Origin of the sequence: Bacillus yapensis (assembly GCF_005280205.1) — a bacterium.
GTDB classification, from domain to species: Bacteria; Bacillota; Bacilli; order Bacillales; family Cytobacillaceae; genus Robertmurraya; species Robertmurraya yapensis.
In genome coordinates this window covers 1-115,343 of the sequence record NZ_SUND01000007.1, presented here as the reverse complement: position 1 = coordinate 115,343, position 115,343 = coordinate 1, and the positions used below count along the sequence as shown (strand labels likewise).

Sequence of the window (115,343 nt, the reverse complement as noted above, 5' to 3'; positions counted from 1 at the left end):
CTCAATCTTCTAAGATATCATCTTGATCTTTATGACTACTATTTAGAAAAACTGCCACGTCCAATTACTGGGCTCCATCGTTTTTTCAAAATATATGTCAAAGGATTTCCTGGAGCAAGCATGTTAAGAAATCAATTGATGAACACAAAGTCAACGGATGAAGTACGTCAATTACTTGATCATTTTGAAAAAAAGTGTTGACAGGACAGGGACAGTAGAATGAGGTAATGCATAAAAATTAGAGGGAAAATGAATCCTATCAACTCATGTGTATTTATAATTTTACTATTAAATCGAAAAGGTAAAGTTAATTGATTCATGTTAAGAATCCTTCATTCCATATGATTAGGTAGAAAAATTCATTTTATCAGAAATAATCTTTATTTTATTTTGAAAAATGAAAAGCCAGTGAAATTTTACGACGAGTAAAACCTCACTGGCTTTTTTAATGTTTTAAAGGAGGGTTTTGTCCTAGCTGCAATTAAATTTTTTCATATTTAAAGAATATTAATTTATTGGTTTGTTTGTATTCTGTGGTTTTAACATAACTTAGCTTTTCGTAGAAATGGTGATTACGATAACTTAGATAAGGCGCATGCAAAGTAAATAATTCACTTTAATGCAAACTGTTTCAATGTACTTTATAGCTTATGAGTCTAAGCCGGAATTTTGTACATTTTAATTGAGAAACAATTCATCTTATTAAAATAGATTATCACAGGTTAATGGAGCAACAGATGAGTTGCTTCAAATTTTATTTGCATGTCACTAAATAATGATTTTAACGTTCAAAGAATAAAACGATACCTTGTAATAGCTTGGGATAAAGCCGATTATAGTGCTTACCAATCTGACATTTGCCATAATCTCTATGAAAAGCTATTAGAAATTGATACTATTGCTATAGGGGTAGATGTAATAGTTACTTTAAGATATTAGCCTTCTTAATATTACATTGGCTTAATTCTCTTGTATGGCTTTCATTTTTTTTAATGAGTAAGGATATGGAACTTTTCTGTGATGAAAGCGTATTAAAAGTATGCATGAAAACACAAAAAACTTATGTTAATCCATTGCTGTTGCTTGCTATCGGAAAGCGTATTTTAAGAGGAACTTCTCTAGCTTTTGACAAGGGAAATGTAAAGGGGAGGATTAAAAACGTGTTAAATTATAGAAAGCCAAAATTTTGGGTGATTGCTGTTACTTTAGTTGCAATTGTAGTACTTGTGGTTGCTCTAGTTACCAATTTAATTACAACTAAATCAGGTGATGACCCTCTTGTTTCTCAGTTTTTAAAAAATAAAACCGAGTATGTAGGCAATAACTCAAAAGTTGGAGGTATCATCTTTTTATTAACGTTCCCTAAAAACATCGATTACGATTACTTTGAGCTTTCTACTGATAGTGAGCCTTTTGCAATAACTGTAAATTTACAAACGGATACAGAGACTAGAAATTTTTATAGTGATGAAGCAAATCAACAACAGTTTGAAGTTAATGCTATCATTATGTTTGCCTTGATTGGAAACGTAGAATATATCAATTTTAACCTAAATGACGGGCTAACCTCCTATAATATGCAGTACACACGAGAATGGGCAAATGATCAATATGGAAAAGATGTGCGTGATTTTGCCATAAGCGAAGAAGAATTTAGTAAGCTGATTAAGGGTACATCTTATAATGGAAAATATAGAGATTAAAATGATATAGCACAACTTGTGGAAGAAAATCTTGCTATTATAATGTTGCAAAATTCGAATCAAGACATCTACACTTGGATTTTATAGTCCACTCTTATAGTAGTGATGTAAAATCGCGCCGAGCTTTTATAAATAGAATTTCATTTTTAAATCTTTTGCGCAGGAGTGTATCTGACGGTCATCTTGATTTTTGAGAGAGGTTATGAATGTTCTTGTTAATTCATTATTGGAAGTTGTGGCAGCGTCCCAGGTTGATACAAACGAAGTCCGGAACGCGCCACGCAAAGAAATGGTTATCATCATGAATTGGACACATGGCTAGGTACACTAGATTTGAAGATTCGAAAACCTCACAAAGGCAGTTACTATCCAAGTATGCCAAAACCCCGAAAACGTATAGAAAAACATTGCTCTCTGTTATCTAAGAAGCATATTTCATTGTATTTTGAATCAGTTAAATAATCCATTCGTTGGAATCACCGGGATCAAGTGATGGGAGGGTTCCAATAACGCCGAATACGCTGTCGGTTACTTCAATATTGGTAAGCGTCACATCACCAGTATTTGTTACGATGAATTTAAATTGCGGTGTTACTCCGTCTGGAAGCAACGGTCCTGGAGACGTATCGGCTTCCTGCCATGTTGCTCCATTATCTACCGAAACATATTTCTCAATGGTGATGGAAGGGATGACGCCAAACCAATATGTCGAATTGGTGTCAGAGAGAGTATTGCCGTCATATTCACCAGTTACCGTTGCGGCATTCACGTTTTGTCCAAGCACCCAGGTACCGACAATAATCCAACTAGCTGAATCTCCCGGTGGCAGAACGGGCATGGTCCCAACAAAACCGTATATATCGTCCGTTACTTGGACATTGGTTAAGGTTACGTCTCCCACATTAGTAACTGTAACTCTAAACAAAGGATTGGTCCCTATGGCAACATTTAATCCTGGAGGTGTATCCGCGTCATACCAGGTAATCCCGTTATCGTTAGATACCTCTTTTATTATATTAATTTCTGGCTGTGGAGCTTCTTCATCGAACCAATATGCGACATCAGCATCGGATACTCCTTCGTCAGATGTTGCTGTTGCAATATTCATTTGATTCCCAAGTGCCCATGTACCAACAACTATTGTGGATGATGATTCACCGGGGGCTAAACTTGCGATTGGTCCAAGCACTAAGCCATAAACATTGTCATTTACTATAACATTGGTCAACGTGATATTGCCCGTATTAACAACTGTGAATTGAAATTGTGGATCTGTGCCTTGTGGTACAGGTGGGCCTACAGGAGCATTTGCTTCAAACCATGTGACCCCATTATCTGGTGAAACGTATTTGTCTACTTCAATGGACGGTGCGGCCGCTTCAACCCCAAACCAAAATGCCGTGTTCTCATGGGTAACCCCCTGATCACATGTTGCCGTCGCAATATTGGACTGCTGGCCAAGTGCCCATGTGCCGTTAATTGTTACTGTTTCCGATTCGCCGGGGTTCAAATCCGTTGGACCGATAACCGTTAAATAAACATTATCCGTCACGGTAACATTGGTCAACGTAACATTTCCTGTGTTTGTAACTGTAAATCGAAACTGCGGATTGTTGGGAAAAACTACATTCGGGCCTGGAAGCTTGTTTGCATCGAACCATGTAACCCCATTGTCTGGCGATACTTCCTTTTTCACGGTAATCGCCGGAAGTGCCGCTTCCACACCTACCCAATATGTCGAATTGGTGTCAGAGAAGGTATTGCCGTCATATTCACCAGTTGCCGTCGCGGTATTCACGTTTTGACCAAGTACCCATGTTCCATCGAAAATGAATTGGTCCGAAGCGGACTTCTCCAGTGTAGCTATTGTTCCAATTAAACCGTAAACATCGTCCGTAACTATAACATTGGTTAGTGTAGCAGTTCCATTATTTGTAACAGTGAAACGAAAACGCGGATTTGTGTTAGAAGGCACATCCGGTCCTGGGGCAGTATCTGCCGAGAACCATGTTACACCATTATCAGGCGAAACCTCTTTTTCTATCGAGATGGAAGCGATTTCAGTTAAGCATGACTGCGGATCAGGCAGAGTTCCTTCAAACAATTCATTATGACTTTCGGAAGTTCCCGTAAGAGAGTTAAAAATAATATTGCCATTAATTTGGCTAGATACGGTAGTTGCATCTGCAAATGGGGCCAATACCGAGCCATATATTGCGGTCGTACTATTAGTCCATGTTGCTGCTTGAGGAAAATTCCAAAGGATTAATCGTGCATCGCTTCGAGTTGCGGTTACTCCATTTCTAAAAATTTGGTAACTACCAAATGCAATGTTTGTTCCTATGACATTGATTAAAACTGTAGAACTTAGTGGAGCTACAATATTGATGCCATTCAACTGATTCAGTGACAATCCTGACCCTGCTACATCATTTGCATTTATTTCAAATATATTCAAATCTGGCTCGGTACCGGTTAGAGTTAATCCCCCAAAGCTTACACTTGCAGTACCAGTTGCCGTCAGATTGCCCCAAAAGGTACTTGCGCATTTTAAATAAGTTGCTTTCTCTGTAAAATTGATTGGATTCCCAGTTACAAAAGTACCGTTTGGGTTTCCCATAGTATAATTGATTACTGAACTAGATGCTCTTCTGATAGTATTGCCACTAAAATTCGAACCACTTGTAACATTTACATTACCGCCAATTACAAAAGAGGCATCCGTTCCAAAGGGTGGTAATGGTGAGATGGAAGCGCCTATTCCGTAGTTTTGCAAGGTAACATTACCTCCTACGGCTACTCTTCCTTCGGCATCTGTATTGCTCATATTCATATCTTGTATCACAAACACATTGTAAATGCCTATTGGTCCAAGGTTTACTGCCATTTTTCCATTCCCTCCTTTTCAACGAAAATCGAGCCAATAATCGTCATATTACGAACATCGTTGAGGTTATAGTGAAACCTTTTCTGAATGTTACTCCATTTAACAGGAGTGTTAATGCAGTTTAAATTCGTTGACATTATTACATTCCTCCCGTTGTATGATAATATGCACTGTCGCTGGCGTAGTAGGTGTTGCCTTCGAATACGGCCGTTACGCTTGCAGTATTAACGTGTATGCCAAGCTGTTCATAATTGATGAGATCCTCGAGTTGGAACTGAAGAAGTATCTGGGTTTTAATAGTATCTTTGAGCGTCTGATTCACCGAATTGTTGATTTTCAATAAATCATCAATTGTAGCGGGCTCTGGTGGGGTTTGCCCGTCAAGTGTTCCAAGGACATACTGAATCTTTTCAGCTTCGGCGTTGATGATATGAGACAATCCTAATTCTTCCAATGCTATGGACGCCAACAAAAGATTGATGACGCTATCTCGGTTAATATTGATATGTGGAGTTACATTAGGCATGTTTGGAAATGACATAATTGGACTCCTTTCTATTTGGTTTTTATATCACAAGATGTTTTTTCGACATTGGTTCAACGCTCAAAACTAAATGAATAACAAGGCGGTGCATATGTGTCTGCTTATCTACTCATTAAAATTTGCAATTACAAAGTTATGGCGTCCCGGTAGTCGTCGTTGTGGATGTCGAAATGGATAGCGTATCTTTCAACTTAAAATGAAGAAGCATTTGGTTTTTAATGACGTTTCTCAATGTTTGACTAACCGACTCATTGATTCCTAGAAGTTCATCAATCGTCGGGGGCGTAGTGGGGGGATTCTGTCCTCTGAGCGTTCCAAGGGCATACTGAATCTTTTCAGCTTCGGCGTTGATGATATGAGAAAGCCCCAGTTCCTCAAAGGCCACGGAAGCAAGCAAAAGATTGACAGAATCTTCAAGAGTGATACTGATGGTTGCATTTATGTTAGGTATATTGGGCATTGACATAGAGTAAATTCCTCCTTTCAAGTATTAATGCTTAATGATATCTCACGCTTTCAAACATAGAATCAAATCTATAACGATTATTAAAGCAGATGAGATATATGACACTCAGTGAAAGTGTTTATGCTATATTATGTCAATGTTGACTATGTGATTGTGCTGTCGTCTATCATGTAACAGTTTGACAAGTAAAGAAGTTTAATGATTAAAGGCATACTAGATTTAGATAAGAACTATTTATCAGAAAAAATAGTAAGTGATATGGCAAAAGGAAATGATGATTTTACTGATCTGTTTCATAATGAATTTAAGATGTTGACGGACATTGGAAATAAATATCGTATACGACATCATGAGATTGAAATAACTAAATTCCGTTATTATGACTATCTTTTTAATTGTTGTTTAGCACTAATTACACGAGCTATAAAATAGTTGAAGGACTATGTAATATTTTTAATAAAGAAAAATTCCGCAAAATCATAGATGTATCGTGAGGCTGAAATAAAAATCAAACTACATATTCTTGCATTTACAATGTGATGACATTACGAAAGATTTGGAAAGGAAATTCTTTAGATCAATTCCAATTTGTCAAGGAACTTATGAGCACAATGCATTTTGTTACAGATATAGTGGATATGTTTCTGGAAACGGATTCAAATGACATTCATTCTAAACTTCCGAAATATGATAAATGGTTTCCAAGAATGTGTGAGTATGGATTTGTGGAGGGTACGGACTTTTCGACATTTCTGTCGGAAAGTACAGGTGGAAGACCAGCTGTTGACCACCAAATAACAATTGATATGGCAAAAGAGCTATGCATGATACAGCGTACTCCAAAAGGAAAACAATGCCGCGGGTACTTTCTTGAAATTGAAAGACGATGGAACTCTCCAGAAGCAATCATGGCAAGGGCACTTCAGATTGCCAATCAACAGCTAACACAAGTAAGGAAACAAAATAAAGTGCTTGAAGGTACAGTTGCTGTTCAGAATCAGCAAATTGCAGAAATGAAACCGAAAGTGTCTTATTACGATGTGGTTTTAAATTGCAAAGACCTCATTTCCACATCAGCAATCGCCAAAGATTATGGTAAGTCAGCTATTTGGATGAACCGCTATCTTAATAAAAAGGGCATCCAATTTAAACAAGGCGGCATTTGGCTTTTATATCAGAAGTATGCGGAAAAAGGATACACCAGTACTAAGACACATAACTACCTTGGCAGTAACGGGCAACAGCATACAAAGGTCCATACATATTGGACACAAAAAGGCAGACTCTTCATTTACGAACTGATGAAGGCAGACGGTATTTTGCCTCAAATAGAAATGGAGGGTGTGTAATGGGAATCAACAAATTTAACCATGAAGGATACCATGACCCAACTCCCCATGAAGCACTGACCAACATAATGAGAAAGGAAAAGGCAGAGAAAAAATCTGCCTTTAAGCCGCTTGTATATATCTGTTCTCCCTATTCCGGTGATGTAGAAGAAAACGTTAAAAAGGCTCGTAGTTTTTGCAGGTTTGCCTTGGAAAGTAACTGTATTCCAATTGCTCCCCACCTTATGTTTCCACAGTTTATGGATGATGAAAATCCAGAGGAACGGGAGCTTGCCATATTTATGGACATTGTGCTCATGGGCAAATGTTCCGAGGTGTGGGTGCTGGGCAATACCATCTCAAACGGTATGGAGAGGGAAATTGAAGTCGCCAAGAAACGCAGACAAACGGTTAGATATTTTAGTCCGGAGCATGAGGAGGTCGAAAGTTTATGAAAATTGCAGTGGGCAATAGCCGGATGGATAGGAAGTGGAAAAACAAAGATATTTCATGGGAGGATTTTTGCTCCCGTGTAAAGACAACACAACGTACTACAGAAACGGTAGAGGAATATCGGAAACTTAAAAAAGGTCAACAAGATGATATCAAAGACGTGGGTGGCTTTGTCGGAGGACATTTAAAAGAAGGAAGGCGAAAGAAGGGCAATGTTCTATGTCGCTCTTTGCTTACCCTTGATATGGATTACGGTAGACCGGATATTTGGGAACAAATCTCAATACTTTTCGATTTCAAATGTTGTGTTTACTCCACCCATAAGCACACACCGGAAAATCCGAGACTCAGACTTATCGTTCCTCTTGCTCGTGAGATCAGTGAAGAAGAATATGCAGCCGTTGGACGTATGGTGGCAAAAGAAATTGGTATGGACCTTTTCGATGATACGACATATGAAGCACATCGCCTTATGTATTGGCCATCCACTTCCTCTAATGGTGAATTTGTCTACGAAGAGCAGGATGGAGCATTACTTGACCCGGATGTTTATCTTTCAAAATATCAAAACTGGCGGGATACATCAACTTGGCCGGTATCAAGCAGGCAGTCTGAAGTGATTAATCGAAGTCTGAAAGAACAAGCAGATCCGCTTTTAAAGGAAGGTGTGGTAGGAACATTCTGTCGTGCCTATTTCGTTCGTGAAGCTATAGAAAAATTCTTAGGTGCTGTTTATGCCCCCTCTGCTATGGAAGGACGGTACGATTATATTCCAGCTGACAGCAGTGCGGGTGTGATTATCTATGATGATAAATTTGCATACAGCCACCATGCCACAGACCCAGCAAGCAGCCTGCTCCTCAATGCTTTTGATCTTGTTCGTATTCATAAATTTGGTTCTTTAGATGATAAAGCTTCTACCACCACGGTTCCTGGTAAGATGCCATCTTTTGTGGCAATGTGCGAGTTTGCTATAAAAGATGAAGCGGTAAAAGCTGAGTTCGCAAAGGAAAGACAGGCTCAGGCTGAAGAGGAGTTTAGTGATGAGGATTGGCAGACAGCTTTGGAATTGGATAAGCAAGGCCGAATAAAAGACACATTGGATAACATCGTTCTGATTATTCGGCATGATGAGAATTTACAGCATATCGCTTTCAACTGCCACCGTGATGGGATTGATGCCAAAGGTGGTCTGCCTTGGGAACAGATCAAGGCTGGTTGGAATGATTCGGATAACGCGCTTCTTAAGGTGTACTTAAGCAGTAAATACGGAGTCTATTCCCCTACCAAGACCAAAGATGCTGTGTTAGCTGTAGCGTCAGAACGAGCCTACCATCCTGTTAAGGAATATCTGGACTCCCTGCCAAAATGGGATGGTATTAGCCGAGTAGATAATCTATTAATTGATTATTTCGGTGCAACAGATAATTCCTATACAAAAGCAGTCATACGCAAAACGATGGTTGCAGCGGTAGCCCGTATTTATAGACCAGGTACAAAGTTTGATAGTGTTCTTATCTTAAACGGTCCTCAAGGAATCGGTAAATCAACCTTCTTTGCTAAGCTTGCTGGAGACTGGTTTTCAGACAGTTTGACTATTACAGATATGAAGGATAAATCCGGGGCTGAGAAACTTCAGGGATATTGGTTGCTGGAACTAGGAGAGCTTGCTGGAATGCGTAAGACGGATGTGGAGGTTGTGAAGTCCTTTATTTCAAGGGCAGATGATAAGTACCGTGCAAGTTATGGGGTCAACGTCGAAAGCCATCCCCGTCAGTGTGTAATTGTAGGTTCAACGAATGCAGAAAGTGGATTTCTTCGAGATATTACGGGCAACCGCAGATTTTGGCCAGTCCGCATTAACGGTAACGGTAAAAAGAAAGCTTGGCAGATGACCAAAGAGGAAGTACAGCAGATTTGGGCAGAGGCACTAGTGCTATATGAGAAGGGCGAAAAACTCTACCTTGAAGGTGATGATGTATCCATGGCAACGAGTGAACAGGCAGATGCGATGGAAACAGATGAACGAGAAGGATTGGTTCGTACCTATCTGGATACGCTCTTGCCGGATGATTGGGATACGATGTCTTTGTACGAGCGTAGAAATTTCCTCGGCGGTAGCGAATTTGGCGGCGGCACCCGTGTTGGAACCGTAAAAAGGACCCTTGTCTGTAATATGGAAATTTGGTGTGAGTGTTTCGGTAAAGAGGCATCCATGCTAAAGCCTTCAGATTCCTATGCCATCGGTGCCATTATGAGAAAGATCAGTGAGTGGAACAAGTACACTGGGAACAAGAATGGTGTTGTGACGTTTCCTGTCTACGGAAAGCAACGAGCTTATTCCCGAGTCGAGGAACAACGCTAAGTTGTACCTTACCTTGTTCCCATACTCTTTCTTTCCCTAAAGCTAGTAATGATAAGGAAAATCAACGGTTCGGAACAAGTGGAACAAGAAGTATCCTATTTATTTATAAATAGTAAAAAGAAGTAATAGTAGCCTGTGCATACACGCATACGCGCGCGTATAGGAAAATTGGGTCAAAGTTGTTTTCTTGTTCCGAGCCTTTTTATATGGGAGGTATTTATGCTTGAAAAATATATCGAAAAGAAACTGGTGGCTGAGGTAAAAAAGATAGGAGGTATTGCGGCGAAGTTTGTTAGTCCAGGTTTAGATGGAATGCCAGACCGTCTTGTGCTTTTACCATATGGGAAGATGGCTTTTGTGGAATTAAAGGCTCCCGGAAAGAAACCTCGTCCGTTACAGATTAGAAGAATAAAGCAATTACAGAAGTTAGGCTTTACCTGCTATGTCATTGATGATGTTAAGCAGATTGGAGGGATACTGGGTGAAATACAATCCTCATAAATATCAGACCTATGCAACGAACTTCATACTTGAGCATCCCATCGCTGCGGTGTTTTTAGAAATGGGTCTTGGCAAAAGCGTCATTACTCTAACAGCTATATTTGATTTATGTCTTGATAGTTTTGAAATTGGAAAGGTTCTGGTCATTGCTCCACTTCGGGTAGCAAGGGATACTTGGCCAGCTGAGATAAATAAGTGGGAGCATTTAAAAGGGCTGGAGTTTTCGGTAGCGATTGGAACAGAGCAGGAGCGATTGGCGGCTCTTAGAAAACCTGCAAGTGTCTACCTTATAAATAGAGAAAATGTGGACTGGTTGGTAAACAAAAGTGGCATCCCTTTTGACTATGACATGGTGGTAATCGATGAGCTATCATCCTTTAAATCCTATGGTGCAAAAAGATTTAAAAGTTTACTAAAAGTAAGGCCGAGGGCAAAACGGATCGTGGGTCTTACGGGTACACCCTCCAGTAATGGGTTAATGGATTTGTGGGCAGAGTTTCGTATTCTCGACATGGGTAAAAGACTCGGCAGATACATAACTCACTACCGCAATTCCTTTTTTACACCGGATAAACGTAATCAGCAAATCGTATTTTCATATAAACCATTGCCAGGTGCTGAAGATGCCATATATCGGCTCATTTCGGATATCACCATTTCCATGAAATCAGTCGATTTTCTGAAAATGCCAGAGTGCGTTATCAATGAAGTGCCCGTGTATCTGAATGACAAAGAACAATCCGTATATGATCACTTTCGTGAAGAGATGGTTCTTGAGCTTGCCAATGAGGAGATTGATGCCATGAATGCAGCAGTCCTTTCTGGCAAACTCCTGCAAATGGCAAACGGTGCTGTCTATGATGATGATAAAAATACTCATATTATCCATGACCGCAAGCTGGATGCTCTTGAAGATTTAATCGAAGGTGCAAACGGCAAACCTGTTCTTATTGCATATTGGTATAATCACGATTTAGAGCGTATTAAAGCAAGATTTAATGTTAGAGAAATTAAAACATCCAAGGATATCAAGGATTGGAACAACGGCGATATTTCTGTGGCGGTTATCCATCCTGCATCAGCAGGACACGGCCTTAACTTACAAAGTGGTGGTTCAACACTTATTTGGTTTGGTCTTACCTGGAGTCTAGAACTCTATCAGCAAACCAATGCAAGACTTTGGAGACAAGGACAAAATGAAACGGTGGTTATCCATCACATTATTACTAAAGGAACGATTGATGAAGATGTGATGAGGGCCTTGAAACGAAAGGAAAAGACACAATCTGATCTTATCAATGCGGTCAAAGCAAATCTTGGGAAAGCGAGGGGTGTTGTATGATAGATGCATTTGAAAAACTGGCGAATGCCATTATTCTACAGGCGGTCAAGGATTATCGTTTTGCACTGAAAAGATTAGCAAAACACCCTCGCAATGATTCTGCTTTATATACAAAACGTGAGGTTGAGTGCTTCTTTCATTCTGGATTGTTTAATGTCCTCACATCCCTAAACCCTGACATATTAATTCAACAGCTACAAGAGGAGGCGGTGCGATGATGACAGCTAAGGAATTCTTAAAACAGGCTTACCGTTTGAATGAATTGATTAATTCCGACCTTGAAGAGCTACAAAACTTAAGAGATCTATCACGAAGTGTTTCATCACCCGTTCTTGAGGAAAAAGTCAGTAAAACAAAAAGTACTGATCCACCTTTTGAAAAATATGTGATAAGAATAGTAGATTTGGAGCAACAGATACAACAAGAGGTTGAGCGATTAATAAAGCTGAAATCAGATATCCGTGAAGCGATTAATCAGATGGAAAACGTGGATGAGAAGCTACTTCTTCGCTACCGATACATTAACTTTCTTAACTGGGAAGAAATCTGTGTCAATCTTAATGTTTCTATGAGAACCGTGCATAGACTTCATTCATCCGCTTTACAACATTTGAAGGTACCTAAATAAAAATTGGCACACTTTGGCACAGTTTGGCATACGATGACACTGTTTGTCCGTGGTGAAAGTTATATAATGGTAGTATGGAATATTAATAAACAGTAGCCTTCACGGGAGCATTTCTCCTGCGAGGGCTTTTTCTATGGGCAAAAGGAGGTGCAAGTATGCCAAAGAAACCTAAGCGACCGTGCTCTTACCCCGGTTGCCCAGAGCTAACTGACAAGCGCTTTTGTGAAGAGCATAGCAAGAAGGAAGCTGCACGGTATGAGAAGTATGACCGCGATCCAGCAACCCGCAAGCGTTATGGTCGTGCTTGGAAAAGGATACGTGACCGCTACATTGCAGCCCATCCTCTTTGTGAGGAATGTAAAAGACAAGGAAAGCTGACCCCAGCAGCTGAAGTGCATCACATTCTTCCTCTTGCAAGAGGAGGAACTCACGATAGAAGTAATCTGATGGCTCTTTGTACTCCTTGCCACTCTGCAATCACTGCAAGAGATGGAGACCGTTGGGGAACCCGGTAGGGGGAGTCAAATCTCTACAGCTTTTCATTTGTGTAACGGGCGTGGGGCAACGCGTGAAAAAACGCGGTTTCAAACGGGGTAATAGGCCCATCGACGAAAAGAGGTGAGTGAATGGCCAAAGATGGAACAAATCGTGGCGGCGCCCGTATAGGCTCCGGTCAAAAGAAGAAACCACTTGCTGACAAAATTGCAGAGGGGAATCCTGGTAAGAGAAAGCTTGAAGTCGTTGAGTTCCAAAATACCGCTGACCTGAAGGGGCAGGAAATGCCAAAGCCAATGGCCATGCTCTCAGCGGTGCAAAAGGATGGAAAAACCCTAGTAGCGAGTGAAATCTATGAAATTACATGGAAATGGCTCGAGGAGCGAGGCTGTGCCCATTTGGTACTTCCACAGCTTCTAGAGCGATATGCCATGAGTGCGGCCAGATGGATACAGTGTGAGGAAGCAGTAACCGAGTTTGGCTTTCTTGCCAAGCATCCAACTACCGGCAATGCTATTCAAAGTCCTTATGTAGCTATGAGTCAGAACTTTATGAGTCAGACAAACAGATTGTGGATGGAGATTTATCAAATCGTTAAAGAGAATTGTGCTACAGAGTATTCTGGTTTAAACCCACAGGACGATGTGATGGAGCGACTGTTATCTGCCCGCAGAGGAAAATAAAGATGAGGAGATATATAATGAGTAAAAGATATTTAACAGCTGAAAGTGTATGTGCTGGACATCCTGATAAACTATGCGACATCATAGCAGATAGCATTTTAGAAGCATGTTTACGTAAAGACAAAGCATCACGTGTCGCTTGTGAGGTAATGGCAACCAAAGGGAAAATTATCGTGGCGGGCGAAATCTCCTGCAGCGAGAAAATAGACATCCGATACATTGTTAGGAATGTCCTTAAAGAGATTGGATACAACCCTCTTAGATTCTTAATTTATGTATTTGTACACAAACAAAGTGTAGATATTGCAACTGGCGTGGATACTGCACTGGAAGCAAGAAATGGAATAAATGAACAGTATGGTTCGATAGGTGCTGGAGACCAAGGAACTGTGTATGGCTATGCTACAAAGGAAACAGGAGAAATGCTTCCCCTACCCCTTATACTATCTCACAGGATTGTAAAGAGACTGGATGATTGCCGAAAAGGGAAACTGATAAAAGGTATCCACCCAGATGGTAAAGCACAGGTGACGGTGGAATATGAAGGGGACACTCCAGTGCGAATAAAGACTATCGTGATATCGGTACAGCATGATAAGAATAAAACACAGGAAGAACTAAAGACAGATATCCTTAACAATGTCCTATGGCAGTGCTTTGAGGACTTCCCATTTGATGATGAAACAGAAATTCTCATTAACCCCTCTGGTAGATTTGTCGAAGGTGGTCCCGCTGCCGATACAGGCTTAACTGGTAGAAAAGTTATGGTTGATACCTATGGAGGACTTGCATCTCATGGAGGAGGCGCACTTAGTGGTAAAGACCCCACCAAAGTTGACCGAAGCGGTGCCTATATGGCTCGGTACATTGCAAAGCATATCGTCTGGTGTGGATATGCAAAGAGATGTGAAGTTAGTATATCCTATGCCATTGGTAAGGCAAATCCTGTAGCCTTTTCTGTAAATACTCTTGGCACAGGTATTGTTTCTGACGAAATATTAACTCTTGCTGCACAGGAGATTTTCAATTTAAGACCTGCGGCAATCATAGAGAAGTTGCGTCTAAGGAATGTGATTTACTCTGATACAGCTGTTTATGGTCACTTTAATAGTTGTCTATTCCCGTGGGAGGATGTAAATAAGTACAATGAATTTAGAAAGGCGGTGGAAAAGTATGTTGATAGAGAAGATAAAAACTAAACACCTCATCCCCGCTGAATATAACCCAAGGAAGGATTTAAAACCGGGTGATCCTGAATATGAGAAACTTAAACGCTCCCTTGAGGAGTTTGGATATGTAGAACCCGTAATATGGAATAAGACCACAGGCAGAGTCATCGGAGGTCATCAGCGTTTGAAAATCCTGCTGAGTATGGGCATGGATGAGATAGAATGCGTAGTTGTTGAAATGGATGAGCAAAAGGAGAAGGCGCTGAACATTGCACTAAATAAAATTAGTGGTGATTGGGATAAAGACAAATTAGCACTTCTCATCACGGACTTAAATGCTTCAGACTTTGATGTGTCTTTGACAGGTTTTGACCCGGGAGAGTTGGAGGATCTTTTCAAGGATTCCCTTAAGGATAATATAAAAGAAGATGATTTCGATGTAGACAGCGAGCTGAAAAAGCCCGCTGTTTCGCATTTAGGGGCTCCTTGACGACATCCAACTACAAATCACTTTCTGGAACTATCATTGCTTTTAAACATAATTGTTTATAATGTTCTGCTTTAAAGCTACCTGCACCCCTTGTAATAAGATAGTCTGTGTGATGTTCTCCTAGTTCCAGACATTTATCAAATGAAGCTATTGCAGCTGGATAATTTTTTATTTGAAATAAAAAAAGCCCTTTTAAAAAATGAAGATCTACATAATCCGGATAAAGAAGAAGAGCCTTATCAATACTAAAACTAGCAACTTCATAGCTCTTCGTCTCAAATAAAATATCATATTTCAAACGGTATAAAAGAGCAGGAGGTGTATATCCTTGCTGTAAAAATCCTAAGATTGATTTATTTATATAGTTAAAAGCTGTTTGATATTCTTTTAATCGATAAAATTCACTAGCTAAATGATATTCAATCCAAGGACTATGAGAACTGTCTTGAAATTCTTTAAAAAGGACCTGTAAATTCCTTCGAGATTTATTTCGTTGGTCTGTAATTTTTTTGAAATAACCATAATGATAAATTTCAGTATCAATACTTACTATATCATGAGATGATTCGAGTGATTGGGGTAGTTGGAGTGTTTCGTGAATTCGATTAGTAAATCGAATACCTACATGATTACGAAATAGTCGTGGCTGGTAATAGATAAAAGCATCTTCTTCTTGAATGGGTAGAGATTGACCGTAATAATTAACAATAGGCATATAAATCATTAACGCATTCGTTTGTTGTATTGCATCTTGTATTAATTTCGATTTTTGAACTTCCAATTTTTCATCAGCATCTAACCATAATATCCAATTACCACTAGCCTTTGATAAACCATAGTTACGGGCTTCTGCAAAATGATCATTCCATTCATAAGAAAAGATAGAAGCATTATAGTTCTTACAAATGTTAATCGTTTGATCGCTTGAGCCCGTATCCACAATAATAATCTCATTAACTAACTTTTGAACACTTTGTAAACATTGTTCAATAAAATCTTCCTCGTTTTTAACAATCATACAGAGTGAGATTGTCTGCGATGTCATTTAATCATCCCATCCGTTATAATTAATGATTCGGTGGTTTCCAAGGAGGAGAAGGTTCTTTCAAAATAATGATTTTAACAGTGGAAGCAGGGTAATAGTTCAGAATCTGAGAGATAATATTGTTGCATAACAATTGATTATCTGAATGGACAAAATGATGTTGCTTAATCAGGTGCTGTAATTTTTTTATTAATAAATAAGTATTATTACTTTCAATTGAATAGTAGGTAAAATGATCATCTGATAAAGGTATTACCTGATTATAGAGATAATGCCGATAATTCATATACATGTGCAGCTTTTCAATTAGGAGTAAAGATTGAATAATTTGTTTTTCAGTTAAATTTTTTTTTTTTGAAGAAATTGCATAGGAATAAACAAAAAAATATTTTATTATCAATTTAATAAATGACTGTATGAAATGGTAATGATTTTCTACCGTTTTCATGACTTTCTTTTCATCGAAACTATGATTTGTTTGCAATGATTCAACTCCTCTCCTAAACGTTTCCTCTCGATTCATATCAATGATGGAAAGGCGTTACAGGCGCTTAATTCTAGCATTCTTTATTCTTTTCTTTACTTTGACACTTTGAACAAATACAAGGAATCACCTTTGTATCCTTACAGATATTATTTTTTTGTTTATCACATTTTTTAGAACATTTGTCTTTATCTTTCGAATCGCATTTTTCATGACATGCCTCATCATCAATTGAAATAACTTCTTCTAACTTAAATTGAAGTAATGTTTGAGAACTGACAATCGATCGCAGCATCTTATTGACGCTTGCATTTAATTTTATATAATCCTCAACGTTACAAGGATCCTTTTTTAAGAAATGTTGTATTTTTTCCCCTTCTGCATTCAAAATATGGGATAAACCAATCTCCTCTAATGCAATGGATGCAAGCAATAAATTGATCGTTTCACAACGGGTTAGTGAGATTTTTGGAGTAATGTTAGGAATAGTAGGTAATGACATATAGATCCTCCAATCCATTTTTGCCTTTATCAAATGACTAGGACGTTCTTTATAATATATGAGTTATGAAATAATTGGTTCCTAGTTATTTGAAATTAGAGTGGATATAAAACAGTTTAAGAAATCACTTTTTTATCGAAAAACTATATGCTTCTCAGACGAATTAGTGTTATGTAATAAGACAAGTGGTATGTCAACACTAGACTAGACAATTTTTTTAAGGTGTTCTATTTTGTATTCAATTGGGCTTAAATACCCCAGTGATCCGTGAATTCTTATATGATTAAACCAATGAACATAATCTTCTAATTCCAACTTTAACTGTTCTAAACTTTCAAAATATTTACCTTTTACAAATTCTGTCTTAATAATTTTAAATGTGGCTTCGGCTACTGCGTTATCATATGGGCAACCTTTCATGCTTAACGACCGTTTAATCTCGAATGTATCTAAAGCTTCATCGATTGTCTTGTTTTTAAACTCGTTTCCTCGGTCTGTGTGAAATAGTTGAATTTGTCTTAAATCAGCTTTAATCGTTGATAAGGCTTGGTAGACTAGTCCAGCATCTTTATTAGGACCGGCACTATGTCCAACAATTTCTCTATTGTAAAGATCAACAAATAGACATATGTAATGCCAATTTTTTTGGACCCTTACGTATGTTAAATCACTGACTACAACCGTTAATTCCTTTTGTTGATCAAATTCCCTATTCAACACATTTTCAACTTTAGATTCATTACATTTATCCACATGTGGCTTAAACTGGCCAACTGTATAGTTTGATACTAGCCCATTTTCTTTCATGATTCGGCCAATACGTCTTCTGGATGCAATTTTACCGAGTTTTTCCAACTCATGTTTTATCTTACGAGTGCCATAGTTCTGGCGGCTTTTATGAAAAATATCGATGATGGTAACAGTAAGTTCATCATCTGATTTAGATTGCTCTTTTGCTTCATAATAATAGGTACTTCTTGGGAGTTGTAGGACGTCGCACATTGCTGATATCGAGTATTTGTGACGATTATTTTTAATCACATTTACTTTCGTCCTAGTATCAGCTTGTTTTTGGCAAGTAGGAAATGTATCAAATGGCAATTAAAAATGTACCACTTGCCAATCCCTATATTTACTTATTGTGTAATAATGATTCTTTATACCGGTAGCTTTCTCCATTAAATACAATTAAATGAGAATGGTGAATCAGCCGATCGATCACAGCTTCCGTTAAGATCGGATCCCCAAATACGTGATTCCACTGACCAAATTGTAAATTCGTCGTCACAATCATGCTCTTTCTTTCATAACACATTGAGATGACTTGAAAAAGAAGTTCTGCCCCCTGTTTATGTAGAGGGATGTACCCTATTTCATCAAGAATCAGAAGATCGAGTTTCTCTATCTGCTTAAAGACCCGGCTCAACGAGCCTTTTTCGTGCGCATCTAGTAAGCTATTCACTAGACCAGTTACCGTATAAAATTTGATGCGCTTCTCTAATTTTTGAATCGCGTTTAAACCAATTAACGTGGATAAGTAGGTCTTTCCGGTACCCACACCTCCATAAAAGATTAGATTTTCTCCATTTTCAATAAAGTGCCCGTTTAACAGATATTCTGCTGTGATGCCTTGAGCCATTTGAATGTGGGTCCATTCAAATGGCTTTCCTGCTATTTTAGGCAACGTTGCCTGAGAGAGTAATTGGTAACCTTTCGTTTTTCCCGTTGTTTCACTTCTTGTTCAAAGAGTTGGAGAAGATACTCCTCATGGCTCATTGCTTCGATTTCATGATAATGCTGACGAATCCAGCTTAATTTCAACCGTTTTGCATATTCTCGAATCTTTTGATCCATCACTGCTTCCCTCCTCTAGAAGGGAAAAGCTGATCATAATGCTCTAACCCTCTTGTCGCATTCGGTATGACAGGTAACGAACCTTTCGGTTGAATGATAGGGCGCTGTCCTCGTCCGTTAATGAGTTGATAAAACACTTGTTTAATCGACTCTACAGATGGATGCCCGTTTTCAGAGGCAAGCTGTAAAGCTTGCGTAGGTAACTCAAAATCGTAGTCTTTTAGAATCACCGATAAGAGCTGTAATGCTTGTTGTTTTTCTGACAGCGTACATTGTGTAAAGTATTGTTGCCACAATGGAGGTAACTGATCGTAAAAACTTGTGTATTTCATCGCTGTCGGTCTTTTCGACATCAACGTTAGATACGGTTGCCATATCATCGATTTTTGTTTATTACCGTAAAGACGTGGATGGCAAACAATCGTGTCATAATCTTCTGTTAGGATCTCGATTCGGTTGTACGAGATTTTTGCCAAAACTGTGGATTTGGCAAAACGCGGAGACGTCGAATAGAGTTTATTTTCCACTCGAATATAGCCATACTTATCAGCTTTTACTTGTTCATACCGCACACACTCATACTCTTTCGCTGGTAACTGTAAAAACTGCTCTTTATCTGCCAAATACAGTTCGGCAAGTACAATACCTTTTTGATAATGAAGACGGTTTCGTTCCTTTTCTGCCTTTCCCCATAGCGTTTCATTCAGTTGTTCTATGTCATGCACCACAAGCTCCGGAAGAAAGAAGTTGTTTCGAACATATTTCACCATCGATTCCACATGTCCTTTTTCGTTTCCACTAGCCGGATTACAAAATTCATATTCAAAACCATAATGGCAAACAAAACGCTGAAACTCCTCCGTTAGCTCTCGCTCCCCATTAGGTAATACTTTTTTCACCGCAGGTGATAAATTATCAAAACGAATTACTCTAGGTACTCCACCTATGTGATGAAAGATTCGTTTCAACCCTTCTAAAAAGCAATCCCGATTTTCAGATGGAAACACCTGAACGTAAAAGGTATTACTATAGGGAAACGATAAAACCAAATATGGCCATGTCACTACTTCTCCACGATATTTAAATGGTGCCTCCCTAAAGTCCACTTGAGCTGTTCCTGGCTTCGACTCTAATGGCAATGCAGCTGTTTCTGTTTCTTCGGAAAGCTGTTTTTTACGTTGGGATACATAATGCCGAACGGATCGTGCGGAACCTTCAAACCCATATTCTTCGACAAGTTGCGTATACATCCGTTGAGCAGTTCGTTGAAACTTCTTTTTCTTCTTCAAGTCTTCTTGAAGCCATTGATCTAGAATCGGTTTCACAGGATCCATGACTTTTGCTTTTCGTTTTTGCTTTGGTACTTCTGAAGGACTAAAATCCTCCACCTCTGCATATTTCCGAACCGTTCTACGGTCTCGACTCATTTGTTTGGCAATAGAGCTATACGAACGCCCTTTTTTATTTGTTCATGTCTGATATAATTAATTTCTGCCACTGCTAACATCTCCTTCATCGCCTCCTGTCATTTTTGCCCAATAACAGGAAGTTTATTTGAATGTAGGAATGTTGGCAAGTGGTTTTTTTATGCCCGAAAAGGGCTACATAAATTAATTGCCAAACTGTACATTTTTAGTTTGCCATAAACAATCAGCGCAGCTTGCTTTAAAATATCATTCTCCATCAGTAAACGCTGATTTTCTTTACGGAGTTTGATCAACTCTTCTTCTTCAGGTGTTCGGTTATCCTTCTCTTTAAATGAACCAGATGTTTGGCTCTGTTTCACCCATTTGTCTAATGCCGAAGGCGTTAAATTGTATTCACTTATAATGTCTTTTCTAGGCTTACCACTTTCATATAGTTTGACCATTTGAGCTTTAAATTCGGGAGTAAATGTTCTTCTAGTTCTCGTCATATCGGCGTACCTCCATTAACTGAATGAGATGAAGTAGACTTCCAAATTTAGAGGGTAAACACCGCAACTTGACAAGGAACCTCTACGGGCATGCTTTCCCAGCCAGGAAACCAGATGATGAAAACATCTGGCTTGCCAAACAGACTAGCATACCCGCCTCTCCTAGTAAAGTTGCTGGTATGGGATCTCTTACGTTTGTTAGCAGTATACCCAGATTAGGTAGTTAGTCTACTTGACCTTAATTTTTTTGTCCAGTTAAGTGTAGCCGATTCAGATGTTTGGCTACTTGGGCAGCATCGATTAGTCTGCGGAGACAGTACAAAGAAAGACACCTTTAATGTCTTGATGGATGGGAAAACTGCTAATTTGGTAGTTACGGACCCTCCATATAATGTTAACTATGAAGGCACTGCTGGAAAAATCAAAAATGACAATATGGCTAACGAAGCGTTCTACGATTTCCTGCTTGCAGCATTTCAGAACACCGAAGCAGTAATGGCGAAGGACGCTTCTATTTATGTATTCCATGCGGATACCGAAGGACTCAATTTTAGAAGAGCATTCTCCGATGCAGGATTTTATCTTTCCGGTACTTGTATTTGGAAAAAGCAGTCCCTTGTTCTCGGTCGCTCTCCTTATCAGTGGCAGCATGAACCTATTCTCTTTGGGTGGAAAAAGAAAGGCAAGCATAACTGGTATTCCGATAGAAAGCAGACCACCATCTGGGAATTTGAGAAACCGAAGAAAAACAGTGATCATCCTACGATGAAACCAGTTGCACTTGTGGCCTACCCTATTTTGAACTCAAGCCTTTCTAATTGTATCGTGCTTGATCCTTTTGGTGGTTCAGGAAGTACACTGATTGCTTGTGAGCAGACAGATAGAATCTGTTACACCATTGAACTGGATGAAAAGTACTGTGATGTTATTGTGAAAAGGTATATTGAGCAAGTTGGAAACTCAGACGGTGTGTTTCTTTTAAGAGATGGTTCGAAAATAAGATATTGTGACCTGCCGGAGGTGAATGCAGATGAGTAAATTGACACTCGGCTCCCTTTTTGATGGGAGCGGAGGTTTTCCTCTAGGCGGTCTGCTCTGTGGCATTGAGCCTTTATGGGCATCTGAAATTGAGCCGTTTCCTATAAGAGTTACGACCAAACGCATCCCTCAGATGAAGCATTATGGGGATATAAACAAATTAAATGGTGCGGAGCTTCCACCTGTAGATATCATAACATTTGGCTCTCCCTGCACAGATATGAGTGTGGCGGGTAAAAGAGCTGGTCTGGACGGAGAACAATCCGTCCTTTTTTATGAAGCAATAAGAATTATCAAGGAAATGAGGTGTAAGACCAATGGACAATATCCAAGGTATGCAGTCTGGGAAAATGTACCCGGCGCATTCTCGTCAAATAAAGGAGAGGACTTTAGGGCAGTCCTCGAAGCGGTCATCGGTGTCAAAGAGCCGAACACCTCGGTGCCTTTACCTGAAAAAGGACGATGGCCATACGCTGACATCTATATGGGAGACGGATGGAGCGTGGCTTACCGAACTATCGATGCGCAATATTTCGGAGTACCCCAACGTCGTCGTAGAATCTACCTTGTCGCAGATTTTGCAGGCAGATGTGCCGCAGAAATACTATTTGAGTCCGAAGGCTTGTCAAGGGATTTTACGCCGAGCGGCAGCCCGTGGCAAAGAACTGCCGGAAATGCTAAAAACCGCTCTGGAAAAACAGGCGATAGCATAACTTGCCTAAATGACCAAGGCGGAAGAGTGATGTCTGTTTCGAAGGATATTACAGCAACACTTCGAGCAGAGGAACATGGACATCAGCCTTGCGTAATGCAGTCAAGCGGATTTTGTACTGAACACAGTGCCAAGAGCAGAAGTGTAGGATATGAGGAAGAACGTTCCCCTACACTTAGAGCAGGTGTTGTCCCAGGTGCAGTCATGTCCTTTGAACCGGGTGCTGCTTCTCGAGTTGGTGGCCATACTGACGAAAACTTAAGTGGATCACTTCGTGCAAACATGGGAGATAATCAAACAGCTGTTGTCATTGAAAACCATCCAACTGATAGCCGTGTGAAACTCTCGGAGGATAATAAAGTACAGACGCTGACCTCTCGGATGGGAACTGGTGGCGGGAATGTACCCCTTATTATGAACACTCCTAAAACGTTAAAAATCCGCTCTGGCTGTGAAGGCGGTGGTAAGGGTGCATTGATACAAGATGATAAGTCTGCAACTCTTGGATGCAATAATGATCAGACTGTTTTTGTGCCTACCGCATATGGCATCTGTTCTGATAAAAGCAATTCCATGCAGTCAAGCAATCCACATAGCGGTATATATGAAGCAGATACTTCTCGAACCATTGATGCTAATGGAGGAAATCCAGGATGTAATCAAGGTGGTATTGCAGTAGTTGCTCTGCAAGGCTCGATGATTGGAAGAGAGGATAAAAATGGTCCCAAAGGAAGCGGTATAGATGAAGAGGTTTCTTTTACGCTTAATACCGCTGATCGCCATGCTGTTGCCTATGCCATGACTACCGGAGCCTATGCACAGGTTGAAGAAGATAAAGCACCAACGTTATTGTCGAGAGATTATAAGGATGCTCCTGTAGTGACTCAGCCTTCTTACGGTATTGATAGGGCGGCTTTTAATCAAGGAAAGAACGCTCTGTATAAACCTTCTATAGATGAAGAACAGCAACCTACGCTCACAGCAAAAGGCCCTGGAGCAGTGGCACACCCAGCTTCGTTTTATCCTCAGATGAAAGCTGAAAGTCAATGCTACAGACAGGACGGCACATCAAATACGATTATCAATGGCACCAATCCAGGCTATCAAAACGGATTGGTTGAGCCGGACTATATTGTTCGAAGGCTCACACCAACGGAATGTGCAAGATTGCAAGGTTTTCCCGATAATTGGTGCGATGATCTTGGTACAGAAAATCCGACAGAAGATGAAATTTCATTCTGGACGGAGGTTTGGGAAACTCACCGCAAAATTATCGGTAAAGGCAAAAGGCCAAAAACAAGAAATCAGATTATCAAATGGCTTAACAATCCTCATTCCGATGCAGCCGAATACAAAATGTGGGGTAATGGCGTAGCACTTCCATGTGTCTGTTTTGTGCTGACTGGCATTGTGTTATCTACACAAAATACCGCCGATTAATGGAACCGTATTTTCTACAGAAAGATGCTCTAAATGACTTGATATTAACAGCTTTTAGAGTGATATATGTACGTACCGAAAATAGAAAGGCGGTATGAAAATGCAGATTCACTATAATGTTACGGGACCAAAAAGAAAAGCACTGGTTAACGCAATCAGCCAACAACTGAATGCCCCTGTAAAATATCTCGGAGCACCTACATTTGCATATGAGGTGGCAGACTACAATGTTAACAAAAACGGAGTTCTAAGTGGACCAGACAATAAGGAACTGGTCGATGATCTATTGAGATTTCACGATTTCAAAGCAATTTCAGAAGAATTTGACACACCACTTCCGAAAGCAGAAGTAAATGAAAGGGAAGAATCTATCAATCTGATAATTCAAATGCCACGGGCAGATTTTACCGACACGGCAATCGAGAACCTAAAAGGATTAGTAGAAAGTAAAGCTACTCTTATAAGGAAAGCACTTGATACGGACTCCATTCCCATCATTGAAGATGAGGAATATGTCGCCTTCCCTTGGTTTCAAGGTGAGTGCTCCTCAGAAGAGGTTAAGGCATACACCCATTTTGTCACGGCACTTTGCGAAATGGCGAAAAAACAGACCCGTGTCAACTCCACCGAGAAATTAGTAGAGAATGAAAAGTACGCTTTCCGTTGCTTCCTTCTAAGGCTTGGTTTTATCGGTTCAGAATATAAGATGGAACGAAAGATTCTCCTCTCCAAGCTGTCAGGTAGCTCCGCTTTCAAAAGCGGAACGGCAAAGCAGGAGGTGAGTGAACAATGAATATCATTCACCCAGAAATGTTAAAGCAACTTAGAAGCTATTACACTCCAGGAACACGTGTGATGCTACTTAAAATGAACGACCCTTATACCAAACTTCAGCCTGGAGCGAAAGGTACGGTTATTAGTGTTGATGACATAGGAACGATTCACGTCAGTTGGGATTCCGGTGGTTCCCTTGGAGTGGCTTTTGGTGAGGATTTATGCAAGAAAATCGAAGAGTAAAACATACACAATTTAAGCCAAATATGGCAGTAAATATGTAGATTTGTATTGTAGTATTGTTTTCAAAGGAGTCAACTAATGAATGAAATAATTAAGGAACAAATCCTTTCCATCCGAGAAAGTGGAGTCACAAATATGTTTGATGTGGACCGGGTACAGTATGAGGCAAATGAACGAGGGTTTTATGAATTGGTAGTCTATTTAATAGACCATAAAGCAGAATATGCTCATTTCATACTGACGGGTGAAGTGGATAAAAAGAAATAACTAAATCTAAATAGGATAGAGAAAAGGGCTTCATCTATAGGATTGAGGCTCTTTTCTTATGTCCTTTTCCATAAAAGGGGCGGTGTTTATGCGGAAACTGAAGAAATATAAGCCGACCGCCTTTATAGCTGAAGGGTCATATTACGATAAGGACGCTGCTGATTACGCTGTGGCTTTTATCGAAGCACTCTCCCATACGAAAGGTTCATGGGCAGGCAAGCCTTTTGAACTTATCGATTGGCAGGAGCAAATTGTCCGTGATTTATTCGGTATCTTAAAACCTAATGGATACCGGCAGTTTAACACGGCTTATATAGAAATACCTAAAAAGATGGGAAAAAGCGAACTTGCAGCAGCAATCGCACTTCTCCTCACTTGTGGAGATGGTGAAGAACGAGCAGAGGTATACGGTTGTGCCGCAGATCGCCAGCAGGCATCAATTGTATTTGAAGTAGCAGCCGATATGGTGCGGATGTGTCCAGCGCTGAATAAACGAGTAAAGTTGCTGGCTTCAACTAAGCGATTGGTGTACCTGCCGACCAACAGCTTCTATCAGGTATTGTCGGCTGAAGCCTACTCTAAACACGGCTTCAATATACATGGTGTTGTTTTTGATGAACTTCATACTCAGCCAAACAGGAAATTATTTGACGTTATGACGAAAGGATCTGGGGATGCGAGAACTCAACCGCTATATTTTCTTATCACCACTGCGGGGACGGATACCCAGAGTATCTGCTACGAAACACACCAGAAAGCGGTTGATATTATTGAGGGCAGAAAATACGATCCCACCTTTTACCCCGTAATCTACGGAGCTAAAGAAGAGGATGATTGGACAGACCCAAAAGTGTGGAAAAAAGCAAATCCAAGCTTGGGAATCACAGTGGGGATTGACAAAGTAAGAGCTGCTTGTGAAAGTGCAAAGCAGAACCCAGCTGAGGAGAACAGCTTCCGGCAATTGCGCCTAAATCAGTGGGTTAAACAATCTGTTCGATGGATGCCAATGGCAAAGTGGGATGCCTGTGCATTTCCAGTTATACCAGAAAGTCTCGAAGGACGGGTGTGTTATGGAGGTCTTGACTTATCTTCTACAACAGATATTACAGCCTTTGTACTAGTTTTCCCACCGGAGGATGAAACAGATAAATACATTGTTCTTCCGTATTTTTGGATGCCAGAGGACAACATTGACCTTCGAGTCCGAAGAGACCATGTTCAATACGATCTTTGGGAGAAACAGGGATATATTCTAACCACAGAAGGCAATGTAGTGCATTACGGCTACATTGAGCGGTTTATTGAAGAACTTGGCGAAAAGTATAACATTCGAGAAATTGCATTTGACCGTTGGGGAGCAGTTCAAATGGTTCAGAACCTTGAAGGAGCAGGCTTTACTGTCGTTCCATTCGGTCAAGGCTTTAAAGATATGTCACCGCCAACCAAAGAACTAATGAAATTGACATTAGAAGAAAGAATAGCTCACGGTGGGCATCCAGTGCTTCGTTGGATGATAGACAACATTTTTATAAAAACTGATCCGGCAGGCAACGTGAAACCGGATAAGGAAAAAAGTACAGAAAAGATAGATGGTGCGGTGGCAACTATCATGGCACTTGATCGTGCTATCCGTTGCGGCTCAGGTAATAGCGGAGATTCAGTGTATGACGAGAGAGGTTTGATTGTCTTTTAAACCTTAATGGTTAACACAAAGTTTATATTCGGAGGTGACGCCTATGAATCTAATAAAAGGACTGTTTCGGTCAAGGGACAAACCGCAAAACCGTGTGGGTAGTGCATTTTCCTTCCTGTTTGGTGGTACGTCATCTGGTAAAACAGTGAACGAGCGTACTGCAATGCAAGCAACAGCAGTGTATGCCTGCGTAAGGATACTTGCTGAAGCGATTGCAGGACTGCCACTTCATGTATATAGATATCGTTCTGATGGAGGTAAAGAAAAGATTCCTTTCCACCCGCTGTATTACCTTCTTCATGATGAACCAAATCCAGAGATGACTTCATTCGTGTTTCGAGAAACACTGATGAGTCATCTTTTACTTTGGGGAAATGCCTATGCACAGGTGGTCAGAAACGGTCGTGGGCAGGCAGTGGCGCTTTATCCCCTACTCCCCAACAAGATGGAGGTTAGCCGAGCAACAAATGGTGAGCTGGTCTATACCTATTACCGTGATACGGACGAAAGTGGCCTAAATCCAAAAGGCGGCTATATCACACTCCGTAAAGATGAGGTTCTTCACATTCCTGGCTTAGGTTTTGATGGACTCATTGGTTATAGCCCTATCGCCATGGCGAAAAATGCAATCGGTATGTCACTTGCTACTGAAGAGTACGGTGCGGCATTCTTTGCCAATGGTGCAAATCCCGGAGGTGTGCTGGAACACCCAGGAGTAATCAAAGATATACAGAGGGTCAAGGATAGTTGGAATAGTGCCTACCAAGGCACAGGCAATGCTCACAAAATCGCTGTATTGGAAGAGGGCATGAAGTTTCAAGCCATTGGTATTCCACCGGAACAGGCACAATTTCTTGAAACACGGAAATTCCAAATTAATGAGATTGCGAGGATTTTCCGAGTGCCGCCCCATATGGTGGGTGATCTTGAGAAGTCTAGTTTCTCCAATATTGAGCAGCAGTCTTTAGAGTTTGTAAAATACACCCTCGATCCGTGGGTGGTGCGATGGGAGCAAAGTCTCCAGCAATCGCTTATTTTGCCTTCTGAAAAAACTTCACTATTTATTAAGTTCAATTTGGATGGACTGCTTCGTGGTGATTACCAAAGTCGTATGAATGGCTACGCTACAGGCCGACAAAATGGCTGGATGTCAGCCAACGATATCCGTGAACTGGAGGATATGAACCGCATACCAGCTGAGGAAGGTGGCGATTTATATCTGGTTAACGGAAATATGACAAAACTGGCTGACGCAGGTGCGTTTGCCAAAACTGAAGGAGGTCAGTAAATGAGGAAGTTCTGGAACTGGGTGCGTGATTCTGATGAAGAACGTACCCTCTATTTAAATGGAGTGATATCCGAAGAAACGTGGTGGGGTGATGAAGTCACACCTAAGATATTTAAAGATGAATTGCTGGCAGGCACCGGCGATATTACGGTGTGGATTAATTCCCCTGGTGGTGATGTGTTCGCAGCAGCTCAGATTTATAACATGCTTATGGAGTATACCGGAAAAGTCACTGTAAAGATTGATGGGCTTGCGGCAAGTGCGGCATCCGTTATTGCTATGGCAGGTGGAGATGTATATATGTCTCCTGTATCCATGCTAATGATTCATAACCCATCAACGATTGCCATCGGTGACAGTGAGGAAATGCTTCGAGCAAAGGCTCTATTAGATGAGGTCAAGGAAAGTATTATTAATGCCTATGAGTTAAAGACGGGTCTTTCCCGAACAAAACTCTCCCATCTGATGGATGCAGAATCATGGATGAATGCAAATAAGGCTATTGAACTTGGTTTTGCAGACAAGATTATGTTCATGGAAAGTGAAGCACCGGATTTGACAGATAGTCTTATTTTTAGCAGGATGGCGGTTACTAACTCGCTTATCAGCAAACTACCAAAACAACCAAAACAGAAAACAGGTACACCCATTGAGTCGCTGGATAAGCGGCTTTCTTTAATTTCGCACTAATTTAAAGGAGGAAATAACGATGAGTAAAATTCTTGAATTGCGTGAGAAACGCGCTAAAGCATGGGATGCAGCAAAGGCATTCCTTGATTCAAAACGTGGCGGTGATGGACTGTTATCCGCTGAGGACACGACAACCTATGAAAAAATGGAAGCCGATGTGGTGGCTCTTGGTAAGGAAATTGAACGTTTAGAACGCCAAGCATCTATCGACTTGGAACTGTCGAAAGCAACCAGTAACCCAATTACCAACGAACCTACTAGAACTGGAGAGGAAAAGACCGGTCGTGCAAGTGCTGAATACAAAAAAGCTTTCTGGAATGCGATGCGTGACAATGTTAGCTATGAAGTAAGAAACGCTCTAAAGATTGGCACTGATTCTGAAGGCGGATTCCTTGTACCAGATGAGTTTGAACGTACTCTAGTAGAAGCTCTTGAGGAAGAAAATATTTTCCGTAGATTGGCTAATGTAATCACTACATCTTCTGGTGACCGTAAGATTCCTGTTGTTGCAAGCAAAGGTACAGCAAGCTGGATAGATGAAGAAGGAGCTATCCCAGAAAGTGATGACAGCTTCGGTCAAGTATCCATCGGGGCCTATAAACTAGCGACAATGATTAAAGTCTCTGAGGAGCTACTAAACGATTCCGTGTTTAATCTCGAAAGCTACATCACAAGAGAATTCGCCCGTCGCATTGGTAACAAGGAGGAGGAAGCCTTCTTCATAGGTGACGGTACAGGAAAGCCAACAGGGATTTTAAATGCCACAGGCGGCGGTCAAGTTGGGGTTACTGCGGCAAGTGCCACTGCCATTACTTTGGATGAGGTTTTAGATTTATTCTACAGCTTGAAAGCACCTTATCGTAATAAGGCAGTATTCGTAATGAATGATGCCACTATAAAAGCTATCCGTAAATTAAAAGACGGTAATGGCCAGTACCTATGGCAACCTTCCATCCAAGCGGGAACACCTGATACGATTCTTAACCGCCCACTGTACACTTCATCATATGTACCTACTATTGAAGCAGGTGCAAAGACTGTGGTATTCGGTGATTTTAGTTATTACTGGGTGGCAGACCGTCAAGGACGAGTATTCAAACGATTAAATGAACTCTATGCTGTTACAGGTCAAGTAGGATTTATTGCGACTCAACGAGTTGATGGAAAGCTTATCTTACCGGAGGCCGTTAAGGTACTCCAACAGAAAGCCTAACGGAGGTGCCTTATGAGTTATAACACGAAGAATTATACCGAACAAGGCGGAGAAAAAACTGTCATCGGCGGTATTTTAGAAATTAAAGAAGGGGCCTCGGTTACGGGGCTTCCTGTTGCTGAAAACCAGGTAGACAGCACCGCCACCGATGTTGCTGGTCTAGTTACGGACTTCAATGCCCTGCTGGCCAAACTAAAAGCATCGGGGCTTATGGAGGCTGACTAAGGTGGAATGTAAAGGAGGTTGGTGGTATGGCAGTGGCAGATAATCTCTTGCCTAAAGTTAAAGCGAACTTAATTTTAGCACATGATCAGGATGATGCCCTCCTTATTGGATTTATCACTGCTGCAGTCTCCTATGCACAGAGCTATCAGCACGTTCCTGAAGACTATTATGAAACCCATGCTATGCCTCCAACAACAGAACAAGCAGTGATTATGTTGTCGAGTCATTTCTATGAAAGTAGAGATGGCTCGACGGCAGGTTTCTTTGCTGACAGTGTACAGGCGGGGCAACAAGTATGGAACACAGTGAACCTGCTTTTACGGCTTGACCGAGAGTGGGGTGTTTAGCATGAGTTTTGGAAAGATGAACACATTCATAGATATCATCAGTACGGTACCAATAAAGGATGAGGAAGGCTTCGCCAAAAAAGGTGACAATATACTCGTTAGTGTACTTGCTTACAAGGAAGATCGTCATGGCAGTGAGCGGTGGACGAATATGGCATCATTTTCATCTGCAACTTCTTTGTTTCGGTTTAGGAAAATTTATGGACTTAAGGTGACGAATGAAATGGTCATCGTCTGTGATGATGGTAGATATCAGATTTTAAGTGTTGAAGATGTAAGAAACCGAGGGATGTATGTCGAGGTTTTAGCCGAAAAGCTAGAACCAACTGTGAGGTGATGGATATGGCAAAAGCGAATATAAAGATGCCAGAAGAATTCCTTTTAAAGGTATCTCGATTAGCTGACCAGACCGATGTGATTCTTCCTAAGGTTTTGGAAGTTGGCGGTGAAGTGGTGCTGGATAAAGTTAAGGGAAATTTGAGCAAGGTGGTTGGCAAGGACACGAAATATCCATCCAAAAGCACTGGTGAGTTGCTATCTTCACTGGGCCTTTCTGGTGCAAAACAGGATAGAAACGGAAACTTCAATGTAAAAGTCGGCTTTGCTGAGCCGCGCTCTGATGGTGAGAGCAATGCTAAACTTGCCAGCATTATCGAATATGGCAAACATGGTCAGCCTGCAAAACCCTTCCTAAAGCCTGCGAGGAATGCATCTAGGAAACCTTGCATCAATGCAATGGTCGCCAAGCTGGAGGAGGAAATCGAGAAGATATGAATATCTTAGAGGAATTGAATACACTTGTGACCGCTATACCGCTCCCCGTGGAAACCGGGGTTTTTTCAGGTTTGGCACCAGATGAGTATGTCGTGATTCTCCCTCTTTCGGATATTTTTGAAGTTCATGCGGATAACCGTCCAGGCTTTGATGTGCAGGAAGCGAGGATATCACTGTTCTCAAAAAATAACTACCTAGAGCGGAAAAGACAGCTCACAACGGCTTTAATAAATGCAGATTTTACTGTGACCGAACGAAGATATATCGGTCACGAGGATGATACTGGATATCATCATTACGCCATCGATGTGGCGAAAAACTATAGATTGGAGGATTAACACATGGCAACGATTGGTCTTGATAGACTGTACTATTCAAAAATAACCGAGGACGCTAACGGTGAGGAAACTTATGCCCAACCTTCCGTACTTGCAAAAGCCATCACTGCTGAACTCTCGGTAGAACTGGTGGAAGCAATTCTGTATGCTGACGATGGTGCGGCTGAGGTTGTGAAAGACTTTAACAGTGGTACTCTCACTCTCGGTGTTGACGACATTGGTCCGACAGTTGCAGCGGATTTAACTGGTGCTTCTACAGATGACAACGGAGTATTAATCTCAGCCAGTGAAAATGTGGGTATACCAGTTGCAGTAGGGTTTCGTGCACAAAGGGCTAATGGAACATACCGCTATTTTTGGCTGTATCGCGTTAAGTTTGGACTACCAGCTACCAACTTACAGACAAAGGCTGATTCCATTACCTTTTCTACACCCACCATCGAAGGAACCGTTATGCGTAGGAATAAGCTGGATGGATTGGGCAAGCACCCATGGAAAGCGGAAGTTACAGAAGGTGATCCTGGTGTTTCATCGACCACCATAACAGGCTGGTTCACTGAAGTCTATGAACCTGTATATACACCTGAACCATAGGAGGGGAAATCATGGATAATGATAGAAGTGCCTCAATCAACATAGGTGACAAAGAGTATGAACTGGTTTTAACTACACGTGCAACAAAGGCCATTGCCGGTCGTTACGGTGGTCTTGAAAACCTTGGAGAAAAACTGATGAAATCAGAAAACTTCGAGATGGCACTGGACGAGATTGTTTGGCTAATCACGCTGCTTGCAAACCAGTCCATTTTGATTCGTAATCTTAAGAATAAGAACGCACCAGAAGAATTACTTACAGAGGAAGAAGTGGAGCTTCTTACTTCACCGCTTGACTTAGCGGCATATAAAACTGCAATTACCGAGGCAATGTTCAAAGGTACAAAGAGAAATGTGGAAAGTGAGGAGGAAACTCCAAAAAACGTGGAAGTCGGGTAACGGACGCTGAGGTCTTTACCCGGCTTCTTTATTATGGAACAGTCCAGATGGGCATGGAGGCAGAGGAATTCTGGCTTCTGCCAATTGGACTGTTTTTTGATTTATGGGCTTGCCATAAGCAGTGGCATGGCATTGAAAAGCCAAAGAAAACTCAGACCATTGACGATATTATCCCACTAGGCATATAGGAGGAGGTGAAGGTATGGCGGATAATTTTGGATTAAAAATAGGTGTCGAGGGTGAGCGAGAATTTAAGAAGGCACTCTCCGAAATCAATCAATCATTTAAGGTACTAGGTAGTGAAATGGCCCTTGTAACCAGTCAATTTGATAAAAACGATAAATCCATTCAATCGATCACGGCTCGAAATGCCGTTTTAAATAAAGAAATTGACGCACAGAAAGAAAAGATTTCTACCCTTAAGGCTGCCCTTGATAATGCCTCCTCCTCTTTCGGTGAAAATGACCGTCGTACCCAAAACTGGCAGATACAATTAAATAGGGCTCAGGCAGAACTGAACCTTATGGAACGTGAACTTGAGGAGTCTACAATTGAAGCGGATAATCTCGGTGAAGAGTTAGAGGATTCCGGTAAAAGTGCAGAGGATGCTGGTGGCAGGTTTGAAAAGCTTGGCGGTGTACTCAAGGGAATTGGTGTGGCGATGGGTGCGGTTGCCGTTGCCGCTGGAGCCGCGGCTATTAAGTTAGGTAAAGAGGTAGTTACTCAGTTCGGAGAATTAGAACAAAACCTAGGTGGATCGGAGGCGGTTTTTGGAGCATATGCTGCATCGATTCAGAAAACTGGTGAGGAAGCCTATAAAAATCTAGGTGTTTCCCAAAGTGAGTACCTTGCAACTGCCAACAAAATGGGCGCGTTATTCCAAGGTTCTGGTATACAGCAACAGAGAAGTCTTGAGCTAACTGAAAAGGCCATGCAACGTGCGGCAGACATGGCATCTGTTATGGGTATTGATATGTCCTCGGCATTGGAGGCAGTCACTGGGGCGGCAAAGGGTAACTTTGATATGATGGATAACTTAGGTGTTGCGATGAACGCTACAAACATCGAAGCCTATGCTCTCGCAAAGGGTCTGGATTTCACTTGGAATACTGCAACACAAGCGGAAAAAGCCGAAGTAGCAATGCAAATGTTCTTTGAGAACACAGAGCAGTATGCAGGTAACTTTGCAAAAGAATCAACCGAGACAATCTCCGGTTCTATTGGGTTACTACAGGCCGCACTTGGTTCATTTACAGCTGGACTCGGTAATGCCAATGCTGATATGACGAATCTGACTGAGAATCTTGTTGATGCTTTCGAGGCGGTTGTCACTAATATTGTACCGGTTTTAGAAAATATCGTAGCCGCCTTGCCGACAGCGACAGGTGCAATATTAGCGGCGGTTGCAGACTTGCTACCAATGCTTCTTGAATTGGTTACAAATATATTCGCGCAAGTACTGGAAACAATTTTGAGCCTTTTACCCGAACTTATTCCAGCGACGGTAAGTGCTCTAATGACGATTGTCGGTGCATTAATTGATAACCTTCCACTGCTAATAAATGCAGCAATTGAATTAGTAACAGCACTTGTGGAGGGAATCGGCATAGCGTTACCACAACTCATCCCTGCGGCAGTTTCTGCAGTTATGCAGATTGTCCAAGGATTGATGGATAACCTACCACTCATTTTGGATGCCGCTTTGCAGTTGATTATAGGGTTAGCACAGGGATTGGTAGAGGCAATACCTCAGCTTACTTCTGCCTTACCGGTCATCATCAAAGCAATAGTGGATTTTATCATTGCATCTATTCCACAGATTATTGATGCGGGTATTCAATTATTGACCTCACTGGTCACAGCTTTGCCTACCATTATTACAGCAGTTGTGGAAGCAATTCCGCAAATTATCGATAGTATCATCAGTGCTGTTATTGGGTCGATTCCTTTGATTATTGATGCAGGTATCCGGCTTCTAATATCACTCATACAGGCATTGCCACAGATTATTACTACTGTTGTAGGTGCTATTCCCAAGATTGTTAGCTCGCTGGTCAATGCCATTATTGGTAACATCGATAAGATTATCTTAGCGGGTGTACAACTGTTTGTGGCACTGATTGCAAATCTGCCAAGGATAATCGTGGAGATCGTAAAAGCCGTACCGCAGATTATCTCTGGACTGGTTAGGGCCTTTACTGGCTATATCGGTCAAATGGCACAAGTGGGCGGCAATTTGATTAAAGGGTTGTGGAAGGGTATATCAGACGCAGGTGCATGGTTATGGGGTAAAATATCCGGGTTTTTCGGAAATGTTGTATCGAGGATAAAAGACTTTTTCGGTATCCGCTCCCCTTCAACTCTATTTGCTGGAATTGGCCACAACATGGGTGAAGGTATCGGTGTAGGTTTTGAGGATGCAATGACAGCAGTTTCAAGGGATATGCAAAATGCAGTACCAACCAGCTTTGATTTTAATTACAGAGGTGTATCTGGACAAGGTAATGCCACGGGTTCAAGTATCACTCAAAATATTTCAGTTGTGACACCTAAAGCTCTATCAGAAAAAGAATTAGCACGGGAGTTTAAGAACCTATCCCGTAAACTGGCACTTGAATTGTAAAGGAGGTACGGAAATGGAGCTAACATACACCAATAGAGATGGAGAGAGTATTACGCTTAAGCAAAGCCGACCGTACTTTCTTACGAAGGTAAACGGTACTGGAAATATTCGTCAAACCGTCAACACTTTCAAGGCGCCAGATCAGGATGGCGCTTTTTATATTTCTTCCACGCTAGATATGCGAAACATAACAATTGAAGGTACGGTTGTTGCTGATACTCCCAATGAAGCCTATAAAAGGAGACAACGATTCCTTCAAATATTCAGCCCAAAGCTACTAGGGACCCTTCAATACCGTGACCGACAGATATCCTGTGTGGTGGAGGAGGCAGGCTTTAGTGTTTCTAATCGGCAACGAATACCAAACTTCTTTGTCAGTCTACTCTGCCCATCCCCTTTCTTCGAGACATTAAATGAGGTGCGAGAGGAACTGGCATCATGGATACCGCTATTTGAGTTTGAATTGGAAATTCCTATGAGTGGGATGGAGTTCGGAATGCGTCAACCTAGCCAAATCATTACAGTGGAAAATATCGGGGATGTATCTTGTGGATGTGAGATTGTATTCCGAGCCTTAGGTACTGTGTCGAACCCTGAACTATTAAACATAGACACGGGAGAATATATCCGACTTCTCACTACAATGAGCGCTGGGGATGAACTTCGCGTATACACCCACTTCGCTGGTAAGCGTGTGGTCCAGATTAATGGGTCAACGATTACAAATGCTTTTTCACTGTTGGATACCAATTCGGTGTTCTTTCAACTCGCGGCAGGTCTTAATACACTACGATACGATGCTTCAGTCAATATGGAACTGCTAGAGGTTAGTATTTACTTTCGTCCGCAGTTTCTGGGGGTGTAAAGATGGAACTGTATATCTACAATTCAAACCGAGAGCTTGTGGGCATTGTGGAGTCCTTCGAGTACTTACGCTGGACGAGACGCTATTCCCAGTGTGGCTCATTTGAGTTAAAAGCGATTGCAACTTTGGAAAATACAGAACTATTAAAGGAAGGGAATATCATCTGGAAAAATGATGATGAGGAAGTCGGGATCATCGAACATCTGGAACTTTCTCAAACCGAGCATGAAATTATTACTGCAAGTGGTCGGTTTGCAACTTCCTTCCTCTCCCGCCGCATTGTTTGGCAAACGGAGAAATTGTCTGGTGATATTTCTACTTGTGTAGAGCAACTTTTAAATAATAATCTTATCAATCCTTCTGATGTAGCAAGGAAGATTGCGAACATATCCTTTTCTGCTCCAAACTTTAATGTTCCTATCAGCACACAGGTATCGTATCGAAATTTGATGGATGCTGTGACGGAACTATGTGTTGCATCGGATGTTGGCATTAAGACTGTGTTCACTCCTACTACAGGGGTTTTTACCGTAGCGTTATATATGGGAACGGAATCACAAGCTGTATTTTCTAAGGAATATGAAAACCTTACAGAACAGATTTATACAATAAGTGCTGGAGATTATGCCAACACCGCCCTTGTTGGTGGTGAAGGAGAAGGTCCAGACAGAACTTTTGTTGCAATTACAAGTGGCTCTGGTGAGACAAGGCACGAAATTTTTGTGGATGCTAAGGACTTACGGGCAGAAGACTTTGGTTTAGATTACATTGATACATTAATCTTTCGAGGTCAAAGTAAGCTGAGTGAGCAAGCCATACGCTATTCATTTGATACATCGGTCAATCCACACGGTAATTTGTCATATAAGATAGACTTCGATCTTGGGCAGACCGTCAAAGTTATTTCCAAAGCATGGGGTGTATCCATGACGACACGTATCACCGAAGTTGAAGAAACTTATGACGCAGATGGCCGGAGTATCAGTGTAGTATTCGGAAAAGCTGAATTGACAATAGCCCAAAAATTACACTCCGACTTGAGCGAGGTGAAAACAGCAATATCGGCTCCAACTGGCATATCTGAAATTGCACAGGCTTTAGGAGCAGTGGAGGATACGCTAGTAGCAGTTGAGGAAACCTTAGGCGACTTGACGGAGGTAGATTCAAAGATTCAAGGAGACAACGTAGCATCTACTATCAACAATCTGTATGGAAAACTACCTGCGCTCGAAATCAATGTTGGCGGAGGAACTATATCGATTGGACAATATGCGTTGTATTATATGAAACCTGGAGATGCCTTTTATTTCACCTCATGGAGTGGCAATAAGTTTAGTGACCAGCCAAGTGACGACGGCCATGTCTTTTTGATAAAACATAGCGGGGACAATACGGGAAATGGATATCAGCGGGCAATGGGTTTCTTTATTTCTCGCAATACGCTGACTTTCTATGTGATTTCTGTTTTCGTATTTAATAACCCTTCTGGACAAGCAAACTGGCTTAATATCAATAATGAACCTGTAACCACTGCAAGAATTGCCAATGGAGCAGTTACAGGTTTAAAAATTGCAGACCGTACAATTACAGCTACTAAAATGGTTTCTTCTTTTAGCGACTATTCAACTACAGAACAAAACACTGGGCGACTATGGATAGATGGTAAGACAATTTATCGCAAGCAAGTGAATCTTGGGACACTTACAAATACGACACCGAAAAGCGTAGCTCACGGCATATCAAACCTCAGCACTATTGTCAGTTTAACAGGCTTTGCGACAAATGGGACCGTATTCTTGCCACTGCCCCTTGCCCGGTACAACAACTTCGCATCGCAAATCGGACTCTTCGCAAATAAGACCGACATTGTAGTCGAACCAGGCAATGATAGAACTGCGTATACAGGCTATGTAGTAATAGAGTATACAAAAACGGAATAGAAGGAGGAGTGATTGATGGAAAAAAGCGGATTTTTCAATTCATCCGATGGTGATAGAGTCTATGATGCAACGGACTTCGCTGCATACTTTGGAAGCCTTGTCTCGAATGGTGTGTTTTATGCGACACCAACAAACTTACTGGTATCTCCTGGGATTGGATTAGCAGTAACCATAGCACCGGGCAGTGCATGGATTAATGGTTATAGATATGAAAATACGGATGTTTTAAATAAACCCCTTGCTACAGCAGATGGGAGCAATCCTCGCATAGACAGGGTTGTGGTTCGTTTAAGTCAAATCACGAGAAGCATTCAGCTCGCCATTGTTACTGGTACTCCAACGGCATCGCCAATAGCTCCGGAGTTGACAAGAACAAGCGATGTCTATGAACTAGGTATTGCTGATGTTCTAGTACCTTCAGCTGCTACATCGATTTCAGCAAATAACATTATTGATACTCGGTTGAATACTAGTCTTTGCGGGTTGGTAAACTCGCTAGTTTCTGCGGTTTATGAATAGGAGGTGAATATAAGTGGCGGATATTAACGGTATAACTTTGCAGGCGGGTTCTAGCCCGACCGTTCATTACACGATTACTTATACTAAAAGCCGACCTAATAATAGTCAGATGACATACAACTTCACCATATCCGCTGCGTTAGGTTCATCAGGTTCCTTTATTCGTAGTGGTTATGCATTGCTTTGCACTATGACTGTAAATGGATCTTCTTCACAAGTGCGTATTAAAGCGGCAGACGGAGATAACTGGGAAGGGACCACACCAAGGATTAGATATGTTTCGGTGACCTGTGCTTCTACTACAGGTAATGCAACCCAGCCAGTCACATTCAAAGTGGTATCTGATGGACGATTACCATTATCCTCTGGTGTGATTACCAATTCAAGCTATACGGTACTAAGTGCTCCATTGCTTACTACGGCTTGTGGAGCCCCGACATCTTGTACGGTTTCCCCGACACTTGCGGAAGGGGATGTGACTCTTTCTTGGAGTGGTGCTTCTGGGGGCATCAATAATACGATTTCTAGTTATGAGATTCAATATAGTGATTCTGCCGATAACATCACATGGGGAGCATGGACTGCTCTGACAACTGTGACCACCACAGCATCAAGTGGCAGTGTATCAGTAGCACCGCCCTCAACGCGAGGTAATTACCGAAGATTTCGTGTACGAACCCGTGGTACAGCAGGAGCTAGTTATTACTCTAGCTGGAAAGTATCCACAAACAGCGTCCGCAGGAATACGGTACCAAAGCCAGCAACGACTGCTGTTGCCTCCCCTGCGGCATATAGTAATGAGACTATCACACTTACTTGGAGCGGAGCGTCTAGCGGTACCAGTCCAATTAAGGGGTATCAAATTGCCAGTCGCACATCCACGGATAACAGCACATGGAGTGCGTGGAATGTGTTGACCATGTTGACATTGGCAGCAAGCGGTGGTAGCTATAATCCAATTGTATCGAGGACCCCAGGAACATATACACAATTTGGTATTTGGACAATTGACACATTTGATGTTTACTCAATAGAGAAAATCAGTAATAGCATTTATTGCAACATCACTGCCTGTGCAGCACCGACTGCCTGCACGGTAAGTGCAACATTATCTGAAGGAAACGTTACTCTTTCGTGGAGTGGAGCAGCTGGTGGCGCAGGTAATCCCATCACTTCCTACGAAATACAATATAGTGATTCGCCAGATAATAGCAATTGGGGTGCTTGGTTGGCATTGGCGATAGTCAATACTTCTGCAACAAGCAGTATTTTAAATGTCAGTCCACCTGCTACACGTGGTCATTATCGTCGGTTCCGAATAAGAACCCGTGGTACAGCTGGAGAGGATTTTTACTCAGGCTGGACTATTACCAGTAATACTGTTCGTAAAAACATACTACCAATACCGCCGACTTCTTTTACCGCAAACCCTCCTATCTATGAAGTAAATACAATAAACCTTTCGTGGAGTGGAACGGTACCTGGAACCAGCTCCATCAAGCAATATGTTATTCAACAGGCCACTTCGATAGATGGACTAAATTGGTCTGCTTATGAAGCACTGACGACAGTTATTTCCAATGCGACTTCAGGCACTCTTCAGGTAAATGCCTCACAGGTTGCCGGTAGATATACTCGTTATCGAATCAGCGTCACAGATGCACTTGATGCAGTGTCTGCCTATGTTGTTAGTAACGCGGTAAAGAAAAACAGCCCGCCTGTAGCACCGATAGTGGACTGTCCAATGTCTGGCAATTTTACTTATAATGCTACACCACGTTTTATGATCACAACAGGAATTGAACCGGATGGACAAACACAAATAGTGGAGGTAAGGATTGACTCTGGTTCATGGCAAAACAGCGTAGACAATCCTGAGCGGTTTTCTGTAAGCGGCTATCTTGGTAATGGGGTCAAGACAATTTACCAAGCTGAACCGCTTTCTGCAGGTAATCATACGGTTACCTTCCGTTGTCTTGACAGTGATATCGAATCAGCAAGTATAGAAGTTGTTCGTACTTTTACGATATTGGCATTACCTTTTGAAATCATTACTCCAAATGTGACGCATGTAAAGGCAGCGCATATTCAGACGATTCGAACTGCTGTAAATAGGGTGCGTAGCTATTACAATCTATCCCCTATGACTTGGAAAGAGGAGATCATTGCAGGAAAGACCACTATTAAGAATTGGCCATTTCATATCGTTGAAATACGCAAGGCTATTGATTCGATTATTTTAATGGTTAATAGCTTTGATTCTTCCCAGGCATTCGATATACCACCTGTCACATGGCTACCTATCGGTACAGGACGACCAAAAGCGGATGTGATGCAACAAATACATGATCTAATTCAAATAATGTAAAGGTAACATTCAGCGCTCTTGTCATTTGCAGGGGCGCTTTTCTATATGGAAACACACGAAATGGAGGTGTCTATTAATGAAAGAGATTTGGAATTGGATACAGCTGGCTATTGCCGCTGTAGGTGGATTTCTTGGATGGTTTCTCGGAGGTTATGATGGATTTCTTTATGCGTTGGTTGCCTTTGTTGTCATAGATTATGTGACGGGAGTGCTTTGTGCCATTGTGAATAAAAAGCTGTGCAGTGAAATTGGTGCTAAGGGAATTTTCAAAAAGGTGTTTATCTTTGCAATGGTAGGTATTGCTCATATTATCGATACACAAATTTTAGGTAGCATTGGAGACAATAGTGGAGCCTTACGCACAGCAGTAATCTTTTTCTACCTGAGTAATGAAGGAGTATCCATTTTGGAGAATGCCGGACATATTGGACTACCCATCCCAGAGAAACTAAAATCAGTTCTACAGCAGTTACATGGACGTGATGAAGAACCCCGTAAGCCAGGTGATGAAGTATGATTGACATAACGAAAGCAGTAACGGTGTCCATCGGTCGTCGAGGTGAGCATCACTATCGAAATATTGAATTTGATGTATCTAGCTTATTGGAAGAAAAATACCCCAGTGCCTCGTTAAATGCAATTTACAAAAGACCGGATGGTAATGCTTATCCAGTGATCACGAGCTATGCTGACGGAGTTTTTACATGGTCGCCTAGCGCAACGGATACATCTATTGTCGGTGTCGGTCGTCTAGAAATAAGGGTCACTTATGGAGAGGTGGTCGGAAAAAGCATTCAGATACTAACCATTGTTGAGGATGCTCTTGTTGACGGAATTGCCGAGCCGCCCGAACCTCCTGCACAGGAATGGCTTAATCAGGTTCTTTCTGCATTAGCTGAACTAGATATTAATGAAACATATAATCTATTAAACCTTATCTACAGCCTTTTAAATAATAACTATGATTTGCTAAACACCACACATGGCAGATTAAATGATACCTATGGTTTAGTCAATGATAACTATGCAATTTTAAATACAACACACAGTCTGTTAAATGATAACTATAATTTGCTAAATACCACGCATGGTCTAATCGAGGATATGAGAGATACTCTATACACTCGGACTGGTATTATCCTTAATCATTTGCATCCGATAGAAACTGCTACTGCACCGGATATGGTAAGCCGGAGAGCATCCATCACATTTACGAGCATAAATAGCGGCAATAACGTAGTACTTGGCACGGTAACCTATACATTTGTTACATCCTTGGGCAGTCCGACAACAAACAATGTGCAGGTGTTAATCCAAAGCACTCTCCGCAATACTGTCAAGAAACTTGCCGAAGCCATAAGGGGTATTCAAGATGTAGCGAACATTGCATATGGGTCAGGAACATCACCAAACCCAGCAAGCACAGCCTATTGGACGAGTCGAGTTTTCTCCATTGGTGATGCTACTATTCCTTCTGGTGAGAGTCTATTCATATTGGAAAGAGCGGAAAATGCTACGACACCATTGCCCCTTACCTCTACCGCAACATCTACTATCAACGCATTTACTAGGGCAAGCTATTTGAGATATGTTTTGAGCGGTAATGCTACAGGCGGGGGCGGTATTAACAGCGTTCGAGGACCTTTGTACACATTATTGCCAATTGGTAGCGTGGTTATAGGCGGGCAGGGTGGATTGCTTTATCCAACAGCTTATGATTGTCATTTAGTTACCCTTTGCCGCCAATCGGATACAAGTGAAAAAGAACTAGACTTATATATATCAAATGATGAAGTGAACTTTACCAGAATCTCACGTAGCACACCTATAGGTGCTGATAGTTCAAACGCTGGGTTGCATATTCATATTCAAATGCGTCAAAGCCGGGTGCCTTCTGGTTATGGATTGTATATCAGTATGGGAAGTGATGGAACATCGGCGAATGCTTTTTGTGATTTGAAGTTTACCTATCATCTATACCCTGTGGCTCTTGCATCTGACACAAATTCTTGATTAGTGAGGTGACCGTAATGAATCTGCATAAGTTAATACTTACAAATAATGCCTGTTTCAAAGCAGGAAAAACAATATTGCCGAAGGGCATCATGGTTCACTCAACTGGAGCTAACAACCCGTGGCTCAAACGATATGTTGGCCCTGACGATGGCTTGCTAGGAAAGAACCAATATAACAACCATTGGAATCAAGACAAACCTGGAGGCCGTCAAGTATGTGTCCATGCCTTTATTGGTAAATTAGCAGATGGTTCCATTGCAACCTATCAAACATTGCCTTGGAATCACCGAGGTTGGCATGCTGGAGGAACTGCAAACAATTCTCATATTGGATTTGAAATTTGCGAGGACGGTTTGACCGATGCCTCGTATTTTTCTGCTGTTTACAAGGAAGCCTTGGAGCTTTGTGTATATCTTTGCAAACTCTATGGGTTTAGTGAAAAAGATATCATCTGTCACAGCGAAGGTTATAAACGAGGCATTGCCAGTAACCATGGCGATGTGATGCACTGGTTCCCTAAACATGGGAAGAGCATGGACACCTTTCGAGCGGATGTGAAGAAACTATTAAGTGCTGAAAATAAACCAGTAGACTCTGTGAAAAAGAAATATTACCGTGTGCAGATCGGTGCTTATTCTGACAGTGCAAATGCTGAGGCACAGCTTGCTAAAGCTAAAAAGGCAGGCTTTACGGATGCATTTATTAAGTATGATTAACAAATGGGGCGAGTTAAAAATCATCGAGATTCCTAAATAAAATATTAAACTGTTAGATTATCTAGCCTGTAGGGGTTCTTCCCTTGCAGGCTCTTTTTTTATGCTCTGATTCAAATTAATTTTTACAAATCCTCAACTTCGACCTGTTCCCACGGCTATTAGGTAGGAGGTGATTCTTAGTGAATCAGCACGAGGATAAAAAAGTTACTAAGATTTCGGATGAGGTTGTAGACAAAAGCACCACCGCACTTAAGAGAGTATCACAGGAACAGCTACAGCGTGAGTTTGATTATATCCAGGCAGAAAAATTACTTAGAAAGATGCTTGGAAAAGGCTTAATAACTGAAATAGAGTTCCACAAGATAGACGCACTAAATCGCCAAACTTTCTCCCCTTTTTTAGCAGAGATAATGCCCTGAAATCGTTGATATATAAGGGTTTCAGAGGTAATATGTGACCTACCAAGAAGGAGGTGAGAGGATGAAAAAGATAACGAAAATAGAAGGAAATACTGCCAACCCCTTTATTAAGCCAAAAACACGAGTAGTTGCCTACTGCCGGGTTTCTACAGATAGCAATGAACAACTAGTCAGCTTGCAAGCACAAAAGGCCCATTACGAGAGCTACATAAAGGCAAATCCAGAATGGGAATATGCAGGTTTATATTATGACGAGGGAATCAGCGGCACGAAAAAGGAAAACCGCTCTGACCTACTTAGAATGTTATCTGACTGTGAAACTGGGAGGATTGACTTAATTATTACAAAGTCAATTAGCCGATTTGCGAGAAATACTACAGACTGCTTGGAGATGGTTCGAAAACTGATAGACCTTGGGGTTCATATCTATTTTGAGAAGGAAAACATCAATACGGGTTCAATGGAAAGTGAATTGATGCTCTCCATTTTAAGTGGGCTTGCAGAAAGTGAGTCAATTTCCATTTCAGAAAATACGAAGTGGGCCATTCAAAGACGATTTCAAAACGGAACCTTTAAAATTTCCTACCCACCATATGGCTATCAAAACATTGACGGTCAGATGATAGTAAACCCTAAGCAGGCTGAAATTGTGAAGTATATTTTTGCAGAGGTATTATCGGGCAAAGGAACACAGAAAATTGCAAATGATCTTAATCAAAAGGGTATCCCTTCAAAAAGAGGTGGTCGTTGGACGGCTACTACGATTCGAGGGATTCTGACCAATGAAAAATATACTGGCGATGTTATTTTGCAAAAGACTTATACTGACAGCCATTTTAACAGGCACACCAATTATGGTGAGAAAAATATGTATCTAGTAGAAAACCATCATGAGGCGATTATCAGCCATAAAGATTTTGAAGCTGTCGATGCCGTTCTCAATCAGAGAGCAAAGGAAAAAGGCATCGAAAAGCGCAATAGCAAATATCTAAACCGATATTCTTTCTCTAGTAAAATTATCTGCTCAGAATGTGGCAGTACCTTTAAAAGACGGATTCATTCATCTGGCCCAAGAAAATACATTGCTTGGTGCTGCAGTAAGCATATAAGCCAGATAACGGAATGTTCCATGCAGTTCATTCGAGATGATGATATAAAGACTGCATTTGTTTCGATGATGAATAAACTCATTTTCGGTCAGAAATTCATATTAAGACCACTTATGGATGGGCTACGTAACCAGAATAATGCAGCGGGTTTTCGCAGAATCGGAGAGTTGGAAACTAAGATTGAAAACAACATGGAGCAGAGCCAGATGCTGACAGGTTTACTGGCCAAAGGATATCTGGAACCTGCTCTGTTTAATAAAGAAAAGATTTCACTGGAAGCAGAAAGAGAAAGACTTCTTGTCGAAAAGGATCAACTTACTCGTTCCATCAATGGCAATTTTGCAAAAGTAGACGAGGTTGACCGTCTGCTTAAGTTTACCACTAAGTCCAAAATGCTCAAAACCTATGAGGATGAGCTGTTTGAAAATTACGCAGAGAAGATTATTGTTTATTCACGAGAGATAGTTGGATTTGAATTAAAATGCGGAATCACATTGAAGGAAAGGTTGGTGAATTAGATGGGTCACATACCCTATGGATATAGAATAGAAAACGGTAAGGCTGTTGTGGATGAAATAGCATCGGAGCGGGTAAAAGAATTATTTTCAGGATACTTGGCAGGACTTTCTTTGAAGGGTGCTGCTAAAAAAGCTGGGATAGACTGCTACCATGCCACAGTAAGTAAGATGTTGCAGAATAAGCACTACCTTGGCGATGAATTCTACCCTCCAATTATTGATGAGGAGACCTTTGAAAAAGCCAGAGTAGAAAGACGAAAACGAGCAGAAAAGCTAGGAAGGATATGGGAGCCTAAAGATGAACCAAAAACGGATTATCCTGTAAAGTTCAAAGCAAAGCCTCTGGTGCAAAAATATGAAGACCCATACAAGCAGGCAGAATATGCTTACAGTTTGATAGAAAGTGAGGTGTAACCAGTGGCGGTAAGTAGGAATGTAACAGTGATTCCAGCAATTAAACGAGTCGGAAATAATAAAAATAGTGAAAGCAAACCCAAAATTCGAGTGGCTGCTTACTGCCGTGTTTCAACGGATAGTGAGGAGCAGGCTTCGAGCTATGACATTCAGATTGAGCATTATACAAATTATATTAAGAAGAACAAGGAATGGGAATTGGCAGGGATTTTTGCGGATGACGGTATCACAGGTACAAATACCAAAAAGCGTGATGAATTCAACCGCATGATTGAAGAGTGCATGGCAGGCAATATTGACATGATCATCACAAAATCCATAAGCCGATTTGCCAGAAACACGTTGGACTGCCTTAAATACATCCGTCAGTTAAAGGATAAAAACATTGCTGTGTTCTTCGAGAAAGAGAATATCAACACTATGGATTCTAAGGGTGAAGTCCTGCTGACCATTATGGCATCCCTTGCCCAACAGGAAAGCCAATCCTTAAGCCAGAACGTTAAGCTGGGTATTCAGTATCGCTATCAGCAAGGTGAAGTTCAGGTCAACCACAAGCGTTTCCTTGGATACACCAAAGATGAAAATAAGCAATTGGTGATTGACCCAGAGGGTGCTGAGGTTGTTAAACGGATTTACAGGGAGTACCTTGAGGGTGCCAGCCTTTTGCAGATAGCAAGAGGACTGGAAGCAGACGGTGTTCTAACAGCGGCAGGCAAAGCAAAATGGAGACCTGAAACACTGAAAAAGATACTGCAGAATGAAAAATACATCGGGGATGCACTCTTGCAAAAGACCTATACGGTTGACTTCCTTTCCAAAAAGCGTGTCAAGAATAATGGTATTGTTCCCCAGTATTATGTGGAAAACAGCCATGAACCTATCATTCCCCGTGACCTTTTTATGCAGGTTCAAGAAGAGATGGTTCGAAGAGCGAATCTCCGAGGCGGTAAGGGCGGTAAAAAGCGAGTCTATAGTAGTAAATATGCCTTATCGAGTATTGTTTACTGCGGGCAATGCGGTGATATTTACCGACGAGTACACTGGAATAACCGAGGTTACAAGTCTATTGTTTGGAGATGCGTCAGCCGTTTAGAGGAAAAAGGATCTGAATGTACGGCCCCTACCATAAACGAGGAGACATTACATACAGCAGTGGTCAGGGCTATTAACGAACTTTTGGCTAACAAAGAGCCTTTCCTCTCAACGTTACAGAAAAACATAGCTACCGTACTTAATGAAAAAAATGATAATGCCACCGATGATATTGATAGAAAATTGGAAGAGTTACAACAACAGCTCCTTATCCAAGCAAAATCCAAGAATGACTATGAAGATGTGGCTGATGAAATTTATCGACTTCGGGAGTTAAAGCAAAATGCACTTGTAGAGAATGCAGAGCGAGAAGGGAAAAGGCAACGAATAGCTGAAATGACTGATTTCTTTAATGAGCAATCCTGCGAGTTAGAGGAATATGATGAGCAGTTAGTAAGGAGGCTTATTGAAAAAGTTACGATTCACGATGGCAGGGTTGAAGTGGAATTTAAGTCAGGCATTAGTATAGACATTGAAAATTGAATAGAAATAGTTATTAGAATCTAACACCTTGCTGAAATGCAGGGTGTTTTCATGTTTCTTTCGATGAGTCAATACAAATTAGTTTATTAGTATTTACAAAATACAAATTAGTGATATAATTCTTTATAGTGTAAATAGTGGAGGTGTAAACGGTGAATAAGAGTGTGACCTTTACGGTTGATGCGGATGTGTACGAGAAATTCTGCATCGCATTAAATTTAACAAATGAAACACAAAACACCGCAGTGGAAAGCTGTATGCGTTGGTATATTGCAAAAACTTTTGAAAAAGCATCACAAGCCTATAACCCAAAAACAGTAGCAAGACAGAATGAGGATGCAAACAAGGATTTTTACGGAAAAGCAAATCAACGAATCCCAGTATGGGCTGTTAAGCCGAATCAATATAATCACAAGATCATCCGTGCTTATTTCAAGGCAGTTGCTGCCACAGGTCGTGCTACCATAGATATGATGGAACGCTTATGCAGTGACCAAAACAACCCGGAACTGTACGTGCCGACTTTTAAGAATAATTACTCACAGATGAAGTTGGATGGACCTAAGAGCCACGGTAAAGTATTTGAGGATGACGGTGAAACGGTAACAATCTGGCACGAGGTAGAAGATACTTTGATGAAATATAAATCGAGTTTTTGTGATTAAAGGAGGCAACGAGTATGAGTAGATTAATAGATAACAGCATCACAATATATGAGGCTTTACAGAACATCAGAGACGGAAAGTATGTAATGCCTGCATTTCAAAGACAATTTGTATGGAGTATGGAGCAAATAGAGAAATTATGGGATTCCATATTGTTGGATTATCCTATTGCCACATTTCTGTTCTGGCACGTTGATGATTCCAATGTAACCTGGGATACATACTTCTGTAACTTTTTATCTGAAGTAACATTTGACAGTAGAAAACAGGCTGACAGTGTAAATTATGAATTAACCAGCATTAATGTTAAGAATACCGATACAGCGGTGCTGGATGGACAGCAGAGATTGACTTCTTTGTACTTATCACTGTTTGGAGAAGGGTATATCCGTCCGAATTATGCAAGAAAGAAATCCGGGGACAGGCTTGTTACCAAACTATTAATAGAACTGAACAAGAACAAAATTTCTGTAGATGAAGAAGAGTATAACAGTAAGAAATTTGACATCAAGTTTAGTGAAAAGGTTGGCAGATTAAGCCCTACACAATTTGAAATCAAAAACATCATCGATCAAAAATTCCAAGATGACTCTATGAGGGAAAAGGCCATCGAGGATGCTATTGCCAATGTTCCTGCAGACAGTAAGGAATATGCCCGAAACATTCTAAAAAAGCTATACAATAAAATTTTTGTAGAAAAGCTGGTCAGATATACGGAAATAACAGATATGAAACAGGATGATGCACTGGAGATGTTTGTAAGATTTAATAGTGGTGGTAAGCCATTGCGTAAGTCTGAAATTACGATGTCCATTCTTGAGGCATACTGGCCGAGTGCAAAGACAGAGTTCGGAAAGATACTTGTTGACTCATATGCAAATTTTGGAACGGACTTTATTATTCGTTCTGCACTGATGCTTTATGGTGATGTTGTAAAATCTAATATCAGTAAAAAAATAGCGGAAGAATTGAAGAATAACTGGAATGCCTTTAAGAAAGCATTGAAGGATCTGGAAAGAGTACTTAAAGGAATGAAGATTGAGGTGAGCCGTTTTTCAAGTAGTTGGAACGTGCTATTGCCTATCATCTATTACATTTATTATAACCCTGATTTTGATAAAAACACTGAAGGTGTCCGTGCTTATTTACTGAGAGCAATCTTTTTTACATATTTCCAATCTGGAACAACAGGAAAATTGCAACAGATGAAGAGTAATATCAATAGCTTTGACTATGAAATTACCATCGAAATGCTCGACCAGATGAATGATCTAAGAGTAACGGATGGCAAAATCGAAGATGTCCTTAATTCAGAAAAAGGCAGCAGAGTTGCTGGAGAGGTTTTGTATTACTTGAACCTTGACTGGACAAATAAAAATTTCAAGTACGAGCAAGATCATTTGCATCCAGAGAGCAGGTTTAACGGCAGCAAACCGATTTCTGTTAGTATGGAAGATTGGAAAAGATGGCGTGGAATGCGAAATCGTCTTCCTAATTTACATCTACTTGAAGGCAGAAGTAATGGTAGCAAGAATGATATGCGCCTCGTTGATTATTATAACGATATGAACGACGAACAAAAAGCGGAGTTTTGTAAACAAGCCATGATTCCGAAAGATGTATCACTTGAAATAGAGGACTTTGAAATATTTTACGAGAAAAGAAAGGCTATACTTACAGAAAAGATACGTGAGCTGTTAGGGTAATTCCATGTGAATAAAAAAATCGAGCGAAGTGCGAAATTTCAATATTTGAGGAGATAAAAGAAATATGTTTATTTTTCAAACAAGACCTTTTTGGAGAAGTATGGGGGTTCCAATAGATAAGGTACAAAAAAGATATAAAGAATTCTTTGGAGAACATAAACTGGTTATTGATAATCGAGATGAGGCACTTAAACTCCTGCTTAATGTTATCACAACAATCCAAAACCGAATGGTAAATAAGTTAAAACATGAAAACTCATATGATATGTTTATGAAATTATATTACATTTTTGACGAAGTGCATTATTTTTATTTGCGGGAAAAAGAAGCACGGAGCAAATTAGTAAGCATTAATGTTGATGATACAGATTTAACAGACACATTTGTTCAAAATAGAAATATAATGAGGAACATCATTGATGCGTGCAATGTGTGGATAGAAAATTGCGTATTATATCAGCATGATACTGATACTATGTCCAAGGCAAAAGATAGAGGATTTAAGATGGATTTTGATTTGCTGTTAGACTTATATTTATATGGTCTTGCTTCTCAAGGTGTTTCCCTCTTAACACTATCTAAAAATCTTGGTTCTCAAGAGCTATATTATGGGTTGACAGTAAATCCTTATGATTATTCACCTGCGGAAGTATTAAAGTACCACCCTATAATATTTTTTAATACAGCAATTACAGGAAATCAGAACATACTAGTAGAAACTCCATTAACTAGAGAAGCGAATAATACTGCATTCGGTAAGGGCTTTTACAAAGAGTATGATGTGGAATTTTTACTATTTTTAGCAGCTATAAAGGGATTTCAAGATGACCTGTTACGTGGTGACGAAAAGTCATTAACAGTGATTAGCAAAGAGTATTTTATTTATTTAGTGGAGAATTATACCAAACCTCAAATTGACGGAAGAGCCTTTTATGAAAGCTTTGTTTTAACAAAAGATAAAGTGAAAAGTCAATTGAGGAAGAAAGAAGATATCATATGGGTGATTGGAACAAATAAATACCGTCATGAACTTAGACCTTTTTTAGGCTTAGAAGATGGAAATATCTTAATTTCATATGGAGCAATAGAACAAGCCAAGCAATTATGGGTATCATATTTTAGCAATGGTGGTATGTGTTATACCAACGATTCAGATAATCTTACTAATGCCATGGGAAGGCGAAATAAAGAACTGTCTGATATTTTAATCGATAAAATTAGAGAGAAACTTAACAACCACTATACATCAAAGATTGATGAAAAAGATGTAAAATACCAAAGAATTTTTGGTGATCGAGAAATAGATTATGGTGATTTTGATGTTATATATTACACAGAAGATACAAAAGAACTTTTTTTAATTGAAGCAAAGTATTTTTCTGACTCACTAAACTCAAGTGGAATGGTTACAGACTATAAAAAGCTATTTGAGAAAGATGGGTATTATGACCGTTGCAGAAGGAGATATGATCTTGTACTTTCAGAACCTAAGAAAGTAAAGGAATTTATCGGTGCGGATGAGGATATAAAAGTGCATTTGATTTTCCTTACGTCAAAGCCAATCGAGTTGGAAATTCAAGATAATGACGGAGTTGTTACATTTCTTTCACTAGGAATATTTGATAAATATATAGAAGGAAAGTTGATTAATGATGAAGATGACAGCGTGGTTCGTCCAGTGAAGGTAATTTAACTGAGTGGATATGTTCCCGCCTACCGATAGTGCAAAAAGTGTCGTGGATATGTTTCCGAGAACGGACACGCTCAAATGACATTCATCCTGTCCTCTCAAGCCATGTGGAATGCGTGGCATTGCTTGTTTTAAAAGAAAATAACTAAACTCTATGAACTGCACTCTCGATTGTTAGGCAACGAACAATTGGAGGTGCAGTTTTTTTTATCTACCATCATAAACTCATTTCCATGATATTCTAATTCAAGAAACTTTTAAAATTTGAAACTTTTTATAGAGATAGATTCCACTAATTAGTAAAGGGGGGCAAGAGGATATGGAAACCGATACACATAAGGTCGTTATAAAAGCAATCAAGGGAAATAAGAAAGCCTTTGAAAAGTTAGTCCGGCAACATTATGAACAGATCTACCGAACGGCTTATCTTTATGTACATAACGAAGAGGATGCCTTGGATGTGGTTCAAGAAGCGACCTATCAGGCTTTTAAATCCATCCATTCTTTAAAACATCCAGAGTATTTCACAACGTGGTTAACGAAAATCGTTATTCGATGTTCTGCTCAACTACTAAAGAGAAAAAGTAATTTTGTTCCTATCAACGATGAGATTTTATCGAATTTATCAATGCCAACAACTGTAGACCATGTTGAATCAATGCAACTTCTAGCCGCTATTCAGGAGCTAAGAGAGAGTCATCGCACTGCTATTATTCTATTCTATTACTACGATTACTCGATAAAAATGGTAAGCGAATTAATGGAGATTCCGGAAAGTACTGTGAAAACTTATTTGAGTAGAGGGAAAGCGGAATTAAAAAAGTCCTATACAAATAAGGGGGACGAGTCTCATGGATAATAAGGAAATTAAGAATGCAATTGACCAAATACCTGTACCGAAAGAAAAAGTTTTTGCCGCTATCAACACAGGCATAAAAATGACAGGACATAGTAAAAAACGGAGAGTTCTTATAAGTCTAGGAACTGCAGCAGCTGTTCTTTTGATAACTTTTGTTTCTGGTTTCATTAATCCCACTATGAATCAAGTGTTGGCGAAAGCGCCTTTTATTGGTGGACTTTTTAAGGAGTTTAATGATTCGATAGGGCTAAGTTTGGCGAAACAGGATGCAGTCACAGAATTAAATCAGACTGTAACAAAAAACGGAGTAACGGTAAAACTGAACAGTGCTTATTTTGATGGAAATGTTGTTTCAATAACCGGATTTGTGGACGAAGGCGTTGACAATGGACGTAACGAAAAAGGAGAAGTAAGCTTTGATGTGAACTTCGAACACTATGAAGGAGATTATGACCCTTGGCTAGTAGCAAATGACATTAAGAAAGTGGAAAATGGATATAACTTTCAATGGAAAATGGAATATCCATATAAAACATTTCAGGAGAATTTTACTCTCCCGATTACGATCCATAATATAAACGGGATCGAAGGAGAGTGGAATTTTGATATTCCAATTCAACAAGAAAAAAATCGTTCACTTGTTATTAATCAGGAGCAAGAATATACAGAAGATGAAGTCAAAATTCGTATAAATGAGATTCTTACTGCAAAAGCGTCATCCTCATTTGTTTATGAGATTGTACGGAAGTATAAGGGGGACGAAATTTATTTAGATGTAGTTGATAATAAAGGAAAAAAGTATAGGTTTGGAGATCAAACATATCTTGAGGAATCGAAACAAGACGATGGCTATCATAGTACTGTACGGACAGAGATGACTAAACTCAATTCAGATGTTACTTCCCTTACTTTTTATCCACAGATAAATTTCACAGACTCTAGAGGAGAGCAGTTATTGGATAAAAGATCATTTGCATTAAAGAGCACACGCTTCAATGTAGGCTTGCAGGTAAATAATGTTATTCAAAAAGGCGAGCAACTAGTAATAGATTATCAGTTGACAGGGCTACCAAAGAATTTGAGTGAAAAAAGACTTGAAACAGTTACTTATAATTTGGAATACCTTTTCTGGTTGGTTGATAAGGACTATTTAACCGAAATTGACCCGGAAAATGCATGGCCCCCTGAGAATCACGGTATTCCTTTTAATAAAGTAAAAATGATTGATAAAGAAACTGCACATTTCCAATCTACTTTCGATTTAAATGGAGAAGAAAAGATTGAGAATTTTAAGTTGGAAAATACAATATTACTATTTGATTTTTCCAGCTTTGCTCCAAGTAAGAAATTAGAACCATTTACTATAGAACTTCCAGCAGAGAATGAGTAAACTCGCTAACATTTCGTGTTCGGTATGTATTAAAAGAAGGCAACTACCCCTTAGGGCGAGTTGTCTTTTATGTTTTATGAGAAATCGTTATGCTAACCTCTGGTTTTGGGATTAATATTTCAATAGATTATTTTGTTGCTCTTTCCATTCTGTGCCATAATGATATTTGATACAAGGAGTGATTGAGTATGCAAAAAATAATGATTGTTGAAGATGATCCGAAGATTGCAGAACATTTGAAAACACATATTGAAAAATACGGATATGCTGTAACTTGTGTGACTGATTTCGAACATGTAATGAATGCATTTTATGAGATAAATCCAGATCTTGTTCTTTTAGATATAAATTTGCCAAGCTTTGATGGGTATTATTGGTGCAGGCAAATTCGGACGGAGTCTGTGTGCCCTGTGATTTTTATCTCGGCTCGGATTGGAGAAATGGATCAGGTAATGGCTCTGGAAAATGGTGGAGATGATTATATTACGAAGCCATTTAGTGCAGAAATTGTCATAGCTAAAATTCGTAGCCAGCTGCGTCGTGCTTATGGAGAGTATGCCATTAGGCAAGAGGACCGGGTATTAGAAAATGCTGGTCTTAAATTTTTTCCGGAAAGATTGGAGTTGGCCTTTGGACACCAAACCATTTCTTTATCAAAAAATGAGGCAGATATTGTTGAAAGCTTGATGGAACGTTATCCACGAGTGGCTGGACGTGAAGCTTTACTAGAGAAACTTTGGGATGACCAGAGCTATGTTGATGAAAATACATTGAATGTAAACATCACAAGGGTTCGGAAAAAGTTTCAGGAAATTGGCATACAAGATGCAGTGGAAACGGTAAGAGGAGCAGGATATCGGTTGCAGGTTTCGTGGAAGGAAGATGAGGAATGAGATTGTTTTTTAGGGAGCATTCCTTACTGATTGTTGTACAGGCTATTCAAATGCTCGTTGTCCTTTCCATCTTCTGGTTTGATGGATATCGAGATATCCAGCTATTTTTTTACACAACTTTTCTCAATTTTTTCATTCTTGGCTGCTATCTGTTCTATTATTATATCTCACGTCAAAAGTTGTACAAGCGTTTGAATCAGCCACTAGAATCATTAGATGATAGCCTACAAAAAACAGATGATGCACCGATTTCCATCGCCTTCGATCAGGTATTACATAATCAGTACAGACTGTTTCAAAGTCAACTAGAATCAGTTGAAAAAGAGCAGGGCGAACATCGAAAGTTCATGGATCAATGGGTGCATCAGATGAAAACCCCTTTATCGGTCATTGAACTTACTGCCCAAAATTTAGATGAGCCCGAATCCTCCAACATCCGAGAAGAGACGGAACGAATGAAAACGAGCCTGAATATGGTCCTTTATATGGCACGTCTGAGAACAATTGAACAGGATTTTCATATTAAGCCGGTAAATCTCGTGAAATTAGTGGATGAAGTGAACGGAGAGAATAAAAGATTTTATATTCGTAACAAAGTCTATCCTAAGCTAGAAGTGGAAAAGGAAGGAATGATGGTTGAGACCGATGAAAAATGGCTATTTTTTATTCTCTCCCAGCTTATTAATAATGCTGTTAAATATTCTTCAGGAACTAGTGAACGTATTGTCACTTCTATTTATGCAAGAGGGAAAGAAGCAATTTTAGAAGTAAAAGACTTTGGTATTGGCATTCCAGAGGTGGACAAACGGCGGATTTTCGATCCCTTTTATACTGGGGAAAATGGCAGGAAATTTCGAGTATCCACGGGTATGGGGCTATATTTGACGAAGGAGACACTAGACACCCTCGGACACCGAATTGAAATGGAGTCAGAATTAGGGAAAGGTACAACCTTCCGCATCATTTTTACAGAAACTCAGAACCTTACAAGCTTGTAAGGAAAGTGAAAGAAGAATCGATAGTTAAGGTTGGAATGAGCAAGGTATACTAATCACAGATCAGAATTAGAAAGGGGATCTTGTGATGTTAGAAGTAAAACAGGTTAGTAAAATATATGAAGGTAAAATTGTCTATAAAGCTTTAAATGATATTAATTTTTCTGTTGAAGATGGGGAATTTGTTGGAATTATGGGTCCATCCGGTAGTGGGAAAACGACCCTTTTAAATATGATTGCGACAATTGATGAACCTACAACTGGGGAGATATTAATCAATGGAAGGAATCCACATCGCCTCAAAAAAGAGGAATTGGCGAAATTCCGTAGACGTGAACTTGGGTTTGTGTTCCAGGACTTCAATTTGCTTCACACTTTAACTGTGGAGGAAAATATCGTCCTTCCGTTGACTCTTGATGGGAAAAAGGTCAAGGAGATGAAGGAGAAGGCACAGGTCATCGCAGAAAAATTGGGGATTACCTCTATTATGAACAAACGCACCTATGAAATTTCTGGTGGTCAGGCACAAAGGGTTGCTGTGGCAAGGGCAATGATTCATGTGCCGAAGATGCTACTCGCTGATGAACCGACCGGAAACCTTGATTCAAAGTCATCGAAGGACGTTATGGAAATGTTGGAGTCTATCAATAAGAATGAACGTGCAACAATGTTGTTGGTAACCCATGATCCACAAGCGGCAAGTTATTGCGATCGGGTGATTTTTATCCGAGACGGAAAGTTCTATTCAGAAATTCATCGAGGAGATTATCGCCAAGCCTTTTTCCAAAGAATCATCGATACACTTTCTTTACTAGGAGGGGATGGCCATGACCTTTCGCAGATTCGCGTTTAATAATGTCGTACGTAATAAAAGGTTGTATGCTGCATACTTCCTAAGCAGCATATTTACGGTAATGGTATTTTTTACTTTTGCGATTTTCGCGTTTCATCCAGCTTTAGCTGGAAGTGATATGAATTCAAGTGTACAAAAAGGGATGAACATTGCATCAGGAATCATCTATGTCTTTTCCTTTTTCTTCATTCTATATTCCATGAGCTCATTCTTGAATACGCGGAAGAAAGAGTTTGGGTTATTGATGATGCAAGGGATGTCGGTTCGGCAGATTCGCTTAATGGTATGTATTCATGGAAAACATGGTGATTGGCTTTTTCGCGACAGTAGGTGGGATATTACTAGGCTTGATTTTTTCCAAAGGGATCTTATTGCTTGCGGAAAATGTACTTGTGATGAGTAACCAACTAAACTTTTATATTCCGATTCAGGCACTTATCATAACTTTTGTTTCCTTTATCCTGTTATTTTTCTTTATTTCGTTATTTGTATCCTATGTATTACGTAGTCGAAAGCTGATTGACTTAATTAAAGGAAATAAGAAGTCGAAGGGCGAACCAAAGGCAAATCTTTTTCTTACGATTTTAGCCGCACTCTTAATTGGAATCGGCTATGCAGTTGCCTTAATTGTGGAGGGAGTCGCTGTAGTAGTCGCATTGTTGCCAGTAGTTATTGTTGTGATTCTTGGAACCTATCTATTATTTACTCAGCTAAGTGTTTATTTGATCCGCAAAATTAAAAAGAATGACAATATCTTTTGGAAAAAAACGAACATGATTTTACTATCTGATCTTGCTTTCCGAATGAAGGACAATGCACGAACCTTTTTCATGGTGGCGATTGTTTCCACTGTTGCGTTTAGTGCAATTGGGACGTTGTTTGGTTTTCAAACTTTTCTTACGGAAGGGTTGAAAAATAGAAATCCTTATACGTTCTCATATTCAGCTGTTGAGCAAAAAGAGCAGGATATAGAGCTGATTAATAGAACCATTAAGGAAGAACATATGAAAGCCGATCAAGAGCAAACAATGCTTCATTATTATGAGATTGCTCAAGATTCCATCCTTATCGCTCGGGAATCGGATTTTAATCGCTTTGCTAGTTTACTTGGGGAAGACACAATTGATATTCAAAATGGACAAGTCAAAGTTGTTGAATTTACCGGGAATGAATTTGGACAAACGGAAGAATTGCTTGAGCAAGCCATTGAGTTGAATACTGGTGTTAGCTTAAAACCAGAGGAAGTTATTTATTCTAGAGCCCTACCTGCAACAGATTCATATTACCTCGTTTCTGATCAGGATTTCGAGAAACTACCAGCATCAAAGAGAGAAGAGTACCATCAAGTGTGGCAAGTAACGGCTGGGGAAGATAACATAATACCAGCTTCCGAAAAGTTAGCAGAAGTACTTTCTCCTGGTGAATTTTATGCTAGGGATTATGATGTCTATCAATTAAATAAGCAGTATGGGCTTGTATTATTCGTAGGGTTATTTATTGGGATTGTCTTTTTCGTTTCAGCGGGAAGTTTCCTTTATTTCCGACTCTACGCTGATTTAGATGAAGACAAACAAAAATACCGTTCTATTGCTAAAATGGGCTTAACGGAGAAAGAATTGAAAAAGGTTTTGACCCGCCAAACAGCTCTTCTTTTCTTCACACCAATTCTCGTGGCACTGATTCATGGTGCAGTAGCTCTGACTGCATTATCTCACTTCTTTTATTATGACTTAACGAAGATATCAATGATGGTACTAGGCATATTTTTAGTCATCCAAATTGCTTATTTTTACATTGTTCGCTTTTTCTATACAAAGCAGGTCAAAACTGTTCTTTAGTATGGACATGAATTTAAAATGGCTGTTTGAAAATTGGCAGGTAGAGAAAACTTAATCGTTTTCTCTGCCTGCCTTTTTAATTTTTTGCTCCAATTACGCCCCTAACTTTTCAGAGAAATTCAAACTCTTGTCATTTCCTCGAACAAATTATTCCTCATAGTGATCTTACTCACTACACTGATTCTCATTCGCAATTATGCTGTAAGTGAGAAAGCTAAGGAGGGGAATTCAATGAAAACCACAAATCCTCAAAATGAAAATAAGGATGTTCAAGCTTCATCAAAGGTTGGAACATGGATTTCTGTTGGAGTGGTTGCATTAGTCATTTTAGTTACTTATTTTACATTATTCGGTCTGTACATGGACAGAGTTTAAGGGGGGAACGAACATGCATCTCGATGAGAAAATTTGGCTCACATTGAGCTTCGGAATGATTATGATTTTTATGTTTATCACGGGCTATCAAACATTTGCCTTGGAAATGGGACCGCCAAGTAATAATGAACTGATTGATCCGCAAAAAGTGGATGAAACGGCACCATTTGATGAGCCTGGTATTAAACAAGTTGGGGAAAACGAATATGAAGTCGTCATGACTCTCCAAGTGTTTAGCTTTAACCCAATGGATATTGAGGTACCTGCAGGTTCAACTGTGCATTTCATTCTGACATCAAAGGACGTTGTACACGGATTTGAAATCGCTGGCACCAATGTCAATGCAATGGTAATGCCAGGACATATTCAAAAAATCACACAAAAATTTGATGAACCAGGTAAGTACTTAGTGTTATGTAATGAGTATTGTGGTGCCGGTCACCAAGTCATGAGTACAACAATTACGGTTAAATAAGGGAGGGAAGAACCGTGCAAACAAGTGTATCACAAAATAAGTTAGTGTCAGGTTTTACGGATAAAGCAAATAAAGCACTTGGTATTTCAAAACAAGATGCACTCATTTCAAAATCATATTTAGCCGTTGCTTTTATTGCATTGCTTCTAGGCGGACTACTTGGGTTATTACAAGGTCTAAACCGTGCAGGCTTGCTCGAACTACCTGCTTGGTTAAATTATTATCAAGTCTTAACGGCGCATGGCATTTTATTAGTTGTTGTGCTTTCCGCATTTTTCACGATTGGTTACTTTTATGCAGGACTTTCCCATACGTTAGGGGGACTGCTTCCTAAGGTTCGAAAAATTGCTTGGATTGGCTTTTGGACAAAAATTGTTGGTTTCGTATTAGTAGTGATTCCAATTTTAATGAATGAAGCTTCTGTTATGTATACTTTCTATCCACCAATGAAGGCACATCCAATGTTCTATTTCGGTTTGGCATTAATTGTTGTTGGTGTATGGTTCCTTGCCGCTGGAGCGTTTATAAATGTCGCTAATTGGAGAAAAAATCATAAGGGTGAGCACCTTCCAATTCTAGCTTTCTTTGCTACTGGTGTATTTGTTCTATTAGTCGGTGCAACTGCATTTGTTGCCGTTGAAGTACTTTTCATGATTATCCCATGGTCACTTGGATGGGTAGATACAATCAATGTTATGGTAGCACGTACATTGTTCTGGGCTTTCGGACATACAGCGGTTAACATTTGGTATTTAACGGCCGTTTCTGCTTGGTATGTCGTGATTCCAAAAGTAATTGGCGGAACACGCTTCAATGACTATTTAACACGAGTTGTGGTTATTGCCTTAGTTATTATGAATATTACAGGTGGATTCCACCATCAAATTATTGACCCAGGTATTTCGTTACCAATTAAATTCATGCACGTATTCATGAGCTTAGCAATCGGATTCCCGTCATTAATGACTGCTTATGCGATGTTTAGAGTATTCGAACGGACTGGAAGAAGAAAAGGAGCTAAAGGTGCTCTTGGTTGGATTAAGAAATTGCCTTGGGGCGATGTTCGCTTCTTATCACCATTTATCGCAATGGCTGCTTTTGCTCCAGCTGGTGCAGGTGGTATCGTTCAAAGCACAAACCAATTAGACCAAGTTGTTCATAACACAATGTGGATCGTAGGACACTTCCACTTAACACTTGGAATGTCTGTCGTGATGACATTCTTCGGTGTGAGTTACTGGTTAGTTCCATATATTTCAAATCGTGTGTTAACACCAAAAATGAACAAATTAGGCGTCATTCAAACAATTATTTGGACTATCGGTATGGTCATCATGGCATTCTCCATGCATACTGCAGGATTATTCGGAGCTCCAAGAAGAACTTCTTATACAACCTATGGTGATTTCTCAGCATCATTAGGCTGGGATCCATATATGGCAGCAGTAGGTGTAGGAGCGACATTATTACTTGTTGCGGTGATTATTCAAGTGTATGCCGTATTTAACATGATGTTCTTTGCACCAAAAGGTACAACTGAATTCCCAATTGCTGAAGTGGAAGCGGATGAAGCAAAAACTCCATATATGACAGAGCGTTGGGGCGTTTGGGTAGTAGTTATGCTAATCGTAATTGCGATGGCGTATGTTCTACCACTCACAGATATGATTGTAAATGCACCACCAGGATCACCACCATTTAAGACTTGGTGATTCCATAATGAAAGAGATAGCACCTTTTCTGGGCTGTCTCTTTCTACTTTAAAAACTTGTTATTAAGATTTGGGAAGTGATTTCGATGTTCAAAAATCGACATACGAATATATCCTTACTTGTTGTCATCTTGTTTGGCTGTGTGTTGTTTTATATTGGGACAGATGGTTTTAAGGCTTTTACCGAAGAAACAGCTAGGGTAAATAAGCTCGTGGATGAACAACCAGAGTTTCCAAACGTTACCCTTGAGGACAGTAAAGGAAGAACCTACTCGATATCTGAGTTTGAGGATAAGTATCTTTTTATCACATTCCTTTATACCTCATGTAACACCGTTTGTCCCCAATTGGAATATAACATGGCCCAAGTGTACGATTTACTACCAAAGAAATATATCGGAGAAGATATCGTATTCTTAAGTATAAGCTTTGATCCAGAAAGAGATGATCCGTCAACATTAGAAAGATATCGTAAGGCTTTTAAAAGTGATGGGGAAACTTGGAGGATGGCAAGAATTAAGGATCAAAATGAACTCGATTCATTGCTTGAAAAATTCGGAGTTATTGTGATACCAGATGGAAGAGGGAACTTCACCCATAACTCAGCTTTTTATCTCGTTGATAAAAATAGACGTTTAATTGATGTCATGGATTTTACAGAAAATGAGATGGCTGCCGACAAAGTGACAAGCATCCTTGAAAAGGAAGTGGGTCAACAATGATGACACAATTCATCTACGGACTGTTATTCTATATTTTCTTGATGCTTCCACCGGTTGCGAATTTAGTAGAATCAATCATGATTACCCATATGCATATGCAAATGCCGATGCTTGTAGTTTCAGGATTTTTAATGGCTGGCATTTTTCTAAAAAGATTTCCACGCTTTTTTGAAAAATGGAATAGCAACGGCATACCAGGAATTACATTGTTCATGATTGTCATTATTTATTGGACAATTCCTAGAACGATGGATGAAGCATTAACCTATCAAGCAATCGAAGCTTGGAAGTTTATTAGCTTGCCATTTTTAGCAGGATTTCCTTTACGGGATAGCTGGAAAAAGCTCACGAAGGCTGGCAAAAATCTGATTATCATTATTTTTACGGTGAAATATTTTGGAATGGGGGCTTTATATATTTGGTCAGAGGATCAGCTATGTAACAATTATTTAGTCATTGATCAATTAACACTAGGCTGGGGCTTCATTACAACAGCCATTTGTCTTGTCATTTATTTAGTTTATGCCTTTACGGTCGATCCAACAAAATATGAGTAAGTTTGGCAAATCGAAATCCTGATATAAGTCGTAAAAGTAATCTATAATATAAGTAGGATTATTTTTACTTAAAGGAGGGTTTCGATGACGGAGGAAAAAAAGGTCGGTTGGAACTTTGATAATAGTTATGCCGAATTACCGAAATCATTATATAGCAGCGTCAAGCCAAGTCCAGTTAGTTCGCCAAAGCTGATCAAGCTTAATGAGTCGGTAGCAAGAGAGCTTGGATTAGATGTTCAGGCATTAAAGTCTGATGAAAATATCGAAGTGTTTGCTGGCAATGATATTCCTGCCGGAGCATTTCCTTTGGCTCAAGCCTACGCAGGTCATCAATTTGGCCATTTTAATATGTTAGGTGATGGAAGAGCGGTTCTTCTAGGGGAGCATATTACACCGAAAAGTGAGAGAGTGGATATTCAACTTAAAGGTTCAGGAAGAACACCTTACTCACGTGGTGGGGATGGACGTGCCGCACTTGGACCAATGCTAAGGGAATATATTATTAGCGAAGCGATACATGCATTAGGAATTCCGACAACGCGAAGTCTTGCTGTGGTAACAACTGGGGACCCTATCTATCGAGAAGATAAGCTGCAGGGGGCAATCTTAACCCGCGTGGCTGCAAGTCATATTCGTGTTGGAACTTTTCAATATGTTGCTGCCTTTCAAGGAGAGAAGCTGAAGGAGCTTGCGGACTACACAATCAAGCGACATTATCCACATATTGACGATAACGAAAAAAAATATCTGAAGCTTCTTCAAGAAGTAATCAAACGTCAAGCGAAGCTTGTTGCCCAGTGGCAGCTTGTGGGCTTTATCCACGGTGTCATGAATACGGATAACATGACAATTAGTGGGGAAACAATTGATTATGGACCTTGTGCCTTTATGGATACGTATCACCCTGAGACCGTGTTTAGTTCGATTGATGTTCAAGGTCGCTATGCTTACGCGAATCAGCCCTATATGGCTGGATGGAACCTTGCTCGATTTGCCGAAAGTCTGTTAGGACTTCTCCATGAGGATCAAGAAGAGGCTGTTAAAATCGCACAAACTGAGATTACAAACTACAACGAATTGTATCAATCTAACTGGCAGGCGGGAATGAGAGCGAAGTTAGGACTCTTTAACGAAGAGGAAGAGGATAAAGTTTTGATTGATAACCTCCTCGGTATGATGCAAATGAACGAAGCCGATTATACGAATACGTTCAGAGCGTTAACTTTAAACGAACCACAGAGATCTAGTTTATTTAGTGCTGCTGAATTTGCCAGCTGGTATGAGAGATGGCGTCAAAGGCTTGGCCGACAGGAACAATCTTTAGACGCTGCACATAAATTAATGCGCACAACCAATCCAGCAGTCATCCCACGGAACCATAGAGTGGAGGAAGCGTTAGAAGCAGCTGAAAAGGGTGATTACGAAGTAATGGAACGTCTGCTAGCCGCTCTTTCTAACCCATTTACTTATACTCCTGAACAGGAGGAGTATTGCACCTTACCTGGCCCAGCTGATCAGCCTTATCAAACCTTTTGCGGAACATGATGAAAAAGCCGACAATGATTACGTCGGCTTTTTTGCTTATTTTGAAAGATGGTTTGATGCAGCTTCATCAGCAATGATGATCACATTTGGATGCTCACGAAGAATCGATGCTGGGAAATCCTCGGTGATTGCATTATCCTCTAATAAGCGAACAAGGGCTTCAGCTTTTTGTTCTCCTGAAACGAGAAGGAGAATCATTTTGCTTTCCATGATTGTTTCAATGCCCATCGTAATCGCTTGTGTAGGTACTTCATCTAGGCTTTCAAAAAATCTAGAATTGGCCTGACGTGTTGACTCATCTAAATCGACTACATGGGTTCGACTTGAAAATGAAGTACCTGGTTCGTTGAACCCGATATGCCCATTCAAACCTACTCCTAATACTTGAATGTCAACCTGATTAGCATTCGCGATAAGCTCTTCATAGTTTTTGCATTCAGCCTGTAAATCTACAGCTTTTCCATTAGGAAGGAAGGTTTGACTTGGAGAAATATCGACATGCTTAAAGAAGTTTTCCTGCATAAAAGAATAGTAGCTATTTGCATCAGTTCTTTCCATTCCTACATATTCATCTAGGTTAAATGTAGTGACATGCTGAAAAGAGGCTTTTCCTTCTTCATAGGCTTTGATTAAGTATTTATATAATCCCTCAGGAGTTGAGCCGGTAGCTAACCCTAGTACAGGCTTTTCTTTGCTTTGAATTAAATCTAAAATAAACGAACTTGCTTTTTGACTCATTTCATCATAATTTTTTACAGTTATTAGTTTCATAATATTCACCCTTTGTAAGCTATTGCGCCACGGCAAATTGTGTATTGGATATTAAATTGGTCGTCTACGAGTAAAAGGTCTGCATCTTTTCCAATCGAGATACTACCTTTCCGATCAAAGATGCCAATCTGTTTAGCAGGATTGACGGAGGCCATTTCAATAATCTCTGCGATAGAAACTCCATCAAGTTGAAGCATTTGCTGTGCACCTTCGTTCATTTTTAAAATGCTACCAGCAAGTGTGCCATCTTCAAGTACTGCACGGCCATTAGAAACCTTAACGGGTTGACCGCCAAGTTCGTAATCTCCTGGCTCTAAACCTTTCGCTCTCATGGAATCCGTAATCATAATTAGGCGTTCACTTCCGATGTTGTTGTACGCCAACTGCAGCATTTCAGGAGAAACATGAATGCCGTCACAGATCACCTCGGCACGTAATTCTTCTAATTGAAATGCAGCACCAACTACGCCAATATCGCGATGATGAATGCCAGACATCGCATTACATAAATGAGTAACTTGGCGAACACCTTCAGACACAGCCTTTTTCATTCCTGAAAAATTAGTATCGGTATGTCCAGCAGATACATTTACGCCTGACTTTTGAAGTGAGCTGATAAATTGGCCATCCTCGTCATGCTCAGGTGCTATTGTGATTGTTTTGATAAGGTTTCCAGAAAGAGACTGCCATTTATCAAATAAATCTAGGTTCGGATGAACGATATACTGCTGTGGCTGTGCGCCTGCACGCTTTTTATTCACAAATGGACCTTCCAAATGGATTCCGATAATTTCAGCTTGACCAGCTTTGTTTTGATAGTTTTTAACGTTGATTAACGCCTTTTCAACATTTTCAGGAGCTTGAGTAATTGTTGTAGGAAGGAAGCTTGTTGTGCCTTCACTTGGTAAGTTTGTGGCCATTGTATCGAGTGCAGCTTCTGTTGCATCCATTACGTCTGCACCATATGCACCATGGATATGTCCATCAATAAAGCCGGGAATCAGATTTAAATTGGTCCCATCAATTATGATTCTATTTTCAAGCTGCTCTGTTTCAAGTGATGTAGAAGTAACCTGAGAGATTGTCCCATTTTCAATCAAGAGGGAACCTTGATTAATTACTTCTTTTTCTGTGAAAATTTTAACATTCTTAATTAGTATGGACTTCATGAGTTCTAGTTCCTTTCTTTATAGACAGAAAAAGAGGAAGGTACTTCATTCTTTAAGTTTGTCTATATCATATGAAAAAAATCCAATCCAGTCTCGGCGGATTAGATTTTCTTCAGCTAAGGCTGTTTACGTAAGGCTGTTTTCGTAAAGATTGTTGTTAAAATCCTACTGCCGTTGGCCAGCGGCCGATTTTAACGTAGAAATAGTCATTTGGTGCATCGTAACTAGTTTACAAGCTCTTTTCTCATTGATTTACGACCAGATATCATTTAAAACAAAAATTAAATTCATTGATTTTTTGTAGAAAAAGCAACAATGAATGAGAAAAGAGCATTTCGCAAAGATATGCCTCTGTCTATCTAAATAAGTTCAACCATCATTCCTGGCTTAAGCCTCAATAATAATGGTACATCATCTTCATGAATCTTTCCAATCACATTGACTCGTTCATCGGCAGGTAAATCACGTAAAGTAATTTGAATTTCGCCTTGGTAACGTCCATAGAGTTGATTGTCCATCGTAATTGTACCAATAAGACGTAAGCTATTAGCGGAAGGAGCGATTGGTTCAATTGATCTTGTGTCCATAAATCGCAACACGTCTCTAGAAAAGTCTGGTCTTAATTGATAGATTCCTCGATGACCGAAGCCGTTCTCGGTACGAAGTGAAATCTTATTTTCATGATCAAATTTCACTAATCGTTCCAATAGCACTTCCCCAGGCTCAGGGTCTCCGATATACACATCTTCAACACCATCTTGGAAAAGCTCTAGTGCAGACAAGAATGGATCTGCAGTACGGTGGTCTTCAAGAGTGGGTAGCCCTTCAAATAGGGGACCCCTTTTTTCACCATCTCCAGGAACATAGGCACTGATTGGAATGCCATAGCGTTTATATAATTCATTTTGCTGACGGAAGAACTCTTTGCTCAAACCAGTCTCACGACGTGGATAAAAATTATGCCAACCAATGATATGCTCTGCTTTTAATCCTTGTGAGATAAGAGAGTCCAAATCTTTTTCGAATAAAATACTGGCGTTGACCGCAATTTTAAACTCGTTCGCTAATTCACAAATCAAGCTGTGGTCAAAGAAATCGTCTAAACGAAGTCCTGTTACACCTAGCTCCTTTAAGTCGAAAAAACTATCAATCCCTAAATGAGAAGGTGTTTTATAGGATACATCCGCAAAAACTTCAATCCCATTTTGGTTGGCTAGCTTTAATAGATTTTTTGCTCGTTCAGCTAATTCACCTTGTTCTTCAGGGAGGTGAAGCGAGGTAAACGCTCGCTTCACACCCATTTTTCCTGCAAGAACAATTAGTTCTTCTGCTAGATTGTCATTTAAATAGAATGATATTCCGATCAATCGTATTCAACTGCCATTTCATCTTTAAATCCGAATAGGTAAGTGAAAATGAAACCAGCTACATAAGCTACTAATACGCCTAGTAAATATAGAAGAATTTGGCCAGTACCATCTACAAGGAAGGCAAGTGGTAAACCGGACACCCCAACGGCAACAGTTGCCACATTAAAGAACGCTTGGAAAGCTCCTCCGACACCTGCACCTAGACATGCTGTAATAAATGGTCTACCAAGTGGAAGTGTAACCCCGAAAATTAGTGGTTCACCAATTCCTAAAATACCAGATGGAAGTCCGCCGCCGATTGCTTTCTTTAAACGAGGCTTCTTTGTTTTGAAATAAATCGCAAATGCAGCACCGACTTGACCAGCACCACCCATTGCCAGGATTGGTAATAATGGGTCATCCCCAATGGTATTGATTAATTCTAAGTGTACAGGTGTTAAACCTTGATGCAAACCAGTTACAACTAATGGAAGGAAAGTAGCACCAAGGACGAATCCAGCGACAATTCCACCAAAATCTAAAACAGCAAGTAAACCTTTTGTAATGACGTCAGAGATGAATCCACCAACAGGCATAAAGACAATATAAGTGACAATACCAGTAACCAATAAAGCGATTGTTGGCGTCAAGATAATATCAAGTGACTGAGGAATAAATTTACGTACACGTTTTTCAACGATAGCAATGAAAATAGCTGCAAGTAAAACACCAATAAGTCCGCCACGTCCTGGGACGAGTTCTTTACCGAATAAAATAATTGTTGCAGCTGCGGGATTAAGAATTAAGATCCCAGCTAATCCACCAAGTGCCGGTGAACCACCGAATTCTTTCGCCGCGTTAATACCGACTAAAATACCAAGGTAAGTGAATAATCCTCCACCAATAACCGTTAAGATAATAGCAAGCTGTGATTCAGCAGCTAACCAGCCAGCTTGAATAGCTGCCTTTGAAATCCCTGTGATTAAACCAGAAGCTACTAGGGCCGGAATTAATGGAATAAAGATACTCGCAATTTTATTTAAGAAAAGCTTGAAAGGTGTTGCGTTCTTTTTCTTTAATTCAGATTTCACACTTGCGGCGCGGTCTTTTAAATTAATCTCGCCGCCAACTAATTTCCCAAACTCATCCGTAACTTTGTTGACCTTACCAGGTCCGAGGATGATTTGTATTGTATCTTCCTCAACAACTCCGATTACGCCGTCGATCTTTTTAATAGCATCTTTATTCACAAGTGATTCATCTACTGGAGTAACACGAAGTCTTGTCATACAGTGTGTGTAAGCCGCAACGTTCTGTGAACCACCAAGCTGTTCTAATATTTGTTCAGCAAGAATTTTATTATTATCTGCCATAATAGGCTCCCCCCATCATTTTCATTTTGATGATCGATCTTTTAGAAATTGGATTGCACCTCTCGTTTTGTCGATATAATCGACCGTCTCTTCAAATTGCTCAGATGCCATGCATAAGAACAAAATATCAATCATGAAAAGCTGCGCTAGTCGAGAGGATGTGGCAGCGCTTCTAAATGGAGCTTCTGCAGAATGAGAGGTAAATAACTTCATATCTGCTAAGTCTGCAACAGAAGATTGCCCGTATTTTGTTAAGCTAATGGTTTTCATGCCTTGTTCTTTTGCTAATGCCATCACATTAATAACTTCAGGCGTTTCTCCTGAAAAAGAGATTCCAAACAAGACATCGTCTGGCTCGGCATTCGCGATCAAAGTTGCCACTAAATGTGTGTCAGAAAAAGCTGTCGAGCTCTTTTTGATACGAAGCAATTTCTGTTGAGCATCTGTGGCGATGATATGTGAAGCTCCAATGCCAAAGAAATGAACATTTTTGGCGGCTAATAGTGCTTGAACAGCCTTCTCTAACTCTTCATAATGGATAACTTCAGCAGAATCACGTAGGCTCTGAATACTGTTGCTTAACGTTTTTTGTACGATATCTTCGCTCTTTTCGCCACGTTCAAAATCCCTGTACCCTTGTTCAACCGGTTTCCCTAAGTCGCTAATTATACGTATTTTTAATTCTTGAAACCCCTTGAAACCGAGTGATTTACATAGTCTGATGACCGCGGCACCACTTGATTCGGTAATTGCTGCTAATTCACTAACTGTGCAGTTTACAGCTTCATGTGGAGATTGCAGAATATACTGGGCGATTTTTCTTTCAGACTCTGGCAATTGTCCCAGCATATTTTCGATGATTTTTAATCCACCGGAAATAATCGTGATACATCACCTCCTTAAACCGAAAATTCTAGTTTACTTATTAATTGCTCTGCGAACGTATCCGTCTGCTTCTTCAAGTAATTTTACGGCTTCATCTTTTGTTACGTTGTTTGCCAGCATGACGATAGCCACTTTTACTTGTTGGTTAGATGCTTGAAGTGCCTCGAGGGCTTCTTCATAGCTAACACCAGTAATTCTCGTGATGATGTTGATGGCACGTTCTTTCAATTTCTCGTTGCTCACATGAACATCAATCATCAGATTTTCATAGGCTTTCCCTAATAAAATCATGGAAGATGTTGAAATCATGTTAAGGACCATTTTATGAGCAGTCGCTGCTTTTAATCTTGTTGATCCAGTTAATACTTCAGGTCCAACAACTACTTCAATTGCCTGGTCTGCTTCCTTACTAATAAGGGCATTTTTGTTACAAGATAGAGCAACTGTTTTAGCACCGATGCTGCGAGCGTATTGGAGTGCACCAATGACATAAGGTGTTCTTCCACTTGCTGCGATTCCAATCACGGTGTCCTTTTCTGTAAGGTTAATTGCTTTTAAATCAGCTACTCCAGCTTCTGGTTTGTCTTCTGCACCTTCTACAGCCTTAACAAAAGCATTTTCACCACCGGCGATAATTCCTTGTACCATTTCAGGTGGGGTGCTAAATGTCGGAGGACATTCTACAGCGTCTAGAACACCTAAACGACCGCTTGTTCCAGCTCCAATATAAACAAGTTTTCCTCCTTGTTTAAAGGATTCGAGCGTGTATCGAACAGCAACTTCGATATTGGGTAGTTCTTCTTCAACTGCTTTTGCAATCTTTTGATCGTCGTCATTCATGATTTTTAATATATCCATTGGTTCAGCTGTATCGATTTGCATAGAACGCTCATTGCGAGATTCTGTTGTTAACGTTTTCAAATTATGTTGCATGGTAAAGTTCCTCCGTGTTTTTGGCTTGATGTCGTTTTCATCTGTTCACCACTAATATATCTCCTTCAAAACAAAATTTCAATAAATTTTATAAAATAATGAAATTTTATTTCAATATACTTTTACATCATAATAAGTTTTGCCAAAAAAAGGGTGTCTTATTGACCAAGAATTGTGCTGGATTTATGATTAAACTACTAAATTGGAGCTTGAGGGGGAGTTGGGGTTTGGAAGCAATTGTTCTTGCAGCTGGTTTTTCTAGTCGAGCGAAGGATTTCAAAATGCTGTTACCCCTCGGGGAGAAATCGATTCTAGAGCACACGATTTCGAAATTCGAAGGGGTTTGCAAAAGAGTCATTGTTGTAAGTGGATACAGAGCTGAGGATGTTCAAGAAGCTATCTCACAAATCCATTCAATAGAAATAAGATATGTTTATAATGAGAATTTTGATTTGGGGATGTTTAGTTCCATTCAAAAGGGCTGTGAAGAAATAAGTGCAACAGAATTTTTTATCACGCCGGGTGACTGTCCACTGGTGAAGAAGGAAACCGTTCAGACCTTAGCAAGAGTTAAGGAGAATGTTGTCATTCCAAGTTACGAACATAAGGGTGGACATCCGATTAAGCTAACGAATGAAGTTCAAAGAGCGATTCTTGCGGCTGGAGCAGATAGTAATCTGCGAACGATACTCCAAGGTTTTGTGAAAAAATATGTAAATGTAGATGACCCTGGTGTACTTATGGATCTAGACACACCAGAGGATTATAAAAGAATCATAGAATACTATGAGGAACAAATTGAGTGACTGTTGCCTGGGACATTAAAGTGGCAGTTATTTTTTTTGTTTAATCGCTAGTTGATAGGGGCGGAAAGCGAGTGAATGAAGAGAAATCAATGATGTGAAAAAATAATGTAATTTTCAGAAAAATAATGTGAGATGTTCTGACAAAAACCATTTTTTTAAAATCAGATTCATATATAATTAATAAAATTCATTTTACAGTGCGAAAAAGAGAGGCGTCTATTCTAAGAAGGATGCCTTTTATCATCGGTCGAAGGGTGTTGCTCATATGATTACGAAAGACATTAGCCAGTCAGTAGTGAAAAAGGATCATGTAGACAAAGTAGCAGGTCAACTTCCTTATATCAGCGACGTGAAGATGGAAGACATGCTGTATGGCGTTTTATTCCGTTCGCCCATTGCCTATGGAAAAGTCCTTTCCATCCAGTATCCTACTTTGCCAGAAGGGTATCACGTCATTGGAGCTGAGCATATTCCAGGCGGGAATTTCGTCAAAATCTTAGTTCCTGATCAGCCGATTTTTGCGAATGAGTGGGTCAATTATATTGGGGAACCCATTTTTATGCTCGTCGGAAAAGAACTTAAGGTACTTTATCAATTGCTTGATGAAGTCGAAGTGGAATTTGAAGAACATGAAGCTACATATACACTTGACGACGCGATTGGGAAAATGACTGATGTGATGGCGACTCATGAATTTGGGGAAAGCCTCCAGTCGATAGAAAAGATTGAACAAGAAGCGTACCAAATTATAGAGGAAGAATATGAGACAGGGTATCAAGAGCATGTCTATTTAGAGCCACAAGGCATGTTGGGAATTTATCAGGAAGATAAAATCCAAGTACAGGGATCGATGCAATGTCTCTATTATATAAAAAATGCATTGATTAGTGCCTTAGCATGCGATGACGATGAAGTACGAGTGATTCAAAGTCCAACAGGTGGAGGCTTTGGTGGAAAAGAGGACTTTCCTTCGATGATGGCTTGTCATGTTGCAATTGCGGCACAAGTCGTAAAAAAGCCGGTTATGCTACTTTTTGATCGATCCGAAGATTTAGTGGTAACGACAAAAAGACATCCCTCTAAAATCAAATATAAAACAGCTCTCGACAAGGAAGGAAATATTCTTAGTATGAGTACAGAAGTTTTCCTTGATGGGGGAGCCAATACAGGCCTAAGTCCAGTTGTCCTGCAACGAGCATTGCTAAACAGTGCAGGTGTTTACAAAATTCCACACTATCATGCCAAAGGTTATGTGTTAAAAACGAATACCGTACCAAACGGAGCATTCAGAGGCTTTGGAGCACCGCAAAGCTTTGCCGGAATTGAGAGTCATATGGGGCATCTTGCACGAATTGCTGGCAAGGACCCCCTTGAGTATAAGCGTAGATATTTGGTGAAGCAAGGTGACCCGACTATTACCAATGGACGTTTCAGAGATCCGGTTTTCATGGAGGACATGATTGAGGATCTTCTAGAAACAATGAAATACCGTGAGACAAAAGAAGAGTTTACTAGATTTAATCAACAAAGCCCTCGCTACAAAAAAGGAATTGGCACGTCACTTTTTTTACATGGCTGTGGCTTCACCGGAAGTGGCGAGCGAGATCATATTAAAGCGACCGTTAAGCTTTTAAAAACAAAAGAAGACAAAGTGTTGGTGAAAATCTCAAACTCGGATATGGGGCAAGGGATTTTTACAACGTTAAGTAAAATTGTCGCACAAGAATTAAATGTTCCGTATGAAGAGATTTTGTTTCCGTACCCTGATACGAAGGATGTACCGGATTCAGGTCCGACAGTTGCATCTCGAACGACGATGATTGTTGGGAAGTTACTGGAACGTGCTGCAAGAAGACTTAAAGAGCAGTGGCAGTCTGGAGCTGAGCAAGAAATTGTTGAACACTATGTTCACGAGGAAATGATTCCGTGGGATGAAAAAACATTCTCAGGAGATGCCTATCCTGCTTATTCATGGGGAGTTAACATGGTCGAGGTGGAAGTCGACTCGTTAACAGGCAATGTTCAATTAGGAGAAATTCATGCGAGTTTTGATATCGGAAAAGCGATTGATGAGCGAATCGTAAAGGGTCAAATTGATGGTGGTATGGCTCAAGGTCTTGCTTATGGGTTCATGGAAAAAATGACGTCAAAACAAGGGAAGATTCAGCAAAGGAGTATTACCGATTATGGCCCGCCAACCTCGATGGATATTGTTCATATCGAAAGCAAGCTCTATGACAATCCATATGCAGGAGGTCCATATGGGGCAAAAGGAGTTGGGGAATTGACGTTGATTGGTGGTGCACCTGCTGTTCAGTCAGCCATTGAGGATGCCCTCGCCGTCTCTTTTTATCAGATTCCTATTACTCCAGAAGTGATCATCGAAAGTCTTGAAAAGAGAGAAGGGGAAGCTGTTGATAAAATTTAAACTCAACGGGAGTGTTGTTGAAACAGATGCTCTTTCCACTGTAAGATTACTAGATTTGTTAAGAGAAGAGTTTGATTTAATTGGTTCGAAGGAAGGCTGTGGCGAAGGGGAATGTGGTGCCTGCAGTGTTCTTGTGAATAATCTTGTGCAAAACAGTTGTTTAATTCCAATTGGTGCACTAGAAGGAGCAGAAGTGCAGACGATCGAAGGATATAGCCAAACACCACAATATCAGGTGTTGAATGAGTGCTATGCCACATCAGGTGGTGTCCAATGTGGTTTCTGCACACCTGGGATGATTATTGCGACGGAAGCTTTATTATCGAAAAATCCAAATCCAACGGAAGAGGAGATTCGAGAAGGAATATCGGGGAATCTCTGTCGCTGTACAGGCTATAACATGATTGTCGATGCGATTCAACTTGCCGTGAAAAAAGGTGATGGCCTATGGTGACGAAGACAGTGGATTCTTATCATTTTGATAAGTTGGAGGAGACGATTGCAAAGTTAAATGAAGAGGATTGTACGATCATTGCCGGGGGAACAGATGTGATGGTTCTTCATAAAAGTCGTCGAGGGGTGGCTCCGAAAATTGCGGGACCGGTTGTGTTTATCGACCATCTTAGTGAACTTAAGCAAACATATTTGGCGGAAGGTAACCTTCACATTGGAGCATGTTGTACGTATGGAGAGATGCTCGAACACTCTTTAATCCCGAGTGTATTTAAGAAAGCGATTCGAGAAGTGGCTGCACCAGCGATAAGAAATCGAGGAACCATAGGCGGGAATATATGCAATGCCTCACCGGCTGGGGATATGTTACCTCTCTTGTATATCTTTAATGCGAAGTTAGTTCTACGTTCTTTTTTAGGTGATCGAATCGTAGAAATTCATGATTTCATTCAAGGACCACGAAGAATTGCTCGTCAGCAAAATGAATTGTTAGTAGAAGTCATTTTACCGGATGTGGTTGATGAAGAGAGTACCTATTTGGTTTTTGAAAAGATCGCCAATCGACAGGCCGATGCCATTTCGAAGGTGTCGTTTGCCGGATTGCTACAAGTGAAGGATGGCAAAGTTGCAGATGCTCGATTTGCGTTTGGGGCAGTCGGACCAACGATGGTGCGCTCGCTGGAAATCGAAAAAAAGCTATTGGCTAAAGGATATCCTTTAAGGGCAGAAGTGTTAGAAGAAGTAGTAGCTGATTTTTCTTCAGTTATCAATCCAATCGATGATCAACGCTCAACAGCTTATTATCGTGAAACGGTTGCTCTTAAGCTATTACGTTACTTTTTAACATCAAAGGAGTTGTCCTAGCATGTTGCTAATGGAAAGAGTAGCGGAATTAGTTCGGTACAATGAGACGTTTGCGTTAGCGATGATTATAGAATCAAAAGGCTCTACGCCAAGGCATGTTGGAAAAATGATTGTTTATCGTGACGGAACCATTGAAGGGACGGTTGGTGGGGGACTTGCTGAGCTGTATGTGATTGAGGAGGCGCTGAAAGCAATCGAAAGAGGTCAGTCTACGATTGTTCAATATAAGCTTAATAAAAACGCTAAAGATGGCATAAGCATGCATTGTGGCGGGACATTAAGTGTTTTTATCGAGGTATACACAAATCGGCCGGAGATGGTCATTGTGGGAGCGGGCCATGTAGCTTTCGGGCTAGCGAAGCAATTTGATTTTCTACAATATCCATACCGAGTTGTTGATGACCGACCGGATTATTGTACACGGGAACGATTTCCGAATGCCGACGAGATTCACGTGAATGAAAATATTGAATATGCCTTAACGAATGCACGCTTAGACGAAAAATCCTTTGTCATCATCTGTACGAAGGATGGGGACGACCGAGTTTTGAAGAAGGCGTTGGAATATCCATGCGCCTATATCGGGATGATCGCAAGCAAACGGAAGGTTTTGCAAATTTTTAAGAAACTGAAAGAAGAAGGCTGTTTAGAGGAACAGCTCGAGCAAGTATACACACCGATTGGTCTTGAGATCGGGGCTGAAACGGTGGAGGAGATCACAATCAGCATTATTTCAGAAATCATTAAAGTGAGTCGAGCAGGAAATAAGTCAGCGGATAGAGAAAAATTGATTCATGTTGAAAAGGAAAGCTCATCTGTATAAAGATGGGTTTCTTTTATTAATGCTCTTTTCTCAAACGAAAACAGGCTAAGGAGGAGGTTCTAATGACGGATCAATGGAATGCCTTTGTTAAAAATGATCTCAATATAAAGTCAGTCGGTTCAGGGAATTTAGATGGACTTACTTGTGGGATTAAAGATGTTATGTCCATTAAAGGATATCAAAATGCAGCTGGGAACCCTGATTGGCTTAGGACGCATGAACCTGCGAATGAAAATGCTCCAGTTATTAATAGATTATTAGAACAAGGGGCCACCATCACAGGTACGACCCATACAGATGAACTGATGTTTAGCCTAAATGGAGAGAATTTTCATTATGGGACGCCGATAAATCCAAATTCTCCTGGTAGAATTCCAGGTGGTTCCTCGAGTGGTTCAGCTGTTGCGGTAGCAGCGGGACTTGTAGACTTTGCGATTGGGACTGATACGGGTGGCTCTGTCCGAATCCCTTCTTCTTATTGTGGAATCTTCGGATTCAGACCAACTCATGGATATGTAGATATTGCTGGCGTCATTCCGTTAGCGAAAAGCTTTGATACAGTAGGTTGGATGGCAAGGGAAGCTGATCTCTTATTAAAAGTTGGCGAAACACTTATCCCGCCAAGCTCTTCAGGAGAACAGGAATTTACTCATTTTTATTTGGAGGAGGAAGCGTGGTCATTTTTAGAAGAGGAGTCGAAGCAAATTTTATTAAAAGCTGTCTCTAACTCGGAGGAGAAAAGCACTTTGAAAATTGCTGAGGCTGGGCTCTCTGAGTGGGCGAACCTGTTTCGAACTATTCAAGGTATCGAGATTTGGAAGGAACATGGGGAGTGGATTGAGCGGGAGAGGCCTACTTTCGGTCCTGGGATTGCGGAACGCTTTTTGTGGACTAGTACATTAAATCAAGACGAACTTGAACCGAAGATAGAAAGGAAAGAGAAAATTAAAGAGCAGTTATCGAAGCTCTTAAAAGATAATGGATTGTTGGTGATTCCAACTGCGCCTGGTGAAGCTCCCTTGAAAAATCTTTCTATGGAAAAAATGGAACAGTATCGTTCAAGAACGATGCAATTAACGTGCATTGCTGGATTAACAGGTTTTCCACAGGTAACGATTCCCTTTGTAAAAGAAGATGGACTACCCATTGGATTATCGTTTATAGCCAATGAATTTCAAGATCTGAACTTGTTAAAATGGACGAACCTTTTTGTGACAAGTCTAAGGGAGGCACATTTGATATGAAATCGTACCGTCCAACAACGATGGCAGCGAATGGGATGATTACAACTCCCCATTATTTGGCGACGCAAGCAGGTATGAAGGTTTTGCAAAATGGAGGAAATGCAGTTGAAGCTGCGATTGCGGCGGTCTCAACAATTGGTGTTGTTTATCCTCATATGAACGGAATTGGTGGGGATAACTTCTGGTTAGTGTATGATGCCAAAAAGAAAGAATTAAAAGCTCTCAATAGTTCGGGGCGCTCCGGTGAAAACGTCACGATTGATTTTTATAAAAGACAGCAATTAGATAAAATTCCATCAAGGGGAGTGCTTGCGGCCAATACGGTACCAGGTGCTGTTGCAGGTTGGGAGCAAGCATATCAGTTTTCACGAGAACAACTAAAAGGTACATATAGCTGGGAGCAATTGCTTCAGTCAGCCATTCATTATGCAAAAGAAGGCTTTCCTGTGACGCCAAGTCAAGAATATTGGACCAATGTGAATCTCGATGACAAGGATAGTCAATTTCGTTATTTGCAAAGATTCCCTGAGTTTTGCAAAATCTTTTTGAAGTCGTGTGGGCTTGCCTATCAGGCTGGAGACATGATGAAACAGACGGATTTGGCTTTAACATTAGAGGGTATTGCTAAAGGAGGAAGTCAGTCCTTCTATCAAGGTGAAATTGCGAAAGCGATTTTTGAAGACCTTCAAGCTAATGGTGGATTGTTAACAGCTGGTGATCTTGCACGTCATACAAGTGATTGGGTAGAGCCGATTTCCGTTAAGTATCGTGGACATACGGTTTATAATGTGCCACCAAATTCCCAAGGGTTTGCTTCTCTTTCTATCTTAAATATATTGAATAATTTTAATCTGGATTTAATCAATGAAGGTTCAGCGGAGTATTATCATGTTTTAACAGAGGCTATCAAACTCGCGTTTTTGGATCGGGATCAATATTTAACGGATCCGGAATTCTCACCGATTCCATTAGAACACTTGCTGTCACCTCAAAGAGGAATGGAGCTGGCAAATAAAATTGATTTTACAAGAGCGCAGAGCTTCGAAAAACAATTGGACCCTAAAGGAGATACGATTTGGCTCGGTGTTGTCGATAAGGATGGAAATGCAGTTTCCTTGATTCAAAGTATTTATCATGAATTTGGCTCAGGTTTTATTCCAAAGAATACTGGGATTGTGCTACAGAATCGAGGTAGCTTCTTTTCGTTAGACCCGGAGCAAGTGAATTGCCTGAAGCCATGCAAACGCACCTACCATACATTAAATCCAGCCATGATGTTTTCAGAAGACGCACTTTCCTTAGTATATGGAACGATGGGGGGAGAGGGACAGCCGCAAACACAGGCTGCCCTTGTTACGCGAATGGTCGATTATGGTTATCCAGTTCAAGCGGCGATTGAAGCGCCAAGATGGTTATATGGACGAACATGGGGTGCAGCGTCGAATAGTTTGAAAATCGAGAGTAGAGTATCGGATGAAGTGATTCAAATACTTCAGGAAAAAGGGCATGAAGTAGAGGTGCTTGAAGATTTTACAGATGTGATGGGTCATGCAGGTGTGATCAAGATTGACCCTGTAAGTGGTGTGAAATATGGTGGTGCCGACCCTAGAGGAGATGGATTGGCATTAGGATATTGATTTCATTTTTAAATAAGGCTCTTTTCGTAAACTTTGTTGCTTTTGGAGCTAAATTGGTTAAGTAATTACCTATTTAACCTCAAAAAACAATATAGGAGTAGCGAAAAGTGCCGTGCAAAATTAATGTGTGCCACTGAACCTAGTTGGAGGCGTAAATGTCGGTTTCAGATTTTTTTCTGAAGAAAAAAATTAGGACATTTACAAAAAAACCACAATCATTACGAAAACAGCGTTAAATAAAAACGAGCCCAATGTCCAAAATAATGTTAAAGTTAAAAAGAAATAAATTTTATAAAGTGAGTAGGTGTACAGCATGATAGAGATAAAAACTTCTTCACTAAGTGATGGAGAATTCAATAGAGGGGTATTTGCTACATGTGATATTAAAAAAGGAACGCTTATCCATGAGGCGCCTGTTATTGCTTATCCAAACGAACAGCATGAACATATTGAAAAAACCTTACTCGCTGATTACGCGTTTGAGTATGGGATTAATCATACTGCGATTCTTCTTGGTTATGGAATGTTGTTTAATCATTCCTATGAACCAAATGCAACATATGATATTAATTTTGACAATCACACTTTTGATTTCTTTGCTTACAAAGACATAAAAGCGGGGGAAGAAATCCTCATTAATTATAATGGCGATGTGGATGATCAAGAGAAGCTGTGGTTTGATAGAGACGATAATGAATAAAGTATAAACGCTAAAAAGCACGCCTCGGTTATTCTTATCGGCGCGTGTTTTTTATTGCTAAGTAGAGAATAAAATAAGAATTAAGGTTATTTACACTATGATCTTAGGGAGGAAAAATAATGTCTAATAACTTAAAAACAAGAAAGATTATTTTAGATTTAGCAGTTACTTTAGATGGTTTTATTGAAGGGGAAAATGGGGAAGTTGATTGGTGCATTATGGACTCTGAGATGGGGTTTACTGATTTCCTGAATCAAATAGATACTATTTTTTACGGAAGAAAAAGCTATGATTTATGGGGACAATATGCTCCGGGAAGTGATTTGCCCGAAACAGAAAAAGAAATATGGAAGATCGTTCATAGTAAAGAAAAATATGTTTTTTCTCATACACAAAAAGGAACTGATAATAAGGCGATATTCATAAATGAGAATGTTCTTGAAGAAGTGATTAAATTAAAGAATAAGCCGGGCAGAGATATATGGCTCTATGGTGGTGCAAGCCTAATTACATCATTTATCGATTTAGGGCTTGTTGATGAATTTAGATTATCAGTTCACCCGGTTGTTTTAGGAGAAGGAAAGCCGTTGTTTATAGATGTAAAACAGAGATTGAATTTAAAATTGGTTAATACAAGAACATTCTCTTCTGGAGTGGTACAACTAATCTATCATAATAGGCGTCACTAAACCTACTCCATTAACTTCCTCTATACACTTGGTAACCCCAAGGGGAAACGAGTAAAGGAACGTGGTAATGGGCAGTGGTATCTGCAATGTTAAAGCGAACAGGCACTTTATCTAAAAAAGGAAGCTCGGGTAATTCGAGAGCTTTACTACGAAAATAATCCCCGATATGAAATACGAGTTCGTAAGTTCCGATTTTCGTATCTTCTTCAGACAAAAGTGGTTCATCAAGTCTTCCATTCGAATTCGTGACAGCTGAGGTTAGGAACTGCCACTCATGCTCTCCATAAAAATATAGCTCGATAGTGACGTTGCTCGCTGGAACACCATGAGTTAAATCTAATATATGTGTCGTTAATCCTGTCATATCAATCTCCTTCCTATTTTTCTATTGAGGAAGTTTTTTTTTTCTATCTTCGGCCATTCCCCGATAAATTCCTCCTTATCATATGTGAGGAAGCTATTTAAAATCTTCTCTTTTTCATCCTGAAAAAGTTGATCAGATACTGCTAGAGCAAGCTTCGGTAAAGCAAATCGAATTCCTGAAAGAGCTGATGCTGAAAGTCCGCAGCTAACTAACGTTGAATAGTTAAAAACAAAGAGTCCATACAGCAGTTTCTTTCCTTGTTCATCTCGACTGGTAAAAGAAAAACCTGGACTAAGATAGGGGTGAGCATCGACAAGAGGATTCACGAATTCCTCAGGTGCAGTATATTTATCGCCCCAACGTGCAATATGTTTGTCTATAAGTCTTAACTCTGGTCGCAAAGAGGGGTCTGTTACAAGACCAGTACTAATGATTAAGAAATCAAAAGTATGTTTTCCTTGCGGCGTAGTGACTACTATACCGTTGCTTGTATCCTCAACATCGAGCCATGGCGCACCTAAATGGAGTTGAAATCCAGGCTGTGATGAAGCACGACTAAAGGTATCGTTTGTAGGTGGTTGATTGAATTTAAAGAAATGGGCAATGGCCGTATATTTTTCCCTGTCGGAAAAGGTGTGAAAATGTTCGATGATTCCTGAGCTTTCCATCTGGCGAATTGGATTGATTCGAGGGAGCTCTTTTCTTCGGACAAAAACATGCACTTCTTCAACACCTTCAGAGAGTGCTGCATTTGCGTTATCAAAAGCGGATGCTCCTCCTCCTAGAATCGCTACCTTTTTTCCTTTAAGTAGTTCGAAATCAATTGGTTCGGAAGTATGGGCATATCGTTCACGAGTTAATTTTTCTGAAATGAGAGGTGGGACATGCCACTCGCCTCCACCTTGGATCCCGGTAGCGAGTATGACTTTACGAGCGAGTATTTTTTCGCTAGGAGAACCAGTGCCCTCAATGTGCAAATGATGAATTCCGTCAACTGATGGTTCGATTAATTTCAGCTTTACTTCGTTGAGAACAGGCAAATTCAAAACGCTTCGATACCACCGCAAATAGTTCATCCACTCACCTCGTGGAATCTTATCAAGTTTTTCCCAATCTTCTTCGCCTGCTTGTGCGACCCACCATGCACGGAAGGTTAATGAGGGTATGCCGAGTTCAATAGAAGTCAGTTCTTTAGGGGTTCTTAATGTAACCATACGGGCATAGGTTTCCCAAGGACCTTCGAATCCTTCTGGATTTTCGTCAATGATGAGAACGTTATAGATGCGCTCACGTTTTAATGCGAAGGCAGCACTCAAGCCGCTTTGGCCGCCACCGACAATTACGACATCGTACACATGCCCTTCAGGATGATTGAGTGGCTGCACCCATTCTGGTCCACCGAAGTTCAGATAAGTAAGGTCCCTTTTTACTTGTTCATTTAATCCTTCTAAACTCATGATTCGCTCATCCTCTCAAGCTTCCGTTATTGAATCTTTTCTTCCAAACGTAGCAGGGCGATTTTGTATATTTCTTTCATCGCGGTTTGAAATTCAGTTTCTCTTTGATTTTGCACTCGTTGCTCCATGGCTTCGTATATTTGGTGTTTGTTTTTCCCTTTGACGGCTAAGATGAAGGGAAAAGCGAATTTGTCCATATATTGTTGGTTTAAGGTGCTGAATTTGTCGTATTCCTCGGGTGTAAGATTTTTTAAGCCAGCTCCTGCTTGTTCATTGACAGAATCCGGACTCATTTCAATGCGTTCTCCTAAATTGGGATGTGCTTTTATTAAAATAAGTTTTTGTTCTTCAGTTGCTTGCTCCACGACGGATACCATTTCGTCATACAAATGCCCTAATGAAGAGAAGGGTTTCACATGAATGGCCTTCTCTGCGACCCAAGGGGAATGTTCAAAAATCCCACCTAGCAATTCCATAAATTCATGTTCTGTCGTCTTGTTCAATTGTTCGATTGTAAGCATAGGAGCAGCCCCTTCACTATTGTTTTGAAAGTTGAACTAACTTATGTTATAAATTATAACATTCAGAGTTATTTTAATTAACATAATATTGAATATTTTAACGAGCAATTCATTCGGATTTAAAAAGTTGATGATGTCTGGTGCATCCATCATGTTGACTGTATGAACTTCTTGCTCTTTACCAGAGGCACCGGCAATCATGTTCATACCTGTAAAATGAGGAACGGATAATAGCTAGCTTACTTTCATTACGACATCTTTTTTTGTAAAATTCAAAATATTTTTTATTAATAATAGCGTATAAAAATTTCCTTGGTTAAGATAAACAAAAGAACTTATTAATTTTGTGTATAAGTGATAATGAAGTTTGAAAGTGAACTCTGTAAGCTTAACCTATTAAATTCATTTACTTATTGGATAGGAAGTGATTGGGATGGCCATTAAAATGAGGGAGCAAAAATTTGAAAAAGATTCAGTTAGTGAAATGATTGAATGGCTTGCTACGTTTGGACGAACGACAAACGGGGGAGTTACGAGGCCATTATTTTCAAAGGATTGGCGTAAAGCACAGGATGCTTTGAAGGATAAAATGGAAGTTTTACAGCTTCAGACCTATTTTGATAGGGCAGGAAATTTATTCGGAAAACTGCCGGGGACGGAACTAGGCAGTAAAACGATTTTAACAGGTTCTCATATTGATACCGTGATAGATGGGGGCAAATATGATGGAGCCTACGGAATTATTGCGAGCCTCCTAGCAACCTCTCAATTATTTCAGAAATACGGATATCCGAAAAAAACGATTGAAGTGATATCTCTTAGTGAAGAAGAAGGAAGTCGATTTCCACTAACCTTTTGGGGCTCGAGGAATATTTCAGGTGCCTATAATTTAGAGACTGTGAAGGACGTACAGGATGGAGATGGAATCCATTTTCTAGAAGCGATGAAGGAATCAGGCTTTGATCCAAAAGAATATCAATCTAACCTTCGTACAGATATTGAGAGATTCGTTGAAATTCATATCGAACAAGGGATGATCCTCGAAAAAAATCAAAACACGATTGGAGTCGTGTCCCACATTGTTGGTCAGCGCCGTTTTACGATAAACGTGGTCGGGGAAAGCAACCATGCAGGGACCACGCCTATGTATTACCGCAAGGATGCAGTCAGTACAGCATCGAAACTGATTACGTATTTAACCGAAAAAGCAAAAGAATTTGATCCACTGCTTGTAGCAACGGTAGGAAAGTTGAATGTTAGACCCAATGTTCCTAATGTGGTTGCCGGTGAAGTGGAATTTAGTTTAGATATTCGTCATCATCAGGAGGATGTGCTTAATCGATATTGTGAAGATATTTTTGCAGAGTTTGAGAGACTTTCTACTGATTTGGATGTCCAGATTTCTCAATGGATGGATGTGAAGCCGATTGCGATGGATGAAAAAATGAATCAAGTGATTCGCCAATTGGCAACGGAAAAGAACATTTCCTACCAAGACATTGTTTCAGGTGCAGGACACGATGCTCAAGTATTTGCATCCATTTGCCCGACTACGTTGATCTTTGTTCCGAGTCAAGACGGCATCAGTCATTCTCCAAAAGAGTTTACGAGAATAGAAGATTTAGAGACAGGGGTCGAGCTGTTAACAGAGCTGTTATATAAATTAGCCTACTAAAGGAGATGGTGGAAATGAGTTTTGCAGAGTTGAATACCCCGAAAAGGACGATTATGACTCCTGGACCGGTTGAAGTGGACCCACGCGTACTGCGGGCGCTCAGTACACCTATTTTAGGACAGTTTGATCCAGCTTTCACAGAAATTATGAATGAAGTGATGGAAATGCTGAGACAAGTCTTTCAAACGAAAAATCACTGGGCATTTCCGATTGATGGAACATCCCGTGCTGGGAATGAAGCGGTGTTATCAAGTCTGATTGAACCAGGTGACAAAGTATTGGTTCCAATCTATGGACGTTTCGGTCATTTGCTTGTTGAAATTTGTGAACGATACGGTGCGGACGTTCATACCATTGATTGTCCGTGGGGAGAAGTGTTTGACTCGGAGGTCGTCATTGTGGAAATGAAGAAGGTTTCTCCTAAAATTGTTGCGATTGTTCATGGGGAAACTTCGACGGGAAGAATGCAACCGCTCGAACAAATAGGGAAGGCATGTCGTGCCCAAGATGTATTGCTAGTGGTTGATGCAGTTGCGTCTATCGGTGGTGTTGAAGTGAAAACGGATGACTGGTGTATTGATGCAGTCGTTGGTGGAACGCAAAAATGCTTATCTGTTCCATCAGGAATGGCGCCGATTTCATACAATGAGCGGGTGGAAAAGATTATATTATCTCGGAAGAAAGTCGAGCGGGGGATTGCAACTGAAGATGACAATCGCTATATGCGAAGCAGTCTCCCAATCGCTAGCAACTATTTTGATTTAGGGATGTTACAAGATTACTGGAGTCCGAGAAGATTGAATCACCACACAGAAGCGACATCGATGGTCTATGCTTTGCGGGAAGGTTTGCGTCTGGTTCTTGAAGAAGGTTTGGATGAGCGTTTTGCTCGTCATAAATTCCATGAGCAAGCATTAATTTCAGGAATTGAGGCAATGGGATTGAAATTGTTTGGAGATCCCGACAATAAGCTCACTTGTGTCACTTGTGTGGAAATCCCGCCTGGTGTTGATGGAGAAGCGGTAAGGAGTATGCTTCTTCAAGAGTTTGGCATTGAAATCGCTTCTTCATTCGGTCCTTTGCACGGGAAAATTTGGCGTATCGGTACGATGGGGTATAGTTGTCGAAAAGAAAATATCCTTTCAGTCTTAGGTGCTTTGGAGGCTTGTTTGATTCGTCAAGGTGCAAAGGTCAACAGAGGAGAAGCATTGCAGGCCGCTCTTGATATCTATGAATCAAAGGAGGTGAGCTAAATGCCGGAATACGATCTGATTATTCGCAATGGATTTGTTGTTTTACTATCGGAAGTGATGCAGGTAGATATTGGAATCAAGGACGGTGTAATTACCAAAATTGAAGAGAAACTTACGGGTACTGCCAATGAAGAACGAGATGAAACAGGCAACTATCTTTTTCCAGGAATGATTGATGTTCATGTTCACTTTAATGATCCGGGAAGGGATACATGGGAAGGCTTTGAAACAGGGTCTGAAATGATGGCAGCGGGAGGATGTACGACTTTCTTTGATATGCCACTAAACGGGATTCCTTCCACAATTGATAAGGAAGCCCTTTTTCAAAAAGTGAAGACAGGAAAAGAAAAATCCATTGTTGACTTTGCCCTATGGGGAGGACTTGTTCCTGGAAACGAAGCGAATTTGGAGGAGCTTTCTGAGGCAGGAGTGATTGGCTTTAAGGCTTTTCTTTCTGAATCAGGGAATGAAGAATTCGAACGAGTTGATGACATGACCTTGTTACGAGGCATGAAAAAAATTGCTTCTTTAAATAAACTTCTCGCGCTTCATTCAGAAAGTGATGCTATTACGAAATGGCTAGCGGCTGAAAAAAGAGAAAAAGGGTTCTTTACGCCTGATGATTACTTAGAGACCCGTCCTATTTTAGCAGAAGTAGAAGCAGTTGAAAGAGTGTTATCTTATTCTAAACTGACAGGCTGTGCGATTCACTTTGTTCATATTAGCAGTGCATCAGCTGTTGAAAAAATAGAAGAAGCGAAAAAGCAGGGGCTAGATGTCACGGTTGAAACCTGTCCACACTATTTATTATTTTATCATGATGCTCTTTTCGAAAAAGGGGCGCTTGCCAAATGCGCACCACCATTACGAGAGAAAAGTGAGCAAGAGAAACTAGTTCAATTATTAGTAGAGGGCAAATTTGATATAGTCGCTTCTGATCATTCTCCAAGTCCGTATTCGATGAAAGATCCAAACATACATCATCTATTCGATGCATGGGGAGGAATTAGTGGAGGGCAGTTTACTTTGTTATCCATGATAGAGCTAGCCAAAAAGCATGAAATTTCTTTTTCGAAAGTGGCTCAAATGACGGCAACAAATCCAGCGGAACGCTTTAGTCTGGCATCAAAAGGGAAGATAGGAATCGGATATGATGCCGACCTCGCAATCGTTTCATTGGACGAGAATTTCACAGCGACAGAGGAGAATTTCTTTGCAAAGCATAAGCAAAGCCTCTATCTTGGTCACACCTTCCCATGTAAGGTTAAGACAACGATTTGCCGTGGAAAAGTTGTTTACGAAGATGACAAAACCATGAAACAGAATGGGAAGTGGCTGAAAGCTTCACAAGAACAACAGATTAGGATTTGAAATTACTTCAATCAATGTATTACTATAGGGGAAAGAAGCCAATTCTATAAAAGGATGGGCTTCTTTTCTTTTTTTGGAACGACACTTTTATAATGATTGGATGAAAATAATGAATAATACAGTCAAACTTAAGATAAAATCAACTTTTGCAAAGAATCTTCGAGCAGGATTTCCTCTTATAAACAAAGAGGCTGTTCTTAATTTAAAGGGCAATGTTGAAGAAGGCTCAACTCTTGAACTTGTTGATGAGAGTGGTGCCTTTCTTGGAAAAGGGTACTTTGGGCAACAGAATAAAGGCATTGGATGGGTTTTAAGCCGACAGCAACAAGAAGAATTTGATGAAAAGTTTTTCGAGAAGAAGTTTAAGCAGGCCATTGAAGGACGGAAAACTCTTTTTAAAGATCCGGAAACAACCGCTTTTCGGGTGTTTAATGGTGAAGGGGACGGGATTGGCGGACTGACGATCGATTACTTTGACGGCTACTACCTGATTAATTGGTACAGCGAAGGCATTTATCATTTTAAAAATCTAGTCGTACAAGCACTTACAAACATCGCAGACTATAAAGGTCTCTATGAGAAAAAGCGTTTTGCTGAACAGGGTACATATATTGAAGATGATGATTTCATTGCAGGGGAAAGAGCGCCGATTCCTCTTATTGTGAAAGAGAATGGGATGAACTTTGCGGTTTACTTGAATGAAAGTGCGATGGTAGGGATCTTTCTTGATCAAAGAGATGTTCGTAAAACAATCAGAGACAAGTATTCGAAAGGGAAAAACGTGTTAAACACGTTTTCTTATACAGGAGCGTTTTCGGTTGCTGCGGCAGCTGGAGGAGCTTCGAAAACGACAAGTGTCGATGTAGCGAATCGGAGTAAAAGTAAAACGATTGAACAATTTAGTTTAAATGAAATTGACTATGAAGCGCAGGACATTATTGTGGAAGATGTGTTTAACTATTTTAAATATGCGGTTCGAAAAAACTTGTTGTTTGATTTAGTAATCCTTGATCCACCGAGCTATGCACGTTCTAAAAAGAATACGTTCAGTGCAGCCAAAGATTATCCAGATTTGCTAGAAAAAGCGATCCGAATTACGGAGAAGGATGGGGTTATTGTTGCCTCAACCAACGCTAGTAATTTCGGGATGGATAAATTCAAAGGCTTTATCGAGAAAGCTTTTAAACAAACCGGTGATAAATACAAGATTCTTGAAGAATTTAGACTTCCTTCTGACTTTAAGACGACAAATAATTTTAAAGAAGGAAATTATCTAAAGGTTGTTTTTATAAAGAAATTAACTTAATGATATAAATAAAAATTGGATATACTATCCATAATTGTCACAGCAGGAGGGCACGTTATGGGTGGAAAAGAAAATGTAATATCCGTTTTTGCTTTAGGTGGTTTGCATGAAATAGGAAAAAACATGTATGTTATTGAAAGCTCAGACGATATCATCATAATTGATTGTGGGAACAAGTTTCCTGATGAAAGTTTGTTAGGAATTGATTTGATTATTCCTGATATCTCTTATTTAGAAGAAAATAAAAAGAAGGTTCGGGCTCTAATTGTAACCCACGGTCACGAGGATCATATTGGGGGCATTCCTTATCTATTAAAGAAGTTGAATATCCCAGTTTATGCGACTCGTTTTACGCTTGGATTAATTGAATTAAAACTAGAAGAACACAAACTTTTAAGAGATACCGAATTAATAGAAATAGATTCAAATTCGAAGCTGGCTTTTGGAGAAATGGACATTGATTTTTTCAGAGTCAACCATAGCATTCCCGACTGTCTTGGGATTGTGTTCCGAACACCACAAGGAAATATTGTTCACACGGGAGATTTTAAGTTTGATTTGACTCCTGTTAATCAACAGTTTTCTGATATTCATAAAATGGCTCAGATTGGTACGGATGGGGTTTTACTTCTACTATCAGAAAGCACGAATGCCGAACGACCAGGAGGGACTCCTTCTGAGCAAATGGTCGGCGAACAAGTATTAGAGGCCTTCATCAAGGCGACAGGAAAAGTGGTTCTTTCCACATTTGCCTCCAATATTAATCGGGTTCAGCAAGTTGTAGAAGCTGCGCAAAAGACTCGTCGTAAATTGGCATTGCTAGGTCGGAGTATGGTCAATGTCGTTGATGTTGCGATTGAACGAGGATATTTACAGGTGCCAGAAGGAATGATTATTGAGCCAAATGAAATCAATGAGTTGCCTCCAGAAAAAGTTGCTATTCTCTGCACAGGAAGTCAAGGAGAACCATTAGCTGCTTTATCTCGTCTCTCGACTGGGAATTTCCGAGGAGTAGAAATTTTACCCGATGATACGGTGATTCTGGCTGCCGGTCCAATTCCTGGGAATGAAAAAGGAATTTCTAAAATCATCGATAATCTATTTGCGATGGGTGCCAAGGTACTTTACGGTTCTGGAAAAGGATTGCATGTGTCAGGACATGGCTATCAGGAGGATTTAAAGCTGATGCTCACCTTGATGAAGCCGAAATATTTTATTCCGATTCATGGAGAATATCGCATGCTTCATCAGCATCGTATATTGGCTGAATCTGTTGGAGTGGAGAAAGAAAATACTTTTATCATAAAAAATGGTGAAATCGTTGATATTGAAAATTCCATTGCTCGTCAAACTCGAGAAATCCAAGCAGGTAATACATATGTGGATGGAATCGGAGTTGGTGATGTTGGCGAAATTGTCCTTCGTGACCGCAAGCAGCTTTCTGAGGACGGAATGCTCGTTATTGTGTTGACGATGAGTAGGACAGATAAAAAGTTAGTTTCTAGACCTGATACGATCACACGTGGATTCGTGTATGTGCGTGATTCAGAGGAACTAATGAGAGATATGAATCGTCTTATCGAAAAGACCGTCAACGACTTACAATCCTCCAACAAGGGCCAATGGGGCGTCATCAAACAAAGCTTAAAGAAAACACTTGGAGAATATCTATTCAATAAGACTAGAAGAAGACCCATGATCCTGCCGATAATAATTGAAATTTAAACAAGGATGCAAGGGGACTAAGAGAATCAGCTTCTTAATTCATTTATATATGGTGAAAGTTTTCTAAAATATATAAGCAGACATAAGTTGATTGGAGTGGAAGGCGCTTGACTCCTGGGGGATCTGCGGGACAGATGAGACCCCGCAGGAGCTTGCGACGAGGAGGCTCATCGCCCGCCCCCCGGAAAGCAAGTGCCTGGAGCGGAAATCAACATCAAGTGAGCCGTTTCTTAATAACTCTAATAAAAAGGACCTCCTAGGTCTTTTTTTGTTGTCATACAGAAGGAAGTAAATAGTCTCCGTTGCAAACATATGGAAGTTGAGATACCATAGTAATGTATTGTTTTTAAGAGTTAAAGCGCTAAACAAACACATCACATCACTTCATCATAGAAAGTTGGTATCGATATGACTGAGAAAAGTGTAATATTTTTTGATATAGATGGAACATTGCTAAACCATGATAAGGAAATGCCAGCTTCTACAAAAGAAGCCATTTTTGCTTTAAAAGAAAAAGGACATGAAGTTGCAATTGCCACAGGTCGAGCTCCATTTATGTATGAAGATTTACGAAAAGAATTAGATATTAACACATTTGTCAGCTACAACGGCCAATATGTTGTGTTAAATGGAGAAGTCATATACAAGAATCCACTAATCACTACTTCCCTTGTAAAATTAACTGAGGCTGCCCTAGAAAATGAGCATCCAATTGTGTATATGGACCACGAGGATATGAAGGCCAATGTGCCTGACCATGATTACATAAAAGAAAGTATTAGTACGTTAAAAGTAGAAAAATTCCCTACACATGACCCCAATTATTATAAGGAACGGGATATTCTTCAATCCCTTCTATTCTGTCCAGAAGGTGAAGAGACGCAGTACGAAGCTGTCTACAAGGACTTTGATTTTGTCCGCTGGCATCCAGTTTCCGTTGATATCCTTCCAAGAGGTGGCTCTAAATTAAAGGGAATTGAGAAAATTGTTGAAAAGCTTGGCTTTCCGAAAGAACGTATATATGCTTTTGGTGACGGATTAAATGATAGGGAAATGCTGACCCATGTTCATAACAGCGTAGCGATGGGGAATGGCGAAGAAGAGATTAAAGCTGTCGCAAAATATGTAACAAAATCAGTTGAAGAAGACGGGATTCTTCACGGTTTAAAAATGGTTGGCTTACTATAAGATTTTGAAAACTCCCTATAGGCGCTCGTGCCTATAGGGAGTTTCCATTTAAAAAGATGGGATCATCGGTGGGAGTAATGCTGATAATGGAACTATTTTTGCGTGCTTCTCATATTCAGGGAGGTAGGCTTTTAAGGCACTAACGACTCTGTCGCCCGTTATGCCAACATGACCGATTGCGATAAATTTTGTTCGATGGTCGAGTCGCTCCGCTAGCTTTGATGCCTGTTTGTAAATATGCCTTTCTGAATAAATATGGTCAAAAAACATATCGTTTTCTAAGTAAGGTACAGATAATTCCTCTGCTAGTTTGGGGATGACACTATTGGGTGCAGTTTTACTATCAAGATAATAGAGATTGTTTTCTTTACACACCTCTAAAATAATTCGCATCACTCTTTCATCCTCAGTAGCCTTTGAGCCCATATGGTGGTTCATTCCAATAGCGAAGGGCACACTCTTAATCGCTGCTTCGACTCTTTTGCGAATTTCTTTATCACTCAAATCCGTTGTAATCGATCCTGGACCTAACCAGCTCTTCTTTCCTTTTTTCGGCTCCATGGGCAGGTGGACAATAACTTCGTGTCCTTTTGCATGAGCTAGCTTGGCATCACTTTCAGTCGTAGGCATGAAAGGCATAATGGCAACCGTAAGAGGGACCGGAAGCTCGAGCATTTCTTCAGTGCCTTCCATATTATTTCCGAAATCATCAATAACAATGGCTAATTCTCTCTCGATTGGTTGCTCCATGTTCGCAAGCGTTACATGTGAAAAAAATGAAAAAGTAATCAGTACAGTAAGTAGGAGAATTTTCATATTAACTGCTCCTTTTAAGAGGATTTTTGCGAAACCTATTCCTTAAGATTTCACAAAAATTTAAGTTTCATCCTAAAATGATTTCCTCTTTTAAGTTCCTTGATTTTGCGGTAAAATATGGATTATTTATAAGGTGGGAAAATCATAATATGGAGATAAATATAGAACTGTTTCGAATAATTAATGATCTAGGAAAAGAATACGAGTTTTTGAATCCATTCTTTGTTTTCTTTGCGAAGTATACAATATATTTTGTCATTATTGCTGCACTCTACTTTTTGTTTAAAAAGAGTCAAATGAACAGACTAATGGTTCTTTGTTCGGTCGTATCTGTTGCCGTCGCAGAAATATTGGCTATGATCGCGAGACAGCTGCATTCGAATAATCAGCCATTCGCAGAACTTCCCGAAGTGAACCAGTTGGTAGAGAAAGCAGTAGGGAATTCCTTTCCTAGTGATCATACCATCATCGTGTTTGCTTTCTGCCTATCATTTTGGCTATTTAAAAGAGGCTGGCACTTATTATGGGTCCTGTTAGCAGTCCTCGTGGGAATTTCACGTATTGGAGTCGGGGTGCATTATCCTGGTGATGTTGGTATGGGTGCATTACTGAGCCTTGTTTCGGTATTCTTGGTATTCCGACTGGTTCCTAAATTGGATATAATGAAGAAATGGTTTGGACATGACACTTCTCATATTAGTAAAGAAATATGAAAAATAATGAAGCCGAAATAAGCGGAAGCATTGTCTCGTTTATTTCGTTTTTTTGATCTGAATCGAGTTTTTCATATAGGTAAAAAGATACAGAAAGAATATTAAATTTTCCAATATTATGATATTATTAATTAAATTCGAAATATTAGATTATAATTCGACATCAGCTTAGAGTTATGAAATAGGAGATGCTCAATGATTAAACATAAAAGGGATATTATGCTTTTCCTTGTTCTTATCGGGCTCGTCTTTCTAGCCACAGAATTTCAGCTCACCATTTTATATGGAATTACTTTTACTTTTTCGAGTATTTTTTTGTTTCTCATCCTTCGTATATTCGGATGGCCGGCTGCAATTATTTCTGGCCTATTAGCGTTATTTTTTGTTCCATGGGAATTTACTAATCTTGCCTATGGCTCCATTTTCGTTTTAGAAGTTACCTTTGTAGGACTCTTTTTCTTAAAAGGAAAGCGAGCCAAGTTATTTTATGTGGATGCTTTGTTTTGGCTTTTAATCGGGGGATTTCTTCTATATTATTTCAACAAGACAACACTTGCGGATTACGGTCTATTTTTTCAAGTGTGCAAAGATATTATAAATGGCGTATTTAATGCTTTAATTGCAGACATGCTATTAGCCTACTTTCCTTTTTATAAACTATTGAAAAATAATAGAGTAAATAAAAATCATGTTTCGATTCATCAGTTCTTATCCCATATCACCTTATTTTCCATTCTTGTTCCTTTCTTTATTAACGTTGTGACGAATACTTTTAATACGTACGATTCAATATCTACAGATTTGGTTGTGGATGCGAAAAATAGTACAGCACGCATGGAAAAAGAAATTCTTGCTTTAGATGCAAAAGAAATGGAAACGCCTTCTGTACTAGAAGATATTGCTTGGCGCATTAAATCTGATAATTATGATGTTCTCATTGAAATGAATGGTAAAGAATTCGTTTCTACGAGTTCAAATGGACTAGATGAGATAGGTGAGATGGAGCAGAAGTATTCCGTACGAGAAATCTCGGATGATTTTTATGAGGCTTTGCCGCGAGAGCAGGAACATATAGAACCGATACATAAATGGTCAGAGGGTCAGTATTTTTTTGTAAAAGAGATGGACTCGATGACAATTCTTTTTCAATATCCGATTTCGAACTATCAGAAAGAAATCTTTAAGCTTTCGATCGAACAGTTGAAGTATTTAGTATTAATGATTTCTTGTATGCTTCTTCTCTTATTGTTTGTCAATCGTAGTCTAACGAACAATCTGACGCAGCTTGCGCTGGTGACGACAGGTCTACCGCGAAAGCTTCGTAAGTTTGAAAATATCGAATGGCCGCAGAGCTCCATTTATGAGCTTAAAGTGCTTGGGAATAACCTGCGAAAAATGGCAGATAAGCTATCGGAGCTTTTTCAGGAAAGTAGTGAAATGAATGCCATTTTGAGTGAACAGACAGAAATGTTGAAGGAGTCTGAGGAGCAATTACACCGACTGGCTTTTTACGATGGTTTAACGTCATTGCCGAATCGTCATTACTTTCAACAGTATGTGAGTCAGTGGATTGGTAAAGAAACAGATAAGAAGATGGCAATTATTTTTATCGACTTAAATCAGTTTAAACAAATCAACGATACACTTGGTCATGATGCTGGGGATACTTTACTGCAAATGGCTGCAAATAAATTGAAGGTTATAAAAAATGAAGATCGCGAAGTATTCCGATTAGGTGGGGATGAATTTGTTATCGTTCACCGATTGGAGCAAAAAGAAGAGGTTCAGCAAACACTCGATCTCATTTTGAATGAATTCTCCACATATTTTGAAATTCATGGACAAGCCCTATATATTACGGCTAGTGTTGGAGTTAGTATGTATCCTGATGATGGAGAGGATTTAAATACGCTCGTGAAATTTGCAGACATCGCCATGTACATATCAAAGGAAACTGGGGGAAACACGGTCCAATTTTTTAACGAGTCGATGCGAAATAAGTTTCAAGAAAGCCTTATTATCGAAAATGCTTTACGAGCGAATGTTGATCGGGGAGGCTTTGAACAATATTATCAGCCGAAAACCCTGTTGGGAAAAGTAACGAGTGTGGAAGCTCTATTACGTTGGAATGATCCAGACTTAGGGTTCATTTCCCCAGGACGTTTTATCCCGATTGCAGAGGAAATGGGGCTTATTTTTCAAATTGATGAATGGTCTCTTGTTCAAGCATGTAAGCAAAATAAACAATGGCAGGATGAGGAACGGTTATTTATTCCGATTTCTGTGAATCTATCAGCCAAGCATTTTCAACAGGACAACATTGTGACAATGGTAGATAAAGCATTACAAGAATCGGGATTGGCACCAAAATATTTAAAGATTGAGATTACCGAAAGTGTGTTTATTCGAAATCCAGAACATGTAGCCGAAGTTATTGGTCGCTTAAAAGAGATGGGGGTTCAAATCTCTATTGATGACTTTGGGAAAGGATATTCCTCTTTATATCAGTTATTGCAGTTACCGATTGATGAAATTAAAATTGACCGGCAATTTATTAAAGATATAAATGAAAATGAGAAACAAGTACTCCTTGTCCAATCAATCCTAGATTTTGCTCATGGATTACAGCTTAATGTAGTTGCTGAAGGGGTAGAGACGGCAATGGAAAATGCGTTATTAATTGAAATGGGCTGTGATGAAATTCAAGGCTATTTGTATAGCCCACCTGTTCCGAAAGATGAGTTAATTAAGTTATTGCAAGTCATATAGACTAGTGCTCAATTCCCATATTTGGGAGTTGGGCTATTTTTTATAGGAATAATGTAGTATGATTTGTCTATATAGACATATTTCGACAAGAAGCGGAGAGTAGAGGGAAAATGCGTTTAGTGAAGTTAGAACATTGTCAAGCTGGAACGCAGTTAAGTAGGTCGATTTACCAGGACAACGGAACGGTTCTGCTGGCACAAGGTACATACTTAACAGATAGTCTAATTAATAGACTGAAACAATTGAATATTTTTGCTGTTTATATAGATGATGAGGTATCTGAGGGAATTGAAATTGTCGAATCCATTCCAAACGAACTACGTGCTGAGGCAGCAGCTGCGATCAAGGAAGGGTTGGATTCCCTTGTTGATTTACATAAAAACAAGACGAATCTTCAAGGTATTATGAAGACGGGTCGCGTGGTTCGTAGTATGCAAAAGGTCTTTAAGGATATTCTGGAGAGCTTAAATGCAAATGGAGCAGCCTTAAATCTGTTGGCGACGACAAAGGTTCATGAGGATGATGTCTATAATCATAGCCTGAACGTTTCGATTTATGCCTGTCAGCTTGCTATAGAGAATGGTTTGCCGATTAAGAATATTGAAGAGATTGGCCTTGGTGCAATGCTTCATGATCTTGGGAAAATGTATATTCCTAAAGAGGTATTAAATAAGCCAGGAAAGCTATCGGAGAACGAATTTGAACTGGTGAAGTCTCATTGTGAGCTTGGGTTTGAAACATTAAAGAAGATTCATGAGATCCCAATTCCAGTGGCTCATTGTGCCTTACAGCATCATGAAAAAGTAGATGGTACTGGTTATCCTCGAGGTTTGAAGGAAGAAGAGATTCATAAGTATGCCAAGATTATTAGTGTGGCAGATGTTTTCGATGCGGTGACAAGTCATCGTGCGTATCGTCCTCCAATGTTACCTCATATCGGAATGGAAGTTTTATATGGCGGAATCGGAACGGCTTTTGAGCAAAGACAGGTGGAGCTGTTTAAGAGTGCAATTGCTATTTATCCACCAGGTCTTACGGTAACCTTGAATGATGGAAGAACGGGAATTGTTTCGAATTATAATTTTTCTGCCGTAGGTCGTCCAACCGTTCGTATCTATAAGGATGAAGAAAATCAAGATGTACAACCATATGAAATCGACTTAGCATCTAAGGAGCATTTAACTGTTGAAATTGTCGAAGCGGATGCTTTACTATAAACGCATATTTTAGGCTGTTCTTGAAGGTTATTAGTTAATAGGACCTTTGGGAGCAGCTTTGTGTTTTTATTTGGGATTGTGAAGTTTTCATAGCTCCCGTTGCGCAGGCTAAAAACTTTTACTCTCAAAAAAAGAATCCATCCAAACTCGGACAGATTCTTTTTACTACTATATTAAACTCTAAACTTCGAAACATTTTCCTGCATTTCTTGGGCCATGCTACTTAAAGAATTGGCTGAAGCAGTGATTTCTTCCATCGCCGCATTTTGTTCTTCTGCTGATGCAGCTACTTGCTGAGAGTTCACGGCAGATTGCTGTGAAATGCTGGCGATTTCGGCCATTTTTTGGACCATTTCTTCTGTGCTTGCGTTGACTTCTTCGACAATCGCGGATACTTCTTGTGCTTGTGTTGTGATTTGTGAAATCATCTCCGTAATTTCAAAGAAAGCTTGTCCAGTTTCATTCACCTTATTAATTCCTGATTTCACTGAATTTGTACCTTCATCCATGGAAACAGTTACTTCATTAATCTCTTTTTGTATTTGACTAATAAGGACGCGAATATTATCTGTAGCTTTATGGGATTCTTCTGCGAGTTTTCGCACTTCATCGGCTACAACTGCAAAGCCTTTTCCATGCTCACCTGCACGTGCCGCTTCAATAGCTGCATTTAGGGCAAGAAGATTGGTTTGCTCAGATACTTGCGAGATTAAATCGACAATCTTGCCAATTTCCTTAGAACGTGTTCCTAACGCATGAATAATAGAAGCAATTTTTCCGACCTGGTCTTGAACAATGCCCATTTGTGTGACTGTTTCAGTAACAACATTGTTGCCTGATTCTGCTTTATTATTGGTCGTCACACTTAAATCAGAGACAATTTGAATAGCACCTGCTACTTGCTCCATCCCTTTAGAAATTTCTTGCATTGAGGAATTCCCTTGCATCGCACCGCTTACTTGATGCTCAGAACCAGCTGCTACTTCTTGGATAGAAATCGTGATTTGTTCAGTCGCTTTTGATGTTTGTTCTGAGCTAGCAAGAAGCTGTTCAGAGGAAGCAGCAACCGTTTGAGAAGTATGCGTAACTTTTCGAATTAAGTTCGCAAGACTTGTCCCCATTTCATTAAAGGCCTTGGCCAATTCACCGATCTCATCTCTATTTTTGACACTTATCGGATCCATGGTTAGATTCCCTTTTGCCACTTCTTTTACATTATCTGTAACAAACTTCAGTGGTTTGGAAATCATACGTGCAGTGATGTAGGCGATAGTTAAGCCTAAAATAACTCCTGCAACTAGGAAAATAATAATTAGCATTAAGCTTGTATCAAAAACAGAATTTCCTTCACTGCTCGCCTTTTCGGCGTTTTTATGATTGAGATCGACCAATTTCTCTAAGGTGAACTGGATGCTAGAGTACATATTATCTGCTTCACCAATAGTGGAGATTAACTTGATTCCGTTGACATTACCTGTTCCTTGAACAATATTCATATCTGTACCTAATTCAATAAATCGTTTATGAATATCTTGGTATTTCGTCCATTTCTCTTTTAAACTATCAAAATGCTTTCGCTCTTCATCTAGTGTGATTCTTTTTTCATAATCAGAGAAGGATTTATCAATTTCTGCGAAAGTGGTATCCATTTTTTCCTGGAGAAGGGTCATTTTCTTTTGATCCGGTTCGATCACATATTTATATTCGAGGGATGCGAGACGTTCAGTAAGGTAGTTAATGTGATTAACAGATTCTACACCCGGTAACCAAGTTTCCGTGATTTCTGTTGATTTTTTATTAATGTTATTCATGCTATAGATTGAAATATAGCCGAGTAATCCCATTATCAGCAGTACCGATATGAAGCTAATATACATTTTTCTAGCAACGGTGAACCGAATTCTTAGGCGTTTCATTGTATTCCCCCCCAATGTCAATATTCCTATATGTATTAGTACTATATTAAACTATTTTACTAGTAAATTAAAACTATTTCTATATTAATAAATATTTAGAATTATCGTGGTAAAAAAATAGGAGTGCCGATTAGCACTCCCTTTATCATGATAATAATGCTGCGATATCTTTTTCTATTTTTTCTGGTTCTGTAGTAGGAGCATAACGTTCAACGACCTGTCCGCTCTTATCTACTAAAAATTTGGTGAAGTTCCATTTGATATTTTTCGATAGGACGCCGTTTTTCTGTGATTTTAAGAAAGTATACAGGGGATCTTCATTTTCTCCATTTACATCGATTTTCGCGAAAATTGGAAAGGTAACCCCGTAGTTCACCTGACAAAATTCAGTTGTTTCTTCAATATTGTCAAATTCTTGGTTATGAAATTGACTACATGGAAAACCGAGGACTTCTAAACCTTGATCCTTGTATTTTAGATATAGCTCTTGAAGCCCTGCGAATTGTGGCGTGAATCCACATTTACTTGCAGTGTTGACGATGAGGAGGGTCTTGCCTTCGTAATCTTTCAGTGATTGTTCCGTGCCATTTGGCATTTTAACAGAGAAATCATATATCGTAGTCATCCGCATTTCCTCCTAAAATGAGAATCGTTTATGATTAAATCGTAGATGATTTATCGATAAAAAGCAAAGTCTTTGTCCTTTGAATCTGGAAAAATAGGTTTTCTGATTCTTTTCATTTTCCTAATACTTGTAGTATGATTTTAATTTGGAGGGGAAGAGTTAATGAAAATTTTTAAATTTCTAGTAGTACCGATTGTTGTTTTAGGGCTTATCGGATATGGAATATATTATTTTGGGACAAATTGGGCTTCTGAAAAATTAATGGATGAAATGACGAGTGAACTTGAGACAAGTGGACAAATGGAAGAAATCAAACAGGTCATTGAAAGTGATCCGGAACTTCAGTCATTTATAGAAGAGGCAAAAAATGCTGAAACGAGCGAGTTACCTTTTACCACAAAGGAAGAAGCTACTCGCGCATTAATTAATAAAATTGGGATTAGTGAATTGAATGAAATTCGCGTACAAGCTCAAGAGGGTACAGCTTCTAAAGAAGAAATTCTACAAGAGGTTCAAAGCAAGTTAACAGAAGAAGAAATGCTAGCCTTGAAGGTTATTGCTTATAAGGAATTATACGGAAATTAAAAAAGAGAGCTCGATGCTCTCTTTTTCATTTTTTGCAAACAGCAATCCCAAAAGGATAATGTCGACCTTCACGACCAGGTTCAGGCTCCACTAATACGCCTCGTTGGTAATAAAATTCTACCTTGTCATATCGAGAGAATAATTCATGGAACTCATCCTTCGTTAATTGGTGAACGTGAAAGGGTTCGTTCGTTGGCATGCCCCGACCTTGTCCAATTGGAGTTGAAATGACAAGGGTCCCACCGGGTTTTAGCATTTGATAAATGTTCTCCAAGAATTCCTTTTCTTCCGCAATATGCTCGAGAGTCTCAAAGCTTACAATTACATCGAATTGTCCTAATTTTTGTGGAAGGGTAGGGTCCACAGCATTTTCTTGCTGGAATGTAACTAATGGGTGATAGTATTTGCTTTTAGCATAAGTGATGGCGTCTTTATCTATATCGATTGCGATAAGTTCGGTGATTTCTTTTTTAGCAGCGGAGGCAATGATATTACTTCCAAATCCACTCCCACAGGCAAAATCAAGCACTCGACCTTTCGCATAGTAAATTGCAAAGTGATACCTCGCTATATGTTCCAATAACATCCCGTTCGTTGGCTTCATGAGCTCGGGAATAATTCGTTCGCCCGTAAATTCGATCATAAAGGGCTCCTTCCTTGAAAGCTTAATTGATCTCTATCTTAGCAAAATTTGTTGCAACCTAGAAGTTAGTTGAGAATAATTACTTAGGAAGAAGCGTTTAGAATACCAATTTACTGCTCTGCCCAAATCGTAACATGGATAAATATTGAACCAACAGCAGAACTGACTGGATAAATTTTTTGTAGAACCATTCTTACTTCAATAATTTTTGTATCCCCTGCGACAAAATATTGAATGTGAAAATCACATAGGTCATAGCTAGTGAAGCATAGAAGGGAATCCATATCGCACCTCTTAAATCTCGAAAAGCATCAGTTAAGAGAGTCGGCCAGGAGAGGGAGGTGTTCTCAAACCCGGATACACCCGCATCAGTTTGCATAAATGAATGAGAAATAAAGATTCCTAGAAACCCTAATTGTCCAAGTAAAAACATTACTTTTCCAATATCACCGACGAAATTCACAAGCAGTTTTCCATAGAGAAATGGCATATAATATTTTTTTAACAGTCGAAAATTCGAGATTCCGACTGCATTTCCTCCCGTAATGAATTCCTTTGTGGATAGTTGATTCAATTCCAGTTTAATCATTTCGGCAACACGTCCAACCTCTAGCGCTGCGATGATGAGGATAAGATAAAGCGGTCTTATTTTTGATAGAACAATAGGATGCAAGGTAGCCAGTAAAATAACAATAATGATTGTTGGAATATAGGACAAGAATCCGTTAATCCAATTCAAAAGGATATTCACACCAAAGCGATTTTTATGAGCAAAAAAGCCTAGTGGAATCGCTAATAAGTACCGAATGAGGGCAATCGCAATTATGACAATTAATGTTTCTCTCGCTCCTAGAACGATTAAGCTTAATAAATCTCTCCCTAATCGATCCGTCCCGATCGGAAATCGTTCGTTAGGTCCAAAGGGTGGAGCAAACGGAATATTGTTCTCGTCCCTTAGGAAAATGATTTCATCTAGTCTCGTATCAATTCCTGGTAAATACTTCCCAAATAAAGCGATAAATACTAATAAGAAAAACATGACTGTACCAAGAGAGAAAAGTGGATTCTTTTTAATAAAGACTAGTATTTTCATCGCGCCTCTCCTGATCTTTGAGGTACTAACCAACGCCTACAGATCTTGGTAAGAATAATGGTTGCGAACATAATCAATAAATATGGGAGTATAAATGCTAATGTTCGAGGATCTTCATTGTTGATCATCGTTCCATAAAGATGGTATCCAGCACCAAAGTAGTTTGATAGCTTTTCGATAATGAATAAACTCGTTAAAATATAAAGCATGACAAATTGTGTCTGATTCAACAAAGAGCTTAAGCAGTTCCATATCAAATGCTTGAGTACACCTAGTGTTCTTAATCCTTTTGCATAGGCGGTTCTTAAATAATCCTGACCAACTTCATTTTCAAGAGAAGTGAATGTGTATTTGCTCATATGCAACATCGGATAGAGTGTTACAGCAATCATTGGCAAAATAAAGCTATACCATTTGTCACTGCCGTACAGATTAAACTGTGGCAAACCAACGTAAAACAATTTGATTAGAGCATATTGCATCGCAATATAGAAAAAAAAGTCTGGTACAGAAGAGAAAATCCATGAGAAAAAAGCTTGGATTTTTCCAAAAGGACTTTCTCTAAATTGAAATTGAACGATTCCAAGAAAGATTCCGCCTAGGATGCTTAAGAGAAATGATGGAATCACGATCATGAGATCTCTTTTTATGAATACTTTTAATTCGTCGAGTACTCTCGTACCATAGCGGTTTTCACCAAATCCATCCGTTTGAAAGTCATGGATGAAGGCTTGGATATTTTCTTTGTAGGACATTTCAGTTTTTGGAGTGTAGTAGCCTCCTAGATTATGTACCGTCATGATTCTTGGTGCGAGAAGGAGGAGAATAAAGCCTAAGACAATTAAGACAAAGACAAACGAACTTTTTAGAAAATCCCAACCCATAAGAACCTCCTATTATTTCGCAAGCTTCTGAATTCCTTGAGACAGTATATTAAAAGTGAAAATGACATATGTCATGGCTAGTGCTGGAAAGAATGGAATCCAAATAGCTGAGCGGATGTCATTGTAGGAATTTAACAAAAGCATTGGCCAAGCTAAAGAAGTATTAAAAAATGCGAATTGCCCTGCATCGACTTGGACGAATACTTGGGTAATAAAGATTCCCAGAAACCCAATTTGCCCAAGTAAAAACGTAACCTTTCCTATATCTCCGACCAGACTAATTAGTAGCTTTCCATAGAGAAATGGCAGAAGATATTTTCTAAACAAACGAAAGTTGGATACGCCAATCGAATTACCTCCGGTCACAAATTCTTTTGAAGCAATTTGTGAGAATTCTAATCGAAACATTTCGGCTACTCGTCCCACTTCCAATGCCGCAAGAACAATAATGAGATAAAGAAGACGCGTCTCTGAAGTTAAGATTGGTGGCAAGGTAACGAGCAAGATAACTAAGATAATGCTAGGTATATAGGATAAAAATCCGTTCATCCAGCTGACAAGGTGGTGGATGCCTAAGCTTTTTTTATGAGCCAAGAAAGCAAGTGGAATCGCGATCAAATAACGAATGATTGTAATTGAGATGATGATCAATAACGTTTCCTTTGCGCCCATCACAATTAAGCTAAGGAGGTCGCGCCCATCACGGTCCGTCCCTAATAAGTAATCCTCTGAAGGCTCAAATGGCGGAGCAAGAGGGATTTTTTTATCCGTCCAAATATATTCGATTTCTTTCAAGTCTCGATCGATCCCAGGGAGATATTCTCCGAAGAAGGTAAAGAACAGAAGGATGAGGAACATGAGCATCCCAAGACAGAATAGAAAATGATGTCTAATGAAAGTAATGATTTTCATCGTAACGCTCCTGACTTAATTGGCACTAACCAATGCTTAACTAATTTTGATAAAACAACTGTAGCAAACATAAAGACGAGATAAGGAAGCATAAAGGCTAAGGAACGGACGTCTTCATTCTTAAAAATGCTATCTAGTAAATGGTATCCAGCTCCTTGGTAGCTTGATAGTTTTTCAATGATTGGTAGGCTCGACAAAATATAGAGCATGACAAATTGTGCTTGATTCAATATCGAGGGCCAGCAGTTCCAAAGCATATGCTTGAGGATGAATAGTCTCTGTAGCCCTTTTGAACGTGCAGTTCGTAAATAGTCTTGTCCAACCTCGTTTTCGAGAGATGTTGAAGTGAATTTCATCATAAAGAGCATAGGAAAAATAGTTACGGCGATCATTGGCAAAATGAAGCTATACCAATCATCATTTCCAAATAAATTCATTTGCAAGTATCCGTTGGCAACCAATTTTATTAATATGTACTGAAGTCCAATATAAAAGAAAAAGTCAGGGATAGAGGAAAAGATCCATGATAAAAATGCTTGGATTCTCCCGACCCATTTTTCACGAAAATAAAATTGAATAATTCCAAGTATCATCCCAAAAAATATCGCTAAGAAAAATGCTGGAATAATAATATGTAAGTCGCGTTGAAGGAAGGTCTGTAATTCCTCTAAAATGGGTACGCCCATTTTATTTTCCCCAAATCCTTTTTCTGTTTGGAAATGATGAATGAAGTCTTGAACTTTTTCCTTGAATAAATCGAAGGTAAAAGGAAAGTCAGCGGTAAAAACGAGTCCGCCGTGATGTGTAATTTCCATTTCTCGAGGTAATAGGAGAATGAAAATGAACCCTACAACAATTAGTAGAAAAACTAGAAAGCTTTTAAGCAAATCCCACCCCATAGCAACCTCCCAAAAGTCTGTTTAAATAGAATATTCTGTAAAATTATTTTCTCACAAAAATACCTTTATAGTCAATTTTTACTATAATTTTTGCCAATACTATCATAGGTGATATAAATGGGATGCGAATCAAATGAAGAATTAAACAGTTTTGTGGAAGAAGCAAGAAAATACGCAGAAAAAGGCAAGGTGGCAGAATATATACCAGCGCTTGGACGAGCTAATCCTTGTGATTTGGCAATTGCGATCTACTATCCAAACGGGACATGCTATTCTGCTGGAGATGTTGAAAAAAAGTTCACGTTGCAGAGTATTTCAAAGGTGATTGCCTTAGCTCTAGTCCTGATCGATAGAGGAAGAGATTACGTGTTTGAGCGTGTAGGAATGGAACCAACAGGGGACCCGTTCAACTCGATTATCAAACTGGAAACAATGGCGGTGGCAAAGCCGTTAAACCCAATGATCAATGCAGGAGCATTAGTTGTTACCCATATGATCAAGGGGAATTCGATTGGAGAAAGGTTTGAGCGGCTGGCATCATTTATTCGAACTCTATCCGGTGATCCGTCTGTTAGTTATTGTGAAGAAGTCGCTCAATCCGAATATGAAACGGCTCATCTAAACCGAGCTTTATGCTATTTTTTAAAGGCGCATCAGATTATAAAAGAAGACATTGAACCATTAATGGAGCTGTATACAAAGCAATGTGCAATTGAAATGAACTGCTTGGATTTAGCAAGAATTGGACTTGTATTTGCGATGGACGGTGTAGACCCGATAAATGGAAAGCAAATTATTCCTTTAGATGTAGCACGCATTTGCAAGACATTTATGGTAACATGTGGAATGTATAATGCATCTGGTGAGTTTGCCATTAAAATTGGCATTCCTGCTAAAAGCGGTGTATCCGGCGGAATTATGGGGGCTGTTCCATGCAAATTTGGCATTGGTGTTTTTGGACCTGCCTTAAATGAGATCGGAAACAGTATTGCCGGTATTAAGCTATTGGAGCTGCTATCAGAAAAATATCAATTAAGTATATTTTAGTTTTGGTTATATTATGGTACATTGTTGATCTTTTGATTTTCGATAGGTGTACCCACTTAACCAGAAAAATTCCGTTTATTTTGAAAAAATATGGATTTTAGGTGAAATAGGCGGAGATTTTCCGCTAAATGACCTGAAACGCCTTAAAATTATGAAAAATGTATAGATTAATCGGAAAAATTCCGCTTATTTATAGGGAAATAGGTGGATTTCTTGATATAGCGGTAAATTTTCCGACTATTTTTCAATGTAATAAATTCAACACACAACTTAGACAGAGTCAGATGTATAAGAATCTATTAATAACGGAAGTGAGTCGCGGTTGGAGATCGAATTAAAGAATATACATAAATCTTTTATCAATCAAGGGGAACGGGTATCTGTTCTAAAGGGAATTAACGGAGAGGCAGAAAAGGGAGAGATTCTTACCATTATTGGACCATCAGGCTCTGGGAAAAGTACAATCCTGTCTCTTTGCAATTTATTGCAAACCCCGGACGATGGGGAACTCTATGTAGGTGGAAAGGAAATCCGCGATTGGGATGTTAGACAGCTTCGGCGTTATGTCGGTATTGCCTTCCAGTCAGGACCGATGATGAAGGGGACGGTGCTTGAGAATTTGTCACTTCCGATGCAGCTGCAAGGACGAACCTTAGATAATCCGCAAACCTATATGAACTATGTTGGACTATCAGAAGAGCTATTAAATAGAGAAGCGAAGGAGCTTTCAGGTGGACAACGGCAAAGATTGTCGCTTGCGAGAACTTTGGTCAATCAACCATCGGTTCTACTATTAGATGAAGTCACCTCTGCGCTCGATTCGAAAGCGGCTCAAGAGATCGAAGCGTTGATTCTATCCATTAACAAAGATCATAATACGACCATATTATGGGTCACGCATGACTTGGCACAGGCTGAACGCGTTGGGGACCAGACTTGGTTCATTATGGATGGACAACTGGTGGAGGCTGCAACTACTAAACAATTTTTCTCTGAACCAAAGGATCAAAGAACGAAAGAATTTTTGAATAGGTCGAGGGATAAAAAATGAGTTTACTAGCGATTATTTTGAGTTTTATATTTGTCATTTTAGCTCTCGTTCTAAGCACTGCTTTCAAATTAGGTTTGGGAAAAGATATAATCATCACATGTGTACGAGCTACGATTCAGTTGCTTGTAGTCGGCTATATACTAAATGCTGTGTTCGGTTTTGACCATCCACTCGGTATTATTCTTATGCTTCTTGTAATGATTTTGGTGGCGGCACAGAATGCAGCAAAACGAGGAAGGAATATTCCTTTTGTTTTTTGGAAGATTTTTATCACTATTTCAATCGTAGAGATTGTGACGCAAGGATTTTTATTAGGTTTAAAAATTGTTCCAGCTACTCCTCAATATATCATTTCCATTAGCGGCATGATTATTGGAAACTCAATGATTATTGCAAACTTATTTTTGAATCGACTTCAGGCAGAAATAGATTTAAGAAAAGAAGAAATTCTACTCGTGTTGTCGCTAGGTGGAAGTGTGAAGCAATCGATTTTCCCTATATTAAAGAATTCAATCAGAGCCAGTTTAATTCCTACGATCGAGGGACAAAAAACGATCGGTCTTGTACAATTGCCTGGTATGATGACAGGACAAATTATTGCTGGTGCTGATCCGATTCAAGCGGTTAAATTCCAACTATTAATCGTGTTCCTCATTATGGCTGCAGCGAGTTTGACCGCAATTATCCTTGGGTTTCTTCTTTATCCAAGTCTTTTTAACAAGGAACAACAGCTTGTTCCAAATAGATTTTTAAGCCCATGATACCTAATCGGTGTGATGGGCTTTTTAATAGGATTTTCCAAGAACGACCAGGAGCGATCGGGAGGATATGGAAGGATATGGGCTGATTTCTAAGAATAAGACAGGTGAATACAGCTGACAAAATGACAGGCTGTTATTTAACAGAATAGCCCAATATATCGAGTTTGTTGTGCATTTTTTAGAGGTATATACTTAATTAGTACGGCTGTTTATTTTTTGGAAGGATAGAGGTGAATGTATGAGTGATGCAAAAATCGAAGTCCGGAATGTTACGAAGGTCTTCGGAAAAGCTCCTCAGCATGGAGTAAAATTACTGAATGAAGGCATGACCAAAAAGCAAATACTCGAAAAAACCGGGATGACGGTTGGGGTCAATAAAGCAAGCTTTGAAGTTAAAGCTGGAGAGATATTTGTCATTATGGGCTTATCGGGGAGTGGTAAATCCACATTAGTCCGAATGTTCAATCGATTAATCGACCCGACAGATGGTCAAGTGTTGATTGATGGACAGGACATTGTAAAAATGAAGCCCAATGAGTTAAGAGAAGTTCGCCGTTCAAAAATCAGTATGGTTTTTCAGCGATTCGCTTTATTTCCACATCGTACGGTGTTAAGCAATACCGAATATGGTTTGGAAGTTAAGGGTGTAGACAAAAAGAAACAAAGGGAAAAGGCGATTGAAGCTTTGAAATTAGTCGGTCTAGAAGGCTATGAAAATAGTTATCCAAGCGAGCTTAGCGGTGGAATGCAGCAACGTGTTGGGTTAGCCCGCGCCTTAGCTAATGACCCTGATGTTTTATTAATGGATGAAGCGTTCAGTGCGCTCGATCCATTAATTCGAAAAGACATGCAAAACGAATTACTCGAGCTACAAGAGAAGATGGAAAAAACAATCATCTTTATTACTCATGATTTAGATGAGGCGTTGCGCATTGGTGATCGAATTGCGCTCATGAAGGACGGGTCAATCGTTCAGGTGGGAACGCCAGAAGAAATCTTAATGAATCCAGCGAATGATTATGTCGAACGGTTTGTTGAGGACGTAGACTTGTCTAAGGTTTTAACAGCAGCCCATGTGATGAAGCGTCCAGAAATGATTCTCTCAGACCGAGGTGTAAGAGTCGCTTTACAGATTATGAAGGATGCAAAGATTTCAAGTCTTTATGTAGTGGATAAAAAACAAATACTAGTTGGTGCCATTACAGCAGAAGATGCTTCAGATGCACTAAAAAGCGGTAAAACGATTGAAGATATCATGGTTCGAGATATACAGACAGTCACACCAGATACTTTGATTGCGGATATGTTTGAACAAGTAGCAACAGCCTCGTTGCCGGTAGCGGTGGTAGATGAACAAAATCGCTTAAAGGGTATTGTTGTACGAGGTGCTGTGTTAGCAGCACTTGCAGGCGATGATATTCAACTAAACGGAAATGAGGTGAAGTAATTGTCAATACCGAAAATACCCTTGGGAGATTGGGTAGATACATTTGTTGATCTCCTTCAAGATAAATTAGAGCCCTTTTTCGATCTTGTGACAGACGGAATTGGGGGATTTGTAGAGTTTATTGTCTGGATTTTATCATCTATTCCTCCAGCACTTCTCATCATTATATTCGCCGCTATTACCCTATGGGTAAGTAAATGGACAAATGCGCTTTTTACAGCGATTGGTCTTCTATTAATCTATAACCTCGGATATTGGGATGGAACCATCGATACATTAGCTCTCGTGTTAACATCCGTTGTAATTTCCATTATTATAGGTGTTCCGATTGGGATATGGATTTCCCAAAATGATACTGCCAAAAATATCATGACTCCAATATTAGACTTCATGCAGACGATGCCTGCCTTTGTCTATTTAATTCCGGCTATATTATTTTTCGGAATTGGAATGGTACCAGGGATTATTGCGTCCGTTATTTTTGCGATGCCACCAACAATTCGTCTTACGAACTTAGGAATTCGTCAAGTTCCGGAGGACTTAATCGAAGCAGCGAACGCATTTGGTTCAACAACGAATCAGAAATTATTAAAAGTACAGCTACCATTGGCAACACCAACGATTATGGCAGGGGTTAACCAAAGTGTTATGTTATCACTTTCTATGGTCGTAATGGCTGCACTTGTAGGAGCACCAGGACTTGGAGCCGATGTGTATCGTGCTGTCACACAAATTAAAGTAGGTGTTGGTTTTGAAGCTGGTTTAGCTATTGTTATTTTAGCGATTGTGTTAGACCGGTTTTCTCAAAATATAGGAATGAAAAAACGAAAGTAGGGGGAGATTTTTTGTTAAAGAAAAAGCTATTATGGTCAATCGTTCTAGTAATTACTATGATGTTAGCTGCTTGTAGTGGAAGTGGTGAAAGCAATGGAGAAGAAGCTTCGGGTTCTATCGGTGAGCAAGTCGATTACAAAATTATTGGGATCGAGCCAGGTGCAGGCATCATGCAAGCAACTGAGACAGCTCTATCAGAATATGAAAATTTAGCAGATTGGGAAGTAGTGGAGTCATCATCTGCTGCCATGGCTTCTGAGCTTCAAAAGGCTTATGAAAATGAGGAACCAATCATTGTAACTGGTTGGACGCCACACTGGAAGTTCGCTAAATTTGATTTGAAATACTTAGAGGATCCAAAAGGGGTCTATGGGGAAGCGGAAGTCATTCAAACACTTGTACGTCAAGGCTTAAAGGATGATCAGCCAAGTGCACATACTGTGTTGGATCAATTTTTCTGGACTCCAGATGATATGGCACAAGTGATGGTTGAGATTCAAGATGGAGCTGATCCCGAGGAAGCAGCAGCTGCTTGGGTTAAAGATAACAGTGACATAGTGTCAGAGTGGACTGCAGGTGCTGAAGAAGTCGATGGTGAAAAAATTAAACTTGCGTACGTAGCATGGGATTCAGAAATTGCTAGTACGAATGTAGTTGCGAAAGTATTAGAAAGCATTGGCTATGAAGTAGAATTACTTCAGCTTGATGCAGGTCCGATGTTTGCCGCTGTAGCTGAAGGGGATGCGGATGGAATGGTGGCAGCTTGGTTACCAGGAACGCATGCTTCTTATATGGAAGAGTATGGTGACAAGGTCGAGGATCTTGGTCCTAACTTAGAAGGAGCAGCAATTGGTCTTGTTGTTCCAGCTTATATGGATGTAGATTCAATTGAAGATTTAAAATAATTTTGGAGTGGTGCTTAGATTTCGATCTAGGCACCATTTTTGTTATAGATTTTTTTACCAGTGGGACAATAACCATGACGTTCGATTTAAAGGAGGCTCCCACATGGAAAAAGGAATACACTACGGTGATGATTATAAATTTATTCCGGCAACTTCAATTGGTAGTGGAGTGGGGTTGCAGGTTCTACATGATATCTACTGTCACACAATCCAAATTGTTAATATTGTTCTAGTCGGAGATTCGCAGGGGTTTGTTTTGGTTGATGCAGGAATGCCAGGTTCTGCTGAGGAAATCATTTCGGTAACTGAAGAGCGATTTGGGGAAGGAAGTCGACCAAAAGCGATTATTTTAACCCATGGTCATTTTGATCATGTAGGAGCAATCATTGAGCTACTGGAGCATTGGGATGTTCCAGTTTATGCACACGAATTGGAATTCCCTTTTTTAACAGGTCAACAGAGTTATCCAGAGCCAGATTCAACGGTCGAAGGGGGAATGGTAGCGAAAATGTCGCCAATGTTTCCGAATGAACCGATTGATTTAGGTCGGCGTGTGAATAAGCTTCCAGATGACGGAACAGTTCCGAATATGCCTGGATTTAAGTGGATACATACACCCGGGCATACCCCTGGCCATGTTTCCTTTTTTAGAGAAGGAGATAGAACATTAATTGTAGGCGATGCCTTTGTAACGGTTAAACAAGAATACTTATACAAAGTTCTCACCCAAAAACAGGAGATAAGCGGTCCTCCACGGTATTTAACGACAGATTGGCAAGCGGCAAAAGAATCTGTAACGAAATTAAGGGATTTACACCCTTCCGTAGCAGTCACAGGGCATGGATTGCCGATGTCTGGAGATTTACTAACGGAAAATCTAGAGTTATTAGTTCGTGAATTTGATTCAATTGCTGTCCCTCGATATGGAAAGTATGTGGATGGGGAATTGCATTAGAGGCAAAAAAAGAGGCGAAATACTTTCGCCTCAAGCTTTAATGGTTAACGCCTCAAGTCTCTTAAACTCATCAGTTTTACAAAGTATTTTTTCTTTTTTTAAAGAGGTAAGTGCACTCTCCACTAAGAAATGGCGAGGCTCCTTTTCATCGACTAGCTCATCATATATGAAATCGAGAAGCTCGGCATATTTTCTCGCATCTGGATTGCGATCCAGTGATTTTTTCAGCACAAGAATGATATTTTGTAACTCTTGCTGAAATGCTTTCTTATGATTACTTCCTTCTGGGGCCCAAGAATCTAAAAGCTCCGGACGAAGTAACTGTTCTCCAGATTCGGCGACCTCATCAACCATTTTCACCAATCGATTCACACTATAGCGAACAACTCTGTACATCGTACTTGGAGATTTTTCAGCGACAAAATTATATTTGTAATTATGGTTTAAAATCCCAAAGAAAGAAATAGCACAATCTAACAAATAGGGTTTTTTCTCTTCTCCAAAAATAGATAGGAATCTTCCGTAAGCCCATCTGAGTACTCTCAGGTGACTTTTTCGAATGAATTGTTTGAGCTCATCATCATTTAAAATCATTACTTCTTCAAAAAGAGTATATAAATTATTCGTACGGTTAAATTCTAATTGGAGCTCGAGTTGTTGGATGAAGACTTCAATATCCGTAGGATCCTTTCCAATTATCAATTCGTCTCGTTCTGTTTCAATTTGTTGATAAAGAGATTTAATTAGGGCGATTAATAATTCATTTTTAGACGAAAAATAATTATAAAATGTTCCTTTGGCAATTCCGCTATAATCTAGAATATCTTGAATCGATGTGGCTTGAAATCCTTTTTCAATAAACAATTGATGAGCCATTTTAATTACTTTTTGCTTTCTGTCCTTCACAATTCATCACCTATTTGTATAGATTTCTTATATTTAAAATAAAGAAAGCGCTCTAATTAGACTGCTAGTATAACTATGATATTACATGTTTTTCTTGTTCTACTCAAATTAAACTATAATAGAAAATCTTTTAATTGCAATTCATGAACTGCTGGTATATGATATGTCTTATGTGAAATAACAGTACAATAATATAGACTATGCGTCTAACAGGGGGTATGACTATGGAACAATCTTTGAAACAGACGGATCGTCCACCTTATGGAATCATTGCCGTTTTAATGATTGGAGCATTTATTGCTTTTTTAAACAATACATTATTAAATATTGCTTTACCATCTATCATGGTTGAGTTGGAAATTGATACAGCAACTGTTCAGTGGTTAACAACTGGATTTATGCTTGTTAATGGAATTTTAATCCCAGCTACAGCCTTTTTAATTGAAAAATACACTGTTCGCAGACTCTTCTTAGTGGCGATGGGGTTATTTACAATCGGAACCATTGTTGCCGGAATGGCGCATGTTTTTCCAGTACTATTAACTGGACGTATGTTACAGGCATCAGGTTCAGCGATTATGATGCCACTATTAATGAATGTAATGCTTGTAAGCTTCCCAGTGGAAAAAAGGGGAGCTGCAATGGGAATGTTTGGTCTAATTCTTATGGCTGCACCAGCAATTGGACCTACACTATCAGGATGGATTATTGAGCATTATGATTGGAGAATGCTTTTCCATTTTGTAACACCTATTGCTGCTGCAATCTTTATCATCGGATTATTCTTACTTAAGGATAAAAAGGAAAAAGTTAATATCAGTCTTGATTTCTTTTCCCTTATCTTATCATGCTTAGGTTTTGGTGGGATTTTGTATGGATTCAGCTCAGCTGGAAGTAAAGGCTGGGATAGTCCACATGTATATATTGCTCTTCCAGTTGGGGTAATTTGTCTTATTTGGTTTATCGTCCGTCAATCTAAGTTAGAAAGACCAATGCTTAATTTCCATGTGTTTAGTTATCCAATGTTTGCTTTGTCTTCTTCCATTACTATGGTAGTGAACATGGCAATGTTTGCCGGAATGCTTTTAGTTCCCATTTACGTTCAAACACTAAGAGGGATTTCTCCGATGGATGCCGGATTGTTAATGTTACCAGGGGCACTTGCGATGGCATTGATGTCACCAATCAATGGTAGACTATTCGACAAAATTGGCGGAAGAATATTAGCTGTTATTGGGTTAACGATTTTGGTTATTACAACTTATTTATTCAGTAATCTAACTTTGGAAATGAGCTATCAACACTTGATGCTGCTACACGCAGTTCGTATGTTTGGTATGTCAATGGTAATGATGCCGGTATCCACAAACGGTTTGAATCAGCTACCAAGAAGATTTTATCCACATGGTACTGCCATGAATAATACATTAAACCAAGTTTCTGGTGCGATCGGAACAGCCCTATTGGTTACGGTCATGTCGAATCGTACTGAAACACATGCAACAGAAATGGCAAAGTCCTTAACAGCTCCACCAACAGAAGCTGTTATGGCGCAACTCCAAGCACAAGCGATGCTTGAAGGAATCAACGATGCGTTCTTTGTAGCTTCTATCATTGCGGCTGTCGCACTAGTTCTTTCTTTCTTTATTAAACGGTCAACTCCAGCAGAAGACCCAATTCAAGAAAAACCAAAGGCACAAGTTCAAACTAAATTAGCAGAGAATTAATGAAGAAGGGGACCTGTCCTCTTCTTTTTTTCTTGATAAAATTTTTTTCTTGAAAAATTCTTAAAAATGGTTTTTGATTAAGTAAATCAATTCTACATAAGAAGGTGCTTAGAATGACGAAGAAGTTTGAAACAATGCTACTACATAGTGTGAAAAAAAGTGACAAGCCGATTAAAAGTAAGGTGACTCCGATTTATCAAACTTCTGCATTTACATTTGCTGATCTAGATGAATTAGAAGGCTACTATCAAGGCGAAGGAAATTACTTGTATTCGCGTACAGGAAATCCAAACCCTGATGAGCTAGGGAAAGCAGTAGCTGCAATTGAAGGTGCACCAGAGGGCATTGCCACATCATCTGGATTATCAGCCATTTTAGCAGGAGTTCTTGCTGCTGTTAAAAGTGGAGACCATATCGTCGCAGCAGATGACTTATATGGTGGGAGCTTTCATTTATTAAAAGCAGAACTACATGATTTAGGAATTGAAACAACCTTTGTTTCTTTTTTGGATCTTTCTTTAGTGGAAAAAGCAATCCAACCGAATACAAAGCTTTTATATACCGAATCGATTACAAATCCATTTTTGAGAGTAGAGGACTTAGAATCTGTCGTAGCGTTAGCAAAGAAATATGATTTGATGACGCTTGTCGATAATACATTTGCAACGCCATATCATAGTAATCCTTATTTACTAGGAGTAGACATGGTTGTTCATAGTGCAACAAAATATATTGGAGGTCATAGTGACGTAACCTCAGGTGTCCTTGTCGGTAGAGAAGATTTACTAACGAAAGCGAGAGCAAAGGTTGTTAATTTAGGAGCAAATGTCAGTCCATTTGAAGCATGGTTAACTTGCCGTGGTCTAAAAACATTAGCACTACGCATGAAGAGTCAATCGTATAACGCTAGGAAGTTAGCGGAGGCATTAAGAGAGAATAAATATATCTCGAAGGCATACTATCCTTTCCAAGAAGCGGAAGAAGGATATGGAGCAATGGTGACAATTGAGTTAGGTCAGCAAGTTGATGTAAATCAGTTTTTTAAATCCCTTTCATGGGTGAAAATTGCACCAACTTTGGCTGGAGTGGAAACAACAGTATCTCATCCATTAAAAACGTCTCACCGTGCTCTACCGAAGGAAGCGCAAGAGGCATTAGGAATTACAAACAACGTCATAAGAATCTCTGTTGGAATTGAACATGCCGATGATATCATTCAAGTTTTTGAAGAGGCAATTCGAAATTCATTATCATAATATACAAAAGCGTACCACCGCGGGTACGCTTTTTATTATGCTTTTTAAACCACACGCTCTGCGTGTGTGAAAACGAAACTTCTAGAGTTGTATTAATAAACAAAAAAATCTCCAATCGTTATAATAGATCTTGGCCGTCAAACCGAAATCTAAA

109 protein-coding genes and 7 pseudogenes (1 of these 116 running past the window's edge) are annotated in these 115,343 nt (G+C 39.8%); 86 read left to right on the top strand and 30 right to left on the bottom strand.

The window, feature by feature from the left end:
- The 3 genes from FAR12_RS10445 to FAR12_RS24160 form a co-directional block, all read left to right on the top strand.
- On the top strand, positions 1–201 hold the final stretch of the coding sequence (locus tag FAR12_RS10445; RefSeq protein ID WP_028988130.1) for a tRNA dihydrouridine synthase. 762 nt of this gene lie to the left of the window's left edge; only the last 201 of its 963 coding nucleotides appear in the window; its start codon lies beyond the left edge, outside the window; the stop codon is at positions 199–201.
- 731 nt (positions 202–932) lie between these two features.
- Positions 933–1,703, top strand: coding sequence for a DUF4825 domain-containing protein (locus FAR12_RS10440; protein WP_316245673.1), 771 nt, complete (start codon positions 933–935; stop codon positions 1,701–1,703).
- A gap of 306 nt (positions 1,704–2,009) precedes the next feature.
- Positions 2,010–2,165 (top strand): hypothetical protein, encoded by a 156-nt coding sequence (locus tag FAR12_RS24160; RefSeq protein ID WP_126408609.1) that lies wholly within the window; start codon positions 2,010–2,012, stop codon positions 2,163–2,165.
- Here the strand turns inward: FAR12_RS24160 and FAR12_RS10430 are convergent.
- From FAR12_RS10430 to FAR12_RS10420, 4 genes are all read right to left on the bottom strand, one after another.
- Complete coding sequence (locus tag FAR12_RS10430; protein WP_126408608.1) at positions 2,158–4,590, bottom strand: choice-of-anchor A family protein; 2,433 nt, start codon at positions 4,588–4,590, stop codon at positions 2,158–2,160. The two genes, FAR12_RS24160 and FAR12_RS10430, sit on opposite strands and share 8 nt — an antisense overlap.
- Positions 4,581–4,727 (bottom strand): hypothetical protein, encoded by a 147-nt coding sequence (locus tag FAR12_RS23410; RefSeq protein ID WP_019155145.1) that lies wholly within the window; start codon positions 4,725–4,727, stop codon positions 4,581–4,583. Before FAR12_RS23410 ends, FAR12_RS10430 begins: the two co-directional genes overlap by 10 nt.
- Positions 4,728–4,729: 2 nt before the next feature.
- Positions 4,730–5,131, bottom strand: a complete 402-nt coding sequence (locus tag FAR12_RS10425; RefSeq protein WP_019155144.1) for an alpha-helical endospore appendage domain-containing protein — start codon at positions 5,129–5,131, stop codon at positions 4,730–4,732.
- A 136-nt stretch (positions 5,132–5,267) separates the two neighbouring features.
- On the bottom strand, positions 5,268–5,600 hold the full coding sequence (locus FAR12_RS10420; protein WP_019155143.1) for an alpha-helical endospore appendage domain-containing protein: 333 nt from the start codon (positions 5,598–5,600) through the stop codon (positions 5,268–5,270).
- Positions 5,601–6,139: 539 nt separating this feature from the next.
- On the opposite strand from FAR12_RS10420, the gene FAR12_RS10410 reads away from it, so the two are divergent.
- The 11 genes from FAR12_RS10410 (at position 6,140) to FAR12_RS10360 (ending at position 15,054) form a co-directional block, all read left to right on the top strand.
- Positions 6,140–6,949, top strand: a complete 810-nt coding sequence (locus FAR12_RS10410) for a phage antirepressor KilAC domain-containing protein (RefSeq protein WP_425426404.1) — start codon at positions 6,140–6,142, stop codon at positions 6,947–6,949.
- A complete protein-coding gene (locus FAR12_RS10405; RefSeq protein ID WP_019155140.1) occupies positions 6,949–7,383 on the top strand; it encodes a DUF7768 domain-containing protein in 435 nt (144 codons plus the stop codon). The genes FAR12_RS10410 and FAR12_RS10405 overlap by 1 nt, the downstream gene beginning before the upstream one ends.
- Entirely contained in the window at positions 7,380–9,746 is a 2,367-nt protein-coding gene (locus FAR12_RS10400; RefSeq protein ID WP_019155139.1) for a virulence-associated E family protein, read from the top strand. The genes FAR12_RS10405 and FAR12_RS10400 overlap by 4 nt, the downstream gene beginning before the upstream one ends.
- 219 nt (positions 9,747–9,965) lie before the next feature.
- Positions 9,966–10,247 carry a VRR-NUC domain-containing protein gene (locus FAR12_RS10395; protein ID WP_019155138.1) on the top strand — a complete coding sequence of 94 codons (282 nt, stop codon included), beginning with the start codon at positions 9,966–9,968 and terminating at the stop codon, positions 10,245–10,247.
- A complete protein-coding gene (locus FAR12_RS10390) occupies positions 10,228–11,589 on the top strand; it encodes a DEAD/DEAH box helicase (RefSeq protein WP_036174994.1) in 1,362 nt (453 codons plus the stop codon). The genes FAR12_RS10395 and FAR12_RS10390 overlap by 20 nt, the downstream gene beginning before the upstream one ends.
- Entirely contained in the window at positions 11,586–11,807 is a 222-nt protein-coding gene (locus FAR12_RS10385; RefSeq protein ID WP_028988127.1) for a hypothetical protein, read from the top strand. The genes FAR12_RS10390 and FAR12_RS10385 overlap by 4 nt, the downstream gene beginning before the upstream one ends.
- A complete protein-coding gene (locus tag FAR12_RS10380; RefSeq protein ID WP_036174995.1) occupies positions 11,804–12,217 on the top strand; it encodes a DUF1492 domain-containing protein in 414 nt (137 codons plus the stop codon). The genes FAR12_RS10385 and FAR12_RS10380 overlap by 4 nt, the downstream gene beginning before the upstream one ends.
- 155 nt (positions 12,218–12,372) lie before the next feature.
- Positions 12,373–12,732: an HNH endonuclease gene (locus FAR12_RS10375; RefSeq protein ID WP_028988125.1), complete on the top strand. Its 360-nt coding sequence runs from the start codon at positions 12,373–12,375 to the stop codon at positions 12,730–12,732.
- Positions 12,733–12,843: 111 nt separating this feature from the next.
- A complete protein-coding gene (locus tag FAR12_RS10370; RefSeq protein WP_036174997.1) occupies positions 12,844–13,395 on the top strand; it encodes a P27 family phage terminase small subunit in 552 nt (183 codons plus the stop codon).
- A 17-nt stretch (positions 13,396–13,412) separates the two neighbouring features.
- Positions 13,413–14,594, top strand: coding sequence for a methionine adenosyltransferase (gene metK / locus FAR12_RS10365; RefSeq protein WP_019155133.1), 1,182 nt, complete (start codon positions 13,413–13,415; stop codon positions 14,592–14,594).
- A complete protein-coding gene (locus tag FAR12_RS10360; RefSeq protein WP_246010366.1) occupies positions 14,572–15,054 on the top strand; it encodes a ParB N-terminal domain-containing protein in 483 nt (160 codons plus the stop codon). The genes metK and FAR12_RS10360 overlap by 23 nt, the downstream gene beginning before the upstream one ends.
- Before the next feature lie 10 nt (positions 15,055–15,064).
- Here the strand turns inward: FAR12_RS10360 and FAR12_RS10355 are convergent, their stop codons facing one another.
- The 7 genes and pseudogenes from FAR12_RS10355 to FAR12_RS10325 form a co-directional block, all read right to left on the bottom strand.
- A complete protein-coding gene (locus FAR12_RS10355) occupies positions 15,065–16,072 on the bottom strand; it encodes a glycosyltransferase family 2 protein (protein ID WP_019155129.1) in 1,008 nt (335 codons plus the stop codon).
- Between the two features lie 49 nt (positions 16,073–16,121).
- The gene (locus tag FAR12_RS10350; RefSeq protein ID WP_036175013.1) at positions 16,122–16,583 is read right to left on the bottom strand and encodes a hypothetical protein; all 462 of its coding nucleotides are present in this window, start codon (positions 16,581–16,583) and stop codon (positions 16,122–16,124) included.
- A 73-nt stretch (positions 16,584–16,656) separates the two neighbouring features.
- Entirely contained in the window at positions 16,657–17,085 is a 429-nt protein-coding gene (locus FAR12_RS23645) for an alpha-helical endospore appendage domain-containing protein (protein WP_019155127.1), read from the bottom strand.
- A 204-nt stretch (positions 17,086–17,289) separates the two neighbouring features.
- Positions 17,290–18,153: pseudogene (locus FAR12_RS10340) on the bottom strand (IS3 family transposase); the annotation flags it as partial.
- Between the two features lie 64 nt (positions 18,154–18,217).
- Positions 18,218–18,939, bottom strand: a pseudogene (gene istB / locus FAR12_RS10335) (IS21-like element helper ATPase IstB).
- Positions 18,939–20,446: pseudogene (gene istA, locus FAR12_RS10330) on the bottom strand (IS21 family transposase). The pseudogenes istB and istA overlap by 1 nt, the downstream one beginning before the upstream one ends.
- Before the next feature lie 156 nt (positions 20,447–20,602).
- Positions 20,603–20,854, bottom strand: a pseudogene (locus FAR12_RS10325) (transposase); the annotation flags it as partial.
- A 273-nt stretch (positions 20,855–21,127) separates the two neighbouring features.
- On the opposite strand from FAR12_RS10325, the pseudogene FAR12_RS10320 reads away from it, so the two are divergent.
- From FAR12_RS10320 to FAR12_RS10115, 44 genes and pseudogenes are all read left to right on the top strand, one after another.
- Positions 21,128–21,892, top strand: a pseudogene (locus FAR12_RS10320) (DNA modification methylase); the annotation flags it as partial.
- Positions 21,885–24,044, top strand: coding sequence for a DNA cytosine methyltransferase (locus FAR12_RS10315; RefSeq protein WP_126408606.1), 2,160 nt, complete (start codon positions 21,885–21,887; stop codon positions 24,042–24,044). The pseudogene FAR12_RS10320 and the gene FAR12_RS10315, both read left to right, overlap by 8 nt.
- Before the next feature lie 100 nt (positions 24,045–24,144).
- Positions 24,145–24,837, top strand: coding sequence for a virulence protein (locus tag FAR12_RS10310; RefSeq protein WP_126408605.1), 693 nt, complete (start codon positions 24,145–24,147; stop codon positions 24,835–24,837).
- Positions 24,834–25,061 (top strand): DUF4314 domain-containing protein, encoded by a 228-nt coding sequence (locus FAR12_RS10305; protein WP_126408604.1) that lies wholly within the window; start codon positions 24,834–24,836, stop codon positions 25,059–25,061. Before FAR12_RS10310 ends, FAR12_RS10305 begins: the two co-directional genes overlap by 4 nt.
- A gap of 78 nt (positions 25,062–25,139) precedes the next feature.
- Positions 25,140–25,328, top strand: coding sequence for a DUF5049 domain-containing protein (locus FAR12_RS10300; protein ID WP_126408603.1), 189 nt, complete (start codon positions 25,140–25,142; stop codon positions 25,326–25,328).
- An 88-nt stretch (positions 25,329–25,416) separates the two neighbouring features.
- The gene (locus FAR12_RS10295; protein WP_126408602.1) at positions 25,417–27,021 is read left to right on the top strand and encodes a terminase large subunit; all 1,605 of its coding nucleotides are present in this window, start codon (positions 25,417–25,419) and stop codon (positions 27,019–27,021) included.
- Positions 27,022–27,064: 43 nt separating this feature from the next.
- Complete coding sequence (locus FAR12_RS10290) at positions 27,065–28,309, top strand: phage portal protein (RefSeq protein ID WP_061129987.1); 1,245 nt, start codon at positions 27,065–27,067, stop codon at positions 28,307–28,309.
- A complete protein-coding gene (locus tag FAR12_RS10285; protein ID WP_061129988.1) occupies positions 28,310–28,999 on the top strand; it encodes a head maturation protease, ClpP-related in 690 nt (229 codons plus the stop codon).
- A gap of 19 nt (positions 29,000–29,018) precedes the next feature.
- Positions 29,019–30,212 carry a phage major capsid protein gene (locus FAR12_RS10280; protein ID WP_061129989.1) on the top strand — a complete coding sequence of 398 codons (1,194 nt, stop codon included), beginning with the start codon at positions 29,019–29,021 and terminating at the stop codon, positions 30,210–30,212.
- 12 nt (positions 30,213–30,224) lie between these two features.
- The gene (locus FAR12_RS10275) at positions 30,225–30,437 is read left to right on the top strand and encodes a head fiber protein (protein ID WP_061129990.1); all 213 of its coding nucleotides are present in this window, start codon (positions 30,225–30,227) and stop codon (positions 30,435–30,437) included.
- Between the two features lie 47 nt (positions 30,438–30,484).
- Positions 30,485–30,784 carry a head-tail connector protein gene (locus FAR12_RS10270; RefSeq protein ID WP_425456156.1) on the top strand — a complete coding sequence of 100 codons (300 nt, stop codon included), beginning with the start codon at positions 30,485–30,487 and terminating at the stop codon, positions 30,782–30,784.
- 1 nt (position 30,785) lies between these two features.
- Complete coding sequence (locus FAR12_RS10265) at positions 30,786–31,121, top strand: head-tail adaptor protein (protein WP_061129991.1); 336 nt, start codon at positions 30,786–30,788, stop codon at positions 31,119–31,121.
- A 5-nt stretch (positions 31,122–31,126) separates the two neighbouring features.
- Entirely contained in the window at positions 31,127–31,558 is a 432-nt protein-coding gene (locus FAR12_RS10260; protein WP_040303601.1) for an HK97-gp10 family putative phage morphogenesis protein, read from the top strand.
- Entirely contained in the window at positions 31,555–31,896 is a 342-nt protein-coding gene (locus FAR12_RS10255) for a hypothetical protein (protein WP_021623104.1), read from the top strand. Before FAR12_RS10260 ends, FAR12_RS10255 begins: the two co-directional genes overlap by 4 nt.
- A gap of 3 nt (positions 31,897–31,899) precedes the next feature.
- Positions 31,900–32,490, top strand: a complete 591-nt coding sequence (locus FAR12_RS10250; RefSeq protein ID WP_019155109.1) for a major tail protein — start codon at positions 31,900–31,902, stop codon at positions 32,488–32,490.
- Between the two features lie 11 nt (positions 32,491–32,501).
- Entirely contained in the window at positions 32,502–32,888 is a 387-nt protein-coding gene (locus tag FAR12_RS10245; RefSeq protein WP_019155108.1) for a hypothetical protein, read from the top strand.
- Positions 32,889–32,935: 47 nt separating this feature from the next.
- Positions 32,936–33,076, top strand: coding sequence for a hypothetical protein (locus tag FAR12_RS23405; RefSeq protein WP_000525096.1), 141 nt, complete (start codon positions 32,936–32,938; stop codon positions 33,074–33,076).
- Between the two features lie 14 nt (positions 33,077–33,090).
- Positions 33,091–35,511 (top strand): phage tail protein, encoded by a 2,421-nt coding sequence (locus tag FAR12_RS10240; RefSeq protein WP_000774661.1) that lies wholly within the window; start codon positions 33,091–33,093, stop codon positions 35,509–35,511.
- A 13-nt stretch (positions 35,512–35,524) separates the two neighbouring features.
- Positions 35,525–36,376: a phage tail family protein gene (locus tag FAR12_RS10235; RefSeq protein ID WP_126408601.1), complete on the top strand. Its 852-nt coding sequence runs from the start codon at positions 35,525–35,527 to the stop codon at positions 36,374–36,376.
- Between the two features lie 2 nt (positions 36,377–36,378).
- Positions 36,379–38,316 carry a siphovirus ReqiPepy6 Gp37-like family protein gene (locus FAR12_RS10230; protein WP_100330410.1) on the top strand — a complete coding sequence of 646 codons (1,938 nt, stop codon included), beginning with the start codon at positions 36,379–36,381 and terminating at the stop codon, positions 38,314–38,316.
- Between the two features lie 15 nt (positions 38,317–38,331).
- Positions 38,332–38,835: a hypothetical protein gene (locus FAR12_RS10225; RefSeq protein WP_019155104.1), complete on the top strand. Its 504-nt coding sequence runs from the start codon at positions 38,332–38,334 to the stop codon at positions 38,833–38,835.
- A gap of 13 nt (positions 38,836–38,848) precedes the next feature.
- On the top strand, positions 38,849–41,203 hold the full coding sequence (locus FAR12_RS10220) for a phage tail protein (protein ID WP_126408600.1): 2,355 nt from the start codon (positions 38,849–38,851) through the stop codon (positions 41,201–41,203).
- A 76-nt stretch (positions 41,204–41,279) separates the two neighbouring features.
- The gene (locus FAR12_RS10215; protein WP_035197478.1) at positions 41,280–41,720 is read left to right on the top strand and encodes a phage holin family protein; all 441 of its coding nucleotides are present in this window, start codon (positions 41,280–41,282) and stop codon (positions 41,718–41,720) included.
- 155 nt (positions 41,721–41,875) lie between these two features.
- Positions 41,876–43,216, top strand: a complete 1,341-nt coding sequence (locus tag FAR12_RS10210) for a hypothetical protein (RefSeq protein ID WP_212734384.1) — start codon at positions 41,876–41,878, stop codon at positions 43,214–43,216.
- Between the two features lie 77 nt (positions 43,217–43,293).
- Entirely contained in the window at positions 43,294–43,935 is a 642-nt protein-coding gene (locus tag FAR12_RS10205; protein WP_425456155.1) for an N-acetylmuramoyl-L-alanine amidase, read from the top strand.
- Positions 43,936–44,114: 179 nt separating this feature from the next.
- Positions 44,115–44,354, top strand: a complete 240-nt coding sequence (locus FAR12_RS10200) for an SHOCT domain-containing protein (protein WP_126408598.1) — start codon at positions 44,115–44,117, stop codon at positions 44,352–44,354.
- A gap of 61 nt (positions 44,355–44,415) precedes the next feature.
- Entirely contained in the window at positions 44,416–45,981 is a 1,566-nt protein-coding gene (locus tag FAR12_RS10195) for a recombinase family protein (RefSeq protein WP_126408597.1), read from the top strand.
- Positions 45,982–46,395, top strand: coding sequence for a recombinase family protein (locus tag FAR12_RS10190; RefSeq protein ID WP_066067919.1), 414 nt, complete (start codon positions 45,982–45,984; stop codon positions 46,393–46,395).
- Positions 46,396–46,398: 3 nt separating this feature from the next.
- Complete coding sequence (locus FAR12_RS10185; protein ID WP_113784434.1) at positions 46,399–47,970, top strand: recombinase family protein; 1,572 nt, start codon at positions 46,399–46,401, stop codon at positions 47,968–47,970.
- 152 nt (positions 47,971–48,122) lie between these two features.
- Positions 48,123–48,635 (top strand): hypothetical protein, encoded by a 513-nt coding sequence (locus FAR12_RS10180; protein ID WP_126408596.1) that lies wholly within the window; start codon positions 48,123–48,125, stop codon positions 48,633–48,635.
- 14 nt (positions 48,636–48,649) lie between these two features.
- Entirely contained in the window at positions 48,650–50,341 is a 1,692-nt protein-coding gene (locus FAR12_RS10175) for a DUF262 domain-containing protein (RefSeq protein WP_126408595.1), read from the top strand.
- A 64-nt stretch (positions 50,342–50,405) separates the two neighbouring features.
- Positions 50,406–52,034: a hypothetical protein gene (locus tag FAR12_RS10170; protein ID WP_113784437.1), complete on the top strand. Its 1,629-nt coding sequence runs from the start codon at positions 50,406–50,408 to the stop codon at positions 52,032–52,034.
- Between the two features lie 316 nt (positions 52,035–52,350).
- The gene (locus FAR12_RS10165) at positions 52,351–52,890 is read left to right on the top strand and encodes a sigma-70 family RNA polymerase sigma factor (protein WP_126408594.1); all 540 of its coding nucleotides are present in this window, start codon (positions 52,351–52,353) and stop codon (positions 52,888–52,890) included.
- Positions 52,883–54,280, top strand: a complete 1,398-nt coding sequence (locus FAR12_RS10160) for a DUF4179 domain-containing protein (RefSeq protein ID WP_126408593.1) — start codon at positions 52,883–52,885, stop codon at positions 54,278–54,280. Before FAR12_RS10165 ends, FAR12_RS10160 begins: the two co-directional genes overlap by 8 nt.
- Positions 54,281–54,468: 188 nt before the next feature.
- Positions 54,469–55,173, top strand: a complete 705-nt coding sequence (locus tag FAR12_RS10155) for a response regulator transcription factor (RefSeq protein WP_126408592.1) — start codon at positions 54,469–54,471, stop codon at positions 55,171–55,173.
- On the top strand, positions 55,170–56,171 hold the full coding sequence (locus FAR12_RS10150; RefSeq protein ID WP_126408591.1) for a sensor histidine kinase: 1,002 nt from the start codon (positions 55,170–55,172) through the stop codon (positions 56,169–56,171). The genes FAR12_RS10155 and FAR12_RS10150 overlap by 4 nt, the downstream gene beginning before the upstream one ends.
- Before the next feature lie 85 nt (positions 56,172–56,256).
- Positions 56,257–57,021, top strand: coding sequence for an ABC transporter ATP-binding protein (locus tag FAR12_RS10145; RefSeq protein WP_126408590.1), 765 nt, complete (start codon positions 56,257–56,259; stop codon positions 57,019–57,021).
- Positions 56,996–58,859 (top strand): annotated as a pseudogene (locus tag FAR12_RS10140) (ABC transporter permease). The gene FAR12_RS10145 and the pseudogene FAR12_RS10140 overlap by 26 nt, the downstream one beginning before the upstream one ends.
- Before the next feature lie 231 nt (positions 58,860–59,090).
- Positions 59,091–59,234 (top strand): hypothetical protein, encoded by a 144-nt coding sequence (locus FAR12_RS23400; protein ID WP_170972160.1) that lies wholly within the window; start codon positions 59,091–59,093, stop codon positions 59,232–59,234.
- Between the two features lie 13 nt (positions 59,235–59,247).
- A complete protein-coding gene (locus tag FAR12_RS10135) occupies positions 59,248–59,709 on the top strand; it encodes a cytochrome c oxidase subunit II (RefSeq protein WP_126408589.1) in 462 nt (153 codons plus the stop codon).
- Positions 59,710–59,723: 14 nt separating this feature from the next.
- Positions 59,724–61,421: a cbb3-type cytochrome c oxidase subunit I gene (locus FAR12_RS10130; RefSeq protein WP_126408588.1), complete on the top strand. Its 1,698-nt coding sequence runs from the start codon at positions 59,724–59,726 to the stop codon at positions 61,419–61,421.
- An 85-nt stretch (positions 61,422–61,506) separates the two neighbouring features.
- The gene (locus FAR12_RS10125) at positions 61,507–62,142 is read left to right on the top strand and encodes an SCO family protein (protein ID WP_126408587.1); all 636 of its coding nucleotides are present in this window, start codon (positions 61,507–61,509) and stop codon (positions 62,140–62,142) included.
- Entirely contained in the window at positions 62,139–62,699 is a 561-nt protein-coding gene (locus tag FAR12_RS10120) for a hypothetical protein (RefSeq protein ID WP_126408586.1), read from the top strand. The genes FAR12_RS10125 and FAR12_RS10120 overlap by 4 nt, the downstream gene beginning before the upstream one ends.
- Positions 62,700–62,783: 84 nt before the next feature.
- Positions 62,784–64,244 (top strand): protein adenylyltransferase SelO, encoded by a 1,461-nt coding sequence (locus tag FAR12_RS10115; RefSeq protein ID WP_126408585.1) that lies wholly within the window; start codon positions 62,784–62,786, stop codon positions 64,242–64,244.
- A 36-nt stretch (positions 64,245–64,280) separates the two neighbouring features.
- On the opposite strand, the gene nagB is transcribed toward FAR12_RS10115, so the two are convergent.
- The 6 genes from nagB to murQ all read right to left on the bottom strand — a co-directional run bounded on the left by nagB (position 64,281) and on the right by murQ (position 70,724).
- The gene (gene nagB, locus FAR12_RS10110) at positions 64,281–65,015 is read right to left on the bottom strand and encodes a glucosamine-6-phosphate deaminase (RefSeq protein WP_126408584.1); all 735 of its coding nucleotides are present in this window, start codon (positions 65,013–65,015) and stop codon (positions 64,281–64,283) included.
- 5 nt (positions 65,016–65,020) lie between these two features.
- Positions 65,021–66,184, bottom strand: coding sequence for an N-acetylglucosamine-6-phosphate deacetylase (gene nagA, locus FAR12_RS10105; protein WP_126408583.1), 1,164 nt, complete (start codon positions 66,182–66,184; stop codon positions 65,021–65,023).
- Positions 66,185–66,543: 359 nt separating this feature from the next.
- Positions 66,544–67,551 carry a MupG family TIM beta-alpha barrel fold protein gene (locus FAR12_RS10100; RefSeq protein ID WP_126408582.1) on the bottom strand — a complete coding sequence of 336 codons (1,008 nt, stop codon included), beginning with the start codon at positions 67,549–67,551 and terminating at the stop codon, positions 66,544–66,546.
- Positions 67,548–68,906, bottom strand: a complete 1,359-nt coding sequence (locus FAR12_RS10095; protein WP_126408581.1) for a PTS transporter subunit EIIC — start codon at positions 68,904–68,906, stop codon at positions 67,548–67,550. The genes FAR12_RS10100 and FAR12_RS10095 overlap by 4 nt, the downstream gene beginning before the upstream one ends.
- A 21-nt stretch (positions 68,907–68,927) precedes the next feature.
- The gene (locus tag FAR12_RS10090) at positions 68,928–69,788 is read right to left on the bottom strand and encodes a MurR/RpiR family transcriptional regulator (RefSeq protein WP_126408580.1); all 861 of its coding nucleotides are present in this window, start codon (positions 69,786–69,788) and stop codon (positions 68,928–68,930) included.
- Between the two features lie 36 nt (positions 69,789–69,824).
- On the bottom strand, positions 69,825–70,724 hold the full coding sequence (gene murQ, locus FAR12_RS10085; protein WP_126408579.1) for an N-acetylmuramic acid 6-phosphate etherase: 900 nt from the start codon (positions 70,722–70,724) through the stop codon (positions 69,825–69,827).
- A 227-nt stretch (positions 70,725–70,951) separates the two neighbouring features.
- On the opposite strand from murQ, the gene FAR12_RS10080 reads away from it, so the two are divergent.
- From FAR12_RS10080 to FAR12_RS10040, 9 genes are all read left to right on the top strand, one after another.
- Positions 70,952–71,530, top strand: a complete 579-nt coding sequence (locus FAR12_RS10080) for a nucleotidyltransferase family protein (RefSeq protein ID WP_170972159.1) — start codon at positions 70,952–70,954, stop codon at positions 71,528–71,530.
- Between the two features lie 265 nt (positions 71,531–71,795).
- The gene (locus FAR12_RS10075) at positions 71,796–73,958 is read left to right on the top strand and encodes a xanthine dehydrogenase family protein molybdopterin-binding subunit (RefSeq protein WP_126408577.1); all 2,163 of its coding nucleotides are present in this window, start codon (positions 71,796–71,798) and stop codon (positions 73,956–73,958) included.
- On the top strand, positions 73,945–74,412 hold the full coding sequence (locus tag FAR12_RS10070) for a (2Fe-2S)-binding protein (RefSeq protein ID WP_126408576.1): 468 nt from the start codon (positions 73,945–73,947) through the stop codon (positions 74,410–74,412). The genes FAR12_RS10075 and FAR12_RS10070 overlap by 14 nt, the downstream gene beginning before the upstream one ends.
- A complete protein-coding gene (locus FAR12_RS10065; RefSeq protein ID WP_126408575.1) occupies positions 74,406–75,275 on the top strand; it encodes an FAD binding domain-containing protein in 870 nt (289 codons plus the stop codon). Before FAR12_RS10070 ends, FAR12_RS10065 begins: the two co-directional genes overlap by 7 nt.
- A 1-nt stretch (position 75,276) precedes the next feature.
- On the top strand, positions 75,277–76,098 hold the full coding sequence (locus FAR12_RS10060; protein WP_126408574.1) for an XdhC family protein: 822 nt from the start codon (positions 75,277–75,279) through the stop codon (positions 76,096–76,098).
- A 62-nt stretch (positions 76,099–76,160) separates the two neighbouring features.
- The gene (locus tag FAR12_RS10055) at positions 76,161–77,342 is read left to right on the top strand and encodes an amidase (protein WP_126408573.1); all 1,182 of its coding nucleotides are present in this window, start codon (positions 76,161–76,163) and stop codon (positions 77,340–77,342) included.
- A complete protein-coding gene (gene ggt, locus FAR12_RS10050) occupies positions 77,339–78,979 on the top strand; it encodes a gamma-glutamyltransferase (RefSeq protein WP_126408572.1) in 1,641 nt (546 codons plus the stop codon). Before FAR12_RS10055 ends, ggt begins: the two co-directional genes overlap by 4 nt.
- A gap of 313 nt (positions 78,980–79,292) precedes the next feature.
- Positions 79,293–79,679 carry an SET domain-containing protein gene (locus FAR12_RS10045; protein ID WP_126408571.1) on the top strand — a complete coding sequence of 129 codons (387 nt, stop codon included), beginning with the start codon at positions 79,293–79,295 and terminating at the stop codon, positions 79,677–79,679.
- A gap of 119 nt (positions 79,680–79,798) precedes the next feature.
- Entirely contained in the window at positions 79,799–80,368 is a 570-nt protein-coding gene (locus tag FAR12_RS10040; RefSeq protein WP_126408570.1) for a dihydrofolate reductase family protein, read from the top strand.
- A gap of 10 nt (positions 80,369–80,378) precedes the next feature.
- Here FAR12_RS10040 and uraH read toward each other — a convergent pair whose 3' ends face one another.
- The 4 genes and pseudogenes from uraH to FAR12_RS24080 form a co-directional block, all read right to left on the bottom strand.
- Positions 80,379–80,732 carry a hydroxyisourate hydrolase gene (uraH, locus tag FAR12_RS10035; protein ID WP_126408569.1) on the bottom strand — a complete coding sequence of 118 codons (354 nt, stop codon included), beginning with the start codon at positions 80,730–80,732 and terminating at the stop codon, positions 80,379–80,381.
- Positions 80,729–82,189 carry an NAD(P)-binding domain-containing protein gene (locus FAR12_RS10030; RefSeq protein WP_126408568.1) on the bottom strand — a complete coding sequence of 487 codons (1,461 nt, stop codon included), beginning with the start codon at positions 82,187–82,189 and terminating at the stop codon, positions 80,729–80,731. The genes uraH and FAR12_RS10030 overlap by 4 nt, the downstream gene beginning before the upstream one ends.
- Positions 82,190–82,215: 26 nt before the next feature.
- Positions 82,216–82,710 carry a 2-oxo-4-hydroxy-4-carboxy-5-ureidoimidazoline decarboxylase gene (uraD, locus tag FAR12_RS10025; RefSeq protein WP_126408567.1) on the bottom strand — a complete coding sequence of 165 codons (495 nt, stop codon included), beginning with the start codon at positions 82,708–82,710 and terminating at the stop codon, positions 82,216–82,218.
- A gap of 99 nt (positions 82,711–82,809) precedes the next feature.
- Positions 82,810–82,944 (bottom strand): annotated as a pseudogene (locus FAR12_RS24080) (PucR family transcriptional regulator ligand-binding domain-containing protein); the annotation flags it as partial.
- Between the two features lie 199 nt (positions 82,945–83,143).
- On the opposite strand from FAR12_RS24080, the gene allC reads away from it, so the two are divergent.
- The 6 genes from allC (at position 83,144) to FAR12_RS09985 (ending at position 91,228) form a co-directional block, all read left to right on the top strand.
- Positions 83,144–84,385: an allantoate deiminase gene (gene allC / locus FAR12_RS10015; RefSeq protein ID WP_126408566.1), complete on the top strand. Its 1,242-nt coding sequence runs from the start codon at positions 83,144–83,146 to the stop codon at positions 84,383–84,385.
- Positions 84,386–84,399: 14 nt separating this feature from the next.
- On the top strand, positions 84,400–85,638 hold the full coding sequence (locus FAR12_RS10010) for a pyridoxal-phosphate-dependent aminotransferase family protein (RefSeq protein WP_126408565.1): 1,239 nt from the start codon (positions 84,400–84,402) through the stop codon (positions 85,636–85,638).
- Positions 85,639–87,009, top strand: a complete 1,371-nt coding sequence (locus FAR12_RS10005; RefSeq protein ID WP_126408564.1) for an allantoinase — start codon at positions 85,639–85,641, stop codon at positions 87,007–87,009.
- Positions 87,010–87,118: 109 nt separating this feature from the next.
- Entirely contained in the window at positions 87,119–88,315 is a 1,197-nt protein-coding gene (locus FAR12_RS10000; RefSeq protein WP_126408563.1) for a class I SAM-dependent rRNA methyltransferase, read from the top strand.
- 57 nt (positions 88,316–88,372) lie between these two features.
- Positions 88,373–90,040, top strand: a complete 1,668-nt coding sequence (locus FAR12_RS09995) for a ribonuclease J (protein ID WP_126408562.1) — start codon at positions 88,373–88,375, stop codon at positions 90,038–90,040.
- 408 nt (positions 90,041–90,448) lie between these two features.
- Positions 90,449–91,228, top strand: a complete 780-nt coding sequence (locus tag FAR12_RS09985) for a Cof-type HAD-IIB family hydrolase (protein WP_126408560.1) — start codon at positions 90,449–90,451, stop codon at positions 91,226–91,228.
- Positions 91,229–91,276: 48 nt separating this feature from the next.
- On the opposite strand, the gene FAR12_RS09980 is transcribed toward FAR12_RS09985, so the two are convergent.
- A complete protein-coding gene (locus FAR12_RS09980) occupies positions 91,277–92,044 on the bottom strand; it encodes a divergent polysaccharide deacetylase family protein (RefSeq protein WP_126408559.1) in 768 nt (255 codons plus the stop codon).
- Positions 92,045–92,193: 149 nt separating this feature from the next.
- Here FAR12_RS09980 and FAR12_RS09975 point away from each other — a divergent pair, with 149 nt between their 5' ends.
- The 3 genes from FAR12_RS09975 (at position 92,194) to FAR12_RS09965 (ending at position 96,743) form a co-directional block, all read left to right on the top strand.
- Positions 92,194–92,757 carry an undecaprenyl-diphosphatase gene (locus tag FAR12_RS09975; RefSeq protein WP_246010365.1) on the top strand — a complete coding sequence of 188 codons (564 nt, stop codon included), beginning with the start codon at positions 92,194–92,196 and terminating at the stop codon, positions 92,755–92,757.
- Positions 92,758–92,952: 195 nt separating this feature from the next.
- Positions 92,953–95,526 (top strand): EAL domain-containing protein, encoded by a 2,574-nt coding sequence (locus tag FAR12_RS09970; RefSeq protein WP_126408558.1) that lies wholly within the window; start codon positions 92,953–92,955, stop codon positions 95,524–95,526.
- 110 nt (positions 95,527–95,636) lie between these two features.
- A complete protein-coding gene (locus FAR12_RS09965; RefSeq protein WP_126408557.1) occupies positions 95,637–96,743 on the top strand; it encodes an HD-GYP domain-containing protein in 1,107 nt (368 codons plus the stop codon).
- Between the two features lie 173 nt (positions 96,744–96,916).
- Here FAR12_RS09965 and FAR12_RS09960 read toward each other — a convergent pair whose 3' ends face one another.
- Positions 96,917–98,659 (bottom strand): methyl-accepting chemotaxis protein, encoded by a 1,743-nt coding sequence (locus FAR12_RS09960; protein WP_126408556.1) that lies wholly within the window; start codon positions 98,657–98,659, stop codon positions 96,917–96,919.
- Positions 98,660–98,804: 145 nt separating this feature from the next.
- The gene (locus tag FAR12_RS09955) at positions 98,805–99,284 is read right to left on the bottom strand and encodes a glutathione peroxidase (protein ID WP_126408555.1); all 480 of its coding nucleotides are present in this window, start codon (positions 99,282–99,284) and stop codon (positions 98,805–98,807) included.
- 162 nt (positions 99,285–99,446) lie between these two features.
- Between FAR12_RS09955 and FAR12_RS09950 the strand changes: the two genes are divergently transcribed.
- A complete protein-coding gene (locus FAR12_RS09950; protein ID WP_126408554.1) occupies positions 99,447–99,869 on the top strand; it encodes a hypothetical protein in 423 nt (140 codons plus the stop codon).
- A gap of 25 nt (positions 99,870–99,894) precedes the next feature.
- On the opposite strand, the gene FAR12_RS09945 is transcribed toward FAR12_RS09950, so the two are convergent.
- The 5 genes from FAR12_RS09945 to FAR12_RS09925 all read right to left on the bottom strand — a co-directional run bounded on the left by FAR12_RS09945 (position 99,895) and on the right by FAR12_RS09925 (position 104,300).
- Positions 99,895–100,512, bottom strand: coding sequence for a class I SAM-dependent methyltransferase (locus tag FAR12_RS09945; protein WP_126408553.1), 618 nt, complete (start codon positions 100,510–100,512; stop codon positions 99,895–99,897).
- Between the two features lie 193 nt (positions 100,513–100,705).
- On the bottom strand, positions 100,706–101,605 hold the full coding sequence (locus FAR12_RS09940; RefSeq protein ID WP_126408552.1) for a peptide ABC transporter permease: 900 nt from the start codon (positions 101,603–101,605) through the stop codon (positions 100,706–100,708).
- Positions 101,602–102,489 (bottom strand): ABC transporter permease subunit, encoded by an 888-nt coding sequence (locus tag FAR12_RS09935; RefSeq protein WP_126408551.1) that lies wholly within the window; start codon positions 102,487–102,489, stop codon positions 101,602–101,604. Before FAR12_RS09935 ends, FAR12_RS09940 begins: the two co-directional genes overlap by 4 nt.
- Positions 102,490–102,501: 12 nt before the next feature.
- Complete coding sequence (locus FAR12_RS09930) at positions 102,502–103,401, bottom strand: peptide ABC transporter permease (protein ID WP_126408550.1); 900 nt, start codon at positions 103,399–103,401, stop codon at positions 102,502–102,504.
- Positions 103,398–104,300 (bottom strand): ABC transporter permease subunit, encoded by a 903-nt coding sequence (locus FAR12_RS09925; protein WP_126408549.1) that lies wholly within the window; start codon positions 104,298–104,300, stop codon positions 103,398–103,400. Before FAR12_RS09925 ends, FAR12_RS09930 begins: the two co-directional genes overlap by 4 nt.
- A 117-nt stretch (positions 104,301–104,417) precedes the next feature.
- Between FAR12_RS09925 and glsA the strand changes: the two genes are divergently transcribed.
- From glsA to FAR12_RS09890, 7 genes are all read left to right on the top strand, one after another.
- Positions 104,418–105,347 carry a glutaminase A gene (gene glsA / locus FAR12_RS09920; RefSeq protein ID WP_126408548.1) on the top strand — a complete coding sequence of 310 codons (930 nt, stop codon included), beginning with the start codon at positions 104,418–104,420 and terminating at the stop codon, positions 105,345–105,347.
- A 322-nt stretch (positions 105,348–105,669) separates the two neighbouring features.
- Positions 105,670–106,398 (top strand): ABC transporter ATP-binding protein, encoded by a 729-nt coding sequence (locus FAR12_RS09915; protein WP_126408547.1) that lies wholly within the window; start codon positions 105,670–105,672, stop codon positions 106,396–106,398.
- Positions 106,395–107,159: an ABC transporter permease gene (locus tag FAR12_RS09910; protein ID WP_126408546.1), complete on the top strand. Its 765-nt coding sequence runs from the start codon at positions 106,395–106,397 to the stop codon at positions 107,157–107,159. The genes FAR12_RS09915 and FAR12_RS09910 overlap by 4 nt, the downstream gene beginning before the upstream one ends.
- Before the next feature lie 238 nt (positions 107,160–107,397).
- Complete coding sequence (gene proV / locus FAR12_RS09905) at positions 107,398–108,606, top strand: glycine betaine/L-proline ABC transporter ATP-binding protein ProV (protein WP_126408545.1); 1,209 nt, start codon at positions 107,398–107,400, stop codon at positions 108,604–108,606.
- Complete coding sequence (locus FAR12_RS09900) at positions 108,607–109,440, top strand: ABC transporter permease (RefSeq protein ID WP_126408544.1); 834 nt, start codon at positions 108,607–108,609, stop codon at positions 109,438–109,440. It begins immediately after the preceding gene.
- 11 nt (positions 109,441–109,451) lie between these two features.
- Positions 109,452–110,345: a glycine betaine ABC transporter substrate-binding protein gene (locus FAR12_RS09895; RefSeq protein ID WP_126408543.1), complete on the top strand. Its 894-nt coding sequence runs from the start codon at positions 109,452–109,454 to the stop codon at positions 110,343–110,345.
- A 103-nt stretch (positions 110,346–110,448) separates the two neighbouring features.
- On the top strand, positions 110,449–111,300 hold the full coding sequence (locus FAR12_RS09890) for an MBL fold metallo-hydrolase (protein WP_126408542.1): 852 nt from the start codon (positions 110,449–110,451) through the stop codon (positions 111,298–111,300).
- Between the two features lie 30 nt (positions 111,301–111,330).
- Here FAR12_RS09890 and FAR12_RS09885 read toward each other — a convergent pair whose 3' ends face one another.
- Positions 111,331–112,206 carry a TetR/AcrR family transcriptional regulator gene (locus FAR12_RS09885; RefSeq protein WP_126408541.1) on the bottom strand — a complete coding sequence of 292 codons (876 nt, stop codon included), beginning with the start codon at positions 112,204–112,206 and terminating at the stop codon, positions 111,331–111,333.
- A 224-nt stretch (positions 112,207–112,430) separates the two neighbouring features.
- Between FAR12_RS09885 and FAR12_RS09880 the strand changes: the two genes are divergently transcribed.
- Both FAR12_RS09880 and FAR12_RS09875 read left to right on the top strand, forming a co-directional pair.
- On the top strand, positions 112,431–113,933 hold the full coding sequence (locus FAR12_RS09880) for a DHA2 family efflux MFS transporter permease subunit (protein ID WP_126408540.1): 1,503 nt from the start codon (positions 112,431–112,433) through the stop codon (positions 113,931–113,933).
- 113 nt (positions 113,934–114,046) lie between these two features.
- Positions 114,047–115,189 (top strand): trans-sulfuration enzyme family protein, encoded by a 1,143-nt coding sequence (locus FAR12_RS09875; protein WP_126408539.1) that lies wholly within the window; start codon positions 114,047–114,049, stop codon positions 115,187–115,189.
- Positions 115,190–115,343 lie beyond the last annotated feature (154 nt).

Coding starts and splice junctions, on each gene's coding strand:
- FAR12_RS10405 (WP_019155140.1), top strand. CDS start 6,949: ATGGGAATCAACAAATTTAACCATGAAGGATACCATGACCCAACTCCC.
- FAR12_RS10255 (WP_021623104.1), top strand. CDS start 31,555: ATGAATATCTTAGAGGAATTGAATACACTTGTGACCGCTATACCGCTC.
- nagB (WP_126408584.1), bottom strand. CDS start 65,015: ATGAAACTAATAACTGTAAAAAATTATGATGAAATGAGTCAAAAAGCA.
- FAR12_RS23410 (WP_019155145.1), bottom strand. CDS start 4,727: ATGTCAACGAATTTAAACTGCATTAACACTCCTGTTAAATGGAGTAAC.
- FAR12_RS10055 (WP_126408573.1), top strand. CDS start 76,161: ATGACGGATCAATGGAATGCCTTTGTTAAAAATGATCTCAATATAAAG.
- FAR12_RS10065 (WP_126408575.1), top strand. CDS start 74,406: ATGGTGACGAAGACAGTGGATTCTTATCATTTTGATAAGTTGGAGGAG.
- FAR12_RS23645 (WP_019155127.1), bottom strand. CDS start 17,085: ATGTCATTACCTACTATTCCTAACATTACTCCAAAAATCTCACTAACC.
- FAR12_RS09875 (WP_126408539.1), top strand. CDS start 114,047: ATGACGAAGAAGTTTGAAACAATGCTACTACATAGTGTGAAAAAAAGT.
- FAR12_RS09940 (WP_126408552.1), bottom strand. CDS start 101,605: ATGAAAATACTAGTCTTTATTAAAAAGAATCCACTTTTCTCTCTTGGT.
- FAR12_RS09930 (WP_126408550.1), bottom strand. CDS start 103,401: ATGAAAATCATTACTTTCATTAGACATCATTTTCTATTCTGTCTTGGG.
- FAR12_RS10075 (WP_126408577.1), top strand. CDS start 71,796: ATGATTACGAAAGACATTAGCCAGTCAGTAGTGAAAAAGGATCATGTA.
- FAR12_RS09950 (WP_126408554.1), top strand. CDS start 99,447: ATGAAAATTTTTAAATTTCTAGTAGTACCGATTGTTGTTTTAGGGCTT.
- FAR12_RS09925 (WP_126408549.1), bottom strand. CDS start 104,300: ATGGGGTGGGATTTGCTTAAAAGCTTTCTAGTTTTTCTACTAATTGTT.
- FAR12_RS09980 (WP_126408559.1), bottom strand. CDS start 92,044: ATGAAAATTCTCCTACTTACTGTACTGATTACTTTTTCATTTTTTTCA.
- FAR12_RS10280 (WP_061129989.1), top strand. CDS start 29,019: ATGAGTAAAATTCTTGAATTGCGTGAGAAACGCGCTAAAGCATGGGAT.
- FAR12_RS10000 (WP_126408563.1), top strand. CDS start 87,119: ATGAATAATACAGTCAAACTTAAGATAAAATCAACTTTTGCAAAGAAT.
- FAR12_RS10420 (WP_019155143.1), bottom strand. CDS start 5,600: ATGTCAATGCCCAATATACCTAACATAAATGCAACCATCAGTATCACT.
- metK (WP_019155133.1), top strand. CDS start 13,413: ATGAGTAAAAGATATTTAACAGCTGAAAGTGTATGTGCTGGACATCCT.
- FAR12_RS10135 (WP_126408589.1), top strand. CDS start 59,248: ATGCATCTCGATGAGAAAATTTGGCTCACATTGAGCTTCGGAATGATT.
- FAR12_RS10370 (WP_036174997.1), top strand. CDS start 12,844: ATGGCCAAAGATGGAACAAATCGTGGCGGCGCCCGTATAGGCTCCGGT.
- FAR12_RS10285 (WP_061129988.1), top strand. CDS start 28,310: ATGAGGAAGTTCTGGAACTGGGTGCGTGATTCTGATGAAGAACGTACC.
- murQ (WP_126408579.1), bottom strand. CDS start 70,724: ATGCAACATAATTTGAAAACGTTAACAACAGAATCTCGCAATGAGCGT.
- FAR12_RS09880 (WP_126408540.1), top strand. CDS start 112,431: ATGGAACAATCTTTGAAACAGACGGATCGTCCACCTTATGGAATCATT.
- FAR12_RS10310 (WP_126408605.1), top strand. CDS start 24,145: ATGCAGATTCACTATAATGTTACGGGACCAAAAAGAAAAGCACTGGTT.
- FAR12_RS09890 (WP_126408542.1), top strand. CDS start 110,449: ATGGAAAAAGGAATACACTACGGTGATGATTATAAATTTATTCCGGCA.
- FAR12_RS10125 (WP_126408587.1), top strand. CDS start 61,507: ATGTTCAAAAATCGACATACGAATATATCCTTACTTGTTGTCATCTTG.
- FAR12_RS10395 (WP_019155138.1), top strand. CDS start 9,966: ATGCTTGAAAAATATATCGAAAAGAAACTGGTGGCTGAGGTAAAAAAG.
- FAR12_RS09985 (WP_126408560.1), top strand. CDS start 90,449: ATGACTGAGAAAAGTGTAATATTTTTTGATATAGATGGAACATTGCTA.
- FAR12_RS10430 (WP_126408608.1), bottom strand. CDS start 4,590: ATGGCAGTAAACCTTGGACCAATAGGCATTTACAATGTGTTTGTGATA.
- FAR12_RS10355 (WP_019155129.1), bottom strand. CDS start 16,072: ATGATTGTTAAAAACGAGGAAGATTTTATTGAACAATGTTTACAAAGT.
- FAR12_RS10160 (WP_126408593.1), top strand. CDS start 52,883: ATGGATAATAAGGAAATTAAGAATGCAATTGACCAAATACCTGTACCG.
- FAR12_RS10425 (WP_019155144.1), bottom strand. CDS start 5,131: ATGTCATTTCCAAACATGCCTAATGTAACTCCACATATCAATATTAAC.
- FAR12_RS10385 (WP_028988127.1), top strand. CDS start 11,586: ATGATAGATGCATTTGAAAAACTGGCGAATGCCATTATTCTACAGGCG.
- FAR12_RS10030 (WP_126408568.1), bottom strand. CDS start 82,189: ATGAGTTTAGAAGGATTAAATGAACAAGTAAAAAGGGACCTTACTTAT.
- FAR12_RS10265 (WP_061129991.1), top strand. CDS start 30,786: ATGAGTTTTGGAAAGATGAACACATTCATAGATATCATCAGTACGGTA.
- FAR12_RS09945 (WP_126408553.1), bottom strand. CDS start 100,512: ATGATCGAATTTACGGGCGAACGAATTATTCCCGAGCTCATGAAGCCA.
- FAR12_RS10400 (WP_019155139.1), top strand. CDS start 7,380: ATGAAAATTGCAGTGGGCAATAGCCGGATGGATAGGAAGTGGAAAAAC.
- FAR12_RS10045 (WP_126408571.1), top strand. CDS start 79,293: ATGATAGAGATAAAAACTTCTTCACTAAGTGATGGAGAATTCAATAGA.
- FAR12_RS10260 (WP_040303601.1), top strand. CDS start 31,127: ATGGCAAAAGCGAATATAAAGATGCCAGAAGAATTCCTTTTAAAGGTA.
- FAR12_RS10155 (WP_126408592.1), top strand. CDS start 54,469: ATGCAAAAAATAATGATTGTTGAAGATGATCCGAAGATTGCAGAACAT.
- nagA (WP_126408583.1), bottom strand. CDS start 66,184: ATGAAGTCCATACTAATTAAGAATGTTAAAATTTTCACAGAAAAAGAA.
- allC (WP_126408566.1), top strand. CDS start 83,144: ATGGCCATTAAAATGAGGGAGCAAAAATTTGAAAAAGATTCAGTTAGT.
- FAR12_RS10275 (WP_061129990.1), top strand. CDS start 30,225: ATGAGTTATAACACGAAGAATTATACCGAACAAGGCGGAGAAAAAACT.
- FAR12_RS10250 (WP_019155109.1), top strand. CDS start 31,900: ATGGCAACGATTGGTCTTGATAGACTGTACTATTCAAAAATAACCGAG.
- FAR12_RS10095 (WP_126408581.1), bottom strand. CDS start 68,906: ATGGCAGATAATAATAAAATTCTTGCTGAACAAATATTAGAACAGCTT.
- FAR12_RS10245 (WP_019155108.1), top strand. CDS start 32,502: ATGGATAATGATAGAAGTGCCTCAATCAACATAGGTGACAAAGAGTAT.
- FAR12_RS10290 (WP_061129987.1), top strand. CDS start 27,065: ATGAATCTAATAAAAGGACTGTTTCGGTCAAGGGACAAACCGCAAAAC.
- uraH (WP_126408569.1), bottom strand. CDS start 80,732: ATGACAGGATTAACGACACATATATTAGATTTAACTCATGGTGTTCCA.
- FAR12_RS10235 (WP_126408601.1), top strand. CDS start 35,525: ATGGAGCTAACATACACCAATAGAGATGGAGAGAGTATTACGCTTAAG.
- FAR12_RS10305 (WP_126408604.1), top strand. CDS start 24,834: ATGAATATCATTCACCCAGAAATGTTAAAGCAACTTAGAAGCTATTAC.
- FAR12_RS09970 (WP_126408558.1), top strand. CDS start 92,953: ATGATTAAACATAAAAGGGATATTATGCTTTTCCTTGTTCTTATCGGG.
- FAR12_RS09960 (WP_126408556.1), bottom strand. CDS start 98,659: ATGAAACGCCTAAGAATTCGGTTCACCGTTGCTAGAAAAATGTATATT.
- FAR12_RS10215 (WP_035197478.1), top strand. CDS start 41,280: ATGAAAGAGATTTGGAATTGGATACAGCTGGCTATTGCCGCTGTAGGT.
- FAR12_RS09995 (WP_126408562.1), top strand. CDS start 88,373: ATGGGTGGAAAAGAAAATGTAATATCCGTTTTTGCTTTAGGTGGTTTG.
- FAR12_RS10410 (WP_425426404.1), top strand. CDS start 6,140: ATGACATTACGAAAGATTTGGAAAGGAAATTCTTTAGATCAATTCCAA.
- FAR12_RS10380 (WP_036174995.1), top strand. CDS start 11,804: ATGATGACAGCTAAGGAATTCTTAAAACAGGCTTACCGTTTGAATGAA.
- FAR12_RS09910 (WP_126408546.1), top strand. CDS start 106,395: ATGAGTTTACTAGCGATTATTTTGAGTTTTATATTTGTCATTTTAGCT.
- FAR12_RS10120 (WP_126408586.1), top strand. CDS start 62,139: ATGATGACACAATTCATCTACGGACTGTTATTCTATATTTTCTTGATG.
- FAR12_RS10145 (WP_126408590.1), top strand. CDS start 56,257: ATGTTAGAAGTAAAACAGGTTAGTAAAATATATGAAGGTAAAATTGTC.
- FAR12_RS10175 (WP_126408595.1), top strand. CDS start 48,650: ATGAGTAGATTAATAGATAACAGCATCACAATATATGAGGCTTTACAG.
- FAR12_RS23400 (WP_170972160.1), top strand. CDS start 59,091: ATGAAAACCACAAATCCTCAAAATGAAAATAAGGATGTTCAAGCTTCA.
- FAR12_RS10230 (WP_100330410.1), top strand. CDS start 36,379: ATGGAACTGTATATCTACAATTCAAACCGAGAGCTTGTGGGCATTGTG.
- FAR12_RS10040 (WP_126408570.1), top strand. CDS start 79,799: ATGTCTAATAACTTAAAAACAAGAAAGATTATTTTAGATTTAGCAGTT.
- FAR12_RS10195 (WP_126408597.1), top strand. CDS start 44,416: ATGAAAAAGATAACGAAAATAGAAGGAAATACTGCCAACCCCTTTATT.
- FAR12_RS10170 (WP_113784437.1), top strand. CDS start 50,406: ATGTTTATTTTTCAAACAAGACCTTTTTGGAGAAGTATGGGGGTTCCA.
- FAR12_RS10295 (WP_126408602.1), top strand. CDS start 25,417: ATGCGGAAACTGAAGAAATATAAGCCGACCGCCTTTATAGCTGAAGGG.
- ggt (WP_126408572.1), top strand. CDS start 77,339: ATGAAATCGTACCGTCCAACAACGATGGCAGCGAATGGGATGATTACA.
- FAR12_RS09955 (WP_126408555.1), bottom strand. CDS start 99,284: ATGACTACGATATATGATTTCTCTGTTAAAATGCCAAATGGCACGGAA.
- FAR12_RS10375 (WP_028988125.1), top strand. CDS start 12,373: ATGCCAAAGAAACCTAAGCGACCGTGCTCTTACCCCGGTTGCCCAGAG.
- glsA (WP_126408548.1), top strand. CDS start 104,418: ATGGGATGCGAATCAAATGAAGAATTAAACAGTTTTGTGGAAGAAGCA.
- FAR12_RS10190 (WP_066067919.1), top strand. CDS start 45,982: ATGGGTCACATACCCTATGGATATAGAATAGAAAACGGTAAGGCTGTT.
- proV (WP_126408545.1), top strand. CDS start 107,398: ATGAGTGATGCAAAAATCGAAGTCCGGAATGTTACGAAGGTCTTCGGA.
- FAR12_RS10225 (WP_019155104.1), top strand. CDS start 38,332: ATGGAAAAAAGCGGATTTTTCAATTCATCCGATGGTGATAGAGTCTAT.
- FAR12_RS09965 (WP_126408557.1), top strand. CDS start 95,637: ATGCGTTTAGTGAAGTTAGAACATTGTCAAGCTGGAACGCAGTTAAGT.
- FAR12_RS10300 (WP_126408603.1), top strand. CDS start 25,140: ATGAATGAAATAATTAAGGAACAAATCCTTTCCATCCGAGAAAGTGGA.
- FAR12_RS10060 (WP_126408574.1), top strand. CDS start 75,277: ATGTTGCTAATGGAAAGAGTAGCGGAATTAGTTCGGTACAATGAGACG.
- uraD (WP_126408567.1), bottom strand. CDS start 82,710: ATGCTTACAATCGAACAATTGAACAAGACGACAGAACATGAATTTATG.
- FAR12_RS10150 (WP_126408591.1), top strand. CDS start 55,170: ATGAGATTGTTTTTTAGGGAGCATTCCTTACTGATTGTTGTACAGGCT.
- FAR12_RS23405 (WP_000525096.1), top strand. CDS start 32,936: ATGGGCATGGAGGCAGAGGAATTCTGGCTTCTGCCAATTGGACTGTTT.
- FAR12_RS10165 (WP_126408594.1), top strand. CDS start 52,351: ATGGAAACCGATACACATAAGGTCGTTATAAAAGCAATCAAGGGAAAT.
- FAR12_RS09935 (WP_126408551.1), bottom strand. CDS start 102,489: ATGGGTTGGGATTTTCTAAAAAGTTCGTTTGTCTTTGTCTTAATTGTC.
- FAR12_RS09975 (WP_246010365.1), top strand. CDS start 92,194: ATGGAGATAAATATAGAACTGTTTCGAATAATTAATGATCTAGGAAAA.
- FAR12_RS10010 (WP_126408565.1), top strand. CDS start 84,400: ATGAGTTTTGCAGAGTTGAATACCCCGAAAAGGACGATTATGACTCCT.
- FAR12_RS10005 (WP_126408564.1), top strand. CDS start 85,639: ATGCCGGAATACGATCTGATTATTCGCAATGGATTTGTTGTTTTACTA.
- FAR12_RS10315 (WP_126408606.1), top strand. CDS start 21,885: ATGAGTAAATTGACACTCGGCTCCCTTTTTGATGGGAGCGGAGGTTTT.
- FAR12_RS10115 (WP_126408585.1), top strand. CDS start 62,784: ATGACGGAGGAAAAAAAGGTCGGTTGGAACTTTGATAATAGTTATGCC.
- FAR12_RS10240 (WP_000774661.1), top strand. CDS start 33,091: ATGGCGGATAATTTTGGATTAAAAATAGGTGTCGAGGGTGAGCGAGAA.